This is a genomic window from Leisingera thetidis (assembly GCF_025857195.1).
Taxonomy (GTDB): domain Bacteria; phylum Pseudomonadota; class Alphaproteobacteria; order Rhodobacterales; family Rhodobacteraceae; genus Leisingera; species Leisingera thetidis.
Genome location: NZ_CP109787.1, coordinates 3,137,501 through 3,249,730, shown reverse-complemented (window position 1 = coordinate 3,249,730; position 112,230 = coordinate 3,137,501). Strand labels below are relative to the sequence as shown.

Annotated in this window: 106 protein-coding genes (1 of these 106 running past the window's edge); 50 read left to right on the top strand and 56 right to left on the bottom strand. The window is 65.2% G+C overall.

Features of this window, described 5'->3' with window-relative positions; genetic code table 11:
- The 3 genes in view from OKQ63_RS15605 to OKQ63_RS15595 are tightly spaced (each overlapping or abutting the next) and all read left to right on the top strand, a layout consistent with a single transcriptional unit that may run on beyond the window.
- On the top strand, positions 1-553 hold the 3' portion of the coding sequence (locus tag OKQ63_RS15605) for a cell division protein FtsX (RefSeq protein ID WP_264210962.1). Its footprint begins 347 nt before the window's first position; 553 of the gene's 900 nt are visible here — the last part of the coding sequence; its start codon lies off the left edge, out of view; the stop codon is at positions 551-553.
- On the top strand, positions 550-1,293 hold the full coding sequence (locus OKQ63_RS15600) for a lysophospholipid acyltransferase family protein (RefSeq protein WP_264210961.1): 744 nt from the start codon (positions 550-552) through the stop codon (positions 1,291-1,293). Before OKQ63_RS15605 ends, OKQ63_RS15600 begins: the two co-directional genes overlap by 4 nt.
- Positions 1,277-1,882, top strand: coding sequence for a pyridoxamine 5'-phosphate oxidase family protein (locus OKQ63_RS15595; RefSeq protein WP_264210960.1), 606 nt, complete (start codon positions 1,277-1,279; stop codon positions 1,880-1,882). The genes OKQ63_RS15600 and OKQ63_RS15595 overlap by 17 nt, the downstream gene beginning before the upstream one ends.
- A gap of 159 nt (positions 1,883-2,041) precedes the next feature.
- On the opposite strand, the gene lpdA is transcribed toward OKQ63_RS15595, so the two are convergent.
- The 10 genes from lpdA to mdh form a co-directional block, all read right to left on the bottom strand.
- The gene (lpdA, locus tag OKQ63_RS15590) at positions 2,042-3,433 is read right to left on the bottom strand and encodes a dihydrolipoyl dehydrogenase (protein ID WP_264210959.1); all 1,392 of its coding nucleotides are present in this window, start codon (positions 3,431-3,433) and stop codon (positions 2,042-2,044) included.
- Positions 3,434-3,964: 531 nt separating this feature from the next.
- On the bottom strand, positions 3,965-4,282 hold the full coding sequence (locus tag OKQ63_RS15585) for a hypothetical protein (protein ID WP_264210958.1): 318 nt from the start codon (positions 4,280-4,282) through the stop codon (positions 3,965-3,967).
- Between the two features lie 4 nt (positions 4,283-4,286).
- The gene (odhB, locus tag OKQ63_RS15580; protein WP_264210957.1) at positions 4,287-5,810 is read right to left on the bottom strand and encodes a 2-oxoglutarate dehydrogenase complex dihydrolipoyllysine-residue succinyltransferase; all 1,524 of its coding nucleotides are present in this window, start codon (positions 5,808-5,810) and stop codon (positions 4,287-4,289) included.
- 12 nt (positions 5,811-5,822) lie between these two features.
- Positions 5,823-8,774, bottom strand: a complete 2,952-nt coding sequence (locus tag OKQ63_RS15575; protein ID WP_264210956.1) for a 2-oxoglutarate dehydrogenase E1 component — start codon at positions 8,772-8,774, stop codon at positions 5,823-5,825.
- A gap of 517 nt (positions 8,775-9,291) precedes the next feature.
- On the bottom strand, positions 9,292-10,035 hold the full coding sequence (locus tag OKQ63_RS15570; RefSeq protein ID WP_264210955.1) for a sulfotransferase family protein: 744 nt from the start codon (positions 10,033-10,035) through the stop codon (positions 9,292-9,294).
- A 34-nt stretch (positions 10,036-10,069) separates the two neighbouring features.
- Entirely contained in the window at positions 10,070-10,951 is an 882-nt protein-coding gene (gene sucD / locus OKQ63_RS15565) for a succinate--CoA ligase subunit alpha (RefSeq protein WP_264210954.1), read from the bottom strand.
- Positions 10,952-10,964: 13 nt separating this feature from the next.
- Positions 10,965-11,792, bottom strand: coding sequence for a glycosyltransferase family 25 protein (locus OKQ63_RS15560; protein WP_264210953.1), 828 nt, complete (start codon positions 11,790-11,792; stop codon positions 10,965-10,967).
- Between the two features lie 200 nt (positions 11,793-11,992).
- On the bottom strand, positions 11,993-12,484 hold the full coding sequence (locus OKQ63_RS15555; protein ID WP_264210952.1) for a hypothetical protein: 492 nt from the start codon (positions 12,482-12,484) through the stop codon (positions 11,993-11,995).
- Between the two features lie 4 nt (positions 12,485-12,488).
- Positions 12,489-13,682 (bottom strand): ADP-forming succinate--CoA ligase subunit beta, encoded by a 1,194-nt coding sequence (gene sucC / locus OKQ63_RS15550; protein ID WP_264210951.1) that lies wholly within the window; start codon positions 13,680-13,682, stop codon positions 12,489-12,491.
- Positions 13,683-13,986: 304 nt separating this feature from the next.
- A complete protein-coding gene (mdh, locus tag OKQ63_RS15545) occupies positions 13,987-14,949 on the bottom strand; it encodes a malate dehydrogenase (protein ID WP_264210950.1) in 963 nt (320 codons plus the stop codon).
- Between the two features lie 158 nt (positions 14,950-15,107).
- Between mdh and OKQ63_RS15540 the strand changes: the two genes are divergently transcribed.
- A complete protein-coding gene (locus OKQ63_RS15540) occupies positions 15,108-15,863 on the top strand; it encodes a sulfite exporter TauE/SafE family protein (protein ID WP_264210949.1) in 756 nt (251 codons plus the stop codon).
- Positions 15,864-15,919: 56 nt separating this feature from the next.
- On the opposite strand, the gene OKQ63_RS15535 is transcribed toward OKQ63_RS15540, so the two are convergent.
- Complete coding sequence (locus OKQ63_RS15535; RefSeq protein WP_264210948.1) at positions 15,920-16,234, bottom strand: hypothetical protein; 315 nt, start codon at positions 16,232-16,234, stop codon at positions 15,920-15,922.
- Positions 16,235-16,584: 350 nt separating this feature from the next.
- On the opposite strand from OKQ63_RS15535, the gene OKQ63_RS15530 reads away from it, so the two are divergent.
- From OKQ63_RS15530 to OKQ63_RS15460, 15 genes are all read left to right on the top strand, one after another.
- Entirely contained in the window at positions 16,585-17,439 is an 855-nt protein-coding gene (locus tag OKQ63_RS15530) for an HpcH/HpaI aldolase/citrate lyase family protein (protein WP_264210947.1), read from the top strand.
- Between the two features lie 34 nt (positions 17,440-17,473).
- Positions 17,474-18,022: an NnrU family protein gene (locus OKQ63_RS15525; RefSeq protein WP_264210946.1), complete on the top strand. Its 549-nt coding sequence runs from the start codon at positions 17,474-17,476 to the stop codon at positions 18,020-18,022.
- 22 nt (positions 18,023-18,044) lie between these two features.
- Positions 18,045-18,248: a DUF1737 domain-containing protein gene (locus tag OKQ63_RS15520; protein WP_264210945.1), complete on the top strand. Its 204-nt coding sequence runs from the start codon at positions 18,045-18,047 to the stop codon at positions 18,246-18,248.
- Complete coding sequence (locus OKQ63_RS15515) at positions 18,248-19,294, top strand: MaoC family dehydratase (RefSeq protein ID WP_264210944.1); 1,047 nt, start codon at positions 18,248-18,250, stop codon at positions 19,292-19,294. Before OKQ63_RS15520 ends, OKQ63_RS15515 begins: the two co-directional genes overlap by 1 nt.
- A gap of 126 nt (positions 19,295-19,420) precedes the next feature.
- The gene (locus tag OKQ63_RS15510) at positions 19,421-20,122 is read left to right on the top strand and encodes a DUF1194 domain-containing protein (protein ID WP_264210943.1); all 702 of its coding nucleotides are present in this window, start codon (positions 19,421-19,423) and stop codon (positions 20,120-20,122) included.
- A gap of 193 nt (positions 20,123-20,315) precedes the next feature.
- On the top strand, positions 20,316-20,705 hold the full coding sequence (sdhC, locus tag OKQ63_RS15505) for a succinate dehydrogenase, cytochrome b556 subunit (RefSeq protein WP_264210942.1): 390 nt from the start codon (positions 20,316-20,318) through the stop codon (positions 20,703-20,705).
- An 11-nt stretch (positions 20,706-20,716) separates the two neighbouring features.
- The gene (gene sdhD, locus OKQ63_RS15500) at positions 20,717-21,088 is read left to right on the top strand and encodes a succinate dehydrogenase, hydrophobic membrane anchor protein (RefSeq protein ID WP_264210941.1); all 372 of its coding nucleotides are present in this window, start codon (positions 20,717-20,719) and stop codon (positions 21,086-21,088) included.
- Positions 21,089-21,113: 25 nt separating this feature from the next.
- Complete coding sequence (gene sdhA / locus OKQ63_RS15495) at positions 21,114-22,922, top strand: succinate dehydrogenase flavoprotein subunit (RefSeq protein WP_264210940.1); 1,809 nt, start codon at positions 21,114-21,116, stop codon at positions 22,920-22,922.
- 11 nt (positions 22,923-22,933) lie between these two features.
- Complete coding sequence (locus OKQ63_RS15490) at positions 22,934-23,713, top strand: succinate dehydrogenase iron-sulfur subunit (RefSeq protein ID WP_264210939.1); 780 nt, start codon at positions 22,934-22,936, stop codon at positions 23,711-23,713.
- A gap of 112 nt (positions 23,714-23,825) precedes the next feature.
- On the top strand, positions 23,826-24,095 hold the full coding sequence (locus OKQ63_RS15485; RefSeq protein ID WP_264210938.1) for a hypothetical protein: 270 nt from the start codon (positions 23,826-23,828) through the stop codon (positions 24,093-24,095).
- Positions 24,096-24,140: 45 nt separating this feature from the next.
- Positions 24,141-24,851, top strand: coding sequence for a ZIP family metal transporter (locus OKQ63_RS15480; RefSeq protein ID WP_264210937.1), 711 nt, complete (start codon positions 24,141-24,143; stop codon positions 24,849-24,851).
- A gap of 129 nt (positions 24,852-24,980) precedes the next feature.
- Positions 24,981-25,142 (top strand): hypothetical protein, encoded by a 162-nt coding sequence (locus OKQ63_RS15475; RefSeq protein WP_264210936.1) that lies wholly within the window; start codon positions 24,981-24,983, stop codon positions 25,140-25,142.
- 46 nt (positions 25,143-25,188) lie between these two features.
- Complete coding sequence (locus OKQ63_RS15470; RefSeq protein WP_264210935.1) at positions 25,189-25,386, top strand: hypothetical protein; 198 nt, start codon at positions 25,189-25,191, stop codon at positions 25,384-25,386.
- Positions 25,387-25,722: 336 nt separating this feature from the next.
- Positions 25,723-26,892: a type III PLP-dependent enzyme gene (locus OKQ63_RS15465; protein WP_434086014.1), complete on the top strand. Its 1,170-nt coding sequence runs from the start codon at positions 25,723-25,725 to the stop codon at positions 26,890-26,892.
- A gap of 89 nt (positions 26,893-26,981) precedes the next feature.
- A complete protein-coding gene (locus OKQ63_RS15460) occupies positions 26,982-27,839 on the top strand; it encodes an urea carboxylase-associated family protein (protein ID WP_264210933.1) in 858 nt (285 codons plus the stop codon).
- A gap of 256 nt (positions 27,840-28,095) precedes the next feature.
- Here OKQ63_RS15460 and deoD read toward each other — a convergent pair whose 3' ends face one another.
- The 3 genes from deoD to OKQ63_RS15445 all read right to left on the bottom strand — a co-directional run bounded on the left by deoD (position 28,096) and on the right by OKQ63_RS15445 (position 31,223).
- A complete protein-coding gene (gene deoD / locus OKQ63_RS15455; RefSeq protein WP_264210932.1) occupies positions 28,096-28,800 on the bottom strand; it encodes a purine-nucleoside phosphorylase in 705 nt (234 codons plus the stop codon).
- A gap of 18 nt (positions 28,801-28,818) precedes the next feature.
- Positions 28,819-29,136: an H-NS histone family protein gene (locus tag OKQ63_RS15450; RefSeq protein WP_264210931.1), complete on the bottom strand. Its 318-nt coding sequence runs from the start codon at positions 29,134-29,136 to the stop codon at positions 28,819-28,821.
- A 119-nt stretch (positions 29,137-29,255) separates the two neighbouring features.
- Positions 29,256-31,223 carry a protein meaA gene (locus tag OKQ63_RS15445; RefSeq protein WP_264210930.1) on the bottom strand — a complete coding sequence of 656 codons (1,968 nt, stop codon included), beginning with the start codon at positions 31,221-31,223 and terminating at the stop codon, positions 29,256-29,258.
- 170 nt (positions 31,224-31,393) lie between these two features.
- Here OKQ63_RS15445 and OKQ63_RS15440 point away from each other — a divergent pair, with 170 nt between their 5' ends.
- The 6 genes from OKQ63_RS15440 to OKQ63_RS15415 all read left to right on the top strand — a co-directional run bounded on the left by OKQ63_RS15440 (position 31,394) and on the right by OKQ63_RS15415 (position 38,391).
- Positions 31,394-32,824, top strand: a complete 1,431-nt coding sequence (locus OKQ63_RS15440) for a 1-acyl-sn-glycerol-3-phosphate acyltransferase (RefSeq protein ID WP_264213939.1) — start codon at positions 31,394-31,396, stop codon at positions 32,822-32,824.
- Between the two features lie 113 nt (positions 32,825-32,937).
- Entirely contained in the window at positions 32,938-34,224 is a 1,287-nt protein-coding gene (gene ccrA / locus OKQ63_RS15435; RefSeq protein WP_264210929.1) for a crotonyl-CoA carboxylase/reductase, read from the top strand.
- Positions 34,225-34,604: 380 nt separating this feature from the next.
- Positions 34,605-35,324 (top strand): helix-turn-helix transcriptional regulator, encoded by a 720-nt coding sequence (locus OKQ63_RS15430; RefSeq protein ID WP_264210928.1) that lies wholly within the window; start codon positions 34,605-34,607, stop codon positions 35,322-35,324.
- 93 nt (positions 35,325-35,417) lie between these two features.
- Positions 35,418-36,059, top strand: coding sequence for an acyl-homoserine-lactone synthase (locus OKQ63_RS15425; RefSeq protein ID WP_264210927.1), 642 nt, complete (start codon positions 35,418-35,420; stop codon positions 36,057-36,059).
- Between the two features lie 62 nt (positions 36,060-36,121).
- A complete protein-coding gene (locus OKQ63_RS15420; RefSeq protein ID WP_264210926.1) occupies positions 36,122-37,657 on the top strand; it encodes an ATP-dependent DNA helicase in 1,536 nt (511 codons plus the stop codon).
- Positions 37,654-38,391, top strand: coding sequence for an SDR family oxidoreductase (locus tag OKQ63_RS15415; RefSeq protein ID WP_264210925.1), 738 nt, complete (start codon positions 37,654-37,656; stop codon positions 38,389-38,391). The genes OKQ63_RS15420 and OKQ63_RS15415 overlap by 4 nt, the downstream gene beginning before the upstream one ends.
- Positions 38,392-38,570: 179 nt before the next feature.
- Here OKQ63_RS15415 and OKQ63_RS15410 read toward each other — a convergent pair whose 3' ends face one another.
- The 21 genes from OKQ63_RS15410 to pcaF form a co-directional block, all read right to left on the bottom strand.
- Complete coding sequence (locus OKQ63_RS15410) at positions 38,571-39,356, bottom strand: TIGR02186 family protein (RefSeq protein WP_264210924.1); 786 nt, start codon at positions 39,354-39,356, stop codon at positions 38,571-38,573.
- 2 nt (positions 39,357-39,358) lie between these two features.
- A complete protein-coding gene (locus OKQ63_RS15405; protein WP_264210923.1) occupies positions 39,359-40,279 on the bottom strand; it encodes a sulfite exporter TauE/SafE family protein in 921 nt (306 codons plus the stop codon).
- Between the two features lie 130 nt (positions 40,280-40,409).
- A complete protein-coding gene (locus OKQ63_RS15400) occupies positions 40,410-41,333 on the bottom strand; it encodes a sulfite exporter TauE/SafE family protein (protein ID WP_264210922.1) in 924 nt (307 codons plus the stop codon).
- A gap of 294 nt (positions 41,334-41,627) precedes the next feature.
- Complete coding sequence (locus OKQ63_RS15395; RefSeq protein ID WP_264210921.1) at positions 41,628-42,635, bottom strand: ABC transporter permease; 1,008 nt, start codon at positions 42,633-42,635, stop codon at positions 41,628-41,630.
- Positions 42,635-43,729, bottom strand: coding sequence for an ABC transporter permease (locus OKQ63_RS15390; protein WP_264210920.1), 1,095 nt, complete (start codon positions 43,727-43,729; stop codon positions 42,635-42,637). The genes OKQ63_RS15395 and OKQ63_RS15390 overlap by 1 nt, the downstream gene beginning before the upstream one ends.
- 139 nt (positions 43,730-43,868) lie before the next feature.
- Positions 43,869-45,398: an ABC transporter ATP-binding protein gene (locus OKQ63_RS15385; RefSeq protein WP_264210919.1), complete on the bottom strand. Its 1,530-nt coding sequence runs from the start codon at positions 45,396-45,398 to the stop codon at positions 43,869-43,871.
- Positions 45,395-45,748 (bottom strand): nuclear transport factor 2 family protein, encoded by a 354-nt coding sequence (locus tag OKQ63_RS15380; protein WP_264210918.1) that lies wholly within the window; start codon positions 45,746-45,748, stop codon positions 45,395-45,397. Before OKQ63_RS15380 ends, OKQ63_RS15385 begins: the two co-directional genes overlap by 4 nt.
- 17 nt (positions 45,749-45,765) lie before the next feature.
- Positions 45,766-46,761 carry a BMP family lipoprotein gene (locus OKQ63_RS15375; protein ID WP_264210917.1) on the bottom strand — a complete coding sequence of 332 codons (996 nt, stop codon included), beginning with the start codon at positions 46,759-46,761 and terminating at the stop codon, positions 45,766-45,768.
- A gap of 153 nt (positions 46,762-46,914) precedes the next feature.
- Positions 46,915-47,340: a GNAT family N-acetyltransferase gene (locus OKQ63_RS15370; RefSeq protein ID WP_264210916.1), complete on the bottom strand. Its 426-nt coding sequence runs from the start codon at positions 47,338-47,340 to the stop codon at positions 46,915-46,917.
- Entirely contained in the window at positions 47,333-47,929 is a 597-nt protein-coding gene (gene tsaB / locus OKQ63_RS15365) for a tRNA (adenosine(37)-N6)-threonylcarbamoyltransferase complex dimerization subunit type 1 TsaB (protein WP_264210915.1), read from the bottom strand. The genes OKQ63_RS15370 and tsaB overlap by 8 nt, the downstream gene beginning before the upstream one ends.
- A 21-nt stretch (positions 47,930-47,950) precedes the next feature.
- Positions 47,951-48,517 carry a NifU family protein gene (locus tag OKQ63_RS15360; protein WP_264210914.1) on the bottom strand — a complete coding sequence of 189 codons (567 nt, stop codon included), beginning with the start codon at positions 48,515-48,517 and terminating at the stop codon, positions 47,951-47,953.
- 69 nt (positions 48,518-48,586) lie between these two features.
- Complete coding sequence (locus OKQ63_RS15355; RefSeq protein ID WP_264210913.1) at positions 48,587-49,201, bottom strand: 2-hydroxychromene-2-carboxylate isomerase; 615 nt, start codon at positions 49,199-49,201, stop codon at positions 48,587-48,589.
- A gap of 21 nt (positions 49,202-49,222) precedes the next feature.
- A complete protein-coding gene (locus OKQ63_RS15350; protein WP_264210912.1) occupies positions 49,223-49,678 on the bottom strand; it encodes a universal stress protein in 456 nt (151 codons plus the stop codon).
- 236 nt (positions 49,679-49,914) lie between these two features.
- Complete coding sequence (locus tag OKQ63_RS15345) at positions 49,915-50,778, bottom strand: branched-chain amino acid aminotransferase (protein WP_264213938.1); 864 nt, start codon at positions 50,776-50,778, stop codon at positions 49,915-49,917.
- A 354-nt stretch (positions 50,779-51,132) separates the two neighbouring features.
- Complete coding sequence (locus tag OKQ63_RS15340; RefSeq protein WP_264210911.1) at positions 51,133-51,894, bottom strand: Phenylacetic acid catabolic protein; 762 nt, start codon at positions 51,892-51,894, stop codon at positions 51,133-51,135.
- A 24-nt stretch (positions 51,895-51,918) separates the two neighbouring features.
- Positions 51,919-52,992, bottom strand: coding sequence for a 2Fe-2S iron-sulfur cluster-binding protein (locus OKQ63_RS15335; protein WP_264210910.1), 1,074 nt, complete (start codon positions 52,990-52,992; stop codon positions 51,919-51,921).
- 10 nt (positions 52,993-53,002) lie between these two features.
- Positions 53,003-53,476, bottom strand: coding sequence for a 1,2-phenylacetyl-CoA epoxidase subunit PaaD (gene paaD, locus OKQ63_RS15330; RefSeq protein WP_264210909.1), 474 nt, complete (start codon positions 53,474-53,476; stop codon positions 53,003-53,005).
- 89 nt (positions 53,477-53,565) lie between these two features.
- The gene (gene paaC, locus OKQ63_RS15325) at positions 53,566-54,327 is read right to left on the bottom strand and encodes a 1,2-phenylacetyl-CoA epoxidase subunit PaaC (RefSeq protein WP_264210908.1); all 762 of its coding nucleotides are present in this window, start codon (positions 54,325-54,327) and stop codon (positions 53,566-53,568) included.
- Positions 54,327-54,611, bottom strand: a complete 285-nt coding sequence (gene paaB, locus OKQ63_RS15320) for a 1,2-phenylacetyl-CoA epoxidase subunit PaaB (RefSeq protein WP_014879084.1) — start codon at positions 54,609-54,611, stop codon at positions 54,327-54,329. The genes paaC and paaB overlap by 1 nt, the downstream gene beginning before the upstream one ends.
- Positions 54,612-54,674: 63 nt before the next feature.
- Entirely contained in the window at positions 54,675-55,652 is a 978-nt protein-coding gene (gene paaA, locus OKQ63_RS15315) for a 1,2-phenylacetyl-CoA epoxidase subunit PaaA (RefSeq protein WP_264210907.1), read from the bottom strand.
- Positions 55,653-55,676: 24 nt separating this feature from the next.
- The gene (pcaF, locus tag OKQ63_RS15310; RefSeq protein ID WP_264210906.1) at positions 55,677-56,879 is read right to left on the bottom strand and encodes a 3-oxoadipyl-CoA thiolase; all 1,203 of its coding nucleotides are present in this window, start codon (positions 56,877-56,879) and stop codon (positions 55,677-55,679) included.
- Positions 56,880-57,155: 276 nt separating this feature from the next.
- Between pcaF and OKQ63_RS15305 the strand changes: the two genes are divergently transcribed.
- The 3 genes from OKQ63_RS15305 to OKQ63_RS15295 are packed head-to-tail and all read left to right on the top strand — an operon-like array spanning position 57,156 to position 62,602.
- Positions 57,156-58,940, top strand: a complete 1,785-nt coding sequence (locus tag OKQ63_RS15305; RefSeq protein WP_264210905.1) for an acyclic terpene utilization AtuA family protein — start codon at positions 57,156-57,158, stop codon at positions 58,938-58,940.
- A 58-nt stretch (positions 58,941-58,998) separates the two neighbouring features.
- Positions 58,999-60,615 (top strand): acyl-CoA carboxylase subunit beta, encoded by a 1,617-nt coding sequence (locus OKQ63_RS15300; RefSeq protein WP_264210904.1) that lies wholly within the window; start codon positions 58,999-59,001, stop codon positions 60,613-60,615.
- Between the two features lie 10 nt (positions 60,616-60,625).
- On the top strand, positions 60,626-62,602 hold the full coding sequence (locus OKQ63_RS15295; protein WP_264210903.1) for an acetyl-CoA carboxylase biotin carboxylase subunit: 1,977 nt from the start codon (positions 60,626-60,628) through the stop codon (positions 62,600-62,602).
- Between the two features lie 115 nt (positions 62,603-62,717).
- On the opposite strand, the gene OKQ63_RS15290 is transcribed toward OKQ63_RS15295, so the two are convergent.
- Positions 62,718-63,392 (bottom strand): GNAT family N-acetyltransferase, encoded by a 675-nt coding sequence (locus tag OKQ63_RS15290; protein ID WP_350356287.1) that lies wholly within the window; start codon positions 63,390-63,392, stop codon positions 62,718-62,720.
- A gap of 41 nt (positions 63,393-63,433) precedes the next feature.
- Between OKQ63_RS15290 and OKQ63_RS15285 the strand changes: the two genes are divergently transcribed.
- Positions 63,434-65,059 carry a sulfatase-like hydrolase/transferase gene (locus OKQ63_RS15285; RefSeq protein WP_350356286.1) on the top strand — a complete coding sequence of 542 codons (1,626 nt, stop codon included), beginning with the start codon at positions 63,434-63,436 and terminating at the stop codon, positions 65,057-65,059.
- A 221-nt stretch (positions 65,060-65,280) separates the two neighbouring features.
- Here the strand turns inward: OKQ63_RS15285 and OKQ63_RS15280 are convergent, their stop codons facing one another.
- On the bottom strand, positions 65,281-65,991 hold the full coding sequence (locus tag OKQ63_RS15280) for a type 1 glutamine amidotransferase (RefSeq protein WP_264213936.1): 711 nt from the start codon (positions 65,989-65,991) through the stop codon (positions 65,281-65,283).
- Between the two features lie 81 nt (positions 65,992-66,072).
- On the opposite strand from OKQ63_RS15280, the gene OKQ63_RS15275 reads away from it, so the two are divergent.
- Complete coding sequence (locus OKQ63_RS15275) at positions 66,073-67,332, top strand: cytochrome P450 (protein WP_264210902.1); 1,260 nt, start codon at positions 66,073-66,075, stop codon at positions 67,330-67,332.
- Positions 67,333-67,485: 153 nt separating this feature from the next.
- A complete protein-coding gene (locus OKQ63_RS15270; RefSeq protein ID WP_264210901.1) occupies positions 67,486-68,775 on the top strand; it encodes a type I glutamate--ammonia ligase in 1,290 nt (429 codons plus the stop codon).
- Between the two features lie 165 nt (positions 68,776-68,940).
- Here the strand turns inward: OKQ63_RS15270 and OKQ63_RS15265 are convergent, their stop codons facing one another.
- A complete protein-coding gene (locus OKQ63_RS15265; RefSeq protein ID WP_264210900.1) occupies positions 68,941-70,296 on the bottom strand; it encodes an aspartate aminotransferase family protein in 1,356 nt (451 codons plus the stop codon).
- Positions 70,297-70,344: 48 nt separating this feature from the next.
- Complete coding sequence (locus tag OKQ63_RS15260) at positions 70,345-71,124, bottom strand: IclR family transcriptional regulator (protein ID WP_264210899.1); 780 nt, start codon at positions 71,122-71,124, stop codon at positions 70,345-70,347.
- A gap of 172 nt (positions 71,125-71,296) precedes the next feature.
- Here OKQ63_RS15260 and OKQ63_RS15255 point away from each other — a divergent pair, with 172 nt between their 5' ends.
- The 6 genes from OKQ63_RS15255 (at position 71,297) to OKQ63_RS15230 (ending at position 79,499) form a co-directional block, all read left to right on the top strand.
- On the top strand, positions 71,297-72,244 hold the full coding sequence (locus tag OKQ63_RS15255; protein ID WP_264210898.1) for a tripartite tricarboxylate transporter substrate binding protein: 948 nt from the start codon (positions 71,297-71,299) through the stop codon (positions 72,242-72,244).
- A 69-nt stretch (positions 72,245-72,313) separates the two neighbouring features.
- Positions 72,314-72,844, top strand: coding sequence for a tripartite tricarboxylate transporter TctB family protein (locus tag OKQ63_RS15250; protein WP_264210897.1), 531 nt, complete (start codon positions 72,314-72,316; stop codon positions 72,842-72,844).
- Between the two features lie 9 nt (positions 72,845-72,853).
- Positions 72,854-74,473 carry a tripartite tricarboxylate transporter permease gene (locus tag OKQ63_RS15245; RefSeq protein ID WP_264210896.1) on the top strand — a complete coding sequence of 540 codons (1,620 nt, stop codon included), beginning with the start codon at positions 72,854-72,856 and terminating at the stop codon, positions 74,471-74,473.
- Entirely contained in the window at positions 74,380-75,822 is a 1,443-nt protein-coding gene (locus OKQ63_RS15240; RefSeq protein ID WP_264213935.1) for an aldehyde dehydrogenase family protein, read from the top strand. The genes OKQ63_RS15245 and OKQ63_RS15240 overlap by 94 nt, the downstream gene beginning before the upstream one ends.
- Before the next feature lie 116 nt (positions 75,823-75,938).
- The gene (locus OKQ63_RS15235; RefSeq protein WP_264210895.1) at positions 75,939-77,171 is read left to right on the top strand and encodes a Tm-1-like ATP-binding domain-containing protein; all 1,233 of its coding nucleotides are present in this window, start codon (positions 75,939-75,941) and stop codon (positions 77,169-77,171) included.
- 237 nt (positions 77,172-77,408) lie between these two features.
- Entirely contained in the window at positions 77,409-79,499 is a 2,091-nt protein-coding gene (locus OKQ63_RS15230; RefSeq protein WP_264210894.1) for a 3-hydroxyacyl-CoA dehydrogenase NAD-binding domain-containing protein, read from the top strand.
- A gap of 181 nt (positions 79,500-79,680) precedes the next feature.
- Here the strand turns inward: OKQ63_RS15230 and rpe are convergent, their stop codons facing one another.
- On the bottom strand, positions 79,681-80,370 hold the full coding sequence (rpe, locus tag OKQ63_RS15225; protein ID WP_264210893.1) for a ribulose-phosphate 3-epimerase: 690 nt from the start codon (positions 80,368-80,370) through the stop codon (positions 79,681-79,683).
- Between the two features lie 219 nt (positions 80,371-80,589).
- Here rpe and phnC point away from each other — a divergent pair, with 219 nt between their 5' ends.
- The 4 genes from phnC (at position 80,590) to phnE (OKQ63_RS15205) (ending at position 84,720) form a co-directional block, all read left to right on the top strand.
- Positions 80,590-81,408, top strand: coding sequence for a phosphonate ABC transporter ATP-binding protein (gene phnC / locus OKQ63_RS15220; RefSeq protein WP_264210892.1), 819 nt, complete (start codon positions 80,590-80,592; stop codon positions 81,406-81,408).
- Positions 81,409-81,472: 64 nt separating this feature from the next.
- Entirely contained in the window at positions 81,473-82,375 is a 903-nt protein-coding gene (phnD, locus tag OKQ63_RS15215) for a phosphonate ABC transporter substrate-binding protein (protein WP_264210891.1), read from the top strand.
- Between the two features lie 114 nt (positions 82,376-82,489).
- A complete protein-coding gene (gene phnE, locus OKQ63_RS15210; protein WP_264210890.1) occupies positions 82,490-83,359 on the top strand; it encodes a phosphonate ABC transporter, permease protein PhnE in 870 nt (289 codons plus the stop codon).
- On the top strand, positions 83,356-84,720 hold the full coding sequence (gene phnE, locus OKQ63_RS15205; protein WP_264210889.1) for a phosphonate ABC transporter, permease protein PhnE: 1,365 nt from the start codon (positions 83,356-83,358) through the stop codon (positions 84,718-84,720). Before phnE (OKQ63_RS15210) ends, phnE (OKQ63_RS15205) begins: the two co-directional genes overlap by 4 nt.
- Before the next feature lie 282 nt (positions 84,721-85,002).
- Here phnE (OKQ63_RS15205) and OKQ63_RS15200 read toward each other — a convergent pair whose 3' ends face one another.
- Together OKQ63_RS15200 and gap are read right to left on the bottom strand one after the other, a co-directional pair.
- Positions 85,003-86,082 (bottom strand): Mrp/NBP35 family ATP-binding protein, encoded by a 1,080-nt coding sequence (locus tag OKQ63_RS15200; protein ID WP_264210888.1) that lies wholly within the window; start codon positions 86,080-86,082, stop codon positions 85,003-85,005.
- A 246-nt stretch (positions 86,083-86,328) separates the two neighbouring features.
- Positions 86,329-87,357, bottom strand: a complete 1,029-nt coding sequence (gap, locus tag OKQ63_RS15195) for a type I glyceraldehyde-3-phosphate dehydrogenase (RefSeq protein ID WP_264210887.1) — start codon at positions 87,355-87,357, stop codon at positions 86,329-86,331.
- Between the two features lie 144 nt (positions 87,358-87,501).
- Between gap and OKQ63_RS15190 the strand changes: the two genes are divergently transcribed.
- On the top strand, positions 87,502-88,506 hold the full coding sequence (locus tag OKQ63_RS15190; RefSeq protein ID WP_264210886.1) for a LacI family DNA-binding transcriptional regulator: 1,005 nt from the start codon (positions 87,502-87,504) through the stop codon (positions 88,504-88,506).
- A 144-nt stretch (positions 88,507-88,650) separates the two neighbouring features.
- Positions 88,651-88,866 (top strand): hypothetical protein, encoded by a 216-nt coding sequence (locus OKQ63_RS15185; protein ID WP_264210885.1) that lies wholly within the window; start codon positions 88,651-88,653, stop codon positions 88,864-88,866.
- 71 nt (positions 88,867-88,937) lie between these two features.
- Here the strand turns inward: OKQ63_RS15185 and OKQ63_RS15180 are convergent, their stop codons facing one another.
- The 7 genes from OKQ63_RS15180 to OKQ63_RS15150 all read right to left on the bottom strand — a co-directional run bounded on the left by OKQ63_RS15180 (position 88,938) and on the right by OKQ63_RS15150 (position 97,055).
- A complete protein-coding gene (locus tag OKQ63_RS15180) occupies positions 88,938-90,083 on the bottom strand; it encodes an iron-containing alcohol dehydrogenase (protein WP_264210884.1) in 1,146 nt (381 codons plus the stop codon).
- 63 nt (positions 90,084-90,146) lie between these two features.
- A complete protein-coding gene (locus tag OKQ63_RS15175; protein WP_264213934.1) occupies positions 90,147-91,529 on the bottom strand; it encodes an aldehyde dehydrogenase family protein in 1,383 nt (460 codons plus the stop codon).
- 94 nt (positions 91,530-91,623) lie between these two features.
- Complete coding sequence (locus OKQ63_RS15170) at positions 91,624-92,976, bottom strand: glutamine synthetase family protein (RefSeq protein ID WP_264210883.1); 1,353 nt, start codon at positions 92,974-92,976, stop codon at positions 91,624-91,626.
- A 116-nt stretch (positions 92,977-93,092) separates the two neighbouring features.
- Entirely contained in the window at positions 93,093-94,127 is a 1,035-nt protein-coding gene (locus OKQ63_RS15165) for a TRAP transporter substrate-binding protein (RefSeq protein ID WP_264210882.1), read from the bottom strand.
- 51 nt (positions 94,128-94,178) lie between these two features.
- Positions 94,179-95,681 (bottom strand): TRAP transporter large permease, encoded by a 1,503-nt coding sequence (locus tag OKQ63_RS15160; RefSeq protein ID WP_264210881.1) that lies wholly within the window; start codon positions 95,679-95,681, stop codon positions 94,179-94,181.
- Positions 95,681-96,277: a TRAP transporter small permease subunit gene (locus tag OKQ63_RS15155; protein WP_264210880.1), complete on the bottom strand. Its 597-nt coding sequence runs from the start codon at positions 96,275-96,277 to the stop codon at positions 95,681-95,683. Before OKQ63_RS15155 ends, OKQ63_RS15160 begins: the two co-directional genes overlap by 1 nt.
- On the bottom strand, positions 96,270-97,055 hold the full coding sequence (locus tag OKQ63_RS15150) for an N-formylglutamate amidohydrolase (RefSeq protein WP_264210879.1): 786 nt from the start codon (positions 97,053-97,055) through the stop codon (positions 96,270-96,272). The genes OKQ63_RS15155 and OKQ63_RS15150 overlap by 8 nt, the downstream gene beginning before the upstream one ends.
- Positions 97,056-97,209: 154 nt before the next feature.
- Here OKQ63_RS15150 and OKQ63_RS15145 point away from each other — a divergent pair, with 154 nt between their 5' ends.
- From OKQ63_RS15145 to OKQ63_RS15135, 3 genes are all read left to right on the top strand, one after another.
- On the top strand, positions 97,210-98,082 hold the full coding sequence (locus OKQ63_RS15145) for a MurR/RpiR family transcriptional regulator (protein ID WP_264210878.1): 873 nt from the start codon (positions 97,210-97,212) through the stop codon (positions 98,080-98,082).
- 114 nt (positions 98,083-98,196) lie between these two features.
- Positions 98,197-98,550 carry a hypothetical protein gene (locus OKQ63_RS15140; protein ID WP_264210877.1) on the top strand — a complete coding sequence of 118 codons (354 nt, stop codon included), beginning with the start codon at positions 98,197-98,199 and terminating at the stop codon, positions 98,548-98,550.
- Between the two features lie 87 nt (positions 98,551-98,637).
- Positions 98,638-98,988, top strand: a complete 351-nt coding sequence (locus tag OKQ63_RS15135) for a RidA family protein (protein WP_264210876.1) — start codon at positions 98,638-98,640, stop codon at positions 98,986-98,988.
- Between the two features lie 311 nt (positions 98,989-99,299).
- Here OKQ63_RS15135 and OKQ63_RS15130 read toward each other — a convergent pair whose 3' ends face one another.
- The 7 genes from OKQ63_RS15130 to OKQ63_RS15100 all read right to left on the bottom strand — a co-directional run bounded on the left by OKQ63_RS15130 (position 99,300) and on the right by OKQ63_RS15100 (position 108,021).
- The gene (locus tag OKQ63_RS15130; RefSeq protein ID WP_264210875.1) at positions 99,300-100,574 is read right to left on the bottom strand and encodes an aspartate aminotransferase family protein; all 1,275 of its coding nucleotides are present in this window, start codon (positions 100,572-100,574) and stop codon (positions 99,300-99,302) included.
- Between the two features lie 64 nt (positions 100,575-100,638).
- A complete protein-coding gene (locus OKQ63_RS15125; protein WP_264210874.1) occupies positions 100,639-101,742 on the bottom strand; it encodes a mandelate racemase/muconate lactonizing enzyme family protein in 1,104 nt (367 codons plus the stop codon).
- The gene (locus tag OKQ63_RS15120; RefSeq protein WP_264210873.1) at positions 101,739-102,332 is read right to left on the bottom strand and encodes a dimethylsulfonioproprionate lyase family protein; all 594 of its coding nucleotides are present in this window, start codon (positions 102,330-102,332) and stop codon (positions 101,739-101,741) included. Before OKQ63_RS15120 ends, OKQ63_RS15125 begins: the two co-directional genes overlap by 4 nt.
- Positions 102,333-102,336: 4 nt before the next feature.
- Positions 102,337-103,446, bottom strand: coding sequence for a mandelate racemase/muconate lactonizing enzyme family protein (locus tag OKQ63_RS15115; RefSeq protein ID WP_264210872.1), 1,110 nt, complete (start codon positions 103,444-103,446; stop codon positions 102,337-102,339).
- Positions 103,447-103,771: 325 nt separating this feature from the next.
- Entirely contained in the window at positions 103,772-104,380 is a 609-nt protein-coding gene (locus OKQ63_RS15110; RefSeq protein WP_264210871.1) for a dimethylsulfonioproprionate lyase family protein, read from the bottom strand.
- Positions 104,377-105,459 (bottom strand): alcohol dehydrogenase family protein, encoded by a 1,083-nt coding sequence (locus tag OKQ63_RS15105; RefSeq protein WP_264210870.1) that lies wholly within the window; start codon positions 105,457-105,459, stop codon positions 104,377-104,379. The genes OKQ63_RS15110 and OKQ63_RS15105 overlap by 4 nt, the downstream gene beginning before the upstream one ends.
- Before the next feature lie 102 nt (positions 105,460-105,561).
- Entirely contained in the window at positions 105,562-108,021 is a 2,460-nt protein-coding gene (locus tag OKQ63_RS15100; RefSeq protein ID WP_264213933.1) for an FAD-dependent oxidoreductase, read from the bottom strand.
- A gap of 70 nt (positions 108,022-108,091) precedes the next feature.
- Between OKQ63_RS15100 and OKQ63_RS15095 the strand changes: the two genes are divergently transcribed.
- From OKQ63_RS15095 to OKQ63_RS15080, 4 genes are read left to right on the top strand one after another with little or no spacing between them, the layout of a single operon-like run.
- Positions 108,092-108,979, top strand: coding sequence for a MurR/RpiR family transcriptional regulator (locus tag OKQ63_RS15095; protein ID WP_264210869.1), 888 nt, complete (start codon positions 108,092-108,094; stop codon positions 108,977-108,979).
- A complete protein-coding gene (locus OKQ63_RS15090) occupies positions 108,976-110,079 on the top strand; it encodes an aromatic ring-hydroxylating oxygenase subunit alpha (RefSeq protein WP_264210868.1) in 1,104 nt (367 codons plus the stop codon). Before OKQ63_RS15095 ends, OKQ63_RS15090 begins: the two co-directional genes overlap by 4 nt.
- 6 nt (positions 110,080-110,085) lie before the next feature.
- A complete protein-coding gene (locus OKQ63_RS15085) occupies positions 110,086-111,540 on the top strand; it encodes an aldehyde dehydrogenase family protein (protein WP_264210867.1) in 1,455 nt (484 codons plus the stop codon).
- 1 nt (position 111,541) lies between these two features.
- Positions 111,542-111,925 (top strand): carboxymuconolactone decarboxylase family protein, encoded by a 384-nt coding sequence (locus OKQ63_RS15080; RefSeq protein ID WP_264210866.1) that lies wholly within the window; start codon positions 111,542-111,544, stop codon positions 111,923-111,925.
- Positions 111,926-112,230 lie beyond the last annotated feature (305 nt).

Genomic DNA, 112,230 nt, shown 5'->3' with positions numbered 1-112,230 from the left:
CCTGCCCGCGGGCAGCCTGCCGCTGCCGCAGCTGATCGAGGTGACCGGCGATGATCCCGGCTATGATGCTGCCGGGCTGCGCTTGCGGCTGCAGGCCGAGGTGCCGGGCGCGGTGCTGGACGACCATACCCGCTGGCGTGCGCCGCTGGTGGACGCGGCGCGGGCCCTGCGCAGGCTGGCCTGGGTCTCGATCCTGCTGATCGGCGGCGCCACCGCGGCCATGATCACCCTGGCCGCCAATGCGGCGCTGGCCGCCAATGCGCAGGTGGTTGAAGTGCTGCGTCTGGTCGGGGCGCTGGACAGCTATATCGCCCAGGCCTTCATCCGCCGCTTCACCCTGCGGGCGCTGACCGGCGCCGCCGCAGGGGTGGCGCTGGGCATGATCGGGGTCCTGCTGATGCCGCAAGCCTCGGATGAGGGCGGCTTTCTCACCGGGCTCGGCTTTCAGGGCTGGGGCTGGCTGGTGCCGCTGCTGATCCCGCCGCTGGGGGCGCTGGTGGCCTTTGCCGCCACCACCCGCGCTGCCACCAAACGTTTGGGAGTACTGTCGTGAAGAACCCGGTCCAATGGCTGCGCTCCGTGGTCTTTGAACTGCAGCTGGCGGTGTCGATGCTGGTGCTGGGGCTGCTGTTCGCGCCCTGGGCCGCGGTGTCGCGCAGGGGCGCCAAATTCGCCTGCAAGACCTATGCCCGCTGGATCCTGTGGACCGCGCGCTGGATGGTCGGCATCCGCACCGAAGTGCGCGGCCCGGTGCCGGAGGGCGAGGTGATCATCGCCGCCAAGCACCAGAGCTTTCTCGACATCCTGATCATCTTCGACGCGGCGCCGTCGCCGCGGTTCATCATGAAGCGCGAGCTGCTGTGGACGCCGGTGATCGGCCTTTATGCCAAGCGGCTGGGCTGCGTGCCGGTGGACCGCGGCAAGCGCGGCGCGGCGATCGCCAGGATGGTCAAGGACGTCGCGGCCGAGACCAGCGAGCCGGGCCAGCTGATCATCTATCCCCAGGGCACCCGCGTGGTGCCGGGCGCGCAGAAACCCTATAAGGTGGGCACTGCGGTGCTTTATGAGGGGCTGGCGCGGCCCTGCGTGCCCGCGGCCACCAATGTCGGCCTGTTCTGGCCGCGCAAGGGGCTGCTGCGCAAGCCGGGCCTGGCGGTGGTCGAGTTCCTGGAGCCGATGGAGCCCGGCATTCCCCGCAATGACTTCATGCGCCGGCTGGAGCAGCGGATCGAGCACCGGTCCGACGAATTGATGCGGGAAGCGGGGTTTGTGCCGGATGGAGTTTATCAGTAGCAGTGACGAGCTGGAGGCGCTTTACGGGGAACCGGGAGCGCCTTCCTTGCGCAAGGTGGCACGGCAGATGACGCCGCTGTACCGCAAATGGATCATGGCGTCGAAGCTGTGCATGCTGGCCACGGCCGGCCCCGAGGGCACCGACGGCAGCCCGCGCGGCGACGACGGCCCGGTGGTGCGGGAGCTGGACCCCGAGACCCTGGCGCTGCCCGACTGGCGCGGCAACAACCGGCTGGATTCCCTGCGCAATATCGTGCGCGACGGGCGGGTGTCGCTGATGTTCCTGGTGCCGGGATCCAACAATGTGGTGCGGGTGAACGGCGTGGCGCGGCTGACCGCTGATGCGGATTTGCGGGCGCGGTTCGAAAAACACGGCAAGCAGCCCGCCACGGTGATCGTGATCAAGATCGGCGAGATCTACAGCCAATGCGCCCGTGCGATGCTGCGGGCGGGCACCTGGAAAGGGCTGGACGAAAGCGCGGGCCTGCCCACGATGGGCGAGATTCTGGCCGAGCAGACCGCGGGCGAAGAGGGCGGTGCCGCCTATGACGACGCCTGGGACGCCAGGGCAGCACAGACCATGTGGTAGCTGCGCCTCCGGGCCGCTGATCCAAGGAAATTCAGAATTTCCTTGGCAAAAGTTTTCAGAAAACTTTTGCGGCGGCGCTTGGCGGAACGGGCGGCGAACAGAGTAAAGGGCAGCTGTTTGCAGCTGCCCTTTTGTGTTTTCCTGAGATGCGGTCCCGGTTCAGCTGTGGATCGGGCCGTCGCCGCAGGCCAGCGCGGCCTCGCGCACCGCTTCGGAATAGGTCGGATGCGCGTGGCAGGTCAGCGCCACATCCTCGGCCGAGGCGCCGAATTCCATCGCCACGCACAGCTCGTGGATCATGTCGCCCGCCGCCGGGCCGATGATCGCCGCACCCAGGATGCGGTCGGTTTCGGCGTCGGTGATGATCTTGACAAAGCCGCCCTCGGCCTGATGCACGGCCTTGGCGCGGGCGTTGCCCATGAACATGAACTTGCCGACCTTGACCTTGCGGCCCTCGGCCTTGAGCGCGTCCTCGGTGGCGCCGACGGTGGCGACTTCAGGCGTGGTGTAGACGACGCCGGGAATGACGCCATAATTCACATGGCCGTGCTTGCCGGCGATCACCTCGGCCACGGCCATGCCCTCGTCCTCGGCCTTGTGGGCCAGCATCGGGCCTTCGATCACATCGCCGATGGCATAGATGCCGGGAATATTGGTGCGCCAGTGTTCGTCCGCGGCGATCTGGCCGCGCTCGGTCATCTTGATGCCCAAGGCGTCCAGCCCCAGCCCTTCGCTGTAGGGTTTGCGGCCGGTGGCGACCAGCACCGCGTCGGCGTCCAGCGTGACCTCATCGCCGCCTTTCTTGGGCTGGTATTTGACCTTGGCCTTGGTCTTGGTGGTCTCCACCCCCTGCACCGCGGCGCCGAGGATGATGTTGAGGCCCTGCTTCTCCAGGATCCGCTTGAACGAGCGCTGCACGTCCTTGTCCATCCCGGGACAGACCGCGTCCATGTATTCCACCACCGTCACCTCGGCGCCGAGGCGGGCATAGACCGAGCCCAGCTCCAGCCCGATCACGCCGGCGCCGATCACCGTCAGTTTCCTGGGGATCTTCGGCAGCTCCAGCGCGCCGGTGGAGGAGACCACGATCTTCTCGTCGATCTCCACCCCCGGGATCGAGGCCGGCACCGAGCCGGAGGCGATCACGATGTTCCTGGCCTCGTGGATCTCATCACCCACCTGCACCTTGCCGGCCGCCGGAATGGATGCCCAGCCCTTGATCCAGTCGATCTTGTTCTTTTTGAACAGGAACTCGATGCCGCTTGTGTTCTGGCTGATCACCTCATCCTTGTAGGATTTCATCTGGTCCCAGTCGACCGAGGGGCTTTTGCCCTTGAGGCCCATATGGGCGAAGTTGTGCTCTGCCTCATGCAGCAGGTGGGTCGAATGCAGCAGCGCCTTGGAGGGGATGCAGCCGACGTTCAGGCAGGTGCCGCCGAGGGTCTCGCGGCCCTCCACCACGGCGGTCTTGAGGCCCAGCTGGGCGCAGCGGATGGCACAGACATAGCCGCCGGGGCCGGCGCCGATTACGATCACGTCATAAGATGCCATTAAGAAGTCCTTTCGTCAGAATTGGGTGCGGGCCGGGGGGGTGCCGTCTGGGCACCATGCGTACACCAGCTGTGCACCGCCTTGGAGGTGTTTCTTGGGTTGCGGGCCGGGGAGGGGGCGCTGCCCCCGGCCCTGGCGGGCCTCCCCCGGAGTATTTGGGCAAAGGTGAATAGTCACGCGGGAGCCCCCCGCAAGCCGCGCGGCGGGGCCACCGCTGATCAGGGCGCTTTGGCGGTTGGCCGGTTTTGCCGCCAGCGCGGGGCTGAGGAAGACCGGGGCGGTCTCCAGGACGTTGACAATCGCACGCGGCGCCGAGCCTGCCAGCGCGCTGCGGCTAGCGGACGTGCCGCGCGGGCGTGCGGTCCAGGTATTGCCGGCGGAAAACTTCAGGAAGAAGCTGCCGCAACTCATATGAAGCAGGGCAGGAATGGAGAGGCAGGCAAGGCCCCAGAGTGGGAGGGTCATGGATGCGCCCGCTCAGTCAAGGCTAATTGCCCCTGCGCGTCACAGCACTTTGCAAAGTACTCTAATCTACTTTGCGGCATTTCGAATACGCAGCCATTGAATTGCCCGAAACACAGGAAACACCCAACCGAATAGGGCGAACAGGAGAACTGCTCCCCATTTGTAGTAGTTTGAAAATGTATCCGCTCCGTAATAGGCAAAGGCAACCATCAGCAGCCAACCAACAAGCTCTGCAAAAAGCTTGTGCTTTGGATGGCTCTCTCGCAGCTTTTGCCACCGGGATAGATAGTCAGCGAAACGGCGAGACGGAGCTGGTTGCCGGGGCGGAAGATCCGCGTAGGTCTTCAGGACGTACCTGCTTTTTCTCGTCTCGCCTTGGCTCATGCTGTTACAGATCCATCAGCAGACGGCGCGGATCCTCCAGCGCTTCCTTGACGCGGACCAGGAAGGTCACGGCGCCTTTGCCGTCGACGATGCGGTGGTCGTAGCTCAGCGCCAGATACATCATCGGGCGGATCTTGATCTCGCCGTTCACCACCATCGGACGGTCCTGGATCTTGTGCATGCCGAGGATGCCCGACTGCGGCGGGTTCAGGATCGGCGAGGACATCAGCGAGCCGTAGACGCCGCCGTTGGAGATGGTGAAGGTGCCGCCCTGCATCTCGGCCATGCTGAGCTTGCCGTCGCGGGCGCGCGCGCCTTTCTCGGCGATGGCTTTCTCGATCGCGGCAAAGGACATCGCATCGGCATCGCGGATCACCGGCACCACCAGCCCGGTCGGGGTGCCGGCGGCGACGCCCATGTGCACGAAGTTCTTGTAGACGATGTCGGTGCCGTCGATCTCGGCGTTGACTTCCGGCACCTCCTTCAGCGCGTGGCAGCAGGCCTTGGTGAAGAAGGACATGAAGCCCAGTTTGACGCCGTGCTTCTTCTGGAACAGCTCCTTGTACTCGTTGCGCAGCGCCATCACCTCGGTCATGTCGACCTCGTTGTAGGTGGTCAGCATGGCGGCGGTGTTCTGGCTGTCCTTCAGGCGCTTGGCGATGGTCTGGCGCAGGCGGGTCATCTTCACCCGTTCCTCGCGCGCGGCATCGTCAGCCGTGACCGGGCCGCGCACCTGGGCGGGGGCCGGAGCCGGAGCGGCGGGCGGGGCGGCCTTGGCGGCAGCCACGGCAGCGGCGACGTCTTCCTTCATGATGCGCCCGTCGCGGCCGCTGCCGGCGACCTCGGAGGCATTCAGCCCGGCCTCGGCCATCGCCTTTTCGGCGGAAGGGGCGTTGGCCACATCCCTGGCGGGAGCGTCGGCGGCGGCGGAGGGGGCCGGTTCCGCCGCGGGCGCGGCGGACGCCGCCGGAGCTGCGCCGGAAATCACGCCGAGCTTGGCGGCGGCGGCAACGGTCTCGCCCTCGGCGGCGGTGATTTCGGCAAGCACGCCGGCGGCCGGGGACGGGACCTCGACCGACACTTTGTCGGTTTCCAGCTCGCACAGCATTTCATCCTGCGCGACGCTGTCGCCGACCTTCTTGAACCAGGTCGAGACGGTGGCTTCGGAGACGGATTCGCCAAGCGCCGGCACGGTAATGTCGGTGCTGGCGGCGGCGTCATCGGCCCGCGCCGCTGCGGCAGAGGCAGAGGCATTTGCCTTGGGTTTCACGGTTTCCGGCCCCGCGGCGCCGGCCTCGGCGATATTTGCCAGCAGCGCGTCGACGCCGACGGTCTCGCCTTCCAGGGCGACGATATCCGCCAGCTTGCCGGCCGCGGGCGAGGGCACCTCGACCGTCACCTTGTCGGTTTCCAGCTCGCAGAGCATTTCATCAGCTGACACGGAGTCGCCGGGTTTCTTGAACCAGGTGGCCACGGTGGCCTCGGTCACGGATTCGCCCAGGGTGGGTACGCGGACTTCGGTTGTCATATCTGTTTATCCTCAGATGCTCAGCGCTTCGTTCACGAGGGCTGCTTGTTGGGCTTTGTGTTCGCTGGCCAGGCCGGTTGCGGGCGAGGCCGAGGTGGCGCGGCCGGCGTAGACCGGCCGTGTGTGCTTGGCGCCGATCCGGGTCAGCACCCATTCGATATTGGGCTCGATGAAGGTCCAGGCGCCCTGGTTCTTGGGCTCTTCCTGGCACCAGACCATTTCCGCCTGCTTGAAGCGCTCCAGCTCCTTCACCATCGAGATCGCCGGGAACGGGTAGAACTGCTCGACCCGCATCAGGTAGACATCGTCGATGCCGCGGGCGTCGCGTTCCTCCAGCAGGTCGTAATAGACCTTGCCGGAGCACATGACGACGCGCTTGATCTTGTCGTCCGCCACCAGCTGCGTGTCGGAGTTGCCTTTCTGGGCGTCATCCCACAGCACCCGGTGGAAGCTGGAGCCGGTGGTGAAATCCTCGGCGCTGGACACCGCCATCTTGTGGCGCAGCAGCGATTTCGGGGTCATCATGATCAGCGGCTTGCGGAAGGTGCGGTGCAGCTGGCGGCGCAGGATGTGGAAGTAGTTCGCCGGCGTGGTGCAATTGGCCACGATCCAGTTGTCCTGGCCGCACATCTGCAGGAAGCGCTCCAGCCGGGCGGAGGAGTGCTCCGGCCCCTGGCCCTCGAAGCCGTGCGGCAGCAGGCAGACCAGGCCGGACATCCGCAGCCATTTGCTTTCGCCCGAGGATATGAACTGGTCGAACATGATCTGGGCGCCGTTGGCGAAATCGCCGAACTGGGCTTCCCACAGGGTGAGCGCGTTGGGTTCCGCCAGCGAATAGCCGTATTCAAAGCCCAGCACCGCGTATTCCGACAGCGCCGAGTCGATCACGTCGTACTGCGACTGGCCCGCACGGATGTTGTTGAGCGGGTAGTAGCGCTCCTCGGTCTCCTGGTTGACGATGCCGGAATGGCGCTGCGAGAAGGTGCCGCGGGTGGCGTCCTGGCCTGCCAGGCGGACCGGGTAGCCTTCCAGCATCAGCGAGCCGAAGGCCAATGCCTCGCCGGTGGCCCAGTCGAAGCCATCGCCGTTTTCGAACATCTTGGCGCGGGCGTCCAGGAAGCGGCCGACGGTGCGGTGCAGCGGGAAACCCTCCGGCACCCGGCTCAGCGCGGTGCCGATTTCGGCCATGGTCTCCGGCGCGATTGCGGTGCTGCCGCGCTGGTAATCGGCGTCCTTCTTGTTCAGATGCGACCAGCGCCCGTCGAGCCAGTCGGCCTTGTTGGGCTTGTAGTCCTTGCCGACCTCGAACTCCTCGTTCAGATGGGCCTGGAAGGCGGCCTTCATGTCCTCGATCTCGCCCTCGGGGATGAGGCCGTCCTTGACGAGCCGGTCGGTGTACAGCGTCAGCGTGGTCTTGTGGCCCTTGATCTTCTTGTACATCAAGGGGTTGGTGAACATCGGCTCATCGCCTTCGTTGTGCCCGAAGCGGCGGTAGCAGAAGATGTCGAGCACCACGTCCTTGTGGAACTTCTGGCGGAATTCGGTGGCCACCCGGGCGGCATGCACCACCGCCTCCGGATCGTCGCCGTTGACGTGGAAGATCGGCGCCTCGACCACCAGCGCGTTGTCGGTGGGGTAGGGCGAGGAGCGCGAGAAATGCGGCGCGGTGGTAAAGCCGATCTGGTTGTTCACCACGATATGCATGGTGCCGCCCGCCTTGTGGCCGCGCAGGCCGGACAGGGCAAAACATTCCGCCACCACGCCCTGGCCGGCAAAGGCGGCATCGCCGTGCAGCAGGATCGGCAGCACCTGGCTGCGGTCGGCATCTCCCAGCTGGTCCTGCTTGGCGCGGACCTTGCCCAGGACCACCGGGTTCACCGCCTCGAGGTGCGAGGGGTTGGCGGTCAGCGACAGGTGGACGTTGTTGCCGTCGAACTCGCGGTCGGAGGAGGCGCCGAGGTGGTATTTCACATCGCCCGAGCCATCCACGTCCTCGGGCTTGAAGCTGCCGCCCTGGAATTCGTTGAAGATCGCCCGGTAGGGCTTCTGCATCACGTTGGCGAGGATGTTGAGGCGGCCGCGGTGCGGCATGCCGATCACGATGTCGCGCACCCCCAGCGCGCCGCCGCGCTTGATGATCTGCTCCATCGCCGGGATCAGGCTTTCGCCGCCGTCGAGGCCGAACCGCTTGGTGCCGGTGTATTTGACGTGCAGGAACTTCTCGAAGCCCTCGGCCTCGACCATCTTGTTGAGGATCGCCTTGCGGCCCTCGCGGGTAAAGCGGATTTCCTTGTCATAGCCCTCGATCCGCTCTTTCAGCCAGGCGGATTGCTCGGGATCGGAAATGTGCATGTACTGCAGCGCGAAGGTGCCGCAATAGGTGCGTTTCACGATCTCGACGATCTGGCGCATGGTCGCAACCTGCAGCCCCAGCACGTTGTCGATGAAGATCGGCCGGTCCAGGTCGCCGTCGGTGAAGCCGTAGGTCTTGGGGTCCAGTTCCGGATGGCGGGCGGCGGCGCGCATGCCCAGCGGATCGAGGTCGGCCGCCAGATGGCCGCGGATCCGGTAGGCCCGGATCAGCATCAGCGCCCGGATCGAATCCAGCACCGCGCGCTGCACCTGGTCGTCGGTCAGCTCAACCCCCTTGGCGGCGGCCTTGGCCTTGATCTTCCTGCCGGCGCCCTTGGCCTCTGCCGGGGCGGGCCATTCGCCGGTCAGCGCGCCGGTGAGATCGTCGTCCAGCGCCGGCGGCCAGTCATTGCGCGCCCAGGAGGGGCCTTTGGCCTCGGCCTTCACGTCCAGTTCGGCGTCGCCCATCTGGCGGAAGAACTCCGCCCAGGCGGCATCCACCGCATTCGGGTCATTGGCGTACTGGGCATAAAGCTGCTCCAGATACTCCGCATTGTGCCCCTGCATGAAGGAGGAGGCGTGAAAGAGGTCGTTGGGGCTTTGTTCGGTCATTGGTGTGCCTCATCGGCTGTGAGTTCTGCGGGAGGAGCAATTGGCAATGAAATTCCGGTCATGGCGTGAGCGTCCGACGAAATGTTCAAGGAAGTCTCAATCGCGGCTGTATCAGTGGGAAAGAACCTGCCTTTCGATGAAACCGCTGTGGGGTCGCCGCTGACAGGCGGCAGCGTGAACGCGCCGCTTGCAACCGTATCAAATTCGCCAGGCGCCCCGTCTTGCGCGGCGGCTGCCGAAGTGCGGGCTGCTTTGCTGCCGTCAGTTGCAAACAGGGAGCATGCGTGTTTCCAACCGCTTCTGCCGCGTTCAGCGGACAGTTCAGCGTCCGTCCGGGCGCCTGAATCCCGGACCTTGTCCCCGCCCGGACAGGGGGCCGCCATCGCGCCGGCCAGACCGGGCAGCCCGCCCTTGGCAGGCATAGCCGCGCGCCGGAGCCTGGCAAGGCCGGGGCGCGCGGCTGCGAAATGAGTGGTTTGGAGGAAGCAGCCGGGGCTGTGGTCAGTCATCATCGGCCTCATGCGGGCTGGGGCCGCGGAAGGTTGAAAAACGGATCGGCTTTTCCGGGCTTTCGGGCATTTGCGTCCTCCGGATGCCGGGAATAGCCGCCATGCTCGAACATCCAGGCCAGCTGGTCGCATGTGGCCCGGGCGGTTTCCGTGTCGAAGTAGTCGGACACCGGGATGCCGCTGAGACGTGAGGTCTTGTCCTTGGAGCGCGGCATCTCCGCGGCATTGACCGGCAGCCCCAGGCGTTCTGCCATTTCCGCGGTGTCGCTCACCAGCGCCTCGAAGCGGATGAAACCGTCCAGAATGAACTTGCCTTTGCGGTGCACGATCGACTTGTCGGCTTTCATGTTCCCTTCGAGGATGAACCGGCGGAAGGCGGCGCGGGCGGCGTCCAGACTGCTGAACGGCGGCAGGCCGCCCGCGTCGCGCAGCCAGAAGAAGAGCGAAACCGACCTGTCAAAAGGGTTCCGCAGGCAGGACAGCTTGCGGTAGGTCTGCCACTGCTCCCGCGGCAGTTCCCTTCGGACCTGATAGGCCGGCATGTGGGAGCGCCAGACCGAGGGCGGCTCGGTCTTCTCGCCGAGCAGACGAAATCCCACGATCCCGTGTTTGCTGGCGCAGCCGGACGTCCGTTCGGTCACGGTGCGGCCGGGTGGCGTGCAGAGCGGTTCCAGCAGCATCTCGATCGATGTGCCTGCTGTTTTCCTCGTCTTGAGGAAAATGAATTTGTGGTCGTGACAAACCAGAACCATGCTCTCTTCCTTCGCACCCGGCCGGCTGGCGGCCTCAGCCGATGGCCTTCAGCACCGCTTCACCCAGGCCCGCCGGGCTTTCGGCGACGACGATGCCTGCGGATTTCATTGCCTCGATCTTGTCCTCGGCGCCGCCCTTGCCGCCGGCGACAATCGCGCCCGCGTGGCCCATGCGGCGGCCCGGAGGCGCGGTGCGGCCGGCGATGAAGCCTGCAACCGGCTTCTTGCGGCCCTTTTTCGCCTCGTCTTTCAGGAACTGGGCAGCCTCTTCCTCGGCGGAGCCGCCGATTTCGCCGATCATGATGATGCTCTCGGTCTCGTCGTCGGCCAGGAACCATTCCAGCACGTCGATATGCTCGGTGCCCTTGATCGGGTCGCCGCCGATGCCGACGCAGGTGGACTGGCCGAGGCCCACGTCGGAGGTCTGCTTCACAGCCTCATAGGTCAGGGTGCCGGAGCGGGAGACCACGCCGACGGTGCCGCGGCGGTGGATGTGGCCCGGCATGATGCCGATCTTGCAGGCATCCGGGGTGATGACGCCAGGGCAGTTGGGGCCGATCAGCACGGAGGAAGAGTTCTCCAGCGCCCGCTTCACCTTCATCATGTCGAGCACCGGGATGCCTTCGGTGATGGCCACGATCACGTCCATTCCGGCGTCGATCGCCTCGAGGATCGAATCCGCGGCAAACGGCGGCGGCACGTAGATCACCGAGGCATTGGCCTCGGTCTTGGCCTTGGCCTCGTGCACGGAGTTGAAGACCGGCAGGTTCAGGTGGGTCTGGCCGCCTTTGCCGGGGGTGACGCCGCCGACCATCTTGGTGCCGTAGGCGATGGCCTGTTCGGAGTGGAAAGTGCCCTGCGAGCCGGTAAAGCCCTGACAGATGACCTTGGTGTTTTCGTCGATGAGGACTGCCATGTTGTCGGTTCCTTCAAGCGGTATGTGTGTGTTGGGTCTGCGGGGTGGCCAGGGAACGGCCGTCGAAGCGGATTTTTTCGAGGGTGGCCCGCCCCAGGACCACGCTGGGAAGTATTCGGAAGCCGCCGCGGAACTCATAAATCCCGCGGCGGAGTTTCTGGCGGACCAGAGGCCAGCCCTTGGGCCGGTGGCGCGCCGGGCCGATGGCGTGTTCGTCCGGCGCCTCGTTGCCCTGTTCGGCCAATGCCGGCTGGACCTGGTAGACCCTGATGCCGCGCGCAGGCTTTGAGGCATCGAAGTTGAACAGCAGGTTGTCCAGCGTGATGTCGAACGGGCGGCTGTCCAGCAGGTGCTGCGCCGCCCGGCGCGAGATCGCATAAGCGGCACCGCCTGCGTGGCGGGACAGCATCCGGCGCACCTCGCGGCCCAGATGGGTGACGCCATCCCTGCCAAGTGCGACCTGCAGCCTCGTGGCCCGCCAGCGTTCGAACTTGACGATGCCGGCATCCGCGGGCCACCAGGACAGATCCGCCAGCCAGGCGCCGGTGTCGGGCGACAGGAAGACGTCATCCTCCAGGATCAGCGCCACATCGGCGTCCGAGGCCAGGAAGGTTTCCCAGGCCTTGGCATGGCTGAGGGTGCAGGCCATGTCCTTGGTCTGGAAGTAGCCCCAGCTGCCCTCGGAAGCGCACTGCGTGAGCATCTCCGCGCGGCTGACCCGGGTGCTGTCCACCGCATCGATGCGCACAGCCGAAAGCCCGGCCTGATCCAGCTCCCGCTGCATCAGCTCCGCCCGGCCGGTGGCCTGCCGCAAGCCTATGAGGTAGACAGCGGCTTTCACGAGAAACGAGCCAGTTTGACAGCAAATGTACCTTCAGAACATTTTGCGTTCTTCAGATGCAAATGCTTGTTTTCGTAGAGGGCCGCCATAGAGATGGATCCTTAGGTAGTACGTCGTGTCTGGCGATGCAGAGGTTCTCTGTTGAGGAAAGCATTCGTTGCGAGAAGATTGCTTTCAGGACGAGTGCAGCGAAAAGTGGGCTAGTGGTTAATAAGTAGCATATGAACCCGCCGCTTATGTTCCTGCACGATCAAAAACATGTTTTTGTACTTGAAAGTGTGCCGACCTTTCGGCCCAGATTGAACTTGCCCGGATACCCCCCTGACACTTTGAATTTTCGCAACTGCTGCGGGGAGGGCTTCTTTCAAGCTGCTTTTAGGTTTGATGTGGACTGTGCAAAGCTCGACACTCTTGTCTTCCCGTATGGCGCCGCCGATAATTCGGCGTTTGCCATCAAACAAAACGAGCGCGTCGCCCTCAGTTGGCTCTCCTAGACCTTGAAGTTTGACACCTTCAATCGTTCGGAGCTTTGCTACGCTTTTGGTAACTTGCAGAGGAGAAGATAAGCAAACCTCTTTGAACAGGCCAAACAGTTTGTCAACGTCTGCGTTTGCGCTGGCGATAGGTGCCCAGCCGACAGCTGCAGTCGCAACAATCGACAGGGCGGCAATCTGCTTGCGGAGCCGAGCCACGGATTTACCCCTTCACCGCTTTCACGATCTTCTCGGCACCGTCTTTCAGGTCGTCGGCGGCGATCACGTCGAGGCCGGAGGTGTTGATGATCTCCTTGCCCTTCTCGACGTTGGTGCCCTCGAGCCGGACCACCAGCGGCACCTTCAGGCCGACTTCCTTGACCGCGGCGACCACGCCCTCGGCGATCACGTCGCAGCGCATGATGCCGCCGAAGATGTTGACCAGGATGCCTTTGACCTGCGGGTCGGAGGTGATGATCTTGAACGCCTCGGTGACCTTCTCCTTGGTGGCGCCGCCGCCCACGTCGAGGAAGTTGGCAGGCTCGGCGCCGTAAAGCTTGATGATGTCCATGGTGGCCATCGCCAGGCCCGCGCCGTTCACCATGCAGCCGATCTCGCCGTCCAGCGCGATGTAGTTCAGGTCGTACTTGGAGGCTTCCAGCTCTTTCGGGTCTTCCTCGGTGGTGTCGCGCAGTTCGGACACGTCGGAATGGCGGTAGACCGCGTTGCCGTCAAAGCCGACCTTGGCGTCCAGCACCTTGAGGCTGTTGTCATCGCCGACGATCAGCGGGTTGATCTCCAGCATCTCCATGTCCTTCTCGACGAAGGCCTTGTAGAGCTGGCCCATCAGCATGACGCACTGCTTGACCTGCTGGCCTTCGAGGCCCAGCGAAAAGGCGATGCGGCGGCCGTGGTAGGGCTGGTAGCCGGTGGCCGGATCAACCGAGAAGGACAGGATCTTTTCCGGGGTGGCGGCGGCCACTTCCTCGATGTCCATGCCGCCCTCGGTGGAGCAGACAAAGGAGATGCGCGAGGTCTGGCGGTCCACCAGCAGCGCCAGGTACAGCTCGGTTTTGATGCCGGAGCCGGCCTCGATGTAGATGCGGTTCACCTGCTTGCCGGCCGGGCCGGTCTGATGGGTGACCAGGGTGCGGCCCAGCATCTTCTTGGCTTCCTCGGCGGCTTCCTCCACCGATTTGGTCAGCCGTACGCCGCCTTTTTCACCGGCATCGGCTTCCTTGAAGGAGCCCTTGCCGCGGCCGCCTGCGTGGATCTGCGCCTTGACCACCCAGAGCGGGCCATCGAGTTCACCGGCGGCGGTCTTGGCGTCTTCGGCTTTCAGCACCACGCGTCCGTCGGACACCGGGGCACCGTAGCTGCGAAGAAGGGCTTTGGCCTGATATTCGTGGATGTTCATCTGAAACTGTCCCGTCTGGCTGCAATTGTCTGCTGTTCAATAGGCCGTCATAACGCCAACTGTTAAAGGCTTTTTTGACAGGGGGCAGGGAAATGGGGAAGATTTTCAAGTTTTGTGATCACGGTTTTTGGGGGTGTGATCACAAATTACCGGAGGCTTAACGGCGGTGATTCGAGACTGGCCTTCGGAGGCCGTGCCCGCCGCATCATGGATCAAAAGCGTCTTCGGCCGGCCCCGGGACCTGGCGGCAAAAGAAAAGGGCCCGCCAGAAGCGGGCCCCTTGATCTGCAGCTCGGTGCAGCGCTCAGGCCAGCGAGGCGTCGATGCCCTTGCAGGCCTCGACCAGGCCTTTGACAGCGTTGACCGAGTTGTCGAACATCGCCTGCTCTTCTTCGTTCAGCTGGATGTTGACGATCTTTTCGATGCCGCCGGCGCCGATCACGGTGGGCACGCCCACATACATGTCCTTGACGCCGATCTCGCCGGTGCAATAGGCGGCGCAGGGCAGCACGCGTTTCTGGTCTTTCAGATAGGCTTCGGCCATTTCGATGGCGCTGGTGGCCGGCGCATAGAAGGCGGAGCCGGTTTTCAGCAGGCCGACGATCTCGGCGCCGCCGTCACGGGTGCGCTGCAGGATCGCGTCGAGGCGTTCCTGGGTGGTCCAGCCCATCTTGACCAGGTCGGGCAGCGGGATGCCGGCCACGGTGGAGTAGCGCACCGACGGCACCATGGTGTCGCCGTGGCCGCCCAGCACAAATGCGGTGACGTCCTTCATCGACACGCCGAACTCTTCGGCCAGGAAGTGGCGGAAGCGGGCGGAGTCCAGTACGCCGGCCATGCCGCAGACCTTGTTGGCGGGCAGGCCCGAGAACTGCTGCAGCGCCCAGACCATCGCGTCCAGCGGGTTGGTGATGCAGATGACGAAGGCGTCCGGCGCGTGGTCGCGGATGCCTTCGCCCACCGACTTCATCACCTTCAGGTTGATGCCGAGCAGGTCGTCGCGGCTCATGCCCGGCTTGCGCGGCACGCCGGCGGTGACGATGCAGACGTCGGCGCCGGCGATGTCCTCATAGGACTGGGTGCCCTTGAGGCTGGCGTCGAAGCCTTCGGAGGGACCGGACTCCGCGATGTCCAGCGCCTTGCCTTCGGGGATGCCTTCGGCGATGTCGAACAAAACGACGTCGCCCAGTTCCTTGAGGGCTGCGAGGTGCGCGAGGGTGCCGCCGATCTGACCTGCGCCGATGAGGGCGATTTTGGGTCGTGCCATTGGTAAATGTCTCCGGTCCGGTTGAAATTTCCTGATGCCTACGGCGTATCGGCCCCCCGTGCAAGGGTTCCGCACTGCGGCAAAGGCTTCGGTATACTTGTGCATGCCGTGGTGATACCGCTAAAACAGCTGGAATCCATGGGTTTCGAGGGCAGGACATGGCGGGAGCCGAAGCGGTATTTTTCGTTTTTGCTGTCCCGGCGGTCGTTTTTGCGGGCGTGTCCAAGGGCGGTTTCGGCTCCGGCGCGGCCTTTGCCTCGGCGTCGATTCTGGCGCTGGTGACCGAACCGGGCACGGCTTTGGCGCTGATGCTGCCCTTGCTGATGCTGATCGATCTGGCCGCGCTGAAAGCTTATTGGGGGCGCTGGAACCTGCGGGCGTCGCTGCTGCTGATCGCCGGCGGGCTGCCCGGCGTGGCGCTGGGCGCCTGGCTGTTTTCGGCGGTGGATGCCGATGCGATGCGGGTGCTGATCGGTGCCGTCTCGGTCGGGTTTGTGCTGTGGCAGCTGCGGGGCCGTCTTGGGCTGCAAGCGGTTGCCGGAACGCCGCTGTCCTCCGGGGCAGGGGGGCTGGCCGGGCTGGCGGTTGGCTTCACCAGCTTTGTCAGCCATGCCGGCGGGCCGCCGGCTGCTGTCTATCTGCTCAGCCTGAAGTTGCGGAAGACGGAATATCAGGCCAGCACTGTACTGATCTTCTGGGTGATCAATCTTGCCAAGGCGGTGCCGTATGCGGGGCTGGGGCTGTTCACACGTGAAACCCTGATGCTCGATCTGCTGCTGGCGCCCTTTGCGCTGCTGGGCGCCTGGCTGGGGGTGCGGCTGCATCACAGCATCCCGGAGCGCTGGTTCTTTGCGCTGACCTATGTTTTGCTGACGGTTACCGGGAGCAAGCTGATCTGGGACGGGCTGGCCTGAAGCCCCCTGCAGCCGCAGCCCGCCGCGGCCTGGAAACCTGCCTCAATAACTGCTGCTCAGGCGTCGCTGTCGGTGTCCGGCAATGCTTCTGCGAGCACTTCGTAGGACTGGCCGGAGGCGACCAGGCAGGTCATGCCATTGGGCGTGGTCACGGTGATGGTCCAGCTGCCGGTGTCGGCGGAGGCAAAGGTCTCCATCACCATGCCCTGCTGGCCCATGCCGATGCTCTGGCGGCTTTCGCCGTATTTTTCGGCCAGCCGCTTGATCACCATGTCGCGCGGCGCACAGTTGCGGCTTTGCGCGGCTGCAGGCGCGGCCGCAAGGGGCAGCGCGGCCAGTGCCATTGGCAGTGCGAGGAGTTTCATTTTCATCTCGTTTTACCCTTTCCGGAACGGCCGGACAGGGCAGGGTGCCTGACGGCAGCCCCCCGGTGTCCCTGTTCGGGCCGGTGTGTGGCGCAATTCGAAATGCAGGCCCCATGCCTGCAGGCAGCAGGCGCGGCCTGGTGCGGCGGCGGTGGTCCTGTGCCTTGATACCCTTTAGTGTGCCGGTCAGGTGCTGATAACTGGTTAACCCTGAGGGCGCTGCTAAAGCACACAATATATCAACGGCTTGCTGCAATTGCGGGGAAGGTTACGCTGCGCTGCGGCGAAATTGTTCTTGAAAGTATACAGTCGATTCTGTACCGGTTTACGCAATAAAATAACTTTGGAGAGTTTGCATGGACCCCCGCGCGCGCCCCTACCGTTCGGTTTTGTATATCCCCGGTTCCAATGCGCGCGCGCTGGAAAAGGCCAAGACCCTGCCGGTGGACGCGGTGATCTTCGATCTGGAAGACGCGGTGTCGGCGGACGAAAAACCCAATGCCCGCGCGACCTTGGCGCAGGCGCTGGAGACGGGCGGCTTTGGCGCGCGGATGAAGATCGTGCGGATCAACGGGCTGGATACGGTCTGGGGCCGCGACGATGCCATCGCCGCCGCCCGCATGAATTGCGACGCGATTCTGCTGCCCAAGGTGAACGCCCCTGCCGATCTGGATGCGCTGGCCGAGATCACCGGGGACATCCCGCTGTGGGCGATGATGGAGACCCCGCGCGGCATGCTGAATGCCGCCGCCATCGCCGCGCATCCGAAACTGCAGGGCATGGTGATGGGCACAAATGACCTCGCCAAGGAGCTGCAGACCCGCTTCCGGCCCGACCGGATGCCGATGATGGCGGGGCTGGGGCTGTGCCTGCTGGCGGCCAAGGCCGAGGGGCTGGTGATCATCGACGGTGTCTATAACGCCTTCAAGGATGTTGAGGGGCTGGCGGCGGAATGCGCGCAAGGGCGCGACATGGGGTTCGACGGCAAGACCCTGATCCACCCGGCGCAGGTCGAGACGGCCAATGCCGCCTTTGCCCCCACCGAGCGCGAGACCGAGACCGCCCGCCGCCAGATCGCCGCATTTGAAGAGGCGCAGGCCGCAGGCCAGGGTGTTGCCGTGGTCGACGGCAGGATAGTCGAGAACCTGCATGTGGCGATGGCGCGCGAAATCCTGGCAAAAGCGGATGCAATCGCCGCGCTTTCCGCATAGGTGTTAATCGACTTAACATCTGAAAGGGGCTGAAATGGCGCTGTTGATCCTGGGACTTCTGCTGTGGTGGGGCGGCCACCTGTTCAAACGGCTGGCGCCGGAGGCGCGCGCCGCGATGGGCAATGCCGGGCGCGGCGCGGTGGCGCTGGTGCTGGCCGCGGGCGTGGTGCTGATGGTGCTGGGCTACCGAAGCACGGAGTTCATCCATGTCTGGGCGCCGCCGTCCTTCATGGTGCATATCAACAACCTGATGGTGCTGATCGCCATCTGGATGATGAGCCCGGCACCGAAAAAGGGTGCGTTGCTGAATGGCATGCGGCATCCGATGCTGGCGGGTTTCAAGCTCTGGGCCGCGGCGCATCTGCTGGTCAATGGCGACCTGGCCTCGATCCTCCTGTTCGGCGGGCTGCTGGCCTGGGCGGTGGCTGAGGTCATCGTGATCAACCGGTCCGAGCCGCAGTGGCAGCCTGGTCCCAAGGGCACGCTCGCCAAGGATGCGATGTTCTTTGCCGCCTCGATTGTCCTGCTGGGGGTGATCGGCTACGTCCACGGGATGATCGGCCCGTCGCCGTTTCCGGGATAGGCCCATTGCAGGATAGGAAGCCATGAAACTGTACCGATTTTTGTCCGAGGACGACACCTCTGCCTTCTGCCACAAGGTGACGGATGCGCTGAACAAGGGCTGGGAGCTGCACGGCGGCCCGACCCAGACGTTCGATCCCGTGAAGGGGATCATGCGCTGCGGCCAGGCGGTGGTGAAGGAGGCGGACGGAACCTACACGCCTGAGACCAAACTGGGAGAACACTGATGGCCAAGACCAATCCGGCCAAGACAAATTCGGGAAGATTTTTCGAAGACTACACCGTCGGCGAAGTGATCGCCCATGCGGTGCCGCGCACGGTGTCGGGCGGCGAGCGGGCGCTGTACCATGCGCTCTACCCGGCGCGCCATGCGCTGTATTCCTCGGATGAATTTGCCCGGGCCTCTGGTCTGCCCTCGGCGCCGCTGGATGATCTGGCGGCCTTCCATGTGGTGTTCGGCAAGACGGTGCCGGATATCTCTTTGAATGCGCTGGCGAACCTCGGCTATGCCGAGGGGCGCTGGCTGCTGCCGGTCTATCCCGGCGACACGCTGCGCTCCGAATCCGAGGTGATCGGGCTCAAGCAGAACTCCAACGGCAAATCCGGCGTCGTCTATGTCCGCACCCGCGGCCTGAACCAGCGCGATGAATGCGTGATGGAATATGTGCGCTGGGTGATGGTGAGGAAACGCGACCTGGACGCCCCGGCGCCGGAAACGGTGATCCCGGAGCTGAACAAGGTGATCCCGGCGGAGCAGCTGGTGATCCCGGCGGGGCTGGACTTCAGCAATTACGATTTCACCCTGGCCGGCGAGCCGCACCGCTGGGGCGATTACGCGGTGGGCGAGACCATCGATCACGTCGATGGCGTCACCATCGAGGAAGCCGAGCACATGCTGGCGACCCGGCTGTGGCAGAACACCGCCAAGGTGCATTTCGACAATACCGCGCGCCCCGACGGCACCCGGCTGATCTATGGCGGCCATGTGATCTCCCTGGCGCGGACGCTGTCGTTCAACGGGCTGGCCAACGCGCAGATGATCGTGGGCCTGAATGGCGGCGCGCATGCCAACCCCTGCCTGTCCGGCCTGACGGTGCGGGCCTGGTCCGAGGTGCTGGACAAGGCCGACACAGACGCCCCTGGCGTCGGTGCCATCCGGCTGCGGCTGGTCGCGACGAAGGGCGGCGCGCCGTTCGAGCTGAAGGGCGGGGACGGCAAGTACCTGCCGGATGTGCTGCTGGATCTTGATTACTGGGCCCTGATGCCGAAGTGACCGGGCAGGGGGCTTTGCCCCCTCGCGCCTCTGGCGCTCACCCCCAGGATATTTTCAGCCAGAAGAACAGGGGATGCTGGCAGAAAAGTGATGACCCTGTGCGGGATTGCCGCTTAAGCTGGCGCCATGCGGGTTTTGCAGCTTCTGGTTTTTTCCATGCTCTCCCTCTGGCCGCTGCGGGCAGCGGCCTGCGAGCTGGCTTTGGTGCTGGCAGTGGATGTTTCCGGGTCGGTGGATGCCGATGAATACCGGGTGCAGATGGACGGGCTGGCGGCCGGCCTGCGCGATGGCGTGGTGTCCGAGGCGCTGGTCAAGGCGCGGGCGCAGGTGCTGCTGCTGCAATGGTCCGGCGAGTCGCGCCAGGAAGTGACATTGCCCTGGGTGCCGGTGCGCAGCTTTGGTGATGTGGAGGCGCTGGCCCGGCGGATCGAGCAGGCGCCGCGGCCCTGGCGCAACTATTCCACCGCCGTTGGCGAGGCGCTGTTTCTGGCGCTGGAGCAGTTCGCGTCCGTGCCGGAGTGCACGCGCAGGGTGATCGATATTTCCGGCGACGGGTTTTCCAATGAAGGCGTCGAGCCGCGCGAGGCGCATGGCGCGCTGTCCGCCCTGGGGGTGACCGTGAACGCCATCGCCATCGAGCAGAGCGAGCCGGATCTGACCGCCTATTTCTTTGAGAACGTGATCCGCGGCGAGGGCGCCTTTGTGGTCACCGCCGCCAGCTTTGCCGACTACCCGTCGCGGATCCGCAGGAAGCTGGTGCGGGAGGTCGCACGGCAGACCGCTGCGGTGCAGCATGGCGCAGACAGGGCCGCGGCGGCTTTGCAGTGATTTGCAGGCGGGGGGCTGATTCTGCAAAAGATTTTCAATCGGGCATTTTGTGATCACTAAATATTTGCTGTGATCACAACACGTGGCCTTTTAGCGCCAACAGCACGGAAACCTGCCGTTTTTAACCGTTCCTTCGGGTGACACGCCGTAAAAATCGGCTAAAACGTCGTCAGCTAACCGGAAAGGAGCCAACATGGCCGATGTCAATCGGGGCAACCGCCCGCTTTCGCCATTCATGATCGGGCCGTACTACCGGCCTCAGATGACGTCCATCTCGTCGATCATGGTCCGTATTACGGGTATCGCGACCCTGCTTCTGGCCCTGCTGGTGGTTTGGTGGCTGCTGGCCGCAGCGACATCCGAGACAGGTTTTGCCTTTATTGACGGGCTGCTGCGCAGCTGGCTCGGCGACTTGGTTCTTTTGGGGGCGGCCTGGGCGCTCTGGTATCACATGCTGGGCCGGCTGCGGCACGTGATCTGGGATTTCGGCTACTGCCTGGAAGTTTCAACCTCTGAAAAACTGGGGCTGGGCATGTTCATTGGCGCCACTGTCCTGACCATTCTCACTGTGCTTGTGGTGTAAGGAGCGATCTCATGCAATTTCTGACTGACCGCAAACGGGCGCAGGGGCTGGGGGCAGGCGGCACCGGGACGCACCACCATTGGCAGATGCTTGTCAGCTCGATCCTGATGGTGGCCGTGGTTCCGCTGTTCATCTTTACCTTCGGCTACGGGCTGGGCGGCACATATGAAGAGGTTCTGGCGTATTTCAGCCGGCCGTTCCCGGCCATCGTCATGGGGCTGAGCCTGATTGTGATCACACGGCACGTCATGCAGGAGGCGCATGAGGCGATCGAGGATTACATGCACGGTACCGCTGAAAAGCTCGCAATCGTCGCGGTGTCGGCCTTTGCCTACACGCTGATCGCGGCGGGCCTTTTCGCCCTCGTCAAGCTCGCCCTCTGAAAATACGCGGCAAGGAACAGATACAATGACAACAGCGTATGAATATGAAACCCACGAATACGATGTCGTGGTTGTGGGCGCCGGCGGCGCGGGTTTGCGCGCAACACTGGGCATGGCCGAGCAGGGCCTGCGCACCGCCTGCGTGACCAAGGTGTTCCCGACCCGCTCCCACACCGTGGCGGCGCAGGGCGGCATTGCCGCCAGCTTGGGCAACATGGGGCCGGACAGCTGGCAGTGGCACATGTATGACACCGTCAAGGGCTCCGACTGGCTGGGCGACACCGATGCGATGGAATACCTCGCGCGCGAGGCGCCCAAGGCGGTCTATGAGCTGGAGCATTATGGCGTGCCGTTCTCGCGCACCGAAGAGGGCAAGATCTACCAGCGCCCGTTCGGCGGCCACACCACGGAATTCGGCGAAGGCCCCGCGGTGCAGCGCACCTGTGCGGCGGCCGACCGCACCGGCCACGCGATCCTGCACACGCTCTATGGCCAGTCGCTGAAAAACAACGCGGAATTCTACATCGAGTATTTCGCCATCGACCTGATCATGTCCGAGGACGGGCAGTGCCAGGGCGTGGTGTGCTGGAAGCTGGATGACGGCACCATGCATGTCTTCAACGCCAAGATGGTGGTGCTGGCGACCGGCGGTTACGGCCGTGCGTACTTCTCCGCCACCTCGGCGCATACCTGCACCGGCGACGGCGGCGGCATGGTGGCCCGTGCGGGGCTGGCGCTGCAGGACATGGAGTTTGTGCAGTTCCACCCGACCGGCATCTATGGCTCCGGCTGCCTGATCACCGAAGGCGCGCGGGGCGAGGGCGGTTACCTCACCAACTCCGAAGGCGAACGGTTCATGGAGCGCTATGCGCCCCAGTACAAGGATCTGGCGCCGCGCGACTATGTCAGCCGCTCGATGACCATGGAAATCCGCGAGGGCCGCGGTGTCGGCGCCGAGGGCGATCATATCCACCTCAACCTCAATCATCTGCCTGCCGAAGCGCTGGCGGAGCGGCTGCCGGGGATTTCGGAAAGCGCCAAGATCTTTGCCGGCGTCGACGTCACCAAAGAGCCGATCCCGGTTCTGCCCACCGTGCATTACAACATGGGCGGCGTGCCGACCAACTACTGGGGCGAGGTGCTGAACCCATCCGCGGACAATCCGACCGCGGTGGTGCCGGGCCTGATGGCGGTGGGCGAGGCGGGCTGTGCCTCGGTGCATGGCGCCAACCGGCTCGGCTCCAACTCGCTGATCGACCTGGTGGTGTTCGGCCGCGCCTCTGCCATCCGTGCGGGCAAGGTGGTGGACGCCGACGCGCCGAACCCGGTGCTGAACCAGGCCTCCGTCGACAAGGCATTCGACCGTTTCGACACGCTGCGCAACGCCAAGGGCGGCATCCCCACTGCAGACTTGCGGCTGGAGATGCAGAAATGCATGCAGGCTGACGCGGCAGTGTTCCGCACCTCCAAGACCATGGCGGAAGGCGTCGAGAAGATGACCGCGATTGCGGCCAAGCTTGATGATCTGCAGGTGACCGACCGTTCGCTGGTCTGGAACTCCGACCTGATGGAGACGCTGGAGCTGACCAACCTGATGCCGAACGCGCTGGCCACCATCGTCGGCGCCGAAGCCCGCAAGGAAAGCCGCGGCGCCCATGCGCATGAGGATTTCACCACCCGTGACGATGAAAACTGGCGCGTCCACACCGTCTCCCGCGTGGAGGGCAGCAAGGTGGATCTCAGCTACCGCCCGGTGATCACCGATCCCTTGTCCACCGAAGCCGAAGGCGGCATCAGCCTTGCCAAAATCGCGCCCAAGGCGCGGACGTTCTAAGGAGACAGATCATGGTTCAATTCAGCCTCCCGAAGAACTCCAAGATCACCACCGGCAAGACCTGGCCCAAGCCGGAGGGTGCCGCCAATGTGCGCAAGTTCAAGATCTACCGCTGGAACCCGGACGACGGCCAGAACCCGCGGGTCGATACCTATTTCCTCGACATGGACAAATGCGGCCCGATGGTGCTGGACGCGCTGATCAAGATCAAGAACGAGATCGACCCGACGCTGACCTTCCGCCGCTCCTGCCGCGAAGGCATCTGCGGCTCCTGCGCGATGAACATCGACGGCATCAACACGCTGGCCTGCATCTATGGCATGGACGAGATCAAGGGCGATGTGGCGATCTATCCGCTGCCGCATATGCCGGTGGTCAAGGACCTGATCCCCGATCTGACGCATTTCTATGCCCAGCATGCCTCGATCATGCCCTGGCTGGAGACCAAGACCAACCGCCCGGCGAAGGAGTGGAAGCAGTCGATCGAGGACCGCAAGAAGCTGGACGGGCTTTATGAATGCGTGATGTGCGCCAGCTGCTCGACCTCCTGCCCGAGCTACTGGTGGAACGGCGACCGCTACCTGGGGCCGGCCGCGCTGCTGCACGCCTACCGCTGGATCATCGACAGCCGGGATGAGGCAACGCCGGAGCGGCTGGACCAGCTGGAGGATCCGTTCAAGCTGTACCGCTGCCACACCATCATGAACTGCGCCAAGACCTGCCCCAAGGGGCTGAACCCGGCCAAGGCAATTGCGCATATCAAGCAGATGATGGTCGAACGCACCGTTTGATCTGAAAAACCCGATCCGCAAGGATCCGCCGCCCTCAGGCCATGCAAATTGCCCTGCCCCCGGTTTCCTGCGAAACCGGGGGTATGTTTTTGGCTGGCATTGGATTTCGGATATGAAACCTCTTGGATGTGTGCTGGGTGCGCTGATTGCCCTGGCGGGCTGCATGACGGCCACGGATCATGACCGCATCGGCGCCCAGCTGGCGGCCACCGATAGCCGCATCCCCGGCTGCATCGGCGCGGCGGGCATCACCGGGCAATACCGGGTGCGGACAGAGTTTCTGGGCCATGGCGCCGGTGCAACGGTTCTGCGCGTGGTGCAGCCGGGGCCGAATGTGACAGAAGCGCAGGCGGCCGAGGCGACCTCCTGCATCAACGCGTGACATAAACCGGTTGAGCCACGGCGGCAGCGGCCCTAGGCTGCCGGAATGCAACCGCATGTTTTTGCCATTCTTTTGGCCGGGTTTGCCGGTCTTTCGATGCCGCTGGGCGGGCTGCTGGCCTGGTGCGAGCACATCCGCAACCCAACGCTGCGCGATGAGGTGCTGCATGCCGTTGCAGCCTTTGGCGGCGGGGCGCTGACCTCGGCGGTTGCGCTGGTGCTGGTGCCGGAAGCGGCCGGGGCGCTGCCGGCCTTGCTGGCGGTGCTGCTGTTCGCCGCGGGCGGGGGCGTTTTCTTTGCAGCGGACATGTGGCTGCAAAAGCGCGGCGGCAGCGGCGCGCTTCTGGTGGCGATGCTGCTGGATTACCTGCCGGAAGCGATGGCGCTGGGGGCCATGCTGGTGGCCGACGCCGCCACCGCCCGGCTGCTGGCGCTGATGATCTTCCTGCAGAACCTGCCGGAAGGCTTTGCCGCCTTCCGTGAGATCTGGCGCGGCAGCAGCCCGGCCTGGCACATTCTGCTGGCCTTTCTGGGGCTGGCGGCCCTGGGGCCGCTCTGCGCCCTGGCGGGGCTGATCTGGCTGTCGGATGCCCGCGGGGTGCTGGGGGCGATCATGATCTTTGCCGCGGGCGGCATCCTTTACCTGCTGTTCCAGGACATCGCTCCCAAGGCCCATTCCAGCCGCAGCAGCCTGCCCGCCTTGGGCGCGGTTGCGGGCTTTGCCCTGGGGCTGGCCGGGGATCTGCTGGCGGGCTGAGGAAGGCCCGCTGGGGGTGCAATGTGGTGGCTGCATGGCGCCTTTGCCCATTCGGCTGCTGCATCGGGCGCGGGCGGAGCGTATCTTCCGGGACGAGGGAGGAGTATGCCAGACTATGGAGGCAACCCGATGGACCCCGTGAGACCGCATCAGACACAGCAAGCCCGGCCGATGCAAGAGGCGCTGGCGGCGCTGGAGCAGGCTTTTGCCTATTATCGCCCGGAACCGCAGCCGGCGGGGGAGGAGACGGACGCCGCAGGTTGGCTCATCGAGTATTACCGGGCGGCTTGAGGGGTATCCGGTTGAGGCCGGGGCCGCCGCGGCGTAGACAAGGGCCATGCCTGTTCTGCTGCTTCTCCTGCTGGCCGGTGTGGTCGCCTATTTCCTGTGGCGCCGCCATAGCACCAGCCTGACACGCAACTGCCGCTGGCGGCAGGCGAAGGCGCAGGGGCAGTGGCGCTGCAGTTACTGCGGCGCAGTGGAACCGGGCGGGGCTGCGCCCCGCATCTGCCGGAATCCGCAGGGCGGGTCCTGACGGGGCTCTCCCGCGCCCGCAGGTCCCCCGGCTGCGCCGGCGCGCCTTCCGTGCGGCCTTGGGCATGGCACCGCGCCAAGGCGCGGTGCCATGCCCAACCGCGAGGGGGCTTTGAAAAAGACGCCGGAGCGGGCGGGAGCACGTCCGCAGCGGGCGCGCCGCGGACAAGCTGCAGAAACCACTTGAAAGTTATGGCGCCTTGCACGATACGGGCGCGCAAGACGCCAACGCACGCGCCTCTGGCGAAAGGGGTCGCACCCCTACGGTTACGTAGCGACGGTAACGTCTCTGACAGAACTGAGCGGTCATATATGGCCGGGTCTTTTGGAGATGACCATGAACGCACACGTAGCCGGGCTGACCTCCCGGGATTGCGAAACCGTATCCCGCACGCTGGGCTTCATCGCCGCAAACCGGTTTGAGCGGCCCACCCTGGTGGTGGATGCCGATGCCGTCGCCGCCAAGTACCAGGCGCTGGCCCGCGGGCTGGGCCGGGCGCGCATCCATTATGCGGTGAAGGCCAATCCGGCGCCGGGCATCCTGCAGCGGCTGGTGCAGGAGGGCTCGCATTTCGACGCCGCCAGCCGGGCGGAGATAGAGATGTGCCTGGCGGCCGGGGCGGCGCCGCATCAGATCACCTTCGGCAATACCATCAAGCGGCCTGCGGACATCGCCTTTGCCCATGGCGCCGGCATCACCCATTTCGCCGCGGACGAGCGGGAAGAGCTGGACAAGCTGGCAGAGCACGCCCCGGGCGCCAGGGTCTGCCTGCGGCTGATCGTCGAGGCCAGCGAGGCCGACTGGCCGCTCAGCCGCAAGTTCGGCTGCACGCCGGAAAAGGCGCTGAAGCTGATGGGCTGTGCCCGTGACCGCGGCCTGCGGGTGGACGGTCTTTCCTTCCACGTCGGCTCGCAGACCCGCGAGCCGCGGATGTGGGCGGGCACGCTGGAGCAGGTGGCGCAGGTCTGGCGCCAGGCCGCGGCGGCCGGGTATGAGCTGTCGCTGCTCAATATCGGCGGCGGCTTCCCGGCCTCTTACGGCACGGACATGATGCCCGCCGAAGACTATGCCCGCGACGTGATGGCGCTGGTCGATACGCATTTTTCCGATGTGCCGGCCGTGATGGCCGAACCGGGTCGCGGGCTGGTGGCCGAAGCCGGTGCAATTGCCGCCGAGGTGCTGCTGGTGTCGCGCAAGCACGATGAGGATCTGCACCGCTGGGTTTACCTGGATATCGGCATGTTCTCGGGCCTTGCCGAGACCATGGACGAGGCGATCCGCTACCGGATCACCACGGACCGCGATCACGAGGCAACCGGTCCCTGCATCCTGGCCGGCCCCTCCTGCGACAGCGCCGATGTGCTTTATGAACGCAAGCCCTACCAGCTGCCTCTGGGGCTGAAGGGCGGCGACCGGGTGGTGATCCATTCCTGCGGCGCCTATACCTCGACCTATGCCTCGGTCGGCTTCAACGGTTTCCCGCCGCTGGACGTGCTGGTGATCTGACCGGTGAGATCTTGCGCAGGCTGCGGCAGGGCTTGCAAGCCTGCGGCGATGCGGTCTTGATGGGGCAAACAGACAGGAAGGTTTGCGCCATGACTGAACCCCTTGCCGCGCCCGCTGATGCGGAACAGCGCCGGGCCATCAAGCCGGTGGTCTGCTATCCCAACGACACCCTGCCGGTGCCGGATCTGCGGCTGTACCAAGCCGCCCGGCAAGGGGCGGAAAAAACCGGCGAGGTTCTGGTGCAGCCCCGCGATGCGGCCTGTTTCGAGGTGCCTGCCGGGCATTTTTTCCGCATCACTTCGGTGGAGGGGCCGCAGGTCGGCGATTTGAACCTGTGGAACCGCAACGACCTCAGCGAGCGGTTCTACTCCGGCAAGACCCGCGCCCTGCACGGCACCCATATCTCCACCGGCGAGCGGATGTGGAGCAGCTTTCCGCATCTGCGGCCGATGGCGACCATCGTGGCGGACACGCTGGGCTGGTACGGGATCGATGCCTACGGCGGCTCGGTGCATGACGTGATCGGCACCCGCTGCGATCCCTACACCGGCAACCTGCTGGCGGGCAGCCAGTACCACCATTGCTGCCATTCCAACCTGACCCGGGCGCTGGCCGATCATATCGGCGTCTCCCTGGCTGACGCGGAGGTGCATGTGCATGATGTGCTCAATGTCTTCATGTGCACCGGTTTCACCCGCGAAACGGGGCAGTACTTCATGAAAGCGAGCCCGGTGCGGCCCGGCGACCATCTGGAGTTCTTTGCCGAGATCGGTCTGCTGGGAGCGCTCAGCGCCTGCCCGGGCGGGGATTGCTCGTCGGAGCATTCCAGCGATGCTGCGGCCTGCTATCCGCTGCTGGTCGAGATATTCGCCCCGGCCGGGGCGGCGCTGGAAGGCTGGCAGAGCCCTCAGCCCAATGGCTATGACCGCAGCCACGGGCGCGGCTGAGCCGGGCACGCGCTGCGCTGCAATTCCCAGCCGGATGGCAAATTCGGCAGGCAATCGGTAAATTGAATGGCGCGCCATTCGTTGAGTTCCCGGAGAAAGCCAATAACCCGGCTTTTTTCCGGCGATTGAAAGCGCAGCCGGCAGGGAAACTGCCTGCATAAATGCTGTTCCAAGAGGACCGTCAGGTTTGCCCGGCAGGATAAAAAAGGGACAGCGGGAAGCCGCTGCCCCTGGCAATTAAAATAATTACGTTGCGTCAGGAAAACGCAGCTTCGAGCGCGATTTCCACCATATCGCCAAAACTGCGCTCGCGCTGATCGGACGGCAGGGCTTCACCGGTGCCCAGGTGGTCGGAGACCGTCAGCACCGCCAGCGCCCGGCAGCCGTGACGGGCTGCCAGCGTGTAAAGCTCTGCCGCTTCCATTTCCACGCCAAGAATGCCGTGGCGCACCATCTGCTCGTTCAGATCGGGGCGTTCGTCATAGAACACATCCGAGGAGTAGATGCCGCCGACATGCGTTGCCGCATCGCGTTTGGCCGCGGCCCGGGCGGCCGCCTGCAGCAGGCCCCAATCGGCGCAGGGCGCGAAGTTCAGCTCTCTGAAAATACCGCTGGAGGGGCTGTTCACGGTGCTTGCGGTCATCGCCAGGATCACATCGCGCAGCTTCACCCGGTCCTGCATGCCGCCGCAGGAGCCGATGCGGATCAGTGTTTTGACGCCGAAGTCGCGGATCAGCTCGTTGGCATAGATCGACAGTGAAGGCATGCCCATGCCGCTGCCCTGAATGGTCACCCGGTGCCCGTTCCAGGTGCCGGTGTAACCCAGCATCCCGCGCACCTCGTTGACCAGCCGGGCCTGTTCCAGAAAGGTCTCGGCGGCCCATTTCGCCCGGTAGGGGTCGCCGGGCATCAGAACGGTGTCCGCAATGCTGCCCGGTGCGGCGCCAATGTGAATGGTCATGGCTTTGCTCCGGCCAGATCAGATTTCCAGATCGGAAATGTCCATGCCTGCGGTCAGCGCGGCGTGCACCCAATGCGGTTTGCGGCCGCGGCCTGTCCAGGTCTCCTCGGGGTTGTTCGGGTTGCGGTATTTCGGGGCGGCTTTGGCTTTCTTGGCACCCTGGCGCGACACGCTGGCGATTTCCTCCAAAGAGAATCCGTATTTGGCGGCGGCTTCTTCGGCCGCTTTCAGGGCTTCCTGCCGCTCGCGCAGTTCTGCAGTGCGCAGCGCTTCGTCAACATCGCTTTGCAGCTGCAGAAGTTCTTTTCTTGTCATTGCCGAAAGATCGAAGGTCATTCTGAACTCCATATAAAAATGACATGCCGGAAATACCGGTATGTTATTCCTTATGGACTGAATGCCAGACGCGATTCAGCAACTTTTTTAGGGGTTTGCAGAAAATTGCTGAGAGTAAGTCAATTTGCTGCAATTTGCGGTAGCTTTGCCAAGTCGACTATGTCGCTCATAATTGAATTGAGCTCGAAATCCTTGGGGGTGTAGACGCGGGCAACACCCATGGATTTCAGTCTTTCCGCGTCGTCATCCGGGATAATGCCGCCGACAATCACCGGAACATGGCCCAGGCCGGCCTCCTGCATGCGGGTCATCATCTCCTCCACCAGGGGCAGGTGGCTGCCCGACAGGATCGACAGGCCAACCACATGGGCACTGTCCTTCAGGGCCGCCTCCACCAGCTCGGCCGGGGTCATGCGGATACCGTCATAGGTGATGTCCATGCCGCAGTCGCGGGCGCGGAAGGCGATCTGCTCGGCGCCGTTGGAATGGCCATCGAGGCCCGGCTTGCCGACCACGAACTTGATCCGCCGTCCCAGCACGTCGCTGACCGCATTGACGGCCTCGCGCAGATCGTCCAGCCCCTCGGTCTTGTTCGACACCGAGGCCGACACGCCGGTGGGGCCGCGGTAGGTGCCGTAGACCTTGCGCATCTCCTCGGCCCATTCGCCGGTGGTGACGCCCGCCTTGGCGGCGGCAATCGACGGCTCCATGATGTTGGCGCCGCTTTGCGCCGCGGCCCGCAGGGCGGCCAGCGCGGTTTCGACCGCCGAGCTGTCGCGTTCGCCGCGCCAGGTGTTGAGACGGCTGATCTGCTCCTGCTCCACCGCCGGGTCGACCACCATGATGCCGCCGTCCTCGGTTTGCAGCGGCGACGGTTCGCCCTCGGTCCATTTGTTGACGCCGACCACCACGGTTTCGTTGCGCTCGATCCGGTTCAGGCGCTCGGCGTTGGAATCGACCAGCCGCCCCTTCATGTATTCGATCGAGGCCACGGCGCCGCCCATCGATTCCAGGTTGGCCAGCTCTGCGCGCGCACCTTCCTTCAGCTCCTCGACCTTGGCATCGACCGCCGGGTTGCCGTCGAACAGGTCGCCGTATTCCAAGAGGTCGGTCTCATAGGCCAGGATCTGCTGCATCCGCATCGACCACTGCTGGTCCCAGGGGCGGGGCAGGCCGAGCGCCTCATTCCAGGCGGGCAGCTGCACGGCGCGGGCGCGGGCCTTTTTCGACAGGGTCACTGCCAGCATCTCGATCAGGATGCGGTAGACGTTGTTTTCCGGCTGCTGCTCGGTCAGGCCCAGCGAGTTCACCTGCACGCCATAGCGGAAGCGGCGGAATTTCGGGTCGCCCACGCCATAGCGTTTCTCGCAGATCTCGTCCCACAGATCGACAAAGGCGCGCATCTTGCACATCTCGGTGACAAACCGGATGCCCGCATTCACGAAGAAGGAGATGCGGCCGACCATCGCCGGGAAATCCTCGGGCGCGATGCGCGGCTTCAGCTCGTCCAGCACCGCCTGCGCGGTGGCCAGCGCAAAGGCCAGCTCCTGCTCCGGCGTCGCGCCGGCCTCCTGCAGGTGGTAGGAGCAGACGTTCATCGGGTTCCACTTGGGCACGTTGGTGTAGCAGTATTCCGCCACGTCGGCGATCATCTTGAGGCTGGGCTTGGGCGGGCAGACATAGGTGCCGCGGGAGAGGTACTCCTTGATCAGGTCGTTCTGCACGGTGCCCTGCAGCTTGGACACATCCGCACCCTGTTCCTCGGCCACCGCAATATAGAGCGACAGCAGCCAGGGCGCCGTGGCGTTGATCGTCATCGAGGTGTTCATCTGCTCCAGCGGGATCTGGTCGAACAGCGCCCGCATGTCGCCCAGGTGGCAGACCGGCACCCCGACCTTGCCCACTTCGCCGCGCGCCAGCACATGGTCGCTGTCGTACCCGGTCTGGGTCGGCAGGTCGAAGGCGACCGACAGCCCGGTCTGCCCCTTGGCCAGGTTGGCACGGTACAGCGTGTTGGACGCCGATGCCGTGGAATGGCCGGCATAGGTGCGGATCAGCCAGGGGCGGTCTTTTTGCATCTGCGGCATGGGTGGGCCTCGCGAGTCGGTGTGTAAGCAATTTTATTTCGTCAGGGTGATGTAAACTGCAATTTTCAACCCATGTCAATTCGCTGCGTTGCGGCAATTCCGCTGCCGGTGCGGGAAACCCCTCCGGCTTGGTGCTTGTAAAGGCAGTGGGCATCGGCAACTGTTTCCGCATGACGCAAACCGTGGAACTGCCGCTGTGGCTCTTTGTGCTGATCGTGGGATTTGCCGCGGTGACCTTTGCGTCGCATTTCCTGTTTCCCTCGGTGCGCTGGTTTTTCCGGCGGCGGCTGGAGCGGGCAGTGGCGCGGCTCAACCAGCGGCTGGAGCGCCCCATCGAGCCGTTCAAGCTGACCCGGCGCTATGACATGATCCAGCGGCTGATCCACGATCCGCAGGTGGCCCAGGCCGCTGTGGATCACGCCCGGGCCGAGGGCATTCCGGAAAACGTGGCCTTTGAGCAGGTGCGCCGCTATGCCCGCGAGATCGTGCCCGGGTTTTCCGCCTTTGCCTATTTCGGCCTGGCGATCCGGGCGGCGCGGTTCCTGTCCAATGCGGTCTACCGGGTGCGGCTGGGGCATCAGGACGAGACCGCGCTGCGCGCGATCGACCCCAACGCCACCGTGGTTTTTGTGATGAATCACCGCTCCAACATGGATTACGTGCTGGTGACGTATCTGGCAGCGGACCGCTCGGCGCTGTCTTATGCGGTTGGGGAGTGGGCGCGGGTCTGGCCGCTGAGCCGCCTGATCCGGGCGATGGGGGCCTATTTCATCCGCCGCCGCTCGCGCAGCGATCTCTACCGCAGGGTGCTGGCGGCCTATGTGCGGCTGGCCACCCGCGGCGGCTCCACCCAGGCGATGTTCCCCGAAGGCGGGCTGAGCCTGGATGGCGCCCTTGCCGCGCCCAAGCTGGGCCTGCTGAAATACATCGTCGAGGGCTATGATCCGGAGGGCCGCGATGTGGTGTTTGTGCCGGTGGCATTGAATTACGACCGGGTGCTGGAGGACCGTATCCTGACGTCGGCGGCCCGTGCCGGCGAACGGCGGTTCCGCGCCCGCATCGGCCTGGTGGCGCTGCGGCTGCTGCGTCTGCTGTGGCTGTGGATGACCGGGCGCTATCACCGCTCCGGCTATGCCGGGGTCAATTTCGGCCGCCCGCTGAGCCTGGCCGGATTCGGCGCCGGACGGCAGGGCGACATCACCAAACCGCTGGCGCGCGAGCTGATGCAGCGGATCAGCGGCATTGTCCCGGTGCTGCCGGTGCCGCTGATTGCCGCCATCCTGCTGCGGCATGGCCGACTCAGCCGTGCGGCGATCGAACACCGGCTGGAGGCGCTGATCGCCGCCATGCCGCTGGCCCAAGTCCACATGCCGCGCGGCAATCCGGACTATGCCGCCGAGGCGGGGCTGCGGCAGCTGCTGCGGCGCGGTCTGGTTGCCGAGGCGGACGGCCGGTTCGCCCCGGTTGAAGACCGCCGCGACCTGCTGGCCTTTTATGCCAATTCGATCCGCCACCTGTTGCCGCAGGAGGGCGCGTTGCCGGGCGGGGAGGGTGGTTTTTCTGCATCTGCTAAGGGCAATGCTGCATCTGCAGGGTCATAAAATTACCCAGATGGGGCAAAAGGGGTTGCAATATTACTCTCCCAATCCTATCCCCTAGATAACCGCTGCGATTCTGCACCGCGGCAAAAGGACAGGATACAAAGGAGGCCATCATGGCATTGGATACCCAGACTGACGTCATGTCGTACGAGGCGCCCGAAAAGGATCTCTATGAGCTGGGGGAAATCCCCCCGATGGGCTATGTGCCCAAGAAAATGTATGCATGGGCGATCCGCAAGGAACGCCACGGCGAGCCGAACACCGCGATGGTGCAGGAGGTCGTCGACGTGCCGGAGCTGGACAGCAACGAGGTGCTGGTCCTGGTGATGGCGGCGGGCGTCAACTACAACGGCGTCTGGGCCTCGCTGGGCAAGCCGATCTCGCCCTTTGACGGCCACAAGGCGCCGTATCACATCGCCGGTTCCGATGCCTCGGGCATCGTCTGGGCGGTGGGCGCCAAGGTGACACGCTGGAAGGTCGGCGACGAGGTGGTGATCCACTGCAACCAGGACGACGGCGACGACGAGGAATGCAACGGCGGCGACCCGATGTACTCGCCCAGCCAACGGATCTGGGGCTATGAGACGCCGGACGGCTCCTTTGCCCAGTTCACCAACGTGCAGGCCCAGCAGCTGATGCCGCGCCCCAAGCACCTGACCTGGGAGGAAAGCGCCTGCTACACGCTGACGCTCGCCACCGCTTACCGGATGCTGTTCGGCCATGAGCCGCATGACCTGAAGCCGGGCCAGAACGTGCTGGTCTGGGGGGCTTCGGGCGGCCTGGGGTCTTATGCGATCCAGCTGATCAACACCGCCGGCGCCAACGCCATCGGCGTGATCTCGGACGAGAGCAAGCGCGACTTTGTCATGGGGCTGGGCGCCAAGGGCGTGCTGAACCGCAAGGATTTCAACTGCTGGGGCCAGCTGCCCACGGTGAACACCCCGGAATACGCCGAGTGGTTCAAGGAAGCCCGCAAGTTCGGCAAGGCGATCTGGGACATCACCGGCAAGGGCGTGAACGTCGACATGGTGTTCGAACACCCCGGCGAAAGCACCTTCCCGGTCTCCACCTTCGTGGTCAAGAAGGGCGGCATGGTGGTGATCTGCGCCGGCACCACCGGCTATAACCTCACCTTCGACGTGCGCTACATGTGGATGCACCAGAAGCGCCTGCAGGGCTCGCACTTTGCCCATCTCAAGCAGGCCGCCGCCGCCAACAAGCTGATGGTCGAGCGCCGCCTCGATCCCTGCATGTCCGAGGTCTTCACCTGGAACGACCTGCCGGAAGCGCACATGAAGATGCTGCGCAACGAACATCTGCCCGGCAATATGTCGGTGCTGGTGCAGGCGCCGAAGACCGGCCTGCGCACCCTGCAGGATGTGCTCGACGCCGGCAGCTGACCTGCGGCCCCTTCCCGGGCAGCCAAGTGATCCGGCCCGCGAATCATGCATGTGGTTCGCGGGCTTTCTCCGGCCTGCTGGCCGGGGTCAGAAATTTCAGTAGTTTATGTTCCTCTTCCTCGCTGTTTGCGGGGAGGGCGCCGACGGCAGCCCGACAGTTTTCATTGCTCTTGCGGCACATTTATGGCACGTTTGCGGAACTTTTGCGCTGCCGCGGCCAGGCGGCGTGTTTTAATTGAATGAAACCAAGACGTTCTCATTGACGTCCGGGCGGCAGCCGCTGCAAAAGGGGCAGGAATACCGGCCAGCCTTTGCCAGGTTTCCTGCAGGCGTTATGTCTCGAACTGGACCGGACCTCATAAGAAACGGCACGCAGTTTTATGGCAAACAAAGCAGACCTCGACCGCATTCTGGAGGTGCTCGACGCCACCAAGACACTTGATGGTCTTCAGCATATCATCGAGCAGGTCTGCGGCGCGTTCGGCGTCGACCATGCCATGTACCATTGGGTCGACAGCGCCGGCGACCATTACTATTTCGGCACGTATCCGCAGGTCTGGGTCGAGCGTTACCAGCAAATGGCCTATGTCCGTGTCGATCCGGTCGTGGCCGGCTGCTACCAGCGCTTTCACCCGGTGGACTGGAAGCGTCTCGACTGGTCGCCGAAACCGGCCCGGGAATTCCTCAAGGACGCTTTGGAGCACGGCGTGGGCAACCAGGGCTACTCGATCCCGATCCGGGGGCCGAACGGACAGTTTGCGGTGTTCACAGTCAGCCATAACTGCGACGACGAGACCTGGGAAAAATTCACCGGAAAACACAGCCGGGACATGATCCTGATGGCGCATTACTTCAACCGCAAGGCGCTTGAATTCGAGCCCAGCCGCAGTCCGGATCAGGCCCAGCCGCTGTCGCCGCGCGAGGTGGACGCGCTGACATTGCTGGCGATCGGCTACAGCCGTGCGCAGGTTGCAAAAACCCTGACGATCTCGGAACACACGCTGCGGGTCTATATTGAAAGCGCCCGGTTCAAGCTAGGGGCGATCAATACCACCCACGCGATTGCCCGCGCCATGTCGCTTGGTTTGATTGTGGTTTGACGCTTGGTTGAAAAAGTTACCGTAAACACACTCTGAGATTGCGGGCTGTGGCCGTACTCTGTCCCCACTTTTCTACCATAAGGGGACAAAACCATGCTTCGTTACATCTATGGCCACAATCTTCGCCACCATGCAGATCTCGCACAGTCAATGTTCCGCGACCGGGCGGATCAGTTCAAGACCCGGCTGGGCTGGGAGGTGCACGTGGACCGCAACGGCGAAGAACGCGACCAGTATGACGCCCTGGATCCGCTATATGTGATCTGGGAAATGCCCGACGGCAGCCACGGCGGCTCAATGCGGTTCCTGCCGACCACGGGGCCGGTAATGGTCAACGACGTTTTCCTGGACCTGGCTGGCGGCGTGCCGATCAGCAGCCCGCTGATCTGGGAATGCACCCGGTTCTGCCTGTCGCGCGATGCCAACGGCAGTGTGGCAGGCGCGCTGACCCTCGGCGGGGTCGAAATCATGCGCAACTTTTCCGTGCAGCATTTTGCCGGCGTGTTCGACCGGCGCATGGTGCGGATCTACCGAAGTCTCGGCTTCAGCCCGGAGATCGTCGGAACCCAGGGCGAGGGCCGTGAACGGATCTGCCTCGGCCTGTGGGAATATTCTCCGGAAACCTATTTGAATGTGGCTGCCAAGGCCGGCATCGCACCCGAGTTGTCGCAGCTTTGGTTCGAACGCTCCTTCGGCAGCTCTGGTGCAGCGGCACCCATGGCACTCACCGCCTGACAAGGCGCATTCCGGGGCCGGATCCTCTGGCGGACCCGGCCCCGCGGCTGTAGGGTCGCGCCATGACAGCTCTGCCCGTACAGTTCTCCGATGACCAGGCCGCCGCGTTCGACAGCGTGACCGACCTCCTGCGCCAGGCAGGGGTGGATCTTGATGACGGGCTGCTGCAGCCGCCCCGCGGCGACGCCGGGGTGATGGCGGTGATCGGCAAGGCGGGCTCCGGCAAGACGCTTTTGCTGGCCGAGCTTTACAAGGCGCTGGAACAGGCGGGCGTCGAGGTTGTCTCCGGCGATTATGAAAGCCGCAAGAAGGGCGACCGCCGCACCCTGGCGATCCTGGCGCCGACCAATAAGGCCGCCAGCGTGCTGCGCCTGCGCGGGGTGCCTGCCACCACCATCCACCGCATTCTTTATACGCCGGTCTATGACCCGGAGTACGAGCGCATCGCCGAATGGCTGGCCGGGCAGGGGGAAAAGCCCGAGATCGAAGGGCTGACCGAGGAGGCGCTGGCCCGCGCCGCCGCCTTTTATGAAAAGAACAAGTCGATCCCCGGCGCCCTGGCCGCGGCGGGCCTGCGCGGCTCCGACTTCATCACCGGCTGGAAACGGCGCGAGGAACCGCTGGACATCGGCTTTGTTGATGAAGCCTCGATGCTGGACGACCGCCAGTTCGAGGATCTGAAGGAAATCTTCCCCAACCTGGTGCTGTTCGGCGATCCGGCTCAGCTGGCACCGGTCAACCAGTCGGGCTCGATGGTGTTTGATGCCTTGCCGGAGCCGCACCGTCTGATCCTGAACCGCATCCACCGCCAGGAAGCCGGCAACCCGATCCTTGATCTGGCCCATGCGCTGGCAGACCCGCAGCTGGGGTTCGAGGACTTCGAACGGATGATCGAGGACACCGCGCGGCGCGATGACCGTGTGGTCTGGGGCCAGCGGGTGGAGGTCGACCTGATGGCGCGCTCCCCGGTTCTGGTCTGGCGCAACAACACCCGCATCCGGCTGATCAATGCGTTCCGCCGCGTCCATGGCGCGCCGGAGGATGAGCTGATCGCCGGCGAGCCGCTGATCTGCGACGGCATCGAACTGCCGCTGAAGCACCGCAAGAAGCGGCTGGACCTGGAGGCGCGCGGGCTGATCAAGGGCGCCCAGGTGGTCTTTCTCGGCTCCGGCCGCAAACCCGGCTTCTCCCGCCTGCATGTGATGGGGGCGGAAGACCCGCAGGTCTCCGCCGCCTCGATCGTCAAGATCGAGAAACCGGATGAGGAGGAGCCCTTCATCCCCTACGCCGCCCGCATGGGCGCCACCTTCCTGCACGGCGCGGCGGTGACCATCCACAAGGCGCAAGGCAGCCAATGGGACACCACCCAGGTGTTTGCTCCGGACATCTATGCCGCCGCCCGCATGGGCCGGGTCGAGGCGGGCCAGCCCTTGTGGAAGCGGCTCGCCTATGTCGCCATCACCCGCGCCCAGGAGCGGCTGATCTGGGTGGTCAGGAACCGTCTGGCCAAACCCTCTGGGCCGCTGCAGGTGGATGATCTGAAGGCAGTGCCGGCCGCAGTGCTGGCACTGGAAGCACAGGAGGAGACCCTGGCATGAGCAAATCGATTCTGATCACCGGCGCCAGCTCCGGCATCGGCCGCGCTGTGGCGGAACTCTTTCTGTCCGAAGGCTGGCAGGTCGGCCTGGCGGCCCGCCGCGCCGACCGGCTGGAAGAGCTGGCCGCGGGCCGTGCCAATGCCCATGTGCTGCCCGCGGACGTGACCGATCCGGCTGCGGTGGATCAGGCAGTGAACAGCTTTGCCGCGGCAGCGGGGCGGCTGGATGTGCTGTTCAACAATGCGGGCATCTTCACCCCGCCCGGGCTGATCGACGAACTCCCGCTGGAGGATTGGTTCGCCTCGGTGAACGTGAACCTCACCGGCATGTTCCTGGCCGCCCGGGCCGCCTTCCGGCAGATGCGGCGGCAGGCGCCGCAGGGCGGGCGGATCATCAACAACGGCTCCATCGCCGCGCATGTGCCGCGGCCGCAGTCGGCGCCCTATGCGGCCACCAAGGCGGCCATCACCGGCCTCACCAAAAGCCTGTCGCTGGACGGCCGCCCCTTTGACATCGCCTGCGGCCAGATCGACATCGGCAACACCCGCACGCCGATGGTGGAGGACCTGAGCCGGCGCCACGGCGAAGCCGATCCGGACGGGGAGCCGATGCACACATTCGCGGTGGAGGACGCGGCGAAATCGGTGCTGCACATGGCCGGCCTGCCGCTGGAGGCCAATGTGCAGTTCATGACGGTGATGGCCACCAGAATGCCCTATATCGGCCGCGGCTGACCGCTCCCGCCCGTCGCAGGCGCATCACAGATGCGCCGCTCCCGTTGGGCCGGGCGCTGCGCTGGCGCGCAGCGCGCCTCCGGCGGGAGTATTTTCACAAAGGTGAAACAGGAGGTTTCATCTTTCCCGAAAACTCCGGGGTGAATTGGCCGCGAGGCCAAGAGCGGCAGCGCCCCCCGCTACCGGTTCCTGAGCAGGCTGAAGGCGGCAGAGGCGCCCCAGCCGGAGGCGATGGCGATGGCCAGCGCCATCAGGCCATAGAGGAACGGCTGCTCGCGGGAGAGCGAATAAAGGAACCGCTCCAGCCCTACCTTGCGCACGTCGATGGCGGTCTGGTAGCTCGACACCACTTTGCCGCCGCGGGTCAGGAAGATGCGGGTCTGGTATTCGCCTTCCGTCAGGTCGGCGGGCATGTCGATCGCCGTGCGGAACAATGTCTGTTCATCCACCGCCACGGTGTTTTCGCGCAGCGAATACAGCCCGTTGCCCTCCCGGATGCGCACCACTGCGTCGGCAAATGCCTGGGCGCCGCGGATGTGCATCGCAGCGCCGACAGAGCGGATTGCGCGGGCAATCGAGACCCGGAAGCGCAGGTCCTCGGTATCGGTCAGCACCTGGGCAAACGGCGCGCTGGTGGCCACCGCGTAAAAGGCGGGCGCCGAGTCGACCAGCACGCTGTCGACATTGACCCAGATGCCGAGTTTCTTTTCCTTGCGGCGGACCATAACGGCCGGGGCCGGGCCGGAAACGGTGACAATCACTTCCAGCGGCTCGCCGGACGGGATCGGGCTTTCCCGCTTCACCGCCCCGAAAATCAGGATCTCGGAGCCGTCGAAGGTGGCGGTGATGGCCACCCGGTCCTGGCTGAGGCCCAGGACAACTTCCTCCTTGGCGGCCTGGGCGGCTGATTGCGGCAGCAGCGCCAGGGCGGCGGCTGTCAGGACGGAAACAAGCAGCTTGCGCATGATCAGTGGCCTCCCGCATCGCCGAGTGAAAACAGTTCGGATGGCTGCAGAAGCAGATCCAGTGCCAGCTTGCCGCAGACCGCGATGACCATCAGCGCCAGCAGGATGCGCAGTTGTTCGGCCTTCAGGTAGACGCCGATGCGGGTGCCGATCTGGGCGCCGATCACGCCGCCGACCAGCAGAAGCACCGCCAGCACGATATCCACCGTGTAGTTGGTGGTCGCATGCAGCATGGTGGTGAATCCGGTGACCAGGATGATCTGGAACAGCGAGGTGCCGACAACCACCTTGGTCGGCATGCCAAGGATGTAGATCATTGCGGGCACCATGATGAAGCCGCCGCCGACCCCCATGATCGCGGCCAGGATGCCGACGCAGATCCCCACCAGAATGGGCGGGATCACCGAGATATAGAGGCCGGAGGTGCGGAAGCGCATCTTGAACGGCAGCGCATGCACCCAGCTGCGCTGGCGCCGCGCAGCAGAGGCGCCGCCTGTCTTCCTGGCCTTGCGGATGGCGTTCAGGCTTTCGATGAACATCAGCGCGCCGACCACGCCGAGGAACACCACATAGCAGAGCTTGACCAGCAGATCGACCTGGCCGAGCGCCTTGAGGTAGTTGAACACCACCACCCCGAGCGCCGCGCCCATCAGGCCGCCGGCCTGCAGCACCAGCCCCATCTTGATATCGACCGTGCGCCTTCGGAAATGCGCCAGCACGCCGGAGAAGGAGGAGGCGACAATCTGGTTCGCTTCCGTGGCCACCGCCACCGCGGGCGGGATGCCGATGAAGAACAGCAGCGGTGTCATCAGGAAGCCGCCGCCGACGCCGAACATGCCCGAGAGAACCCCGACCATTCCCCCGAGGCCCAGGAGAAGGAAGGCGTTGACCGAGACCTCAGCTATGGGAAGGTATATCTGCATGGTCTTTGTTAGCCTGCAGTTCGTTCAAAAATCAACAATCTATGCCGCTCTGCAGCGTGCAGGACTGAATTGACGCGGCAAACTGGACTTATCAGCACAGTGCAGCAGGGGCCGCCGCCGTGTGTGTTGATCAGCCGCGGCTCAGTTTTGCCAGCGAAAACAGGTCGGCGGGTTCCAGCAGCAGCTCGACTCCGATCTTGACCGAAACAGACAGCACCAGCAGGGCAAGCAGCACCCGCAGCTGCTCGGCCTTCAGACGGGCGCCGATGCGGGTGCCGACCTGGGCCCCGGCGACTCCGCCCGCCAGCAGCAGCAGCGCCAGCACCACATCGACAGTGTAATTCGTGGTGGCATGCATGAGCGTGGTGAAACCGGCGACAAAGATGATCTGAAACAGCGAGGTGCCGATCACCACCTTGGTCGGCATCCCCAGGATATAGATCATCGCGGGCACCATGATAAAGCCGCCGCCCACGCCCATGATGGCGGACAGGATGCCAACGCCAAAGCCCACCATCACGGGGGGGATGACAGAGATGTAGAGGCCGGACGCCCGGAACCGCATCTTGTAAGGCATTGCGCTGATCCAGGAGCGGTGGCGGCGCATTCTGGCAGGAGCGCCGCCTGCCCGCCTGGCCTTGCGGATCGCATTCACGCTTTCGGCGAACATCAGCACGCCGATCACCCCCAGGAACAGCACGTAGCAAAGCTGCACGGCCAGATCGACCTGGCCAAGCTGCTTGAGGAAGTTGAAGACCACCATGCCGATCGCGGCGCCGGCCAGCCCGCCGCCGAGCAGCACGTATCCCATCTTCAGATCCACCGTCCGCCGCCTCAGATGCGCCATGAGGCCGGAAACGGACGAGGCGACCACCTGATTGGCTGAGGTGGCAACTGCCACCGCAGGCGGTATGCCGATCAGGAACAGCAGCGGCGTGATCAGGAAACCGCCGCCGACGCCGAACATGCCGGACAGCACGCCGACGGCGCCGCCGATGCCCAGCAGCACCAGATAGTTGACCGAGACTTCGGCGATGGGAAGGAAGACATGCATGGCGGCCATACTGCAAGCGCGGCCCGCGGGGTCAACCGCGCAAGCGGCCCTGCGGCCAACAGGACCGACGCGCGGCCGGCATCTGGACCTATTCCGGCCGGACAGCCGGGCGCGTCCGCGCCTGCAGGGGGTGGCTGCGCCATGCCCCGTGGCGGTCTTGGGCCGGGCACGGCACCGGGGGGCAGCACGGGGGGGCGGCGCAACAGCGGGACTGAAAATCCCCTGAGGGTCAGGAGAGCGGAGACGGAAACGCCCGGCGCGGAGCCGGGCGGCCGGGGGCGCCGGGCATGAAGCCTAGCGCTCCTTCACATAAGGCTCGCCGCCGGCCCTTGGCGGGACAGCCCTGCCGACGAAACCGGCCAGAATCACCACCGTCAGCACGTAAGGCAACGCGTCCATCGCCTGCACCGGGATGGTGATGCCGCCCATCTCGATGTTCTGGAACCGCAGCGCAACCGCTTGCAGCAGGCCGAACAGGAGGCAGGCGCCCATTGCGTGCCAGGGCCGCCATTTGGCAAAGATCAGCGCCGCCAGCGCGATGAAGCCGCGCCCCGCTGTCATGTCCTTGACAAAGCCCGCCTGCAGCGCGGTGGCCAGATAGGCGCCGGCAATGCCGCACAGCAGGCCGCAGATCATCACCGCGCCATAGCGCAGCCCGGTGACCGAGACGCCGGCGGTATCCACCGCGGCCGGGTTCTCGCCCACCGCCCGCAGGCGCAGACCGAACCGGGTGCGGAACAGCACCCACCAGGTGGCGGGCACCGCCAGGAAGGCGATGTAGACCAGCACCGAATGGCCCGAGATCAGTTCGGAGTAGACCTGCTGCAGCGGATTGGCTTCGGCCATAAGCCGGGAGACGGAGGTGCCGGTCTCCGCGGCATCCTGCGGGCCGATCGCAAACGGCCACTCCCAGCCCGCGAACCGGCCGCCGCCGAACAGCGACGGGGTGCGGCCGCCCTGCTGGAACCAGTCCTGTGCGATCAGCACGGTGAGGCCCGCCGCCAGGAAGTTGATCGCCACGCCGGAGATCAGCTGGTTGCCGCGGAAGGTGATCGAGGCAACGCCATGCAGGCCCGCCAGCAGCAGCGAGGAGCCGATGCCCGCCAGCAGCCCCAGCCAGACATTGCCGGTCACGGCGGCGGCGGCGGCAGAGAAGAAGGCGGCCATCAGCATCTTGCCTTCCAGGCCGATGTCGAAGATGCCCGCACGTTCGGAGTAGAGGCCGGCCAGGCAGGCCAGCAGCAGCGGCGTGGCGAGGCGCACGGTGGAATCCAGCAGCTGGATGATTGTCAGGAACTCCATCAGCGCTGCCCCTTCCGCACCGCCAGAAAGATCTTCTCAAGCGGCATCCGCACCATGTTGTCGAGCGCCCCGGTGAACAGGATCACCAGCGCCTGGATCACCACGATCAGCTCGCGCGGGATCGTGGTCCACAGCGCCAGCTCGGCGCCGCCCTGGTAGAGAAAGCCGAACAGGATCGCGGCCAGGAACACGCCGAACGGATGGTTGCGTCCCATCAGCGCTACCGCGATGCCGATGAAACCGGCGCCTTCGGTGGCGTTCAGCACCAGCCGCTCGGCCTCGCCCATGACGTTGTTGACCGCCATCATGCCCGCCAGCGCACCGGAAATCAGCATGGCGATCATGATGGTGCGCACCGGGGAGATGCCGGCATAGCGGGCACCCGGCTCCGACTTGCCGAGCGAGCGGATCTCGTAGCCCAGCGGCGTGCGCCAGATCAGCAGCCAGACAAACAGGCAGGCGCCCATGGCAACCAGCAGGCTGACATTGGCCGGGGCCGATTTGGAGAAGCTGATGCCGATCGGGGCCAGCAGCTCATGCAAGCTCGGCAGATGCACCGCTTCGGGGAAGCGTTCGGTGGCCGGATCCATCGAGCCTTCGGGCCGCAGCACGTTCACCAGCACATAGTTCAGCACCGCTGCGGCGATGAAGTTGAACATGATGGTGGTGATCACGATATGGCTGCCGCGCCTGGCCTGCAGATAGGCCGGGATCGCGGCCCAGGCGGCACCGAACAGGCCGGCGCCCAGGGCGGCAAAGACCAGCGCCAGCGACCAATGCGGCCAGGGGATCAGCAGGCAGATCAGCGCCACGCCCAGGCCGCCCAGCATCGCCTGGCCCTCGCCGCCGATGTTGAACAGGCCGGCATGGGCCGCCACCGCCACCGCCAGCCCGGTGAACATGAAGTTGGTGGCGTAATACAGCGTGTAGCCCCAGCCATAAGTCGAGCCCAGGGCGCCATCGACCATCAGCTTGACCGCGGCCACCGGATCCTCGCCGATGCCGAGGATCACCAGCGCCGACAGGATCGCGGCCAAGGCCAGGCTGATCAGCGGGATCAGCACCACATCGGCCCATTTCGGCATCTTATCCATGTCGCGCGGCCCCCTGAATTGCATCTTTGACCGGGGTGCGAAGCAGCCCGGCCAGCGCCCGGCGCTCCGCACGGCAGGGCGCTTCCCGCCGCCCCGGGGCCGGGCGCTGACCTGCGCGGCTCAAGTCTCTTGCAAGCATCTACGCGGCCTCCCCCGCGACACCGGCCATCAGCAGGCCGAGTTCCTTCTCATCGGTCTGATCCGCCGGGCGTTCGCCCATGATCATGCCGTCGAACATCACCGCGACGCGGTCGGAGAGCGACAGGATTTCCTCCAGCTCGACCGAGACCAGCAGGATCGCCTTGCCCTGATCGCGCAGGGCCACGATCTGCTTGTGAATGAATTCGATGGCGCCGATGTCGACGCCGCGGGTCGGCTGGCCCACCAGCAGGAGGTCCGGGTTGCGTTCGATCTCGCGCGCCACCACGATTTTCTGCTGGTTGCCGCCGGAAAAGCTTTTGGCGGCCAGCCAGGGGTCCGGCGGGCGCACGTCGAACTTCTCCATCTTGGCTTCGGTATCGGCCCGCAGGACGGCATTGTTCATCAGGAGGCCGCTCTGATAGGCCGGATCGCGGTGATAGCCGAAGGCCACGTTCTCCCAGGCGTGGAAGTCCATGATCAGCCCCTCGCGCTGGCGGTCCTCGGGGACATGGCCGATACGGGCCGCGCGGCGCGCCTTGGCGTCCGACCCCGGACCGCGCAGGGGCAGGGGGCTGCCATGCAGCTTGATGCTGCCGGTGCCCGGACGCATGCCGCCCAGCACTTCCAAAAGCTCCGACTGGCCGTTGGCCGCAACCCCGGCGATGCCGACGATCTCGCCCGCGCGCACGGTCAGGCCGATGCCCTTGACCCGCTCGACGCCGGCCTCGTCCACCACCCGCAGGTTCTCGATCTCTAGGATCGGGGCGCCGGGCCGGGCGGGCACCTTGTCAACGCGCAAGAGCACCTTGCGGCCCACCATCAGCTCGGCCAGATGCTCGGGGCTGGTCTCAGACGTCTTGACGGTGGCGGTCATCTGGCCGCGCCGCATGACAGACACCGTGTCGGTGTACTCCATGACCTCCCGCAGCTTGTGGGTGATCAGGATGATGGTCTTGCCTTCCGCCCGCAGCCGGTCGAGGATGCGGAACAGCTGGTCGGCTTCGGCAGGGGTCAGCACGCCGGTCGGCTCGTCGAGGATCAGGATCTCCGCCTTGCGGTAGAGCGCTTTCAGGATCTCCACCCGCTGCTGCATGCCGACACCGATCTCGTCGATGCGGGCGTCGGGGTTCACGAACAGCTCGTATTCCTCCTCCAGCGCCTTCAGCTCCTTGCGGGCGCGGCGCAGCGAGGGCATCAGCAGTCCGCTGTCCTCGGCCCCCAGCACGATGTTCTCCAGCACGGTGAAATTCTCCACCAGCTTGAAATGCTGGAACACCATGCCGATGCCCGCGGCAATCGCTGCCTGGCTGTCCGGGATTTCGGTCCTGTTGCCGTTGATCCAGACCTCACCCTTGTCGGCCTTGTAGAAGCCATAGAGGATCGACATCAGCGTCGACTTGCCGGCACCGTTTTCACCGATGATCCCGTGAATGGTGCCGGGGGCGACGCGGATGGAGATATCCTTGTTGGCCTGGACCGGGCCAAAGGCCTTGGAAATGCCTTTGAGTTCGATGGCGGGGGCGGTCAATCGGGCTCTCCCATGCCTGGAAATCCGATCAGCCGCACCACCTTGCCGTCATGCAGATCGGCAAAATACTGGCCGCGCACCATGCGTTTGCCGTCTTTTTCGAAATCCACCGTGGCACGCGCGTGCCCATGGTGCTGCGAGACGGCAACCACCTTGGCCGCGGCACCGGGCATCTTCGCGCTGAACTGCGCGATATAGTCCAGATAGGCGGCGCGTCCCTCGATGGGGGCGGGGGTGTTGGGATCGGAGTAATAAAAACGAGGCCCGATGGCCGCGTCGGTTTTTGCAGCGCGGCCTTCGGGGGCCGGGTCGCCCCAGGCCGCAAACAGAGTATGAAGTGAATCCGTCATGGCCTGGGGCTTTCTGCCTAGAAGCTCAGCACAGGGCAGCTGTCGTCCGACATGTAGTCATGCACCTTGATTTCGCCCGAGGCGATCTTGGCAGCGGCTTCGTCCACCGCGGCCTGCATGCCGGCCGGGACCAGGGCGGCGTTGTGCTCATCCATCGCATAGCCGACGCCGCCATTGGCCAGCCCCATGACCGAGAAGCCGGTCTCCATGCTCTCGCCATCGGTGAAGGCCTGATAGACCGCGTTGTCCACCCGTTTGGTCATCGAGGTCAGCACCTTGCCCGGGTGCAGGTGGTTCTGGTTGCTGTCCACGCCGATCGACAGGATGCCCTCGTCGGCGGCGGTCTGCAGCACGCCCACACCGGTGCCGCCGGCCGCGGCATAGATCACATCGGCGCCCTGGCTGATCTGCGCCTTGGTCAGCTCCGAGCCCTTCACCGGGTCGTTCCAGGCGGCCGGGGTGGTGCCGGTCATGTTGGAAATCACCTTGGCGTCCGGGTTGGCTGCCTTGACGCCTTCGGCATAGCCGCAGGCGAACTTGCGGATCAGCGGGATGTCCATGCCGCCGATGAAGCCGACAGTGTCCGATTTGGACGCCATCGCGGCCATCATGCCGACCAGATAGGAGCCTTCGTGTTCGTTAAAGACAACCGAGCGCACGTTGTCGCCCTCGACCACCATATCGATGATGGTGAACTTGGTGTCCGGGTAATCGGCGGCCACCTGGCCCAGGGCGTCGGCAAAGGCAAAGCCGACCATCACGATCGGGTTGGCGCCGGCCTCGGCAAAGCGGCGCAGCGCCTGCTCGCGCTGGGCTTCGGACTGCAGCTCGATCTCGCGGTAGCTTTCGCCGGTCTCTTCGGCCCAGCGCTGGGCGCCGCTATGCGCGGCTTCGTTGAAGCTCTTGTCGAACTTGCCGCCCAGGTCAAAGATCAGGGCCGGTTCGGCCAGCGCAGCGCCTGCAGTCAGGGCCAGCGTCGCGGCTGCGCCCAGCAGCGGTTTCATCACGGTCATCAGGTTAACTCCCACGGTCATTATTGTTGTCAGCAGCGGGACATGCCGCCGCCCGGCCCCGTTCAGGCCTGAAGGGTGCGGCAATTTAGCCCGCTGGGCAGGGAGAGGGTCAACCGTTTTTTGACCAAATGGTGCGAAATACGCGCGGCTTGCCTAACGTAAGGCCTTGCGCATCAGCAGCGCATCGGCGGCTTTGGCGCCCGCCCGGCGGTAGTAGCCGGCCCGCCGCCCGCATTCGGCAAATCCGCAGGCCCGGTACAGCGCCTGGGCCGCGGCGTTGTCCTCGGCCACCTCCAGGAACATTTCCGCCGCGCCGCGTTCCCGGGCGGCGGCTTCACAGCCCGCCATGCAGATCCGCGCCAACCCCTGGCGCTGATGCGCGGGATCGGTGGCAATGGTCAGCAGCTCCGCCTCATCCGCAATCACCCGCACCAGAGCAAAACAGCGCTCGTCGCCCGCGGCGAAAATCAGCGGGCTGTCCAGCAGCGCGGCAATTTCCGCGGCGCTCCACGGGCGGGATTGGCTGAAGGCCGCGGCGTGGGTGGCGGCCATCCTTTCCGGTGCCAGCGGATCACTCATCAATCAGCGCCGGGGGGACGTCGCTGGAGGGGGCCGCATCGGCAGACCGCAAGTACAGGGGGGCCGGCGGCTCCGTCACAGTGCGGAACCGTGCCGCCGCGATACGCGCAACAGTTTCGGCTATCCCCGCCGGGCTTGCCTCGGGCGCAAACGCCAGCCCGGCACCGCGGGCGGCCTCCTCGGCCTCCTGGCTGGGCATCAGACGCGGTGCCTCGCCCGGCAGCGCGGCATAGACCTGATCGCGCGGCGCTGGCACCGCGGGCAGGGTGCCTGCGGCGGCGCGGGCCTCGAACCCGTCGACGCCAACGGCCGGAACCTCCAGCCCCAGCGCCAGCCCGCGGGCGGCGGAGACCGCAATGCGGATGCCGGTGAAGTTGCCGGGGCCAATGCCGACCCCGATGGCGTCGAGATCCTGCCAGGCGGCACCGCCCTCTGCCAGCACCTCTTCCAGCAGCGGCATCAGCCGCTCGGCCTGGCCGCGGGCCATTTCCTCCAGCCGGGACGCCAGCACCTCGCCGCCGCGCAGCAAAGCGGCCGCGCAATGCGCGGCCGATGTGTCAAATCCCAGAACCAGCGGCTGGTCTGTCATTGGCAGTCCTTTCCCGCCGGCTCAGACGGCGACCGGGCGCACCTCGGTGACTTCCGGGATGTAATGGCGCAAAAGGTTCTCGATGCCCATCTTCAGCGTCAGCGTCGAGGAGGGGCAGCCCGCGCAGGCGCCCTGCATGTGCAGGTAGACCACGCCGCGGTCAAAGCCGTGGAAGGTGATGTCGCCGCCGTCCTGCGCCACTGCGGGGCGCACCCGGCTGTCCAGCAGTTCCTTGATCTGGCTGACGATTTCGGCGTCTTCGCCGGAATGCTCGGCATGGCCCGAGGCCGGATCGGCAGAGCCGTCCGCCATCACCGGCTGGCCGGACTGGTAATGCTCCATCACTGCGCCCAGGATCGCGGGCTTGATGTGGTCCCAATCGACGCCGTCCGCCTTGGTCACGGTCACGAAGTCGTTGCCGAAGAACACCCCGGTCACGCCTTCGACCGCAAAGATGCGGGAAGCCAGCGGCGATTTGCCCGCCGCCTCGGCGCTGGGGAAGTCGGCGGTGCCCACCTCCAGAACGGTCTGGCCCGGCAGGAATTTCAGCGTCGCCGGGTTGGGCGTGGATTCAGTCTGAATGAACATGTCGGGTCTCCGTTAAGCGTGCCCCCGATATGCGCCCTGCGGGGCCGCAAGTCAAGATTTGGAACGATTCTAAAATACGCCGGCTGCGGCGTGCGCCAGTGCCTGTTCCAGCCGGTCATCGCCCCAGAACAGTTCGTCGCCGCTGAAAAAACTCGGTGCGCCGAAAATGCCTGCGGCGATGGCTTGTTCCGTCCGCCTTCTCAGTGCCGATTTGATTTCAGGCGCTGCTGCACGCTCCAGCAGCGCCGCGCCCATGCCCGCCTCGCCCAAGCCCGCCTGGTGCAGGCAGCGCCGCAGGACGGTTTCGCTGGAGATATCCGCGCCATTGCCGAATTGCGCCCGGAATACAGCCTGTGCAAAGGTTTCGATCCGGTCCTGCTCCGCCGCCGCCAGCGCCAGCCGTGCTGCCTTCAGCCCGTTCTGCGGAAACGGGGACGGGCGGCGGAAGGGCAGCCCTCGGGCGGCGCAGATCCGCTGCATGTCGCGCCACATGTAGCGCCCCTTGGCCGGGTAGATATTGAACGGCGAGGTGTCCCAGCCCTGGTCGGCAAACACCGGCCCCAGCAGGAACGGCTTCCAGGTGACGGTGACCCCGCGCGCGGCGGCCTCTTGGCCGATGCGCATCACGCTGAGATAGGAATAGGGGGAGGCGAATTCGAACCAGAAGGTGATCCTGCCGCCCATCGCCGCCGCTCCGCTGCCCCGTCAGGTGATTGCTTCGAGTTTTTCTTTCGACAGATCGCCGGGCACGATGGTGATCGGCACCGGCAGGGTGCCCGAGTTCTTGGTCAGCTGGGTGACCAGAGGACCCGGCCCCTTGCGCCCGGTGCCGGCCCCCAGCACCAGCACGCCGATCTCCGCGTCGGCCTCGATATAGTCGAGGATTTCCGGCACCGGCTCGCCTTCGCGGATCACCAGTTCCGGGTCGACGTTCTGGCGGTCGCGCATCCATTTGGCAAAGACCTCGAAATGCGCATGGATCCGCTCGCGTGCCTCTTCCCGCATGACTTCGCCGACGCCGATCCAGTGGTTGAACTCGTCCGGCGGGATCACCGACAGGATGGTGACGCCGGCACCGGTATGCGCCGCCCGCATCGCGGCAAACCGCATGGCGTTCAGGCATTCGCGGCTGTCGTCCAGTACCACAAGGAATTTGCGCATCTTCGCTCTCTCGTTGTTCCACCGCGGATCATGGCGCAAGCGGCGCCATCAGGCAATAGAGCCAAAGCGGCGGCGGTGTTGCGGTTATCTGGCCCTAGACCAAGGGCTGCCCGCGGGCAGGTGAGCGCTCCCGCTCCCGCAGGGCTGTCCGGCGGTGCCATGCCCGGCCGTGCAGAGGCCTTTGCCGCAAAGGCCCGGAGCGGGCGGGAGATCCTGAGGCGCGCGCGCGCCCTGCGTTACGGCTGGCTGGAGGCCCAGTCCCAGTACATCTCGCGCACCCGCTTGGCGACGGGGCCCGCCTGATACCTGCAATTGTCAAAGGCGGTGACCGGGGTCACCTTGCTCATGTTGCCGGACAGGAAGATCTCGTCGGCCTCTTCGAAATCCTGATAGCCCAGCACGCATTCCTGCACGGGGATGCCATCGGCGCGCATGTTGCTGATGTGGCGCGCGCGGGTGATGCCGGCCAGGAAGGTGCCGTTGGGGATCGGGGTGAACACTTCGCCATCGCGTACCATGAAGACATTGGTGGTGGCGGTTTCGGCCACATTGCCCATCGCATCCAGCACCAGCGCATTGGAGAACCCCTTGCTGCGCGCCTCCCGCAGCATCCGGGCGTTGTTGGGGTAAAGACAGCCGGCCTTGGCATTCACCACCGCGGTTTCCAGCACCGGACGGCGGAAGCGGGTGCGGGTGAGGGTCGCAGCGGCGGTGTCCGGCGCCATCGGGATTTCCTCCAGGCTGACGGCAAAGCGGGTGCTGTCCGCTCTGGGGGCGATCAGGGTCTCGTCGCCGTCTGCGGCCCAGTACATGGGCCGGATATAGACCGCGGCACCGGGCGCAAATCCCTCCAGCCCTTCGCGGACCACCTCCGCCATTTGCTCTGCCGACAGCGTCGGCGTCATCATCAGCGCCCGGGCCGAGGCATTGGTGCGGGCGCAGTGCAGGTCCAGATCCGGGGTCATCCCATCAAAGAACCGCGCACCGTCAAACACCGAGGAGCCCAGCCACATTGCGTGATCCGCGGCCCGCATCACCGCCAGGTCGCCGTCCTGCCACTTGCCGTCGGAATAGGTTCGGATGGTGCTGCCCGCTGCCATTTTCATGCCCTCGCTTTACGCAGCGAAAACTAGGCGGAGTCGCGGCAGCCGTCCAGACATGCTTGCGTGCCAGACGGGCGGAACAGCTGCTTTTCTGGGTGTAAAACAGTTGTTTTTCAGGTGGTTAGGTGCCTTGGGTGGCGGGAAATGACGCGGCGTCTTATAGGTCAGCATTGCTGTCCATTTGTTTCGCGCGCGAAACATTCGGGCAGAATGGCTGACCTAATCAACCTTTGCGTGTGCGGGCGCGATGCCGCCGGCAGGGTCCTGCGCGCCGCAAGGCGCGCCCGGCCCAACCGGGCAAGCGCATCCCGATGCGCGCAGGCCCGGGCGGGAGTGCCCGGCCCCGGCTGGTTACGCGGCCGGTTTCAGCCCGGTCTTGCCAAGAGTGGCCCCCGCGTCCTGCTGCCATCGGGCTTTCAGCTCGGCATTCGGGGTGCGGCGCAGGCCCATGGCCTTGAGCCCTTCGAACTTCTCCGAGCCTTCCTGGCCGAAGCTTGCCGCCACCCGCGGCCACCAGTAGTCCGCCAGCTCTTGCAGCGCTGGCGCGCCTTTTGCCTCAACCAGCTGCATCAAGCCTTCTTCGGCCAGGTCCGCATGGTGCGCCTCGACCGGCAGAATGGCGCGAAACGCCTCGGCCAGCGGCTGGTAGGAGACATGGGACAGCTCCTCCAGCTGCAGTGCCACCGCCCGGCCCATCAGGAGGTTCATCACCACCGCATCCGCCCAGCCTTCCAGCGGGTAGTTGAACACGGCCAGCCGCATGTCGTGCTTGGTCCGGCTCTGGCCGATGTCAGCGTCCCGTTCCAGCCGGGCGGTCCAGGGGTGGTGGTCGGCATACCGTTCGGTGTCGGCGCCGAACTCGCCCATGATGCGCAGCACTTTCTCGGCGCTGTCGGATTTTTCCAGCACGATCTTCGCGGCAGCGATACGCGCCTTGATACCCGGCCCTTCGTTGATGATGTCGGCAAAGCCGGCGGCGCCCGCCAGCTCGCTGTCGACAAAGGTCGCCATCATCTTCAGCAGCTCGGCGCGGTAGCGCGGCGGCACGTTGGACGGGTTGCTCAGCACGCCGCCCTGGGCCAGATAGCTTTCGATGCTCATCTCGTCAGTCATGATCCGTTCTCCCTTGGGCAGGCGTTACTGGTCGTAATCGACCACGACGGTATCGGTCACCGGATAGGCCTGGCAGGACAGCACATAGCCCTTCTCGACCTCGTAATCCTCCAGCGCGTGGTTGGCGACCATCTCGACCTCGCCTTCCAGCACCTTGCAGCGGCAGGTGGAGCAGACCCCCGCCTTGCAGGCGTAGGGCGCATCCATCGCGTTTTCCAGCGCCGCGTCCAGCAGGGTCATGTCCTTGCCCATCTCGATGGTCTGGGTGGCGCCGTCCAGGGTGATGGCGGCGCGGGTCTGGTTGGCGCTGCTGCCGGCGCCGGTGGCGGCGGCCTTGCGCTTGGCGCGGCCCGGCTGGGCAGAGGCGAACAGTTCGAACTTGATCTGGCTGTCATCCAGACCGGCGGTGCGCAGTGCTGCGGCGATGCCCAGCATCATCGGTTCGGGGCCGCAGATGAAGGCGGTGTCCACCGATCCGATGTCGATCCAGTGCTCGAACAGCTGGGCGCATTTCTCTTGCGTCACCAGGCCGGTGAACAGGTCGATGTCCTGGGCGTCCGATTCCAGCACATGGATGACGTTGAAACGGCCCATGTAGAGGTTCTTCAGGTCCTCCAGCTCCTCGCGGAACATGATCGTGTTGACGCCCTTGTTGGCGTAGACCAGCGTGAAGGAGGCGTTCGGTTCTGCTGCCAGCGTGGTCTTGAGGATCGACAGCACCGGGGTGATGCCGGAGCCGCCTGCAAAGCCGAGGTAGTGCTTCTCGGCGCCTGCATCGAGCGGGGTGAAGAAAGTCCCCATCGGCGGCATTGCCTGCAGGGTGTCGCCGGGTTTCAGATCGGTATTGGCCCAGGTCGAGAAGGCGCCGCCGTCGACGCGCTTGATGCCGACCTGCAGAATGCCCTCGTCGCGGCCGGCACAGATCGAATAGCTGCGGCGCAGCTCCTCGCCGTCGAAGTCGCGGCGGAAGGTCAGGTACTGGCCCTGGGTGAAGGCGAAGTCCCCGACCGCGCCGCCCGCGGGCTTGAGGGTGACAACCACCGCATCGCGGATGGTCTTGCGGACGTCGGTGACTTCAAGATCGTGAAAGCGCGCCATCAGGGTCTCCTCAGATGCACTTGAAATAATCAAAGGGTTCGAGGCAGTCCTGGCAGCGCCAGTGGGCCTTGCAGGGGGTCGAGCCGAACTGGCTGACCTTGGTGACATCGGTGCTGCCGCAGTTGGGGCATTTCTCCGGGCCGCCGGCGGCCTGGGGCGGGGCGATGCCGTACCCCTCCAGCCTGGCGCGGCCCTTGGCCGACAGCCAGTCGGTGGTCCAGGCCGGGGAGATCAGGGTTTTGAGCTTCAGATCGGTTATGCCGCGGTCCCGCAGCGCGGTTTCGATATCCAAGGCGATCACCGCAGTTGCCGGGCAGCCGGAATAGGTCGGGGTGACGGAAACAACCAAGGTCTCCCCCTCCCATGCCACATCGCGGATGATGCCCAGATCGACCAGCGAGATCACCGGGATTTCCGGATCCGGCACGGCGTCGAGCCACTCCCAGATCTGGTCAATGCTTGGCTGAGTTGTCACTTGGCTCATGCGGTTCATCCCTTTTGGCAGTCCGCGCGGCGGATACGCCGGGCAGCCCCCGGCCTCCCGCAGGGGAGGGGGCTGCCGTTGGTGCTGTGTTACCACTTGGCGCCCGGGTAGGCGCGCTGCAGCCATTGCATCTGGGTCAGCAGGTGGCCCAGGTGTTCGGTGTGCATTGCACCGGTGCGGCCGCCCTTGTGGGCAAAACGGCTCTCCGGGATGGTCAGCGTGGCCTCAGTCAGGATGCGGGAGACCAGCGCGTCGTATTCCTCGCGCAAGGCCGCCGGATCGGGGGCAATGCCTGCCTTCACCATCTCGGCGTCGACCGCGTCGGACTGGAACATCTCGCCCGCGTAAGGCCAGAGATAGTCCAGCGCCGCCTGCATGCGGGCATGGCTTTCCTCGGTGCCGTCGCCCAGGCTCACCACGGTATCGGCGGAGCGTTCCAGGTGATAGGCAACCTCTTTCGACGCCTTCTCGGCAATTGCCGCGACGCGCGCGTCGGAGGATTTCATCAGCCGGCCCAGCTGGATCGAATGCCAGGCGTCGAACAGGAACTGGCGCATCAGGGTGCGGCCGAAGCCGCCGTTCGGCACCTCGACCAGCAGCACGTTGCGGAAATCCCAGGCGTCGCGCAGGAAGGCGAGATCGTCGGCGGATTTCCCTTCGCCCTGCACCTCGGCAGCGAGGCCAAGCCACATCTGGGTCTGGCCGATCATGTCCAGCGCGGTGTTGGCAAGTGCGATGTCCTCTTCCAGCACCGGCGCATGGCCGCACCATTCGCTGACCCGGTGGCCGAGGATCAGGGTGTTGTCGCCCATCCGCAGCAGGAACTGGGCAAAAGCCTCTTCGCGGGTCATCACATCGCTCCCACTTCTTCGGGAATGTCGAAGAAGGTCGGGTGGCGGTAGACCTTGGACTCGGACGGCTCATAGAGCGGGCCCTTGTCGCTGGGCGAGGACGCGGCAATGTGGTTTGCCTCGACCACCCAGATCGACACGCCCTCATTGCGGCGGGTATAGACGTCGCGGGCGTTCTTGATCGCCATTTCGGCGTCCGGCGCATGCAGGGAACCGACGTGGCGGTGGCTCATGCCGTGCTGGCCGCGGATGAAGACTTCCCAGAGGGGCCATTCGTTTTTCATGTCTCAAATCCTCCTGGCTGAGGGGGCGCTGCGCGGCTGGCCGGAGCGCCGGAATGCTTGGGGTTATTCGGCGGCGTGCTTTCGGGCGGCTTTCTTCCTGGCGTGGGCCAGCATCCCGTCGCGCACCCAGGCGCCGTCGTCCCAGGCCTTGTTGCGGGCGGCGAGGCGGTCCGTGTTGCAGGGGCCGTTGCCCTTGATCACGTCAAAGAACTCGCTCCAGTCCGGGTCGGTGTAATCATAATGGCCGCGCTCCTCGTTCCATTTCAGGTCCGGATCGGGGACGGTGAGGCCAAGGTATTCGGCCTGCGGCACGGTCTGGTCGACGAACTTCTGGCGCAGCTCGTCATTGGTATTCATCTTGATCTTCCAGGCCATCGACTGGGCGGAATGCACCGAGTCCTTGTCGGACGGGCCGAACATCATCAGCGACGGGTACCAGAGGCGGTTCAGCGCGTCCTGCGCCATCTTCTTCTGCTCCGGCGTGCCCTCGGCCATCTTGCGGATGGCGTCATAGCCCTGGCGCTGGTGAAAGCTCTCTTCCTTGCAGACCCGGATCATCGCGCGCGAATAGGGGCCGAAGGAGGTGCGCTGCAGCGGCACCTGGTTCATGATCGCGGCCCCGTCGACCAGCCAGCCGACCGCCCCGATGTCGGCCCAGTTCAGCGTCGGATAGTTGAAGATCGACGAATACTTCATGCGCCCGTCGAGCAGCATCTCCGTCATCTCGTCGCGGGAAACCCCCAGCGTTTCCGCCGCACAGTAAAGGTACAGGCCGTGGCCCGCCTCATCCTGCACCTTGGCGAGCAGGATCGCCTTGCGCTCCAGCGTCGGGGCGCGGGTGATCCAGTTGCCCTCGGGCAGCTGGCCGACGATTTCGGAATGGGCGTGCTGGCCGATCTGGCGGATCAGCGTCTTGCGGTAGCCCTCGGGCATCCAGTCCTTGGGCTCGATCTTCTCGCCCGCGTCGATACGGGCCTGGAAGGCGGCCAGCTTTTCCGGATCGTCCTGGGTCGCTTCGGATTTGATCATCTGAGCATACATGTCTGGGACCTCCTGCGGGTTAGGTTACACGCGTTCCAGGATCAGGGCTGTTCCCTGTCCGACACCGACGCACATGGTGCAAAGCGCAAAACGTCCGCCGGTGCGCTGCAGCTGATAGGCGGCGGTCAGCACCAGCCGCGCGCCGGACATGCCGAGCGGGTGGCCAAGCGCAATGGCGCCGCCATTAGGGTTAACATGGGGCGCATCGTCGGGAACGCCAAGTTCGCGCAGCGTGGCGAGGCCCTGGCTGGCGAAGGCCTCGTTCAGTTCGATCACGTCCATCTGCTCGATGGTCAGGCCGGTGCGGGCCAGAACCTTGCGGGTGGCCGGCACCGGACCGATGCCCATGATGCGCGGCTCGACCCCGGCGGCGGCCATGCCGACGATGCGGGCCATCGGTTTCAGGCCGTTCCTGGCGGCAGCCGCTTCATTCGCCATCAGGATCGCCGCGGCGCCGTCGTTGACGCCCGAGGCATTGCCTGCGGTCACGCTCTTGTCCGGGCCGTTGACGCCCTTGAGGCCTGCCAGCTTTTCGGCCGTGGTGCCGGGGCGGGGGTGCTCGTCGGTGTCCACAACGATTGGCTCGCCCTTGCGCTGGGGGATGGTGACGGGGGTGATCTCGTCCTTGAAGATCCCCGCCTCATGCGCCGCGGCCCAGCGGGCCTGGCTGCGGGCGGCGAATGCGTCCTGGTCCTCGCGGGAGACGCCGTAGTCGGCGGCGACGTTGTCAGCGGTCTGCGGCATCGAGTCGGTGCCGTACATCTTGTCCATCTTCGGGTTCACGAAGCGCCAGCCGATGGTGGTGTCGTAAACCGCATTGGCGCGGGTGAAGGCGCTAGCGGCCTTGGGCATCACGAAGGGCGCGCGGCTCATGCTTTCGACGCCGCCGGCGATGGCCATGTCGTAATCGCCTGCCTTGATCCCGCGCGACGCCATGCCGACTGCATCCATGCCGGAGGCGCAGAGCCGGTTGATGGTGGTGCCGGGCACCGCGGCGGGCAGGCCCGCCAGCAGGGCGGCCATGCGGGCCACGTTGCGGTTGCTTTCCCCGGCCTGGTTGGCGTCGCCCAGGATCACGTCGTCCAGCGCGCCCCAATCCGCATCCGGGTTGCGCGCCGCCAGCGCGGCAATCGGCAAAGCGGCAAGGTCGTCAGTGCGCACCTGGCTCAAGGCGCCGCCGTAGCGGCCGATCGGGGTGCGGGTGGCATCGCAGATGAAAGCATCCATGGTGTTCGCGTCTCCTGTGGCGGCGGCAGGGATAAGCCGACCGTTGGGTCGGTGATACGCTGGAAGATGATTCGCGGCAAGTCAAATGTAACCTGAAAATTACATGATCACGAATCTTGTAACGTATCTGCGGGCCGAACGCGGCCTTCGCGGCCCTGGACGCGGGGTCAAGGTTGCGAAACCAGGGCTTTGGCCGCCACGCTGAAGGCCGCGGCCCGGCGTTTGCGGGCAATCCCGTGTATGCTTTGCAGGAGCTGCCAGCCGGAAGGAGAAGCCATGCCACAGGTTCTGCGCATTGGCGGCGCAGCCGGGTTCTGGGGGGAGGCCTCCCTGGCCACGCCGCAGCTGCTGGCGGCGGGGGGCTTGGACTTTCTCGTCTATGACTACCTGGCCGAAATCACCATGGCGGTGCTGGCGCGGGCCCGTGCAAGGGATCCGCAGGCGGGCTATGCCACCGATTTCGTGACAGCAGCAATGGCGCCGAACCTGGCAGAGATCGCGCGGCAAGGGGTGCGGGTCATTTCCAACGCGGGCGGGATGAACCCGCAGGCCTGCGCCGCGGCCCTGCGGCAGGAGATCGCCGCCCAAGGGCTGGACTTGAGGGTGGCGGTGGTTGAAGGCGACGATTTGCTGGGCCGCGCGGCGGAGCTGGCAGAGGCTGCGCCCCGGGACATGTTCACCGGCGCGCCGTTTCCGCCGCTGGAGAAGATCGCCAGCGTCAACGCCTATCTGGGGGCCTTTCCGATTGCCGCAGCGCTGGACGGGGGCGCGGATATCGTGATCACCGGGCGCTGCGTGGACAGCGCGGTGACACTGGGCGCCTGCATCCATCGCTTCGGCTGGAACGCTGCCGGTCTGGACCAGCTGGCGGGCGGCAGCCTGGCAGGCCATATCCTGGAATGCGGGCCGCAGGCGACGGGCGGCAATTTCACCGATTGGCAGGAGGCGGCGGCGGGGATGGCCGGGATCGGTTACCCGGTTGCCGAGGTCCGCGCCGATGGCAGCTTCGACGTGACCAAGCCCGCGGGCACCGGCGGCCTGGTCTCGCGCGGGACGGTGGCGGAGCAGCTGCTGTATGAGATCGGCGACCCGCAGGCCTATGTGCTGCCGGACGTGGTGTGCGATTTCTCAGAGGTGAGGCTGACGGAGGCGGGGCCGGACCGGGTGCGGGTGGCAGGCGCCAAGGGGCGCGGCGTGCCGGAGGCCTACAAGACCTGCATCACCTGGCAGGACGGTTTCCGCAGCGGCCATTACTTCACCTTCTATGGGCTGGACGCCGAGGCCAAGGCGCGGCTCTTTGCCAAGACGGCTCTGACCCGGGCGCGGGACGTTCTGGACCGGCTGCAGCTGCCGGACTTCACCGATGCAAGCATTGAGCTGATCGGCAGCGAAAGCCAGTTCGGCGGGTTGCGGCAAAGCGGACCGGCGCGCGAGGTGGCGGTCAAGATCGCGGTGCGCCACCCGGAGGCCCGCGGGGTGGGGGTGTTCCTGAAGGAGGCGGTTGGCCTGGGCCTCGCCGCGCCGCCGGGACTGAGCGGCTTTGCGGGTGCGCGGCCCAAGCCGTCGCCGGTGCTGGCGCTGTTCTCCTGCCTGCTGCCCAAGGCGCAGGTGCCGGTATCCGTCCGGGATGCGGCGGGCCGCGAAACGGCAGCACCGGCTGCGGGCATGCCGCTGCGGGCCGCGGAACGGCCCGCGCCGCCGCCGGTTCCAAAAGCAGAGAGAATGATGGAGGTGCCGCTGATCCGCCTCGCCTGGGCGCGCAGCGGCGACAAGGGCGATATCGCCAATATCGGGGTGATCGCGCGGACACCGGAAGCCATGCCCTGGATCTGGGAGGCGCTGGACGCGGCCCATATGCGCCGGGTGTTCGGGCATTTCTGGGACGGCAGGTTTGAGCGGTTCTATCTGCCCGGCAGCCTGTCGATGAATATCCTGCTGCACGGCGCGCTGGGCGGCGGCGGGACGTCTTCCTTGCGCAATGACCCTCAGGCCAAGGGGTTTGCGCAATTGCTGCTGGCAGCGCCGGTGCGGGTGGATGCCGGACTGTTGGAGGAGCTGTGAAAATGCCGGAATCTTGCAGCACTGCCTGGCTTTGCCGGGAGAAAGGCGGATACGTGCGATGACGGTTTTTCAAACCAGGATCGATGCCAAAAGCGAGACCTTCGCCTGGAACCGCAGGGACATGCTGGCGCTGGTGGAGCGGATGCGGGCGCTGGAGGCCCGCGCCGCGGCCAAGTCCGAACAGCGCCGCGTGGTCTTCGACAAGCGGGGGCAGCTGTCGCCGCGGGAGCGGGTCTCGGCGCTGCTTGATCCGGGGCTGCCGTTCCTGGAGCTCTATAACATGGCCTCCTATCTGGTGGACGATCCGGACCCGGAGACCTCGGTGCCCGGCGCCTCGATTATCCTTGGCATCGGCTATGTCGAGGGCGTGCGAGCGCTGATCTTTGCAGATGATGCCGGGATCAATGCCGGCGCGATGACGCAGAAGTCGGTGGACAAGGCGCTGGGCGCCATCGCCATTGCCGAGCGGCAGAAGCTGCCGTTCATTCATCTGGTGGAAAGCGCCGGTGCCGACCTGATGCGCTACACGGTGGAGCTGTGGGCGCATGGCGGCGGCATGTTTGCGGGGCTGGCGCGGCTGTCGGCGGCGGGTATCCCGGTGATCACGGTGCTGCATGGCGCCTCGACCGCGGGCGGCGCCTATCAGCCGGGGCTGTCGGATTATGTGATCGGCGTCAGGGGCAACGGCATGGCGATGCTGGCCGGGGCCGCACTGGTGCAAGCTGCCACCGGCGAAGTGGCAGAGGACGCGGATCTGGGCGGTGCGGAGATGCATGCGGCTGTGACCGGGCTGGTCGAGTATCTGGCCGAGGATGACGCGCATGGCATCGAAATCGCCCGCGAGGTGGTGGCCGGGCTGGGCTGGAAGCCATGTGCCCCTGCCGTCCCGGAGTATGCCGCGCCTGCGCTGGACCCTGACGGGATCGCCGGCGCGGTGCCGGTGGACTGCCGCAAGCCGTATGACATGCGCGAGGTGGCGGCGCGGATCGCGGATGGCTCGGTCTTGCGCGAATTCAAGCCGGGCTTCGGGCCGGCCACAGTGTGCCTGCAGGCGCGGATCATGGGGCAGGCGGTTGGCCTTTTGGGCAACAACGGCCCGCTGGACCCGGACGGGGCCGCCAAGGCCACGCATTTCCTGCAGGCGATGGATCAGGCCGGAACGCCGGTGGTCTTTCTGCACAACACCACCGGCTACATGGTCGGCACCGCCTCCGAACGGGCGGGCATGATCAAGCAGGGCGCCAAGATGATCCAGGCAGTGACCAATCTGCGGGTGCCGAAGATTGCCCTCTACACCGGGGCCAGCTTCGGGGCGGGGAATTACGGCATGTGCGGCTATGCCTTCGGCGCCGATTTCCTGTTCACCTGGCCCAACGCGATGACCGGGGTGATGGGCGGCGAACAGGCGGCGCTGACGATGGAACAGGTCGCCCGCCGCACGGCGGAGCGCAAGGGGCTGGAGGCGGACGAGGCGCGGCTGGCGGCGCAGCGCGCAAGGATCACCGCGCATTTCGACGGGCAGTCGGATGCCTTTTATACCTCGGGGCGGGCGCTGGACATGGGGATGATCGACCCGCGCGACAGCCGCCGGGTGATCGGCTTCTGCCTGCAGACCTGCCAGGAGGCGCGGGCACGCCGCCTCAACCCCAACAGCTTTGGCGTGGCGCGGATATGACGGGGGCGGGATGAGCAGTTTTGACACGATCCTGGTGGCCAACCGCGGCGAGATCGCGCTGCGGGTGATGCGCACGGCGCGCCGGATGGGGCTGGCATGCGTTGCGGTCTATACCGAAGCAGACGCCACCAGCCCGCATGCGGAGTTTGCCGATGCCGCGATCTGCATCGGCGCAGGTCCGGCGGCGGACAGTTACCTGTCCATCGGGAAGGTCATCGCAGCGGCCCGGGAGGCTGGCGCCGGGGCGGTGCACCCGGGCTATGGGTTCCTGTCGGAAAACGCGGACTTTGCCCGCGCCTGCGCGGACGCCGGGCTGGTCTTTATCGGCCCTTCTCCGGAGGCGATTGCGCTGATGGGCAACAAGGCCGCCGCCAAGCGCAGGATGATTGCGGCGGGTGTTCCCTGCGTTCCGGGCTATGAAGGCGCGGATCAGGCGGCGGATGTGCTGGCGGCGGAAGCCTCCCGGATCGGGTATCCAGTGATGATCAAGGCGGCCGCGGGCGGCGGCGGCAGGGGAATGCGGCTGGTGCCGTCGGCGGCGGATTTCAGCGCCGCATTGGAGCTGGCCCGCCGCGAGGCGCAGGCGGCCTTTGGCTCGGATGAGGTGATCCTGGAACAGGCGCTGATGCGCCCGCGCCATGTGGAAGTGCAGGTGTTCGGCGATGCGCATGGCCATGTGATCCATCTGGGCGAACGGGATTGCTCGATCCAGCGCCGCCACCAGAAAGTGGTGGAGGAGGCGCCAAGCCCGGCCGTGGACGCAGCCCTGCGTGCCCGGATCGGCACCGCGGCGGTCAAGGCGGCGCAGGCCATCGGCTTTCAGGGGGCGGGCACGGTGGAATTCCTGCTGGACGGGAATGGAGCGTTTCATTTCCTGGAGATGAACACCCGCCTGCAGGTGGAGCATCCGGTGACGGAGATGATCACCGGGCTGGACCTGGTGGAGATGCAGATCCGGGTGGCGCGGGGCGAGGCTTTGGGGCTGGCGCAGGACGATGTGCAGATGCAGGGCCATGCCATTGAAGCGCGGCTTTATGCCGAGGATCCGGCGCAGGGGTTCCTGCCGCAGGCCGGGCGGATCGCTGAGTGGCAGCCGCCCTGCGGTGATGGCATCCGGGTGGATGACGGGATCGCATCGGGGCAGGAAATCTCTGCTTTTTATGACCCGCTGCTGGCCAAGCTGACCGCGCACGGCCGCACCCGGGAGGAGGCGCGGCAGCGGCTGCTGGCGGCGCTGCAGGACTGCGTGCTGCTCGGGCCTGTGTGCAACCGGGATTTTCTGTTGGAGGTGCTGGCGCATTCGGAGTTTGCAGCGGGGGGTGCGGCCACTGATTTCATTCCCCGTCATTTTCCGGACGGGCTGGACACGCCTTTGAGTTCCACGGATTTTGCGCTGGGGGCGGCGCTGATTTACCGGGCCGGGCAGCAGCGCTGCGCGGCTGCGGCGGGCGGCGTGGCACCTGAACTGCTGGGCTGGTCAAGCCAGGGCGGGCTGCAGTCCGCGGTGCGCCTGAATTGCAATGGCGCGCTCCAGTGCCTCGCTGTGTGCGAGGCGCCGGGGCAGCTGAACGTGGCCTGCGGCGGCCGGCTGCATCACGTGACAGGGGACGGTGGCTGCCTGCGGGTTGACGGCAGGCGGGCCGGTCTCAAGTGCTGGCGCTTCCAGGGCGGTCTGCTGCAGGTGGCAACCGGCACGCGGATATTCACTCTGACCCGCCAGCGGGCGTCGGCCGCTGCCGATACTGCCCGGCAGTCCGGGCAGGTTGTTGCACCGCTGCATGGCGTGCTCAGGGAGGTCTGTGTGGCCGTGGGGGATGCGGTTGACGCCGGCAGCCGTCTTGCGGTGGTGGAAGCGATGAAGATGCAGCACGAAATCCGGGCGGCGGGTCCGGGTATTGTCGCCCTGATCGCGGAGCACCCGGGCGCGCAGGTTCAATCCGGGCAATTGCTGCTGGAAATCGCACCGCAGGGGGCTGCGGATGCCTGACCCTGCGGCCACACAGACCTCCCGCCCGTCGCCGGTGCAGTGAAACTGCCCCGCTCCCGTTGGGCCTGGCGCCGCGCAGGGCGCGGCGCCAGGCCCAACGGGAGGAGGTCTTTCGTCAGAAAGGCTGACGACGGGCGGGAGGGCGCCGGCTTGAGGTCTGCGAAGGCGGCAGGGGGCCGCGGTATTGCAGAACGTCATTGGCGTAACTTGCCTCCCCGATCCGGAAACAGGTCAGGCCGGCCGGTTCGAACCCGTGGCGGAGATAAAAAGCGATGGCACGCAGGTTCTCCGAATTGGCGGCAAGCCAAGGCGCATCCCAGCCCCGGGTCCCGCACGCCTGCAGCCCGGCGATGAGCAGTCCGGCGCCCTTGCCCTCTCCCTGGTGGCAGGGCCGGACGTAAAGCGTGGCGATCTCCGTGCGGGAGAGCCCGCCGGCCGGGCAGGGGCTGTTGTGTGCCACCCGGATATATCCATCGATGCCCTCGCGGTTCTGCGATACCAGAATGCACTGTTCGGAGGTCTTGAGGGCTGCTGCAAAGTGATCCGGGGTGTACTGTGCCAGCACATGCTCCGCGAAGATGCGGCTGATGCCCGCGCGCAGATAGGTGGCCAGCCAGACTTCGATAGAAAGGGCGGCGAGGCTGGCGCAATCTTCTGCGGTGGCTGGGCGGATTTCATTTCGCGGCAAAATTCGGGTCCTAAGAAACAGCTGTGAATCGGATTGCAAAGAGGACCACTGTTCCTTTGGCGCGGCGGGAAGGTCAAGAATCGTCCTCGCCAAAAATTGCACCGCGTGTTCAATAATGGCGCATCATTGACCGGGAGGCGCCGATGAACATTCTTTACATCATGTTCGACCAGCTGCGGTTCGATTACCTCAGCTGCGCAGGCCATCCGCATCTGCACACGCCGCATATCGACGGGCTGGCCGCAAAGGGCGTGCGCTTTACCCGCGCCTATGTGCAATCGCCCACCTGCGGCTCGTCGCGGATGTCGAGCTATACCGGGCGGTATCCCTCCAGCCACGGGGTGCAGTTCAACAGCTATCCCCTTCGGGTGGGCGAATGGACGATGGGCGACCATTTGCGCAAGACGGGCATGGGCTGCCACCTGATCGGCAAGACCCATATGGTTGCGGATGCCGAGGGGATGCAGCGTCTGGGGCTGGCACCGGACAGCGTGATCGGGGTGCGGCAGTCGGAATGCGGCTTTGACCCGTGGGTGCGCGATGACGGGCTGTGGGCGGAAGGCCCGGACGGCTTCTATGACCAGAAGCGCAGCCCCTATAACGATTACCTCAGGCAGCAGGGCTACCCGGGCGGAAACCCCTGGAATGATTTCGCCAATGCGGGCGCAGAGGATGGCGATATCGCTTCCGGCTGGTTCATGGTCAATGCGGACAAGCCGGCCAATATCGCCGAAGCGGACAGCGAGACCCCCTGGCTCACCTCCCGGGCGATGGACTTCATCGAACAGGCGGAAGGCCCCTGGTGCGCGCATCTGAGCTATATCAAACCGCATTGGCCCTATATCGTGCCCGCGCCCTATCACGATCTTTACGGACCGGAGCATGTGCTGCCGGCGGTGCGCTCGGCGGCGGAACGCGAGGACGCGCACCCGGTGTTTAAGGGCATGATGAACAACCGGATCGGCCAGGCCTTCAGCCGCGATGAGGTGCGGCAGAAGGTGATCCCGGCCTACATGGGGCTGATCAAGCAGGCCGACGACCAGATGGGGCGGCTGTTTGCCTGGCTGGAGGAGACCGGCCGGATGCGGGACACGATGATCGTCATCACGTCGGATCATGGCGACTACCTCGGCGACCACTGGCTGGGGGAGAAGAACCTGTTCCACGAGCCGTCCATCAAGGTGCCGCTGATCATCTATGATCCGCGCAGCCTGGCGGATGCCACCCGCGGCACAGTCTGCGATGAACTGGTGGAGGCGATTGACCTGCTGCCGACCTTCCTGGAAGCGGCCGGCGGCGAGCCGGCCCCGCATATTCTGGAAGGGCGTTCGCTGATGCCGTTCCTGCGCGGGGAAACCCCGGACTGGCGCGGCTATGCGGTTGCGGAATTCGACTATTCCACCATGCCGCTGTGCAGCAGCCTCGGGCTGGAGCCCAGGGATGCGCGGCTGTTCATGATCGCCGACAAGCGCTGGAAGTTCATGCACGCAGAGGGCGGTATGCGGCCGATGCTGTTCGACTTGGAAAACGACCCGGACGAGCTGGTGGATCTGGCCGCGCGGCAGACGCATCAGGAGGTCATCGATCTGATGTACGGCAGGCTGCTGGACTGGGGCCTGCGGATGTCGCAGCGGATCACCCTGTCGGATCAGCAGATCAAGGCGCGCCGCGGCAAATCGGGGCGCAGGGGCATCCTGCTGGGGGTCTACGAGGCAGAGGAAGTCGAACCCGAGCTGACCGCGAAGTGCCGCGGGCCGGTGCCGCAGTAACCGCCCTGCATTTTCGCCTTGGCAAAAATACTCCAAGGGAGCCCGCAGGGCGGCGGCAGCGCCCCCTGGGCCGTGTTCTCGAGGGGCGGGCTGTGATTGGGCGCCTGCGGCGCAGGTGCGTGGCGGCTGTCCCCGGCGCGGGCCGGGGGAACCAGGCAGGGAACGGCGCCTGCGGCCCCGTGCCTCCGGCGGGAGTATTCCGGGAAAGATGAAAGCCGGCGCTAGCGCTGCGCGGCGTGTTCGAAAAAGCAGGCAAGGCTTTGCGCAAAGGCTTGCTGGTCCGCGTGGCTGCGCAGGCTTTCCAGCGCGCGGGCGCGGACTGCGGGGCCAAGCGTTGCCCGCATTTCCCAGGTCAGCGCGGTGATGAACTCGTGGCTCATTTCCGGATGGTGCTGAGTGGTCAGGATGTGGCGGCCGAGGGTGAAGCCCGCGTTGACGCCATTGCTCTCGGCCAGCGGCACCGCGCCGGGCGGCAGGGCGCAAACGCACTCGCTGTGGGAGCCGTAGAGCTTGACCTCTTCCGGCAGGGCGGCGGCCCAGTCCGGCCGGTTGCGCAGGCGGTTGCGGGTCAGCCCGTGCACCCAGCCGCCGGGATTGCCGCCGACGCTGCCGCCGAGCGCCAGTGCGATGGCCTGATGGCCGAAACAGGCGCCAAACAGCGGAAAGCGGCGGGCGTGCGCGGCACGGATCAGCTCCAGCAGGTCCGCAATCCAGGGCGCGCCGGAGCGGACAGAGGCCGGGCTGCCGGTGATCATCGCGCCGTCGAAGACTGAAAGGTCCTCAGGCAATTCCCCGTCCTTCGCCGCATACACCGAAGTGCGCCAGTCCGGCCGCGCCATTTGGATCAGGCGGGTGAACTTCTCGCTGTCCCTGGGGCGGGCCCGGGCAAAGTCGCTTTCGTCGGTGTTGGTCATCAGGATGGCCAAGTGCATGGGCATGCTCACAAGGGTTTCCTTTGCCTATTCATGGTATTTGTTAAGATGCGCTAAGCAGGCAGGCCAGGGAAGACCGCAATGACAGTTTGGACCCCGACGGATGACGGTCATGCGGACCTGAGCAGCCACGATAGCTTTGCAGGCGGCGCGCCGCACAACACTTTTGCGCGGCTGCGGCGCGAGGATCCGCTGCACTGGACCGAATATGCGGACGGTGAAAATTTCTGGTCGGTCACCCGCTATGAGGACATCACGGTGATGAACAAGAACACCGAGGTGTTCTCCTCTGCCCGGGGGATCCGGATGGAGGACCAGTCCCATGAGGAATACCTGGCGCGGCGCACCTTTCAGGAGACCGACCCGCCGGAGCATTCCAAGGTGCGGATGAAACTGCTGAAGGCGTTTTCCAGGACCACCATGGCACAGTACGAGCAGGACATTCGGGATTTGTGCGCGGACATTCTGGACCAGGCGCTGGCCAAAGGGGAATTCGACGCCACCAGGGAAATTGCCCGGCAGCTGCCGATGCGGATGCTGGGCCGGGTGGTTGGCCTGCCGGAGGCGGATCTGCCCTGGCTGGTGGAAAAGGGCGATGCGCTGATTGCCAATACCGATCCGGATTTCACGTCCCATGTGCTCGACAGGATGCAGACGGATGAATTCCGGATGATGCCCTTCAACTCGCCCGCCGGCGCGGAGCTGTATGCCTATGCCAGGGAGCTGATGGCGGCGAAGGCGCGCAGGGGCGATACCTCCGGCGTGCTGAACCTGATCCTGGAGCCGGCCAGGGACGGGTCGGTGATCACCGGGACCGAGTTCCGCAACTTCTTCTGCCTGCTTGTTGCGGCGGGCAATGACACCACCCGCTATTCGATTGCCGCCGGGATCCAGGCGATGTGCCACCAGCCCGAATTGCTGGCGCAGATGCAGCAGGGCGGCGCGGTCTGGGACACCGCAGCGGATGAGATCATCCGCTGGGCGACGCCTGCGCTCTACTTCCGGCGCACCGCGACGCGGGATGCCGGGATGCACGGCAAGACCATCCGCGCGGGCGACAAGGTGCTGTACTGGTTTGTCTCGGCCAACCGGGATGAGGGGTATTTCGAGGATCCCTTTCACGTGAATCTTTTCCGCAGCCCGAACCGGCATTTGTCGTTCGGCCAGTTCGGTCCGCATGTCTGCCTGGGCATGTGGCTGGCGCGGCTGGAAGTCACGGTGCTGTTTCAGGAACTGGCCAAGCGGATCCGGCATATCGAAGCGGCGGGGCCGCACAGGTTCCTGCGGTCGAATTTCGTGGGCGGGATCAAGGAATTGCCGGTGCGTGTGGACGCCGTGTAACCGCGAAGTGCCGGCACGGGGCCGTGCCCGGCCTGGCGGCCGGGCGGGGCTGGCTGCGGTTTGTGCGCAGCTAGGTGAAAACCTCTAAATGTGTTAAGCAACAAGGTGCGCGAAACGATGCAAAGCACGCCCAACAGGGAAGGACCTCCAGCCATGAAGACCCGCCTGCGCGCGATGTTCTGCGACCACCTCAGCATCATGCGGGGGAAGTATCTGCCCCTTTCCAGGACCGGCGAGGGCTCGACCCGTTTCTGCCGGTCGGTTTTTGGCACCCATTTCGACAAGGACCTGCTGGATGCGCCGGGCGCGATGGTGAAGCAGGGCCTGCCGGACATGGAGCTGAGGTGGCTGCAGGAGGATATCCGCGACAGCTGGCATGCCGCGACCAAAGTGGTGCTGGGCGATCTCTTTGATGATGCGGGCCAGCCGCTGGCGCTGTGTCCGCGCGGGGCGCTCAAACGGGCCGTGGCGGACTGGCAGAAGCGCGGGCTGGCGCCGAAGGTCGGGATCGAACTGGAGGCCTTTGCCCTGCAGGCGGACGACCGCGGGCGGCTGATGCCCTATGATGCGCCGGGCGGGGTGGTCTACGGCACCGGACCCTTCGCCGATCCGTTGCGGGTCAATGACCGGATCTGGGCAATGGCGGATGACATGGGATTTTCGCTCGACATGATCACCGCCGAGTTCGACAGCCCGCAGTTCGAATACGCGCTGACCTTTGACGATGCGGTGAAGGCGGTGGATGATGTCGTGCTGTTCCGCCTGATGGCGCGGGAGGTGGCGCTGGAATACGGCATCGTCCTCACCTTCATGCCGAAACCGGTGGCGGAGGCCGGCGGCTCGGGGATGCACATCAACTTTTCCTTTGCGGACGAGGCAGGCGGCAATGCGCTGGCCGCCGGTCCGCGGGGCGGGCCCGCGCATATGACCGATCTGGCGCGCGGCTGCCTGGCCGGCTTGCTGCATCATCACAAGGGTCTGGCCGGGCTGATTGCGCCGACCGCCAGCAGCTATATGCGGCTGCAGCCGGGAACGCTGTCGGGCTACTGGCGGAACTGGGGCGGCGACCACCGCAACGTGACCACGCGGATCAGTTCCGAGGGCGGCGCCAAGGCGCGGCTGGAGCACCGGACCGCCGATTCATCGGCCAACCCCTACACGGCGGTGGCGGCGGTGCTGCAGGCGGCGCGGCTGGGGGTGGAGAACGGGCTCAAGCTGCCGCCGATGGAGACCGGCGACGGGTTCGACCGCACCGATGCGCGCGAAGGCACAGCGGCAGATCTGAAAGGGGCGGTGGAAGATTTGCAGCGGGATGCCGCGCTGACCGAGGCCGTCGGTCCTGAACTGGTCGCAAACCACGTTTTCATGAAGCTCAGGGAAGTGCGCAAGACCCGCGATCTGGAGGGCGACGGCATGCGTGACTTCTATGTGCATTTCATCTGATGGCGGCCGGGCTGCGGCAGCTGCGCCCGTTTCAGTACCGCGCCGCCGCGCCGCGCCAGCGGCGCTGCCGAAGGCGCGGGCCCGAAGCAAGTGCTTCGGGCCCGCCATGGCATCCGGCAGCGCCCGGACCTGGCGGCCCGGGCGCGGGAGCGCCTGGTGCAGGCGTCAGCTCACCGCCGCGAAACCCGCGTCGAGAGAGGAGAGGATCGTATCCGCTTCCGCCTCGCTCAGCACCAGCGGCGGCGACAGGATGATGTTGGGGCCGGAGACCCGCACCATGGCGCCGGCCTCGTAGGCGGTCTGCTGCAGTTTGCCGAGGGTTCGCTTGTCCGCGGCAGCCTTGGTTGTGCGGTCCGCAACCAGCTCCAGCGCGCACATCAGGCCGTGGCCGCCGCGGACGTCGCCGATCAGCTCGTATTTCTGCTGCAGCGCCAGCAGGCCCTGGTGGATCTGGGTGCCGCGGGCGGCGGCGTTCTCCGGCACGTTCAGGCGCAGGGTTTCCTTCAGGCAGGACAGCGCCGCCGCTGCGCCGACCGGGTGGCCGGAATAAGTGTAGCCGTGGCCGATGGCGGCCTTGCCGGTGGTGTCCTTTTCGAAGGTTCCGGTCATATGGTCCGCGATCATCACCGCGCCGAAGGGGAAATAGCCGTTGGTGATCGCTTTCGCCGTGCACATCATGTCCGGCTGCACGCCCCAGTGCCGCGCGCCGGTCCAGGACCCGGTGCGGCCGAAGGCGGTGATCACCTCATCCGCGATCAGCAGGATGCCGTTGCGAGAGCAGATCTCCCGCACGCCGGGCATGAAGCTGGCATGCGGAGGGATGACGCCGCCTGCGCCCAGGATCGGCTCCATGATGAAGGCGGCGATGGTGCCCGCGCCCTGGAACGCGATTTCATCCTCCAGCGCCTGCAGGCAGAGCTGGGCCAGGCGCTCCGGGTCGGTCTCGTTGAACGGGTTGCGGTAGGTGTAGGGCGCCGGGATGTGGTGGCAGCCGGGCAGGAGCGGCTCGTACTGGGTGCGGAAATTGGCGTTGCCGTTCACCGAGGCGCCGCCCATGTGGGTGCCGTGGTAACCCTTCTTCAGGCTCAGGAACTTGGTGCGGCCCGCTTCGCCGCGGATCTTGTGGTACTGGCGGGCGAGGCGCAGGGCGGTTTCGACCGAATCGGAACCGCCGGAGGTGAAGAAGGCGCGGGTGAGCCCATCGGGGGCAAAGAACTTGCGCAGCTCCTCGGCCAGCTGGATAACCTGGTCGTTGGTGGTGCCGCGGAAGGTGGAGTAATAGGGCAGCACATCCAGCTGCGCGGCGATGGCTTCCTTCACCGGCTGGCAGGAAAATCCGAGGTTCACGTTCCACAGGCCGCCGACCGCATCGACCACCTCGTGCCCGTCGATATCGGTGATTTTCACCCCTTGCGCCGAAGTGATGATTGCAGGCGGATTGGCCAGGCTGTCGCCGGGATGCGCCATCGGATGCCAGAGCGATTTGGCGTTGTGCTCTTTCAGGAAGTTGGAGTCGTTCATGGGGTCAGCTCCTGGATGCGGCCCCCAAGCCGGGCCGGAGAGGGAAGGTCAGGCGGCAGTGTCCTGCGGATAATCCGCAGGAGCGGAGCCGCCGATGCGATGGGTGAGGGCGGCGCCCGCGCGGCGCAGGGCCGCCGGGATCAGCTGCTTCTGTTCCGCGGTCATGCGGGAAACCGGGGCCGCCACGGCCAGCGCGCCAATCGCCTGGCGGTCGGGGCCGAAGACCGGCACCGCGTGGGAGTGCACATCCGCCTCGAACCCGCCGACCGACTGGGCAACGCCGTTCCGGCGCACCGCCTCCAGCTGAGCGCGGATTTCCAGCGGATCGGTGATGGTCGCGGCCGTGCGTGCTGCCAGCGGCTGCGACAGAACCTCGTCGGCAAAGGCCGGGCTGGCGTAAGCCAGAACCGCCATGCCGGAGCTGGTGCCATGAAAGGTCAGCACCTCGGCATCCTCCATCATCACCTTGGTCGCGTGGCGGGGCGAGTAGGCGTGCGACAGCGAGTTGAGCTGGCTGCCCTGCAGGAGCGACAGGTGGGCGGTCTCGCCGGTTTCGTCGCTCAGGTCGCGCAGCACCCGGCGCGAGACCGACAGAATCGGCACCGCTGCTTCGCGCAGGGCGGCCAGGCGCAGGACCTGGGGGCCAAGGCGGTAGGACCGGTCTGTTCCGGCCTGCTCGACAAAGCCTGATTCCTGCAACTCGCTCATCAGCCGGTAGACCGTCGCCTTGTTCATTGCTGACAGGCGAGTCAGGTCGCTGAGCCCGATTTCGGTCCGGCCATGGTTGAAATATGTCAATAATGACAAGGCTTTGGATACCGTTCCCATGCTCTTGCCGATGCTCCCTGTTCAGTTCTTCCAGGCGGGTGTTGCGGAAAAACACGCACCTGCGATGCAATTTTGTTGACAGATAACCGGGTGGCCTGTCAATCTAAATTCAAACCAACGGTTCAAATAATGAACCATGCAGTGTGATTGGTGATTGACTGGGAGGATAGCCATGAAACTCAACACCCTCGTGAAAGGGGCGGCCGCAGCGGCTGCACTGGGGCTGAGCGCGGTTGCGGCGCAGGCCGAGTATCCGGAAAAGCCGGTGAACTTCATCGTGCCCTGGCCGCCGGGGGATCTGGAGGATGTGCTGACCCGGATGATCGCCGAGGACTTCCAGAACGCATACGGCGTCGCGGCAGCAGTGGTGAACAAGCCGGGCGGCGGCGGCGGGCCGTTCCCGGGCGCGATCGAGGTCGCCAATGCGCCCGCCGATGGCTACACCATCGGCTCCTTCGTGATCGGGGTGCCGGTGATGGGGCATCAGATCGGCATTCCGCCGCTGACGCCGGAGAAATTCGACCCGCTGGGGATCTTCCTGACCTATCCCTTTGTGATCGCCACCTCTGGCGATGCGCCCTACAGCACGATGGAGGAGCTGGCAGCCTATGCCAGGGAAAACGACGTGGCGCTGGGCCATTTCGGCGATGTGCTGACCCCGACCCAGGTGACCAAGGCCTATGCCAGGAACGCCGGTTTCGAGTGGGGCTCCGACGCGGCCTTTGACGCACTGGACTGCAACACGCTGGCCTCGGGCGATGCCGATGTGATCAACACCACGCTGCAACTGATTCTGCCCTGCCTGGATCAGATCAAGGTGCTGGTTTCGATCACCGACGAGCGCATCCCGCTGGCGCCAGACGCGCCGACCATCGGCGAGTTGGACGAGAGCCTGAACATTGCCCTGTGGAACGGTCTGTTCGTGACCAAGGACACCCCGCAGGACGTGCGCGACAAGATCATTGCAGTGGCCGAACAGACGGTGAGGAGCGAGCGCGCCCAGAATGTCGCCAAGGAAACCGGTGCGCTGGTCTACTGGCAGGGTGCCGATGACAGCGCCGCCCGGGTTGCCAATGACATCGGCACCATGGCCCGCATCAGCAGCCTGCTGTCGGAATAATCCTCCCGGCTTCGGGGCCCCCGGCGGTCCCGGTGCCCCTTTCACACGCGCGGACAAAGAACTCTTCTCATGCCTTCGGAACGTGAACGCCGCTTTGCAGGGCCGCGGCGCGGACAGCTGGTCTTTGCCCTCTTTCTGGTGGGCGCCGCACTGCTGCTGCTGGCTCTGATCACAGAGCAGACAACCTGGGTCGGCAAGACCAAGCTGTTTGCCCAGCCCCGGTTCTGGCCCGCTGTCGCCATCGGCGGCATGGTGCTGCTGGGCGGGCTGCACCTGTACAAACTGCCCTGGCGGCGGGTCAGCCGCTATGACCTGCGGGAGGTCAAGCGCTGGGGGCGGGTGCTGGAATATGCCGGGTGGTTCATGGGCTATGTCCTGTTGGTGCCCATCATCGGCTACCTGCCCGTGACGCTGGTCTTTGTGCCGCTGCTGTGCTGGCGGATGGGCTACCGCAGCCGCTTGATGCTGTGGACAAGCGCTGCCTTTGCGGTGGCCGTGGTGGTGCTGTTCAAGGCCTTCCTGTCGGTCAAGATCCCGGGAGCGATGCTTTATGAGTATCTGCCGGGCAGCTTGCGCAGTTTCTTCATTCTCTATCTCTGAGTGCCCGCCATGGACCTTATTCTTTCTGCCATAGACATCCTGATGCGCTGGGACGTGGCGCTGGCGCTGCTGGCGGGCTCGGTCGGCGGCGTGCTGATCGGCGCCATTCCCGGCGTCGGCCCGGCAGTGGCCATTGCGATCCTGCTGCCCGCGACGTTCTCGATGGACCCGATTGTCGGGCTGACCGTTCTGCTGGGGATCTACGGCTCGTCCATGTACGGCGGCGCCATTCCGGCAATCCTGATCAACACGCCGGGCACCGCGGTCAATGCGCTGACCACCTATGACGGCTACCCGATGACCGCGCGGGGCGAGCCGCGCCGCGCCCTGAGCCTCGCCTATTCCGCCAGCTTCTTCGGCGGCATCTTTTCGGTCGTCTGCCTGATCCTGTTTGCCCCGGTCCTGGCCAAAATCGCGCCGATGTTCGGCTCGCGCGAGATCTTCATGGCGGCGCTTCTGGGCCTGATCCTGGTGGTGGTTGCCCACCGCGGCCAGGCGCTGGTGGCCGGGGCGCTGGCCTGTTTCGGGATCTTCCTGCAGACCATTGGCCTCGAGCCGGTGAAATACACCCAGCGCTACACTTTCGGGCAGGACTTCCTGGGCGGCGGCATCAACCTGATCGTGGTCGTGCTGGGGCTTTTCGCGATTTCCCAGGCCTTTGTGCTGCTGACGGACGAGGATGAGAAAATCCGCATGGCCCGCCTGCGCGGCGGCATGTTCCAGGGGCTGCGCGAGCTGGCGCGCCATCCAAGGGTGGCGGGTGTTTCCGCCACCTTCGGCGTGCTGATGGGCATGGTGCCCGGCGTCGGCGAATTCACCGCCCAGTTCATGTCCTACACCTATGCGCAGAAGACCTCGAAACGGCCGCAGGACTTTGGCAACGGTTCCTCCGAAGGGCTGATCGCGGCGGAGACCGCCAACAACGCCGTGCCTGCCGCCGCCATGGTGCCGCTGCTGGCCCTGGGCATCCCGGGCGAGGCGCTGACGGCGATGATGCTGTCGGTGTTCTACGTGCACAACGTGGTGCCGGGGCCGGGACTGTTTCAGAACGACATGGATTTTGTCGTGGCCCTGTACCTGGCGCTGCTGATCCTGAACGTGCTGGTGCTGCTGTTTCTGCTGTTTGCCACCAGGCCGCTGATCCAGGTGGTGCGCATCCCCAACCGGTTCCTTGGCGTCTGCATCCTGACGCTCAGCTTTGTCGGGGTTTACTCCTTGCGCAACTCCGCCACCGACTGTGTGATGGCGGCGGGGTTTGGCATCCTCGGATATGTCCTCAAGCGGCTGTCGCTGCCCGCGGTGCCGATCATCCTGGGCATGGTGCTGGGCGGCATCATGGAGGTGAAGCTGCGCGCGGCCATGGCGCGGGTGAAGGAACCCTTTGATTTCATTGACCGCCCGGTGGCGTTCATCCTGTTTCTACTCATCATCATCGTTCTGGCGGTCCACATCCTGCGGGTGCTGAAGGACCACAAGGAACTGAAGGAGGCCGAATGGCAGACCAAAACCTCATCGACAGGCTTCGGCGGCTTGATGTGGCGCCGCAGAAACTCTTTCTTGAAGGATCATGGCAGGAAGGTTCGGGCCAGACACTCGAAGTTGCTTCGCCGGTTGACGGATCTGTTCTGACGACGCTGGCGGGCGCGTCTGCCACAGATGTCGAGAACGCTGTCGCTTCGGCGCGGCGGGCATATGAGGACCGCCGCTGGGCGGGACAGAGCCCCGCCGCACGGAAACAGGTGCTGCACAGGATCGCCGACCGCATCCAGGCCGAGGCGCTGGAGCTGGCGGTGCTGGGCGTCCGCGACAATGGCACCGAGTTCAGCATGGCGCTGAAGGCAGAGCCGGGATCGGCGGCGGGCACCTTCCGCTATTACGCCGAGGCGCTGGACAAGGTGGCGGGCGAGGTCGCGCCGACCGCGCCGGATGTGCTGGGGCTGGTGCACCGGATGCCGGTCGGGGTGGTCGGAGCCATCGTGCCCTGGAACTTCCCGCTGATGATCGGCGCGTGGAAGCTGGCGCCGGCTCTGGCGATGGGCAATTCAGTGGTGCTGAAACCGGCCGAGACCGCCTCCCTGACGCTGTTGCGGCTGGCAGAGATCTGCTCCGAATGCGGCCTGCCGGATGGCGTGCTGAACGTGGTGACAGGCTCCGGCGCGGAAACCGGCGCGGCGCTGGCGGCCTCAAGCGGTGTGGATGTGCTGGCCTTCACCGGCTCCGGCGCGACGGGGCGCAAGCTGCTGGAGGCTTCGGCGCGCTCGAACCTCAAGCGCTGCTATCTGGAGCTGGGCGGCAAATCCCCCAATATCGTCTTTGCCGACGCGCCGGACCTGGCCAGGGCGGCCAAGGTTTCCGCGGCAGGCATCTTCCGCAACTCGGGCCAGGTGTGCGTGGCGGGCTCGCGCCTGCTGGTCGAGGCGTCCATCCAAGATGAATTCATCGAAATGCTGAAAGCCGAGACAGAGGCGCTGCAGGTCGGCGATCCGCTGGATCTGAACACGCAGATCGGGGCGGTGAACTCCGAAGCGCAGCTGCGCCAGAACCTGTCCTTCATGGATATGGCGCGGGCCGAGGGCGGGCAGGTCATCACCGGCGGCCGGCGCATCCTGGAGGACACCGGCGGCACCTATATGGCGCCTGCGATCGTCACCCAGGTGGCCCGCGATCATGCGCTGTTCCAGCGCGAGGTGTTCGGACCGGTGCTGGCAGTTACGAAGTTCGAAACCGAAGAGGAAGCGCTGAGCCTGGCCAATGCCACCGCCTTTGGCCTCGCGGCGGGGGTCTGGACCGCAAACCTCAGCCGCGCGCACCGGATGGTGGCGGGGATCCGGGCGGGCGTGGTGCATGTGAACACCTATGGCGGGCCGGACAACACCGTGCCGCTGGGCGGCGTCGGGCAGTCCGGCAACGGGCATGACAAGTCGCTGCACGCGCTGGATAAATATACCGACCTCAAGACCGCCTGGATCCAGCTGTGAAGCAGCATTTGCCGCGGCAAGTGCTGCGGCCTCCGGCGGGAGTATTTGCGGAAAGATGAAACGCTGCGGCGCAGAGACAGCCGCCGCCGCGAAGCTGAAGAGACGGGAGAAAGCCTGTGGCAGACAAGACCATTCTAGTCGCCGGAACCTATGACACCAAGGATGACGAGCTGGGCTATCTGGCGGAGGTGATCCGCGGGCAGGGCGGCAAGGTGCTGACCATGGATGTCAGCGTGCTGGGCGATCCCGCCCGGCCTGAGGACGTCAGCAAGCATGAGGTGGCGGAGGCCGGCGGAAGCTCGATCAAAGAGGCGATCGGCTCAGGCGATGAAAACACCGCCATGCAGATCATGGGGGCAGGTGCGGCGGTCATGGCTCTGCAGCTGTACCAAGACGGCCGCATTGACGGTGTGGTCGTGCTGGGCGGCACCATGGGCACCGATCTGGCGCTGGACATGTGCGCGGCGCTGCCGGTCGGGGTGCCGAAGTATATTGTCTCAACCGTCGCCTTCTCGCCGCTGGTGCCGCCGGACCGGATCCCGGCGGACGTGCAGATGATCCTGTGGGCCGGGGGGCTGTACGGGCTGAACTCGATCTGCAAGGCCTCGCTCAGCCAGGCCGCAGGGGCGGTACTGGGCGCAGCGCGTGCGGTGGAGCCGCCGCGGCGGGACCGGCCGCTGATCGGCATGACCTCGTTTGGCAAGACGGTGCTGCGCTACATGGTGGCGCTGAAACCCGCGCTGGAGAAGCGTGGATTCGAGGTTGCCGTGTTTCACGCCACCGGCATGGGCGGGCGCGCGTTCGAGAGTCTGGCGGCGGAAGGCGCCTTTGCCGCGGTGATGGATTTTGCGCCGCAGGAGGTGTCGAACCACCTGTTCGGCGGACTGTCGGCGGGGGCGGACCGAATGACCAATGCAGGCCGCGCAGGGATACCGCAGCTGGTGGCGCCGGGCTGCTGTGATCTGGTGGATTTTGCCGGATGGCAGGAAATGCCCGCGCAGTTGAAAGGACGGGAGACGCATGCCCACAACCGCCTGCTCACCTCTGCCCTGCTGAATGCAGACGAGCGGCGGCAGGTGGCACACGCCGTCTGCGGCAAGCTGGCCGCCGCACGGGCGCCGGTTGCGGTGCTGCTGCCCAGGGGCGGCTGCAACGAATGGGACCGTGCCGGGGCGCCTTTGCATGACGCGGCGGGGCTGGCGGCCTTTTGCGGCGAGATGCGCCGCAGCTGTCCCGGAAATGCCAGCCTGCATGAGCTTGACTGCCACATCAACGATGCGGAATTTGCGGCCAAGGCGCTGGAGGTGCTGGACGGCTGGATCGAAAGCGGGGCGGTGAAGACGCACTGAGCGCTCCGCAGCGCCGTTTGGCGCGGCATCCCTGCTCGAAACGTTTCAAAAAGTTTTCAATTTCGTCCCCACCTGTTACATGATCCGCGACGAAACAGGCGCCGTGCTTTGCCATCTCCCCTAACGCGGGGTTTGGCGGCCTGCGGCTGCCATTAGGGCTTGGCGCAGATACTGCTGCCGTGCCTAATCAGTCGGGACTTGGGCGCGGCAGGCGGCCCCAGAAGAAAGGATGACCGGATGACCGAAGCCATTGCATATGAGCGCGTGGGCGAAATTGCCGTTCTGAAGGCGCAGAACCCGCCGGTGAATGCACTGGGCGCGGAGGTGCGCAAGGGGCTGCTGGCCGGGATCGAACGGGCCGAACAGGACGGCGCCAAGGCGGTTCTGATCTATGGCGAGGGCAAGACGTATTTTGCCGGCGCCGATATCCGCGAGTTCGGCAAGCCGCCGCAGGATCCGCAGCTGCCCGGCCTGTGCAGCCGGATTGAGGCCTCGCCGCTGATCGTGGTGTCCGCGATGCATGGCACCGCTCTGGGCGGCGGGCTGGAGGTGGCGTTGGCCTCGCATTACCGGATTGCGGTGCCGTCTGCGAAGATGGGGCTGCCCGAAGTCAATCTGGGGATTCTGCCGGGCGCCGGCGGTACCCAGCGGCTGCCGCGGGTGGCAGGTACAGAAGCGGCGCTGGAGATGATCACGACAGGACGCCACATCGGCGCGGCGGAGGCGCTGGAGAAGGGCGTCATCGACCGGATCGAAGACAGTGATCCGCGGGACATCGGCCTGGCCTACGCGCAGGAATTGCTGAAGCAGGGCGCGCCGCGCCGGGCGGTGGGGGAAATGCCCGCGCCGGACGCGGTGGATTTCGATGCGGTCTACGAGGCCACGCTGAAGAAAGGCCGCGGCCAGCTGTCGCCCGCGGTGGCGGTGCGCGCGGTGCAGGCCGCAGCTGAGGCGGAGAGTTTCGAGACCGGCCTCAAGCGCGAACGCGCGCTGTTTCAGGAACTGATGGACTCCGATCAGCGGCAAGGGCTGATTCACGCCTTCTTCTCGGAACGCGCGGTCAGCAAACTGCCGGAACTGGAAGGGATTGAGCCGCGCGGGGTCGCCTCGATGGGGGTGATCGGCGGCGGCACCATGGGGGCAGGCATTGCCACTGCGGCATTGCTGGCCGGATTGCCGGCGGTTCTGATCGAGATGACCGAAGAGGCGGCAGCCGCAGCCCGCGGACGGATCGAGGGCAACCTGAAAGGCGCTTTGAGGCGCGGCAAGATCAGCCAGGCGCAATACGAACAGCTGACCGGCGGGGCGCTGACGGTGGCGACGGACTATGCCGCGCTGGGGCAGGTGGATCTGGTGGTCGAGGCGGTGTTCGAGGACATGGGCGTGAAGCGCGAGGTCTTTGGCAAGCTGGACGCCCACTGCAAGCCGGGCGCGGTGCTGGCGAGCAATACCTCTTATCTGGATGTGGACGAGATCGCCGCGGCGACCTCCCGGCCGCAGGACGTGATCGGGCTGCATTTCTTTTCGCCCGCGCATGTGATGAAGCTGTTGGAAGTCGTGGTGGCGCAGCAGACCGCGCCGGAGGTTCTGGCCACCGGATTCGCGTTGGGCAAGCGGCTGAAGAAGGTCGCGGTGCGCTCCGGCATCTGCGACGGGTTCATCGGCAACCGGATCATGAACGCCTACCGCAAGGCGGCGGAATACGTGGTGCTGGACGGGGCCTCGCCCTATCAGGTGGACCAGGCGGTGACCGGTTTCGGCTTCCCGATGGGGCCGTTTGCGATGGGGGATCTGGCCGGGCTCGACATCAACTGGGCCGCGCGCAAGCGCCGCGCGCCGACCCGTGATCCGCGCGAACGGGTGCCGCGCTTCTACGAGATGCTGTGCGAGGGCGGCGATTTCGGCCAGAAGACCGGCAAGGGGTTTTACATCTACGAGGAAGGCAGGCGCGGCGGCGTGCCGAACCCCGATGTGGCGGATCTGATTGCGAAGGATCAGGAACAGCAGGGCGTTGCCCCGCGCGCGTTCAGCGATGCCGAGGTCCTGCGCCGCTATATGTGCGCGATGGTCAACGAAGCTGCCAGGGTGGTGGGCGAAGGCATCGCGCGGCGGCCGCTGGATGTGGATATGGTGATGGTCTTCGGCTACGGCTTCCCGCGCTACTGGGGCGGGCCGCTGAAATGGGCCGAGCTGCAGGGATTGGACGGCATTCTGGCGGATATCCGGTCCTATGCGGCGGAGGATGATTTCTTCTGGCAGCCCGCGCCGCTGCTGGAGCAGCTGGTGGCCAAAGGCAAAACCTTTGACGATCTGAACAAGAGCGGCTGAACGGGCGGGCGGGCGCCCTTCCGGCCCGTCGAGGGCCATCAGGGCGCGGCCCGGCAATGCCGGGCTGGACGCAAAACGCTGGCCGTATCACGCATAAGCGCCGCGCGGAACGCGCGGCGCCTGGCCCAACAAGAGCGGTGCATCTTTGATGCGCCTGGCGATTGGCGGGAGTTTCCGCGCTTTACGCCCAGGTGCCTTCGGTGGCGGAACGGATCTTGCGGATGTTGTCGCCGTAGACCTGCGGGTTGTCGACCGAGCCGCCCTTGAACACGGCGGAGCCTGCCACCAGCACGTCGGCGCCTGCCTCGGCCACCAGCGGCGCGGTTTTGGGATCAACGCCGCCGTCGATTTCGATATGCACCGGGCGGTCGCCGATCATCGACCGCAGGCGGCGGATCTTGGCAGTCATGTCGAGGAACTTCTGGCCGCCGAAGCCCGGGTTCACGGTCATCACGCACACGAGGTCCGTGAGGTCCATGAGATGCTCCACCGCTTCCGCCGGGGTGCCGGGGTTCAGCGCAACGCCGGCCTTCATGCCCGCTGCGCGGATGGCTTGCAGGGTGCGGTGGATGTGCGGGCCAGCTTCGACATGGGCAGTCAGAACGTCGGCGCCCGCATCGGCGTAGGCGTCGATATAGGGATCGACCGGCGCGATCATCAGGTGCACGTCCATCACCGTCTTCACATGCGGGCGGAACGCCTTGACCGCCTGCGGGCCGAAGGTGAGATTCGGGACGAAATGGCCGTCCATCACATCCACATGCACCCAGTCGGCGCCCTGCGCCTCGATGGCCCGGATCTCCTGCCCGAAGTTGGCGAAATCGGCGGAGAGGATGGAGGGCGCGATCTTGATCTTGCGGTCAAAGGACATCTGGCAGCTTCCTTTTGCAAAGGGAAAATGAGGAGTCGATGGCCATATAGACCGTCCCGCCCCCCGTGCACAGGGGCAGTTTTCCTTGCCGCGCCCGGTTGCGGTGCGGTGCACGTCCCGGAGTTGCGCCGGGCGGCGTTACAAAACTTTCACGGCAGTGACACATGAGCTTTGAGCAGGCGCGCTAGGCATGCCCTCGAACGAAGAGGGAGCGCCCCGGTGCTGCGCATTGACAAACTGACAAAACGGTTCAGCGGAAAGATTGCGGTGGATGCCGCGACGCTGGATATCGACAAGCCCTGCATGATCGGGGTCATCGGCCGCTCCGGAGCAGGCAAATCCACCCTGCTCAGGATGCTGAACCGGCTGGAGGACGCCAGCGGCGGCCGCATCCTGTTCGAGGGCCGGGAAATCACCGGCCTGAAGGGCCGCGAGAAGCGCGCATGGCAGTCCGAATGCGCGATGATCTTCCAGCAGTTCAACCTGGTGCCGCGGATGGATGTGGTGTCCAACGTGCTGCATGGCACGCTGAACCGGCGGTCGGCGATGGCGACGATGTTCAACCTGTACCCGATGGCGGACATCCACAAGGCAATCGACATTCTTGACCGCCTCGGCATCGCGGAACATGCGGCCAAGCGCGCCGAGGCGCTGTCCGGCGGCCAGCAGCAGCGGGTGGCGATTGCCCGGGCGCTGATGCAGGATCCGAAGATCATCCTGGCGGATGAGCCGATCGCGTCGCTCGACCCGATGAACGCTCAGACCGTGATGGAGGCGCTGCGCCGCATCCACGAGGAAGACGGGCGCACGGTGATTGCCAACCTGCACACGCTGGACACTGCGCGGCGCTATTGCGACCGGGTGGTGGGGATGCGCGACGGGCGCATCGTTTTTGACGGCCTGCCCGAACAGCTGACCACCGGCGTTGCCCGCGAAATCTATGGCGCCGGGGAGGAATTCTCCGAAGCGGCCACGTCGACCGAGATCGAAACGCTGGAAAAGACGGACGCGCTGCGCGCTGCCATTCCGGCCGAATAACCCTGACCTGTTTTCATCTTCCCGGACGCTGCTGCGCCGGGAAGGCCAACCGGAGAGACACGAGATGAAGACCCTGCTTGCCGCCGTTCTGGCCGCCACTGCGCTTACAGCCCCCCTCAAGGCCGAAGAGATCAGCGAATTCCGCATCGGCATCCTGGGCGGCGAAAATGCCCAGGACCGTCTGAACAACAACGAGTGCCTGCGCGAATACGCAGAGAAGGAACTGGGTGTCGAGACCAAGCTGTTCGCCCCTGCCGATTACAACGGCGTGATCCAGGGTCTGCTGGGCGGCACCATCGACATGGCCTGGCTGGGCGCATCGGGATATGCCAAGACCTACCTGTCCGACCCGGAGGCGGTGGAGCCGGTTCTGGTCAAGGTGAACACCGACGGCGGCTACGGCTACTACTCGGTCGGCTTTGCCCGCAGGGACAGCGGCATCGGCTCGCTGGAGGACATGAAGGGCAAGGTGTTCGGCTTCGGTGATCCGAATTCCACCTCCGGTTACCTGATCCCCTCGATCGAGATCCCTGCCAAAATCGACGCAACCATGAAATCCGGCGATTACTTCGGTGAAGTGAAATTCACCGGCGGCCACGAGCAGACCATCGTCGCGGTAGCCAATGGCGACGTGGACGGGGGCGTGACCTGGGCAGACGGCCTGGGCGAATGGGAAGACGGCTACCAGTCGGGTGCGCTGCGCCGCGCCGTGGACGCGGGCCTGGTCGACATGAACGACATGGTCGAAATCTGGAAATCCGCGCCGATCCCGGAAGGTCCGGTGGTGCTGCGCAAGGCGCTGCCTGCAGAGGTGAAGGAAAAGATGACCGCGCTGATGGACAACCTCAGCGAAACCGACCGCGAATGCTTTTATGGTGTGGCTGCGGGCGAAGCCAAGAGCTTTGATCCGATCACCCACGACGCCTACGAGGTGATCATCAAAGCCCGCAAACTGAAATCCGAGTAATTTCAGCCAAGTGCCTTTCATACCGAGCTCTGCGGGGTTCCGGGCCAGTCCCGGGCCCCGCAATTTCCCTGATGGCCGCCGCACCGGCCGCCCTAGCAAGACCAGGACCCTTACATGGCAGATCTGACGGCAGCCCGGCCGGCGGTGGACGAGATCCGGGACCACTACACCGCGCACACCCGGCGCAAGCGGCTTTACGGCGGCATTCTTCTGGCAGTTTTCGTGGCGCTGATGGCGGCAGGGTTCCGCACCGCCGATGACCGCAATGCCGGTTCCTTTGCGGACGGGTACACCCGCATCTTCGATTATCCCGCCGAGGTGCTGGCTGAGGCGGCGGAAAAAGCCGCGCAGCTGCCCGGGCATCTGGCGACCTTTTTCCCAGCACTGGTGGAAACCCTGAACATTGCCGCGGCCTCGACCCTGGCGGGGGCTGTTTTCGGAACCTTGCTGTCGCTGCTGGCGACCCGGGGCATGGCGCCCTGGGCTCCGCTGATCCCGCTGTTCCGCCGGATCAGCGACATCTGCCGCGCGGTGCCGGAAATCGTCATCGCGCTGGTGCTGATCTTTGTCCTTGGCGGCGGGCCGGTGCCTGCGATGATCGCCATCGCCATCCACACGGCGGGCGCGCTGGGCAAGCTGTTTTCCGAGGTCAATGAAAACGCTTCGCTGAAGCCTGTCGAAGGGCTCAGCTCTGTCGGCGCCGGCTGGGCGCAGCGCATGCTGCTGGGGGTGCTTCCGCAGGTCGGCCCCAACTATGTGAGCTATGCGCTGCTGCGGTTCGAGATCAACATCCGAGCCTCTGCCATCCTCGGCTTTGTCGGGGCCGGCGGCATCGGCTACGAGCTGAAGAACGCCATGTCCTGGGGGCAGGGGCGTTACGACGAGGCCGCAGCGATTTTCCTCCTCCTCTTTGTCACCATTGTTGCCGTCGACCAGCTGTCCGGCATCATGCGTGACCGTCTGACCCATGGAGCGAAGGCATGACCACGTTCGACACCAATCTCTCCTCCGCCGAGCTGAAGCAGGGCATATCGCGGCTGTTCCTGAAGAAGCGCCTGATGAACTTTGCCCATCCCGCTGCGGTGCTGGCCTACCTGGCTTATGTCTTCTTTGCCTTCGACGTGCCCGGGCTGTGGCAGAAGGCCAGTCTGGAAAACGCCAGGACCCTGATCAGCGACAGCTACAGCTACAAGACCCATGTCACCCGCGACAACCGCAGCGGCGCGGTTTCGGTTGCGATCGAGGGCGAGCGCAAGGGCGCCTATCCCGACGGGACCGCGCCGGATTGGGTCGCCCTGGGCACAACCACGGTGATTGATCTGGAGGACGGTCATACCGTCACCTTCGGACCGGACAGCATCGCCTACGCGATCCCCGGGTATGGCACCGTGCGCGCCACCCCCAGCCGCAGCGCCGGCGTTCAGGCCGAACTGCCGCCCGGCGGCGTGCCGGAGTGGATCAATGTCTCCAAGAACCGGCTGGCGGTCACCACCGAAGCCGGCCGCCTGACCGTGACCCGCAACCGGGCCGAAGTGTTCCGCTATTTCACCGGCTGGGAACTGTTCTTCTTTACGCTGGACAGCCCCTATTACGGCATGGGGGCAGGGGAGCTGTTGCAGCGTGCAGCCTCGGGCGAAGCAGCCGCAATTCTCAACGCGTTCTGGACCAACAAGATGTGGCGCCACCGGGATGTCGCCTGGGCGATTGCGGAGACCCTGCTGATGGCCTTCCTCGGCACCATCGGCGCCGGTCTGATCGCGCTGCCGCTGGCCTTTGCCGCGACCCGCAATTTCATGCCCTTCGGGGTCCTGCGCTTTGCCATGCGCCGCATGTTCGACTTCTTCCGCGGCGTGGACTCGCTGATCTGGACGGTGGTTCTGGCCCGCGCCTTCGGGCCCGGCCCGCTGACCGGTGCATTGGCGATCCTGGTGACGGATACCGGCACTTTCGGCAAAATCTTCTCGGAAGCGCTGGAGAATGTCGACCGGAAGCAGATCGAGGGCATTGCCTCTACCGGTGCGGGGCCAGTGCAGCGCTACCGCTTCGGGGTGATCCCGCAGATCACCCCGGTGCTGCTGAGCCAGCTTCTGTACTTCCTCGAATCCAATACCCGCTCCGCCACCATCATCGGCGCGATCACTGGCGGCGGCATCGGCCTGCTGCTGACCCAGGCGATCATCACCCAGAAGGACTGGGAGGAGGTGGCTTATTACATCACTCTGATCATCCTGATGGTGATGCTGATGGACTGGTTCTCGGGCTGGCTGCGGCGGCGGCTGATCCAGGGCGATACCGGGGCGGCCAGGCGCAAGACGGACAAGGGGTCGCCCCTGCTGCTGCCCTGAGCCGCGGGACCTGCGGGCGGAAGAATTCCTGGCGGAATACGCCTGATCCGGCAGGCGGGGGCGCCCGCCTGTTCCGGTGCAATCAAGGAATGCACGTCACAGTCGGGCGTGGCGCCGCTGTGCGGCGCACAGAGGACCGCCGGGGAAGCGCTTCAGGGGAGGGTCTGCCCTGAAGCGCGTCTTCCCGTCTGTGGACTGCCAGCCCCGCCTCAAGAAGGGGGAGCGGAGCTGTTCACCGCCGCTGCGCGGCGCTTGACCCCGGGGCTGGCAGAAGTCAGGATGTCAGGCGGCGCCTGCGTCCACCAGCTGGGTTGCGATGTCGAGGAACACCTTGGCCTGGGCGCTTTCCGGCTGTGCGGCCACGATCGGCGTGCCGCTGTCGCCTGCCAGCCGCACATCCAGATGCAGGGGCACCTCGCCCAGCAGCGGCACGTTCAGTTTCTGCGCTTCCTGTGCCACGCCACCATGGCCGAACACATGCTCCTCGTGGCCGCAATTGGAGCAGATGTGGGTCGACATGTTCTCGATCATGCCCAGCACCGGCACGTTCATCTTGCGGAACATGTCGATGCCCTTGCGGGCGTCGATCAGCGCCACGTCCTGCGGGGTGGAAACCACGATGGCGCCGTCCACATGGGTCTTCTGCGCCAGCGTCATCTGCACGTCGCCGGTGCCCGGCGGCAGGTCGACAATCAGCACATCCAGCTCGCCCCATTGCACCTGCAGAAGCATCTGCTGCAGCGCCCCCATCAGCATCGGGCCGCGCCAGATCACCGCCTGATCCTCGCCGGTCATCAGCCCCATCGACATCATGGTGACACCGTGGTTGCGCAAGGGCAGGATGGTCTTGCCGTCGGGGCTGGCCGGCCGGCCGGACACCCCCAGCATCTTGGGCTGCGAAGGACCATAGACGTCGGCATCCAGCAGCCCCACCCGGCGCCCCTGCATCGCCAGCGCGCAGGCGATATTGGCCGAGACGGTGGACTTCCCGACGCCGCCCTTGCCCGAGGCCACGGCCAGGATCCGCGCAACGCCCGGAACCTTCTGCGGCGCCTGCTGCTGCTGCTGTTGGGGCTGCGCTGCTTTCTGCGGCCTCAAATCCGGCGGCGCCTTCTCGGAATGGGCCGTCAGCATGGCCGAGACCTTCTCCACGCCCGGCAGCGCGGCCACAACAGCATCGGCCCTGTCGCGCACCGGGCCATAGGCCCCGGACTTGCCGGGATCGATCTCCAGCACAAAGCGGATTGTGCTGCCCTCGACGGTCACCGCCCGGGCGATGCCCGCGCTGACGATATCGCTGCCGCTGACGGGATCGGCGATGGTTCTGAGCGCCTCGAGGACGGTTTCACGGGTGACGGTCACGCCGGTCTCCTGTAGCTGGTCAAGTCTTGCGCCCGTTGTGGCGCAATTCAGCGCGGCATGCCAGCGGTTCCCGGGGCGGAGTTTGTTTCGGCGCATCCTGGATTCAGCATTTTCCCAGGCTGGGCTTGTCCGCCGCAGAGAACGGGCGGCCAGCACCGGAACGCCGCAGCGCCGCGCGTCAGCGCGGCGCCGGGCCCAACGGGAGGAGGCACCTGCAGGTGCCGGACGACGGGCGGGAGAGCCCGGTCAGCTGGCCAGGGCAATCTCGGCGGATTTCATCACCTCGCCGATGCTGCGGCCGGTGTCCACCATGCGGTTGGAAAAGCCCCATTCGTTGTCATACCAGCTAACCACCCGCACCAGCCCTTCGGAGGTGACGGCGGTCTGCGCGGCCGCAAAACAGCTGGAATGCGGGTCATGGTTGAAATCGACCGAGACCAGCGGATCCTCCTCATACGACAGGATGCCCTCCAGCCCGTTCCCGGCTGCCGCCTTCACCGCGGCATTCACCGCTTCGGCGGTGGCGGGGCGTTCCGGCACAAAGCTCAGGTCCACAACGGAGACGTTGGCGGTGGGCACGCGGATCGCCGAGCCTTCCAGCCGCCCCTTCAGATGCGGCAGCACCTCGGAGATTGCCCGCGCCGCGCCGGTGGAGGTGGGGATCATCGACAGCGCCGCGGCGCGGGCACGGTACAGATCCTTGTGGCTGGTGTCGTGGGTCGGCTGGTCGCCGGTATAGGCGTGGATCGTGGTCATATAGCCTGTCCTGATCCCGAAGGCCTCATCCAGCACCTTGGCCAGCGGTGCCAGGCAGTTGGTGGTGCAGGACGCGTTGGAGACAACCACATCCTCTGCCGTCAGATCCATGTGGTTGACGCCGAAGACCACGGTCCGGTCGGCATCCTTGCCGGGGGCAGAGATCAGAACCCGCTTGGAACCGTTCCTCAAATGCCGCGCCGCGTCATCGCGGGAGGTGAACAGCCCGGTGCATTCATAGGCGATGTCCACATCCTGCCACGGCAGCTCCTCCGGGTTGCGGACGGCGCTCAGCCGGATGCTGTGATGGCCCACCCGGATCAGGTCATCCGCCAGGAACACCGGTGTCTTCAGCCGCCCATGCACGCTGTCGTATTTCAGCAGATGCACCAGAGTTTCCGGCGCGGACAGGTCATTGATGGCCACCACCTCGATATCCTCGGCGCGGCTTTCCAGAAGCGCCCGCAGCACCCCGCGGCCAATCCGCCCGAATCCGTTGATTGCGATCTTCAATGTCATCCCTGACCTCCGGCTGTTGCACCGGATGCGAATCCGGTATCGATAACGGTTGCGATACCGATAGCGATAACGAAATTGAAAATCAACCCCTCCGCCGAAAGAGCGGCCCTTGCGGCTGCCCGCAAAGTGCAGGAGCATGGCGGCATGACCAAGAAACTGCTGCTGAAAGACGTGGCCCGGCTGGCCGGGGTCAGCGAGATGACCGCTTCCCGCGCCTTGCGCGGCGCCCCGGATGTCTCCGCCAAAACCAAGGCGAGGGTCGAGGAAGTCGCCCGCGCCCAGGGCTATGTGCCGAATCGGATTGCCGGGTCGCTGTCGTCGCAATCGGTCAACCTGGTGGCAGTGGTGGTGCCCTCGCTCAACAGCTTTGTTTTCCCCGAGGTGCTCTCGGGTATTTCTGCGGTGCTCAAGGACAGCGAGCTGAAGCCGGTGGTGGGAATCTCCGGCTATGATCTGGAGGAGGAGGAAAGCGTCATCCGCGAAATGCTCAGCTGGCGGCCTTCGGGGCTGATCGTGGCCGGGCTGGAACATACCGAAGCCACACGGCGGATGCTGCAGCAGGCCGACTGCCCGGTGGTCGAGGTGATGGATACGGACGGCGACCCGGTGCGCCATTGCGTCGGCATCTCGCACCTGCAGGCGGGGCGCGACATGGCGGAACAGATCCTGGCGCGCGGCTACCGCAGGATCGGCTTCATCGGCACCAAGATGCCGCAGGACTTCCGTGCCCGCAAACGCTTTGACGGTTTCACCGACGGGCTGGCGGCAGAGGGTGCGGCGCTTGCTGACCTGGAGCATTACTCGGGCGAAAGTTCGATCCTGACCGGCCGCGAGCTTACGGCACAGATGCTGGCGCGGCGCCCGGACCTGGATTGCATATACTATTCCAGCGACGTGATGAGCGTCGGCGGCCTGATGCATTGCCTGGCCGCAGGCCTATCGGTGCCCGGTGATATTGCCCTGGCGGGGTTCAACAAACTGCAGATTCTGCAGGGCCTGCCGTTAATGCTGGCCACCACCGATGCGTCCCGCCGGGAAATCGGTGAACGCGCGGCACAGATCATCCTGCAGTCCCGCGCAGAGGGCGGAGCAGAGGGGCTGGTCTTCGACCGCCTGTGCCCGGCTATCAGCCTGGGAGAGACGCTCTAGCCTGCCAGCCGGGACAGCTGCCGCGGCCGGGGAATTGGCGGCGCAGTTCGCCAAGCGGATTTTTGTAGCTTTGCGGTGCGCTCCGGTGCAACCATGCTGGCATGGATCCCGTTCAGCTCAGGCCAACCCGGTGGAGGATTGCTGATGCCCAAATACAACGAGATGTTTGCGCTGTCCGTTGAGGACATGGAGCTGATAGAGACAGCATTGCACCGCACAAGGGAAATGCTGTCCGAAGCGAAACCCCCCGCGGGCAGCGGCGACGAGATTACCTTGCGCCGTATTCATGAGCTGCTTGGCCGGCTGCACAATCAGAAAGTTTTCTACCACCCCAAGGACAAGGTCTACGTCAGCGGCTGATGAAGGCACGCGGCATTGACAATGCGCTCCCCGCTGGGCGGAGAGCGCCGGAGTTCAAACGGACCCTTGTGTCAGATCGCGGCTTCAAACAGCTGAGTGAGGTTTTTTTCGGTCAGCTCGATGGGGTTGCCGCCGCAGCTGGGATCCTTGACGGCCCCTTTGACCAGCTCGGGGATGGATGCTTCGGCAACGCCCAGGTCCGCCAGCCTGCGCGGGATGCCAAGCGAGTCGTTGAATTCCTGCACGAAGGCACGGAAGCCGTCGAAGCCGCCGTCGATTCCCAGATAAGCCGCCGCCTGGTTGAACCGGTCCGCGATGGCGGGCGCGTTGAGTTCCAGCACGCTGGGCATGCAGACCGCGTTGGTGGTGCCGTGGTGGGTGTTGAAATGCGCGCCGATCGGGTGGCTCATCGCGTGGATCGCGCCCAGCCCCTTCATGAAGGCGGTGGCGCCCATGGCTGCGGCTGACATCATCTGGGCACGGGCCTCGATGTCGGTGCCGTCGGCATAGGCGCGCGGCAGGTAGTCCTTGACCAGCCGCATCCCCTCCAGCGCGATTCCCTGGGACATCGGGTGGTAATGGGGGCTGCTGAACGCCTCGACGCAATGGGCAAAGGCGTCCAGACCGGTGCCTGCGGTGATGAATTTGGGCATGCCCACGGTCAGTTCGGGATCGCAGATCACCACCGCCGGCAGCACCTTCGGGTGGAAGATGATCTTCTTGGCGTGGCTGACGCTGTCGGTGATTACGCTGGCGCGCCCCACTTCGGAGCCGGTGCCCGCGGTGGTCGGCACCGCAATGATCGGCGCGATGGCATCTGCATCGGCGCGGGTCCACCAGTCACCGATATCCTCGAAATCCCAAACCGGGCGGGTCTGGCCCGCCATGAAGGCGACCATCTTGCCCAGATCCAGGCCGGAACCGCCGCCGAATGCGATCACGCCGTCATGGCCGCCGGCCTTGTAGGCGGCAACACCGGCATCCAGGTTTTTCTCGTTCGGGTTCGGATCCACGTCCGAGAACATCCCGCGGCCCAGACCGGCAGCTTCCATGATGCCGAGCGTGCCTTGGGTGACCGGCAGGTCCGCCAGCCCCTTGTCGGTGACCAGCAGCGGCCTTTTGATGCCGGCGGCGGCGCAGGCATCGCCCAGTTCCTTGATCCGGCCGGCGCCGAACTTGATTGCGGTCGGATAGGACCAGTTTCCAACGAGGCTCATGATGTTTTTCCTTTGATGCAAGCGGCCCGCCCCGGGAGGAGAAACGGGGCGGGCGGGGTGTCCTCAGCCGGTGACCTTCTTCAGGTGGAACGACTTCGGACGGGTCAGGTTGTGATAGCCGATGACGGACAGCCCGCCGCCGCGGCCGGTGTCCTTGCAGCCGGTCCAGCACAGGCCCGGATCCAGGTAATCGGCGCGGTTCATGAAGACGGTGCCGGTTTCGATCCGGTCGCCGACGGCTTGCGCCCGCTCCACATCACGGGTCCAGAGCGAAGCAGTGAGGCCAAAGTCGCTGTCGTTCATCAGCCGGATCGCTTCCTCATCCGAGGAGACCTTCATGATGCCCGCAACCGGGCCAAAGCTTTCCTCGCGCATCACCCGCATATCGTGGGTGACATTGGTCAGGATCTGCGGCGTCAGATAGGCGCCGCCGTCGTCTTCGGGCATGGTCTCGATATGGGCCACGGCGCCCGCGGCAACGGCGTCGGCGATCTGGCTGCGCACTTCATCGGCAAACCGCACGTTGGCCATCGGGCCGATGGTGGTCTCCTGGTCCAGCGGGTTGCCCAGCTTGTACCCCTTCACGATGGCAATCGCCTTTTCCAAGAAGGCATCATAAAGGCTTTCGTGCACATAGATCCGCTCGATGCCGCAGCAGCACTGGCCGGAGTTGAACATGGCGCCGTCGATCAGCGTGTCCACCGCCGCGTCCAGATCGGCATCCTCCATCACATAGCCGGGATCCTTGCCGCCCAGTTCGGTGCCAACCCCTGTAAAAGTGCCGGCAGCCGCCCGCTCCATCGCCTTGCCGCCGCCCACGGAACCGGTGAAGTTCACAAAGTTGAAGGCGCGGTTCGCGATCAGTTCCGAAGTGGTCTCGTGATCCAGGAAGACATTCTGGAATACGTCCCCGGGAATGCCTGCCGAATGAAATGCCTGCGCCATGCGCTCCCCGGCCAGCAGGGTCTGGGTGGCATGTTTCAGCATCACGGCATTGCCGGCAATCAGGGCAGGCGCCACGGTGTTGATCGCGGTCATGTAGGGGTAGTTCCAGGGCGCCACCACCAGCACCACGCCATGCGGCAGGCGCTTGATGTAGCGTTTGAAGGTGGCGTCCTCGCCCGCTTCGATATCCGCCAGCGCCTCCCTGGCGATCTGCGCCATGTGGCTGGCACGCTCGTTGAAGCCGCCGAATTCGCCGCCATAGCGCACCGGGCGGCCCATCATCTGCGCCAGTTCCGGCACAATTTCATCATTCATCGCACCGACGGCGGCCACGCCGGCCATCACCAGATCGATGCGCTCCTGCAGCGGCCGTGCTGCCCAGGCTGCTTGCGCTGCCCGTGCCCGCTCTGCCGCCGCAAAGGCATCCTCCCGCGGCAGCACCGCGCGCTCCGCAAAAACCGATCCATCGACCGGTGAGATGCATTTCAATACCTGGCCCATCGCCATTTACTCCATTCACAAAGGGCAAAGCCCTCTTCTTCTTTGCCAAAATACTCCGGGGTTTGGGGCTGGCCCCAATCCGCCGGAAGGCGGATCACGCCCGTTCAAACCCGCGCGCGATCTCGTAATCGGTGACCACCCGGTTGAAATCCTCGATCTCGACCTCCGCGGCACGGACATAATGATCCACCACGTCCTCTCCCATAGCGGCGCGCAGCATTTCTGACCGCTGCAAGGCGTCCCGCGCGTCACGCAAGCTGCCCGGGATCATGCCGCTGCCGCCCTGGTAGACGTCACCGCGGGCGGGCGGCTGCAGCTCCAGTCCTTCCTCGATCCCGGCACTGCCTGCCGCCAGCATCCCGGCCATCGCCAGATAGGGGTTCATGTCCGACCCCGGAATCCGGCATTCGACGCGGATTGCCTTGGTGCCGCCGCCGCACAGCCGGTAACCCGCGGTGCGGTTGTCCACCGACCAGATGATCCGGGTGGGGGCGAATGTGCCCTTCATGAACCGCTTGTAGCTGTTGATATAGGGCGCCATGAAACAGGTGTAGTCGGGCGCGTATTTCAGCAGCCCGGCCATATAGCTCTTCATCAGGGGCGACATCCCCAGCGCGTCGCCCTTGTCAAAGAACGCGGGCTTGCCGTCCTGCCACAGCGACTGGTGCACATGGCTGGAGGAACCAACCTTGTCATGGCTCCATTTCGGCAGGAAGGTTACCGCGTGGCCCTGGCTGTGGGCGATTTCCTTCACCGCGTGCTTGGCAATCGTGTGGTACTCCGCGGTGTCCATCGCGGCGGCGTATTTGATGTTCAGCTCCTCCTGGCCGGTCTCCGCCTCGCCCTTGGTGTTCTCGATCGGCAGCCCGGCATTCCACAGGTGGTTGCGGATGGGGCGCATCACATGCTCTTCGCGCGAGGTCTGCAGGATGCTGTAATCCTCGTTGTAGCCGGAGATCGGCGCCAGATCCCGGAATCCCGAGCGGCGGATCTCGTCAAAGCTCTTCTCGAACAGGAAGAACTCCAGCTCGGTGGCGCACATCGCTTCATAGCCCATCGCCTTGAGGCGGTTCACCTGTTTCTTCAGGATGGCGCGCGGGGAGTGGGAGACCTCCGCGTGGGTGTGGTGATCCAGCACGTCGCAGAGCACCATCACCGTGCCCTCCAGCCACGGCACCGGGCGCAGGGTGTCCAGATCCGGCTTCATCACATAATCGCCGTATCCCCGCTCCCAGCTGGTCGAGGCATAGCCGTCGGGCGTCGCCATCGCCAGGTCGGTGGCCAGCAGGTAGTTGCAGCAATGGGTCTCCTCCCAGGCGCCGGCAATGAAATGCCCGGCGTGGAAGCGCTTGCCCATCAGCCGCCCCTGCATGTCCACAAGGCAGACGAGAACCGTGTCGACAAGGCCCGACGCGACCTGGTCTTTGAGTGTATCGAAGGAGAGCATGAGCGGCCCTTTGCGTATTGAGGCCAAAACTTTTCCTCAAAAGTTTTGGCAAATTCCTTAGTTAAGGAATTTGGCCCGCTGCGATGCGGGCCAAACACCGTTTCCCGGCCGGCCCCTCAGCCGTAGCGGTAAGGGCGGCCGGCCTTCTGCATGTCGGCGTTGTACTTCTTGAAGATCTCTACAACCTTCGCCTTGGTCTCGGACTCTGCGGCGATCTCGTCCCAGAACTTGACGGCGGCGTCTTCGACTTGTGCCCATTCATCATCCGGGATGGTGGTCAGCTTCATGTCCGTGCCGTTGACCCGCAGGTTGGCCTCGCCGCCCCAGTACCACCACTGGCGGTAGTAATGCGACTGGTCGCAGCAGACGCGGAACAGGGTCTGCAGATCTTCGGGCAGCTCTTCCCAGCGGCCCATGTTGGCAAAGAAGGAGCCGGCCCAGGCGCCGGATATGTTGTTGGTCAGGAAATAGTCGGTGACCTTGGACCAGCCGACGGTGTAATCCTCGGTGATGCCGGACCAGGCGATGCCGTCCAGCTCGCCGGTCTGCACCGCAACCTCGATGTCCTCCCACGGCAGGGTGACCGGCACCACGCCGAACTGGCTCAGGAAGCGGCCTGCGGTCGGGAAGGTGAAGACGCGCTTGCCCTTCAGGTCTTCCAGCGAGTTGATCGGGTCCTTGGTGGCGAAATGGCAGGGATCCCAGGCGCCGGCCGAGATGTGCTTGACGCCGACCTTGGAGTATTCCGCGTCCCAGATTTCGTTCAGGCCGTACTGGTTGAACAGCACCGGCACGTCCAGCGAGTAGCGCGAGGCAAAGGGGAAGTAGCCTCCGAACACGGTCACATCGGTGGGCGAGGCCATCGAGTCGTCATCCGATTGCACCGCATCGATGGTGCCGCGCTGCATGGCGCGGAACAGCTCGCCGGTCGGCACCAGCTGGTCGGCATAGAACAGCTCGATCTGCATCCGGTCGCCGGCGATCTTGTTGAACATATCGATCGCGGGCTTCACCACATGCTCGCCAAGCGCAGCGCCGGCATAGGTCTGCATCCGCCAGGTGATGGTGGATTGGGCCAGCGCCGGGGCGGCCAGCGGCGCTGCGATGGCGCCTGCGCCGGCCGATTGCAGGAACTTGCGTCTTGTTGTCATTATTCTCTCTCCTTGTTGAAACATCCGGCCCCTTGCCGGGACTCTCCTTGGCTATTTTCCGTAGACATATTCCGGCAGCCACAGGGCGATCTGCGGGAACATCATGATCAGCGCCAGCGCCAGCGCCATTACCGCGGCAAAGGGGATGATCGAGACATAGATGTCCTTCAGCCCGATCTCCGGCGGCGCCATTGCCCGCATCAGGAACAGGTTGTAGCCGAACGGCGGCGTCATGTAGGCGATCTGGGTGGTGATGGTATAGAGCACCCCGTACCAGATCAGGTCGAACCCCATTGCCCCGACCAGCGGCACATACAGCGGCGCCACGATCACCAGCATCGCGGTGTCATCAAGGAAGGTGCCCATGATGATGAAGCTCAGCTGCATCAGGATCAGGATCATCCAGGGGCTGAGGCCCAGGCGTTCGGTGAACAGATCCTCGATCGCCTTCACCGCGCCGAGGCCGTCGAAGATGGCGCCGAAGGCCAGCGCGGCCAGGATGATCCACATGAACATGCAGGAGATGCCAAGGGTCGAGCGGACCGAGATCTCGAACACCTCCCTGGTCATCCGCCCCTTCAGCACCGCGGCGAGGAAGGCGGTCATTGCACCGATGGCCGAACTTTCCACCAGCGAGGTCCAGCCGTTCACGAAGGGCACCATCATCGCGGCAAAGATCGCCAGCGGCAGCACGCCGGAGAACAGCAGGCGGTACTTCTCCTTCATGAACACGTCCTTGTAGAACAGCGGGTTCTTGCGGAGGGCAAAGGACAGGGCGCCAAGGCCGAGGCCCAGCCCCAAGGCGTGTTCGGTCGCCATCGCGCCGGCCCAGATCAGGAGCGGCACCAGCACCAGCGCCGCGAGAATGATATAGTTCAGGCGCAGCGGATGATCGGTGACCGCTTCATACTCCGCCAGATCCTCGGGGTGCATGGCAGGGCCGAGATCCGGCTGCATCCGGGCACGGACATAGATGTAGATGATGAACATGGTGGCCATCAGAAGGCCCGGGATCACGCCCGCCAGCCACAACTGCCCCACCGGCTGGCGCGCGATCATCGCATAGAGCACCAGCACCACCGAAGGCGGCACCAGGATGCCAAGGCTGGAGCCCGCCTGAATGGTGCCGGTCACCAGAATCTTGTCATAGCCGCGCCGCAGAAGCTCCGGCAGCGCGATGGTGGCGCCAATTGCCATGCCGGCGACGGACAGGCCGTTCATCGCCGAGATCAGAACCATCAGGCCGATGGTGCCGATCGCCAGCCCGCCTTTCACCGGCCCCATCCACACGTGAAACATCCGGTAGAGGTCGTCGGCGATTTTCGACTCCGACAGCACATAGCCCATGAAGATGAACATCGGCAGCGTCAGCAGCGGATACCATTTCATCAGCTTCATCGCCGCCGAAAACGGGATTTCCACGCCGCCGGTGCCCCACAGCAGCATGCCGGCAACCGCACCGACAAAGCCGATGGCGCCAAACACCCGCTGGCCGGTCATCAGCATCAGCATCATGCCGGCAAACATGACAATGGCAATCCATTCGTAGGACATCAGATTTCAACTCCGCGCAGGCGTCCGATATCCCGGAACAGTTCGGCAAGGCATTGCAGCAGCATCAGGAAGACGCCGAAGCAGAGGATGGTTTTGACGGGCCACAGGAATGGCCGCCAGGCGGTGGAGCTGCGCTCCAGATAGCCGAGCTCTTCGCCCGCGGCCGCCGGGCCTTGGGTCACCAGCGTCTTCAGCAGGTCCCAGAAGAACTGCACCGGCTCCAGGCCGAAATAGCCCAGGGAATAGGCGGTGGAGCTCAGCGCCCCGTACATCAGGATCACCAGATAGGTGATCAGGAACAGCACGGTGAAGGCATCGACCAATGCCTTGGTCCTGGTCGACCAGGCGCCGTAGAACAGGTCCATCCGCACATTCGACCCCATCTGGATCGAATAGGGCCCGCCCAGCACGTAATAGGCCACCATCACGAACTGTGCGGTTTCCAGCGTCCAGTGCGACGGGTTGAAGAAGGTCTTGGAGACCGACGACCACAGCAGCACCCCGATGAGGGCAAAGATCAGGTACATGGCAAAGCGGCCGATGAAGCGGTTCATCGCGTCGATGCCGCGCACATAGGCCCGGATAATCCTAGGCATCAGGCCCTCCCTCTGCCGCCAGCGCGGCCAGGGCCGGGCGCAGCAATGTCAGCATTTCTTCTGCCATGGCCTCTTCTTCTTCCGGTGAGGTCACCAGATCGTTGCGGATTTCGATCATCACATTGGCCAGCCCGTGTGCCAGGCCGTGGATTTTCAGCGAGTGGGTGACGCCGTCTGCGGGGCCGTACGGCGCGTTCCGTTCCACATGCCGGTGCGGCAGGGCAGGGGCGGCAGCCAGCATCGCATCCGCCAGACGGCTGTCCGAGTCATGCAGGACGCCGATCTCCACTGCGCGGTGCTGGCCGTAATAGACCGGCGTGAAGCTGTGCATCGTGACCAGAACGGTTCGCAGCCCGGCTTCCTTGCGGGCATTGATCACCTTGGAAACGGTGCCGCAGAACGGTGCATAGACCGTGTCGACGCGCTCCTGCCGCTGTGCTGCTGTCAGTTCCTTGTTGCCGGGCACCTCCACCAGTTCGGATTTCTCCGGCATGGCGCTGGCCGCTTCGGGCGGGCGGTTGCAGTCATAAACCAGCCGCGACACCCGGCTGGCAACCAGCGGCGCATCCAGCGCCCTGGACATGTGCAAGGCAACAGCCCGCGCGCCCGGGTCCCAGGCGGCATGGCTCAACCGGTCCGCCTCTTTCAGGCCCAACCCGCCATAGCGTGCGGGAATATCGCTGGAGGCATGTTCGCACAGCAGCAGGACCGGGCCGGTGCCCTTTCGGTTCACCACTTCCACTGCATCCCCCTGAGTGTGAGAATCACCCTCGTGCATTTGCCGCCTCCCTGCGAATTGGAAAAATGTTTTCATGAAGGGATATTTGTGTCAATATCTTTTCATGACCGGTTTCGAACAGAGATTCCTGAAACTATCTTTTCAGGCCGGAGCCGGGTAAGGAAGTGTTTGTTCAAGAAGCAGGAATGCCCCGTTGACGAAACCGCCAGCCACCGTTCGCGAGTTGATCCGAGAGAGTTACTCCTCGCTCACCCAAGCCGAGCGCAAGTTCGCTAACCTCCTGCTGGAGAACTACCCTGCAGCAGGCTTGGCCTCGATCACCATCGTGGCCGGCAATGCCGAAGTGTCGACGCCGACGGTGGCGCGGATGGTGCAGAAACTGGGCTTCAAGGGATACCCGCAATTCCATCAGGCACTGCTGAAGGAATTGGAGGCCAAAGTCTCCGGCCCCACCAAACGGCGCGACAACTGGGCCTCCGAGGCGCCCGAGGGCCACCTGCTGAACAGATTTTCACAGGCGGTGACCGACAACCTGCAGCAGACGTTTTCCAACATCGATTCAGCCCAGTTCGATGCTGCCGTCCGCCAGCTCGCCAACACCGAAGGCCGGCTCTATGTCGTCGGCGGCCGCATCACCCGGGCCCTTGCGGACTACGCCTTTACCCATTTCCAGGCGATCCGGCAGCGGGTCACCCATATGACTTCTTCCTCGGCCACCTGGCCGCATTACGTTCTGGACATGGTCGAGGGCGACACGCTTCTGATGTTCGACGTGCGCCGGTACGAGACCAACCTGCAGCGGCTGGCAGAGCTTGCCTCCGAACGCGGGGTGAAGATTGTGCTGGTCACCGATCAATGGGCCAGCCCGATAGCCCCGGTTGCCGGACACACCTTCAATTGCTGGGTCGAAATTCCGTCGGCCTGGGATTCCAATATCGCCACGATGATGCTGTTGGAAGCAATGATCGCCGCCACCCAGGAGGAAAGCTGGGACAAGACCAAGGAGCGTTACGACCGGCTGGATGAACTGTTCGACATGACCCGGCTGTTCCGTAAGTTTTCCTGAACTGCGGGGCTGCCGCCGCATGGACAATGCCTTCGGGTTGCGCCTTACTGGACCGAACGCGGCCTGCCGCAGCGCGGGGGCCAGGCTTTTACCTTACAGGCAGGAGTACTCGTAATGCGATTTTCAGGAATTCTCGTTGCCGCCGCCGCCGCATCGGTGCTGACGCTGTCCCCTGCAGCGGCCAGCCCGCTTAGCCGTATACTGGCCGAATCGGGGCTGACGCCGCAGGACACCAACATCATGCGCCAGGCGGAACAGTCCTTGTTGGCCGAGGCGCAGGGGGAACCCGGCAAACGGGCCCAATGGTCCAACCCGGACAGCGGCGCACGGGGCGAGGTGCGGGTCAGCGGCAAGGACGGCGGTTGCCTCCTGTTGCAGCACCAGGCCTTTCTCAAGGACAGCCAGGAGCCCAAACAGGTCCGCCGCAAGTTCTGTCCCGCTGGCCGGGACTGGAAGCTTTCCCAATAACCCGGCATTGCGGCGCGCTTGCCGCAATGCCGCGGCAGCGCCAAGTGTGCCGCAGCTTTTCCCGATTATTCCATCTGCGAGGAACCGATGTCCGAAATTACCCGTAACCACACCACCCAGCGCATGAGCCAGATCGTCAGCCATGGCGGTACTGTCTACCTGGCGGGCCAGGTCGGCACCGCCGGTGCCAGCGTGGCGCAGCAGACCCAGGACTGCCTGGAAAAGATCGATGCCCTGCTGGCAGAGGCCGGCAGCGACAAGACCCGCATTCTGCAGACGGTGATCTGGCTCGCTGACATGAAGGATTTTGCCGAAATGAACGCGGTCTGGGACGCCTGGGTGCCCGAGGGCCACGCGCCTGCGCGGGCCTGCGGCGAGGCGAAGCTGGCGCGCGAGGATTTCCTCGTCGAACTTATCGTTACTGCCGCCACGGGCTAAGATGCAGGCAGCTGGGACTGCGGGCGGCCCGCCGGCCCGCCTTTTCATTCCACGGTGCCGCTGCCGCAAACCCAGTCCGGAATTCCATTGCGCCAGCCGGTATCCGGCGCGCGGAGCCGCCCAATAGAAATACCGGCGGGCCCGAGTTGTGCCGGCGGCCGCAGGCACGTGCCGCGTGCCGGCCCCGATCATCCGCCCCACCAGAAGCTAAGGGGACGCCGGGCGGGGGGCGCCTTTTCAGGGCACTGGTGATCGGACACCAGCGCTGCGCCATCCCACGTGCGGGACGGCGCGGCTTGTTGCGCAGGAATTCAGTCCAGGGCCATCGCGGCTTTGCGGATTGCCGCCTCGGTCTGCTGCAGGTCTTCTTCGGCCAGCGCCAGGCTCGGATAGGTCTTGCCCGGCGACTTGAAGATGCCTTCCTCGCGGAGCACTGCGTTGTAACGCCTGGTACGCTCCGCATTGCCCGATTGGGTGCCGCGGTAGTCCCGCACCTTGGCGCCGGTAAATACCACCTCGAACAGTGCAGGCTCGCCAACGATCTGGAACGGCACCCCGGCGTCTTCCAACGCGGCGCTGGTCGCCTGCATCAGCCGCTTGCCGGTGCCGTTCAGCTGTTCATAGGCGCCCTCGCGGCGCAGCACCTCCATCGTCTTGAGGCCCGCAACAGCCGCCACCGGATTGCCCGACAGCGTCCCCAACTGCATCAGCCAGCCATCGGCGCCCGCCTGGGTCTTGTCGAAATGCCGCATGATATCCGCATGGCCCGCGATGGCCGCCAGCGGGAAGCCGCCGCCGATCACCTTGCCCAGCGTCGCCAGGTCAGGGGTCACGCCGTACAGTTCCTGCGCGCCGCCATAGGCGAAGCGGAAGCCCGTCACCACCTCGTCGAAGATCAGGAGGCTGCCATGTGTCCGGGTTTCCGCGCGCAGCAGTTCCAGGAAGCCCGGCAGCGGCGGCACGATCCGCTGCAGCGGCTCGGCTATGATCGCGGCGATCTCGTGCCCGTGCTCTGCCATCAGCTGCTTGATGTATTCAAAATCATTGAACGGCGCCACCAGCACCTCGGCCGCCACCGACGGCGGGATGCCCGCGCTGTCCGGCACCGCCTGCGGAAAATTCACCCGCTTGACCGGTGCCAGGCTCATCTGCGCTTCTGCCGACATGCCGTGATAGCCGCCCTCGAACTTCACGATCTTCGTGCGCCCGGTAAAGGCGCGGGCCAGCCGGATCGCATACATATCCGCCTCGCCGCCGGTAGAGACGTAACGCAGCTGCTCGCTGCACGGAACGGCGCGGCAGATTTCCTCGGCCAGCTCGATCCCGCGGGCGTTATTGGCAAAGAAGGTCATGCCCTTGGGCAGCTGCTCCAGCACGGCTTCCATCACCTCGGGATGGCCATGCCCCAGCATCATCGGGCCGGAACCAATCAGGTAGTCGATATACTCCTTGCCGTCTTCGTCCCACACGCGCGAGCCCTTGCCCTCGCGGATGACAATGCCGGGGTCGAAATTGCCGAAACCGCCGGCGGGCAGCACTGCGCGGGCGCGGTCTGTCCATTCTGCCTGGGTGAGGATCTTTTCCATTTTTTCGGTTCCTGTTGCGTGTGGTTGCACATTCTAAGATTGTTTTTGACCAAAAAGTCAAAAATCAGCTGATCACGGCTGCGGGCGCGCCAAGGCTCTCGCGGTCCGGCCGCACGCCGAGGCCGGGACCTTGGGGCGGTGCGATACGGCCGTTGCGCCGCTCCGGCCCGTCCGGCGCCAGCCGCGGGCTGACATAGGCGGACAGGTCGCAGACGTTCATCAGACGCAGCGGGTCGGTGGCCGCACCCAGATGCAGCAGGGCGGCGGTGGTGATGTCGGAGCCCCAGGTATCCTCGATGCACATCTTCGCACCCAGATGCAGGCACAGGTCCCGCGCCCGGCGCGCCGCCGACAGGCCGCCGAATTTCGACAGTTTGATGGCCACCGCATCCATTACCCCCGCCGCATGGCCTGCCAGCAGAGATGCCGTATCATGCGCGTTTTCATCCAGTTTCATCGGCAGCCCGCAGGCCGCGCGCACCCGCGCGCAATCCTCGATGGTGGCGCAGGGCTGTTCCAGCATGATGTCCAGATCCGCCACCGCCCGGCCCGCGCGCGAGGCATCCAGCGAGGAGGCGCCGCAGTTCCAGTCGCCATAGACCAGCGGTCCGTCCCCGACCGCCTCGCGCACCATCCGCAGCCGCGCCGCATCGGCCTGCCAGTCGCGGTCCGCGCCCAGTTTCACCTGGAACTGGGCGATGCCGGTCTCCTGCGCCTCGCAGGCGATGCGCGCCATCTCCTCCGGTGCGACACAGGTGATCGAGTGATAAAGCGGCATGTCCGCCTGCCGCTGCCCGCCCAGCAGCGCATGAAGCGGCAGGTCCGCTGCCTGGGCAGTCAGGTCCCACAGGGCGATGTCGATGGCGGACTTGGCGTAAGCGTGCCCTTGCAGCCAGCGGTCGAGCCCGGCCATCACCGCCTCCGGCCCCACCGGGTCAGCACCCAGCAGCACCGGCGCCATTTCCTCGACAGCCGGCACCACGCCACGGGCATAGGCGGGCAGGTAATGCGGGATCGGGCAGACCTCGCCCCAGCCGGTGAGCCCGGTATCGGTGTCCAGCGCCAGCACGACGGTTTCGACCGTGCCGCAGGTCTTGCCCTCGGCCATGTGATAGGCGGTGTGGCTGGTCAGCGGCACATGCCACAGCGAAATCCGGATGATCTTCATGCGCGTTTTCCCAGATCGGATTTCTTCAACAGGTCCTCGCCGCGCCAGAACGCCGCCGCCAGCAGCGGCCCTGGCACCATATCAATGGCGTGTTTCTGGTGCGGCGCGTGGTGGATGGTCTCGCCGGGTCCGGCATCGCGTGCTGCGCGCCCCTCGGAATGGAACCGGGCCTGGCCTGCGAGGATCAGATAGGTCTCCTCCGGCGCGTGCGAATGCTCGTCATAGTGCTGCCCGGCGCCCCAGTAGCCGATCGACAGCCGCATTTCATCGCTGGCGAACAGCCCCTCGGGCGAGATCAGGTTGACCCAGCCGTAATTGTCCAGCCAGCTGCGGGAAAACCCGTCGGCCTCGGTGTAGGTCTGCTGCCAGCGCAGGGCGGGCAGGGCGGCGGCCAGCGCAGCCACCGCGGATGCGGTGCCGGCGCTCACCTGCGTGCCGCTGGCGGCCAGTTCCGCGATCCTTCCGCACACCGGCAGCCGGTGTGGCTCAACCTCTAGCGCAGGCAACCCCTGCATCCGCCCGGCAAACCATGCCAGCCCTTCGGTGCGGGCGGCTAACCGCCACAATTCCTGCAACAGGTGTTCCGCCATCTCCTCAGCCTCCGTAAACCGCAACCGGCTCCCCCAGCGCGCCCTCTTCGGGGGTCACCCCCAGGCCGGGCAGCGACGGCGGTACCGCTACGCCGCGGTCATTCCGCGCGCCCTGGCCGGGGACCGGATCCGCGTCCAGATGATAGTGGCACAGCCAGCTCGCCAGCCGGTTTGCTTCGGGAGTCGAGGCGGCCAGATGGATCGCCGCGGTATCGGCCAGCGCCGAGCCGCCCACATCTTCGATATGCATCTGCCAGCCGACGGAGACGCCAAAGTCGCGGATCTGCCGGGCCTTGGTCAGCCCGCCTGCGCGGTTGGGCTTCACCTTCACACCCTCGCAGGCACGGCGTCTCCAGGCTTGCAGATGGTCGCCGAAGGTATGCAGGCATTCGTCCAGCATGATCGGATTGGACACGCGCGCCGCCACATGGGCGCATTGATCCAGCGTCTCGCAGGGCTGTTCCACCCAGTCGCGCGCCTTGACCGAGTTCAGCACCTCAACCGCCACACCCGGCGGCCAGGCGCGGTTCACGTCGAAGGTCACCCTGTGCCCCTTGGGCAGCCCTTCCGAAATCGCCTCGATCCGGGCGATGTCGAGGCCAATATCGGTGCCGCCCACCTTGGCCGAATGCACGATGTAGCCCTTCTGCGCAGCACGGGCGATCAGCGCCAGCATCTCCTCCGGGCTGCCGGTGGAGATTGAGGAGTTCACCAGCACCGGCGCCGCCTCCGCTCCGCCCAGAAGCTGCCACACGGGCAGGCCGGAGGCCTTGCCCAGAATATCCCAGCAGGCCATGTCGATCGGCGATTTCACATAAGGGTGGCCCGGCAGCTGCAAATCCATCACGTGGTTCACATGATCCAGGCTGCGCGGGTCCAGCCCGATCAGGGCTGGTGCGAGTGTTTCGATCCCGGCCCGGATCCCCGGCCCGTGCGCGGGCAGATAGGTGTGCCCCCAGGGGCAGCCCTCGCCCCAGCCTGAGACACCCTCGTCGGTATCGATGCGCACAAAGGTGCTGTCGAGTTTTTCGAACTTCAGACGGCCGCCTGACAAGGAATAGGGCTCGGTCAATGGCATATCGAGCTGGTAAACGGCAATGCGGGTCATTCTCATGCGTTTGTCCTTATGGAGAGGGCGGGAGCCTCCGGCGGGGGTATTTTCAGCAAGAGGAAGGCGCGGCGGGTCATTGCGAAGCTCCGAAGCCGGCCATCGGGGCGCCAAGGTTTTCGAAATCGGGGATGGCACCCAGGCCGGGCGGGACCGGCGCAACGTGCATGCCGGTCTTCACCCGGGCGCCGCCAGTGGCAGCAGCGCAACCGAAGCTGCACCGGTTGCGATCGCGTTGCCAGCTCCGCGGCCAAGGGGACCGCCCAGGTTTGGCAGAGGGAGGCTGGTACGGGCGGATGCCGGTGAGATTCATGTTCGGCGCTCCTGTTGCTCAGCCCGGGGACATTGCCGGATCATCCGCCAGCCCCTCGCCGCGCCAGAAGACGAAGCAGAGGATCGGATGCTCGTTGGTGATCATGGCATGGGGCTGATTGGACCCGTGCATCTTGGTGTCGCCCGGCACAAGGCGGCGCACCTCTTCGCCCTTGGCCATGAAATCGGCGCTGCCGGACAGGATGGTGTAAAGCTCTTCCGGTCCGTGCTGGTGCCAGGGGTAGTCCAGCCGCGGGCCCCAGTAGCCGATGGTCATCCGGCTCTGCAGGGAGTGGAAATGGCCGGTCGGCCCCACCAGCTCAAACCAGCCGAAGCGCTGCAGGAAATCCTTGCCGACTTCCTCCTCGGTATACGTGAGGCGCCATTCGGCGTGCGGCGCCAGCGCCATGATGGCCTGCTGCAGGGCCCGCACTTCGGCCGCGGCCGGAAGGCCCTCGGCGGCAAAACCGGGGTCGGATTGCACCAAAGCCGCACCGGGCACCTGATGGCCTTCGCGGCCGGCCCAGGTGATGTCATCGGGCCAGGGCTGGAACTCCGCCACCGCGGGCAGGGCGGCATGAAAGGCTTTGGCTGCTTCCAGTGCCTGATCGAACAGGTCTTTGCTCATGGGATCACCACAATGTTTCCGGTGTGCTTCTTGGCGATGAAGGCGGCCTGGGCCTCCTTCAGGTCCGACAGAGGGTAGACCGCTGCCAGCGCCGGTCTGATCTCTCCCTTCTCGATGGAGGAAACGACATCGGTGAAGCTGCGGTGCAGTGTCACGGTGGAGCCGGTGAAGGTCAGGTCGCGCAGATAGAAGGTGCGCAGGTCCAGCTCCACCATCGGCCCGGCAATTGCACCCGAGCAGGTGTACCGCCCGCCGCGTTCCAGCACGTCGATCAGTCTGGGCCACTGCACGCCGCCGACCACATCGGCGACCACGGTGACTTTCTCATCGCCAAGGGCTGTCCGCAGGTTCTCCGGCGCGCGCGGCAGGATCAGGTCGGGGCCAAGCTCCGCCACCTCGGCGTGTTTGGCCTCGGAGGCCATTGCGATCACCCGCGCGCCGCGGCGCTTGGCGAGCTGAATAAGCGCGCCGCCAACCCCGCCGGAGGCGCCGGGGATCAGCACCGTGTCATCGGCGCCCACGCCCGCGCGGCTCAGCATGCCTTCGGCGGTGACGTAAGAGCAGGAGAAGGTTGCCAGCTCCGCATCGCTGAGGGGGCTGTCGACGACGGCCACGCCGCGCGCATCCGCCTTGGTGTATTCGGCAAAGCCGCCATCGCATTCGGAGCCGAAATAACCGGCCTTGTCCTTGTTCTCCGGGTCGTCCCAGTCGCGCACCCAGCCGCCAACCATGACGCGCTTGCCGATGAGGGCCGGGTCGGCGCCGTCACCCAAGGCCACCACTTGGCCAACAGCGTCCGCGCCCTGAATGCGCGGGAAGGCGAGGGGACGGCCGCCCCAGGCCGGGTCTTCCTTGCCGGCCTCGCCAAAGGCGCCGCCGGCGGTGGCGCCCTTGACCGTCTTGGAATACCAGCCGGAGCGGGTGTTCACATCGGTGTTGTTCAGCCCGCAGGCGCCGACCTTGATCAGCACTTCCATCGGTCCGGGCTGCGGCACCGGCCAGTCCTCGTGCCATTCGTATTTGTCCAGATCGCCGTGGCCGGTCAGAACCATCGCCTTCATGGTGTCGGGCAGGGTCATTGTTCGCGTTTTCCTTTTGGCTATGGGGAGGGGGCGCTGCCCCCCGCCTTCGGCTCCCCCCGGAGTATTTTCACAAAGAAGAAGAGGGGAGCCGGGTTCTGCTTATTCCGCCGGGGCGAGTGCGGCGTCGGTGCGCGGGAGCAGGCCTTCGGGATCGTAGGCGGGGGCGCCCAGGATGCGGCCCCGGCGCGGGGCGCCTGCAATCACCACCTCGATCGGCGTGCCCGGCACATTGGCGTGCGGTTTGACATAGGCAAAGGCCAGGATCTTGCCGGCGGTATGGCCATAGGCGACCGAGGCGGTGGAGCCCACGACCTTGCCCTCCAGCAGGACCGCTTCGCCGCCATGGCCGTCGGTGACGCCGTCAGGTTCGATCTCCAGATAGGCGCAGACCCAGCGCAGGGCGTCCGCGTTCAGCGTCTTGTCATTGCCGAGGTAGTCCTTGTCTGTACGGGCAAAGCGCAGCACATCCGCCTCGGCCAGGGTCACTTCGTTGGTGAGTTCGCCAGCCCCCTTGAAACCCTTTTCCATCCGCATGGCGTTCATCGCGAAAGAGCCATAGTCGGCAATGCCATGCGCCGCGCCAGCGGCCCAGAGCGCGTCATACACTGCCAGGGCGTTGCCGCGCGGGATGTGCAGCTCCCATCCGAGCTCGCCCGCATAGGACATGCGGAAGGCCCAGAGCCTGTGCCCCGCAACCTCGATCTGCTGCGCGGTGAGCCATTTGAAACCGGCGTTCGACAGGTCCGCATTGGTGCAGGAGGCCAGCACCGTGCGGGACTTCGGACCATTGAGCGCAAGGGCGGCCCAATCGGTGGAGAGGGTTTTGATCGCCACCTCGTCGCCCGCGCGGTTCTGGTTCAGGTGGTCCAGCAGCCGCTGTTCGAAGAAGGCGGCGCAGACCAGGTAGTAGCTGTCCTCTGCCAGTTTCACCACGGTGGTTTCCAGCTCGATCCGGCCGTGGCGGTTCAGCATGTGGGTGAGGGCAATGCCGCCCGCCTTCCGCGGCAGGCGGTTGGCGGTCAGCCGGTCCAGGAGCGCCGCGGCGCCGGGGCCGGAAACCTCGACCTTGGTGAAGGCGGAGATGTCCATGATGCCCGCGCCCTCGCGCACGGCCTTCACCTCTGCCCCGACAATGCCGTGCACCACATTGCGCTTGAAGGAGTAGTGGTCGCGCTGCTCCACACCGTTCCTGGCAAACCAGCGCGGCCGCTCGTGGCCGTAGACTTCCTCATAGACCGCGCCTTTTTCCTTCAGCCGGTCATAAAGCGGCGAGGGTTTGACCGGGCGGCCCGCCAGGCGGTTGAAATGCGGGAAGGGGATCTCGTGGCGCAGCTTGTAGTCCTCATGCGCCTTGGTCACCTGCCAGTCCTTGGTGGCATAGGAGCCGAAGCGGCGCGGGTCATACTCGCGCATGGAAATGCCGGCGGCGCCATGCACCATCCACCGCGCCAGCTCGCGGGTGAGGCCGGGGCCCCAGCCGATGCCGATCTGGGTGCCGCAGCAGCACCAGTAGTTTTTCACGCCCGCTGCCGGGCCGATCAGCGGGTTGCCGTCCGGCGGATGCGAGATCGCGCCGTGCACTTCGCGCTGAATTCCGAGGTCGGCAAAGATCGGCATCCGGTTCAGGCTTTCCTGCAGCCACGGCATCACCCGGTCGTAATCGGCATCGAACAGCCAGTTCTCGTAGTCCCAGGGGCAGTGGTCATGCCAGACCGAGTTGGAACCTTCCTTCTCGTAGATCCCGATCAGGCCGCGCTTCTGCTCCATCCGGATATAGCCGGAGACCTTTTTGTCATCGCGGATCACCGGCAGTTCCATGTCCAAGCCCTCGAACTCCGGCACTGGCTCGGTCACGAAGTAATGGTGGGTCATCGAGGTCATCGGCAGCTGCAGGCCCGACCATTCGCCCATCTGGCGGGCATAGGTGCCGCCGGCGTTGACCACATGCTCGCAAGCAATGGTGCCCTTTTCCGTTTCGACGATCCATTCGCCACCCGGTCCTTGCGTGATGTTGGTGGCGCGGCAGCGGCGGAAGATGCGCACGCCCAGCTGGCGGGCGCCGGCGGCCAGCGCCATGGTCACGTTGGTCGGGTCAACATGGCCGTCATCGGGGGTGTGGAGCGCACCCAGCACTCCTTCGAGATTATAGAAGGGATGCAGCTCGGCGACCTTTTCGGGCCCGACAAGTTCAATGTTGAAACCCAGGCTGCGCCCGACCGACAGCGTGTGGCGCAGCCAGTCCATCTCATCCTCGGTATAGGCCAGGCGGAACGAGCCGCAGCCGTGCCAGGTCACCGCCTGGCCGGTCTCTTCCTCCAGTTTCCCGGAGTAGAGCCCGATGTTGTAGTCGACGCATTTGCCCAACCCGAACGAGCTGGTGGAATGGGTGATCTGCCCCGCCGCGTGCCAGGTCGAGCCTGAAGTCAACTCGGCCTTTTCCAGCAGAACCACCTCCGGGCCCCAGCCCTCATGCGCCAGGTGATAGGCCAGGCCCGCCCCCATAACGCCGCCGCCAACAATGACCACACGGGCCTGCGTGGGGAATTCCTTCTCAGCCATTTCGCCGTTCCTGATTGCCATGCGCTTTTCTGCTCGACAGGCTAATTCCACATTTGTACCATCGTCAATCATGAATGACACAAATGTATCAAATTCCGTTTTGGAGCGCCTCACCGAAGAGTGGGAGGCCCTGACGCCCGAGGCGCAGAAGGCGGCTCGCTATGTGCTGGAAAACCCCGCGGATGTCGGGGTTTCCACTGTCCGCGAGATTGCCGAGGCAGCAAATGTGAAACCCAACACCTTTGTCCGCATGGCGCGGCAGGTGGGTTTTGAAGGCTACGAGGATTTTCGCGCCCCCTTCCGAGAGGCGATTCGCAGGGGCGGGGTGTCCTTTCCGGACCGGGCACGCTGGCTGCTGGATATCGGCAAGTCCGGCGGGTTGGGCGGGCTTTATGCCGACATGGCGGGGGCGGCGATCCGCAATATCGAAGAGACCTTTGCAGGCATCGATGCGGGCTGCCTGGAAGCGGCGGCAAGGGTGATCTGGCAGTCCCGTCAGGTCTTTACCCTGGGTGTGGGCGTCAACAACGCCAATGCCCGCAACTTCACCTATCTGGCCTCCACCGGCATGAAGCAGTTCCACGCCATCCCGCAGCCCGGTTCCACGGCCGTTGACGATCTGGCCTGGGCCGACAGCCAGGACGTGCTGATCGCAATGACCTGCAAGCCCTACCGCACCGAGGTGATCGAGGCGATCCGCATCGCGCGCGAACAGGGGGTCACCATTGTCGGCATTTCCGACAGCCCTGCCAGCCCCGTGGTCCTGAATGCGGATCACGGTTTTGTCGTCGCGGCGGACACGCCGCAATTCTTCCCGTCTTCCGTCTCGACCATCGCCCTGCTGGAAACGCTGCTCTCCTTCGTGATCGCGGTTTCCAGCGACGAGATCGTCGAACGGGTCGCGCATTTCCACCAACGCAGGCATCAGCTGGGTCTTTATGCGGAGGAACCTGAATGAACGCCCCTCTGACACATTCCCTCGCGGGGCGGTACTATACCGATCCGGTTGTCTTCGAGGCCGAGCGCAACGGCCTTCTGGCCCGCACCTGGCAATACGCCGGTCACGCTAGCCAGCTGGAAAACCCCGGTGACTATTTTACATTCGAGATGGCCGGGGAAAGCCTGTTTTGCATCAAGGGGAGGGATGGCGAGATCCGCACCTTCTACAATGTCTGCCAGCACCGCGCTCACCAGCTGGTCTCGGGCGAGGGCACCACGCGGGTTGTGGTCTGCCCCTATCACGCCTGGACGTATGAGCTGACCGGCCAGCTGCGCGCCGGGCCGAACCTGAAATCGGTGCAGGGCTTTGACAAATCCAAGGTCTGCCTGACCGAAGTCCGCACCGAAGTCTTCCTGGGCTTCATCTTCGTGAATCTCGATCCCGAAGCCCAGCCGATGGACGACTGGTTTCCGGGCGTGCGCGGCGAGCTGGAAAGCTTCGTCCCCAATTGGGGTGAGCTGAAGCCGCTGGAATGGGTGGAAATCCCGGAAAACTGCAACTGGAAGGTCTCGGTCGAGAACTACTCCGAGTGCTATCATTGCAGCCTCAACCACCCGACCTTCTCCACCGGGGTGATCAAGCCGGAAACCTATGACATTCAGCCCCAGGGCTTCTGCCTGCGCCACACCACAGAATGCAATTCGCTGGACCAGATGACCTATGACATCAACTCAGGGTTCGAGAACAACGGCAAATACTCCAGCTGGTTTCTGTGGCCGATGTTCTCCTTCCAGGTCTATCCGGGCAACATCCTCAATACCTATCACTGGCGCGCGGTGGATGCCGATCACGTCGTGGTCTGGCGCGGCTGGTACTCGGTCCGCGGCGAAGACAATGAAACCGTGCGCCGACTGGCGGTGCAGGACCGCGCCACCACGGTGGAAGAAGATATTCACCTGGTGGAATCAGTGCAGCGCGGCCTCAAAAGCCGCGGCTATGTGCCCGGGCCGCTGGTGGTCGATCCCGCTTGCGGTGTGAACTCGGAACATTCCATCCTGCATCTTCAGAAATGGATGCGTGACGCGGCAGACCGCGATCTGGCAGCAGCAGGGATTTGAACGATCATGACACAGCTTGATGCCGAATGGCTGAACTATATCGACGGCGAATGGGTGCCTGGCGGGGCAGGGTGGATCGATGTCACCAACCCGGCCAATGGGGAGCTTTTGGCCCGCCAGGCGCTGGGTGATGCCGCCGACGTGGACCGCGCCGTGCAGGCCGCCCGCCGCCTGCACCTGTCCGGCGAGCTGACGGCGCTGCGCCCGATTGCACGCGGCCGCATGGTGCAGGCGATGGGCCGCTACCTGCTTAGCCACATTGACGAGATCGCGCCGGTCCTGACCCTGGAGCAGGGCAAGCCGCTCTGGGAATCCCGGATCGAGATCGAGGGCGCGGCGCTCTATTTCGAGTACTACGGCAATCAGGCCAGCACGGTGGAGGGCCGCTCGATCCCGCTCGGCGGCGGCTATTTCGACTGGACCGAGAACGAGCCGAAGGGGGTCTCCGCCCAGATCATTCCCTGGAATTACCCGGTGGAGATGACTGCGCGCTCGCTGTCGGCGGCGCTGGCCACCGGCAATGCCTGCGTGATCAAGACACCGGAACTGACGCCGCTCACCAATGCCTGGCTCGCCCGCGCGGCCGAGGCCGCGGGTTTCCCGCCGGGGGCAGTCAACATCCTCTGCGGCTACGGGCATGAGGCGGGCGCCGCCCTTGCAGGCCATCCGCAGGTCAACCAGATCGTCTTCACCGGCTCCGTCCCCACCGGCGTCCGCATCGCCACCGCGGCGGCGCAGAACGTGGTGCCTTGCGTACTGGAACTCGGCGGAAAATCCGCCGCCATCGTGCATGAGGATGCCGACCTCGACGCGTTTGAAAATGACATCCGTTGGGGTATCTATTTCAACGCAGGCCAGGTCTGCAGCGCCATGAGCCGGGTGATCGTTCACGAAAGCCGCCACGACGAACTGGTCGAGCGCGCGGTGAACGTGGCCGAAAGCCTCACCGTAGGCGCCGGTATCGACCGGGCCGAGTTCGGCGCCAATATGGGGGCGATGGTGTCCATGCCCCAGCGCGACCGTGCGCTTGGCATCGTCCGGCAGGCGCAGTCCGGGGGCGCAACCATCGCTGCGGGCGGGACGCCCGTCGGCAATGCGGGCGCCCTCCTGGCCCCGACCGTGGTCTCCGGCATCACCCCGAACGACAGCATCGCCAGCGAAGAGATCTTCGGGCCGGTTCTCTCGGTCCTCAAATTCCGGTCTGATGCCGAAGCCATCAAGATCGCCAACAGCACCGAATACGGGCTGGTCGGCGGTGTCTTTACCCGAGACCTGGACCGCGCAACCCGCTGCGCCCGCCAGATCCGCGCAGGCCAGGTCTTCGTGAACGAATGGTATGCCGGCGGCGTCGAGACTCCCTTTGGCGGTTACGGCAAATCCGGCTACGGCCGCGAAAAGGGCCGCGGGGCGCTGTGGAACTACGTCCAGACCAAGAACATCGCCATGAAACTGAGAGGCTGACATGAGCACATTTGACGAAGACCTGTTCCTGAAGGGCCTGGAACAGCGCAAATCCACCCTGGGCGCCGAATATGTCGAAACGAACCTGGCCGCGGCCGATGACTTCACCCGGCCCTTCCAGGAGGCGATGACCGCCTGGTGCTGGGGGTTTGGCTGGGGCGATGATGTGATCGACGCCAAGACCCGCTCGATGATGAATCTGTCGATGATCGGAGCGCTGGGCAAGATGCACGAATGGGAGCTGCACTGCCGCGGTGCCATCAATAACGGCGTTACCAAAGAGGAGATCCGGGCGATCATCCATGTGATCGGCATCTACTGCGGTGTGCCCCAGGCACTGGAATGTTTCCGCGCCGCCCGCAAGGTGCTGGAGGAGCAGGGCTGAATGCTGAGCTTTCAGGTTTGAAGTTTGAGGGGCGGCCCATGGGCCGTCCATTTTGTTTGGGGCTCTGCCCCCGGCCCTTTGGGCTTCCCCCGGGATATTTTGAGCCAGAAGAAGAGGATTCTTTGATTCCGGGCTGTGAATCTGTGGATAAGGCGCGCTGTTCTGTGGGTAAGTGGCCGGTGCTGCGGTTCCGGGGCATTCCGGGCGGTTTGGGGCCGGGTCCGGCGCGGGGGTACGGGCCGGTGGTGCTGGCTTTGTTTTGCCTTAAGGCGTTGATTTCATTTGCATTGTCATTTTTCTTTGCG

What these genes read in the sequence shown, in the direction of transcription:
- OKQ63_RS15480 (WP_264210937.1), top strand. Translation starts at nt 24,141, where the DNA reads ATGCAACCGCATGTTTTTGCCATTCTTTTGGCCGGGTTTGCCGGTCTT.
- OKQ63_RS15250 (WP_264210897.1), top strand. Translation starts at nt 72,314, where the DNA reads ATGCCTTCGGAACGTGAACGCCGCTTTGCAGGGCCGCGGCGCGGACAG.
- OKQ63_RS15525 (WP_264210946.1), top strand. Translation starts at nt 17,474, where the DNA reads ATGGCGCTGTTGATCCTGGGACTTCTGCTGTGGTGGGGCGGCCACCTG.
- phnD (WP_264210891.1), top strand. Translation starts at nt 81,473, where the DNA reads ATGAAGACCCTGCTTGCCGCCGTTCTGGCCGCCACTGCGCTTACAGCC.
- OKQ63_RS15530 (WP_264210947.1), top strand. Translation starts at nt 16,585, where the DNA reads ATGGACCCCCGCGCGCGCCCCTACCGTTCGGTTTTGTATATCCCCGGT.
- OKQ63_RS15265 (WP_264210900.1), bottom strand. Translation starts at nt 70,296, where the DNA reads ATGAACGACTCCAACTTCCTGAAAGAGCACAACGCCAAATCGCTCTGG.
- phnE (WP_264210889.1), top strand. Translation starts at nt 83,356, where the DNA reads ATGACCACGTTCGACACCAATCTCTCCTCCGCCGAGCTGAAGCAGGGC.
- OKQ63_RS15095 (WP_264210869.1), top strand. Translation starts at nt 108,092, where the DNA reads ATGAATGACACAAATGTATCAAATTCCGTTTTGGAGCGCCTCACCGAA.
- OKQ63_RS15190 (WP_264210886.1), top strand. Translation starts at nt 87,502, where the DNA reads ATGACCAAGAAACTGCTGCTGAAAGACGTGGCCCGGCTGGCCGGGGTC.
- OKQ63_RS15490 (WP_264210939.1), top strand. Translation starts at nt 22,934, where the DNA reads ATGGTTCAATTCAGCCTCCCGAAGAACTCCAAGATCACCACCGGCAAG.
- OKQ63_RS15465 (WP_434086014.1), top strand. Translation starts at nt 25,723, where the DNA reads ATGAACGCACACGTAGCCGGGCTGACCTCCCGGGATTGCGAAACCGTA.
- rpe (WP_264210893.1), bottom strand. Translation starts at nt 80,370, where the DNA reads ATGTCCTTTGACCGCAAGATCAAGATCGCGCCCTCCATCCTCTCCGCC.
- OKQ63_RS15230 (WP_264210894.1), top strand. Translation starts at nt 77,409, where the DNA reads ATGACCGAAGCCATTGCATATGAGCGCGTGGGCGAAATTGCCGTTCTG.
- OKQ63_RS15160 (WP_264210881.1), bottom strand. Translation starts at nt 95,681, where the DNA reads ATGTCCTACGAATGGATTGCCATTGTCATGTTTGCCGGCATGATGCTG.
- OKQ63_RS15430 (WP_264210928.1), top strand. Translation starts at nt 34,605, where the DNA reads ATGGCAAACAAAGCAGACCTCGACCGCATTCTGGAGGTGCTCGACGCC.
- OKQ63_RS15370 (WP_264210916.1), bottom strand. Translation starts at nt 47,340, where the DNA reads ATGAGTGATCCGCTGGCACCGGAAAGGATGGCCGCCACCCACGCCGCG.
- OKQ63_RS15085 (WP_264210867.1), top strand. Translation starts at nt 110,086, where the DNA reads ATGACACAGCTTGATGCCGAATGGCTGAACTATATCGACGGCGAATGG.
- sucC (WP_264210951.1), bottom strand. Translation starts at nt 13,682, where the DNA reads ATGAACATCCACGAATATCAGGCCAAAGCCCTTCTTCGCAGCTACGGT.
- OKQ63_RS15305 (WP_264210905.1), top strand. Translation starts at nt 57,156, where the DNA reads ATGCCACAGGTTCTGCGCATTGGCGGCGCAGCCGGGTTCTGGGGGGAG.
- OKQ63_RS15425 (WP_264210927.1), top strand. Translation starts at nt 35,418, where the DNA reads ATGCTTCGTTACATCTATGGCCACAATCTTCGCCACCATGCAGATCTC.
- OKQ63_RS15130 (WP_264210875.1), bottom strand. Translation starts at nt 100,574, where the DNA reads ATGGAAAAGATCCTCACCCAGGCAGAATGGACAGACCGCGCCCGCGCA.
- OKQ63_RS15410 (WP_264210924.1), bottom strand. Translation starts at nt 39,356, where the DNA reads ATGCGCAAGCTGCTTGTTTCCGTCCTGACAGCCGCCGCCCTGGCGCTG.
- OKQ63_RS15245 (WP_264210896.1), top strand. Translation starts at nt 72,854, where the DNA reads ATGGACCTTATTCTTTCTGCCATAGACATCCTGATGCGCTGGGACGTG.
- OKQ63_RS15135 (WP_264210876.1), top strand. Translation starts at nt 98,638, where the DNA reads ATGTCCGAAATTACCCGTAACCACACCACCCAGCGCATGAGCCAGATC.
- OKQ63_RS15380 (WP_264210918.1), bottom strand. Translation starts at nt 45,748, where the DNA reads ATGACGGATTCACTTCATACTCTGTTTGCGGCCTGGGGCGACCCGGCC.
- OKQ63_RS15080 (WP_264210866.1), top strand. Translation starts at nt 111,542, where the DNA reads ATGAGCACATTTGACGAAGACCTGTTCCTGAAGGGCCTGGAACAGCGC.
- paaB (WP_014879084.1), bottom strand. Translation starts at nt 54,611, where the DNA reads ATGAAAAACGAATGGCCCCTCTGGGAAGTCTTCATCCGCGGCCAGCAC.
- paaC (WP_264210908.1), bottom strand. Translation starts at nt 54,327, where the DNA reads ATGACCCGCGAAGAGGCTTTTGCCCAGTTCCTGCTGCGGATGGGCGAC.
- sdhA (WP_264210940.1), top strand. Translation starts at nt 21,114, where the DNA reads ATGACAACAGCGTATGAATATGAAACCCACGAATACGATGTCGTGGTT.
- OKQ63_RS15515 (WP_264210944.1), top strand. Translation starts at nt 18,248, where the DNA reads ATGGCCAAGACCAATCCGGCCAAGACAAATTCGGGAAGATTTTTCGAA.
- OKQ63_RS15510 (WP_264210943.1), top strand. Translation starts at nt 19,421, where the DNA reads ATGCGGGTTTTGCAGCTTCTGGTTTTTTCCATGCTCTCCCTCTGGCCG.
- OKQ63_RS15295 (WP_264210903.1), top strand. Translation starts at nt 60,626, where the DNA reads ATGAGCAGTTTTGACACGATCCTGGTGGCCAACCGCGGCGAGATCGCG.
- OKQ63_RS15355 (WP_264210913.1), bottom strand. Translation starts at nt 49,201, where the DNA reads ATGGGCGGCAGGATCACCTTCTGGTTCGAATTCGCCTCCCCCTATTCC.
- OKQ63_RS15255 (WP_264210898.1), top strand. Translation starts at nt 71,297, where the DNA reads ATGAAACTCAACACCCTCGTGAAAGGGGCGGCCGCAGCGGCTGCACTG.
- OKQ63_RS15485 (WP_264210938.1), top strand. Translation starts at nt 23,826, where the DNA reads ATGAAACCTCTTGGATGTGTGCTGGGTGCGCTGATTGCCCTGGCGGGC.
- OKQ63_RS15170 (WP_264210883.1), bottom strand. Translation starts at nt 92,976, where the DNA reads ATGCTCTCCTTCGATACACTCAAAGACCAGGTCGCGTCGGGCCTTGTC.
- OKQ63_RS15375 (WP_264210917.1), bottom strand. Translation starts at nt 46,761, where the DNA reads ATGACCGTGATGAAACCGCTGCTGGGCGCAGCCGCGACGCTGGCCCTG.
- OKQ63_RS15175 (WP_264213934.1), bottom strand. Translation starts at nt 91,529, where the DNA reads ATGGGCCAGGTATTGAAATGCATCTCACCGGTCGATGGATCGGTTTTT.
- OKQ63_RS15415 (WP_264210925.1), top strand. Translation starts at nt 37,654, where the DNA reads ATGAGCAAATCGATTCTGATCACCGGCGCCAGCTCCGGCATCGGCCGC.
- paaD (WP_264210909.1), bottom strand. Translation starts at nt 53,476, where the DNA reads ATGAGCCAAGTGACAACTCAGCCAAGCATTGACCAGATCTGGGAGTGG.
- OKQ63_RS15280 (WP_264213936.1), bottom strand. Translation starts at nt 65,991, where the DNA reads ATGCACTTGGCCATCCTGATGACCAACACCGACGAAAGCGACTTTGCC.
- OKQ63_RS15570 (WP_264210955.1), bottom strand. Translation starts at nt 10,035, where the DNA reads ATGGTTCTGGTTTGTCACGACCACAAATTCATTTTCCTCAAGACGAGG.
- paaA (WP_264210907.1), bottom strand. Translation starts at nt 55,652, where the DNA reads ATGTATGCTCAGATGATCAAATCCGAAGCGACCCAGGACGATCCGGAA.
- OKQ63_RS15180 (WP_264210884.1), bottom strand. Translation starts at nt 90,083, where the DNA reads ATGAGCCTCGTTGGAAACTGGTCCTATCCGACCGCAATCAAGTTCGGC.
- OKQ63_RS15575 (WP_264210956.1), bottom strand. Translation starts at nt 8,774, where the DNA reads ATGACCGAACAAAGCCCCAACGACCTCTTTCACGCCTCCTCCTTCATG.
- odhB (WP_264210957.1), bottom strand. Translation starts at nt 5,810, where the DNA reads ATGACAACCGAAGTCCGCGTACCCACCCTGGGCGAATCCGTGACCGAG.
- OKQ63_RS15270 (WP_264210901.1), top strand. Translation starts at nt 67,486, where the DNA reads ATGAAGACCCGCCTGCGCGCGATGTTCTGCGACCACCTCAGCATCATG.
- OKQ63_RS15110 (WP_264210871.1), bottom strand. Translation starts at nt 104,380, where the DNA reads ATGAGCAAAGACCTGTTCGATCAGGCACTGGAAGCAGCCAAAGCCTTT.
- OKQ63_RS15445 (WP_264210930.1), bottom strand. Translation starts at nt 31,223, where the DNA reads ATGCCGCAGATGCAAAAAGACCGCCCCTGGCTGATCCGCACCTATGCC.
- OKQ63_RS15185 (WP_264210885.1), top strand. Translation starts at nt 88,651, where the DNA reads ATGCCCAAATACAACGAGATGTTTGCGCTGTCCGTTGAGGACATGGAG.
- OKQ63_RS15360 (WP_264210914.1), bottom strand. Translation starts at nt 48,517, where the DNA reads ATGTTCATTCAGACTGAATCCACGCCCAACCCGGCGACGCTGAAATTC.
- OKQ63_RS15475 (WP_264210936.1), top strand. Translation starts at nt 24,981, where the DNA reads ATGGACCCCGTGAGACCGCATCAGACACAGCAAGCCCGGCCGATGCAA.
- OKQ63_RS15150 (WP_264210879.1), bottom strand. Translation starts at nt 97,055, where the DNA reads ATGCACGAGGGTGATTCTCACACTCAGGGGGATGCAGTGGAAGTGGTG.
- OKQ63_RS15155 (WP_264210880.1), bottom strand. Translation starts at nt 96,277, where the DNA reads ATGCCTAGGATTATCCGGGCCTATGTGCGCGGCATCGACGCGATGAAC.
- mdh (WP_264210950.1), bottom strand. Translation starts at nt 14,949, where the DNA reads ATGGCACGACCCAAAATCGCCCTCATCGGCGCAGGTCAGATCGGCGGC.
- OKQ63_RS15090 (WP_264210868.1), top strand. Translation starts at nt 108,976, where the DNA reads ATGAACGCCCCTCTGACACATTCCCTCGCGGGGCGGTACTATACCGAT.
- OKQ63_RS15140 (WP_264210877.1), top strand. Translation starts at nt 98,197, where the DNA reads ATGCGATTTTCAGGAATTCTCGTTGCCGCCGCCGCCGCATCGGTGCTG.
- OKQ63_RS15470 (WP_264210935.1), top strand. Translation starts at nt 25,189, where the DNA reads ATGCCTGTTCTGCTGCTTCTCCTGCTGGCCGGTGTGGTCGCCTATTTC.
- sucD (WP_264210954.1), bottom strand. Translation starts at nt 10,951, where the DNA reads ATGGCAGTCCTCATCGACGAAAACACCAAGGTCATCTGTCAGGGCTTT.
- OKQ63_RS15535 (WP_264210948.1), bottom strand. Translation starts at nt 16,234, where the DNA reads ATGAAAATGAAACTCCTCGCACTGCCAATGGCACTGGCCGCGCTGCCC.
- OKQ63_RS15260 (WP_264210899.1), bottom strand. Translation starts at nt 71,124, where the DNA reads ATGGGAACGGTATCCAAAGCCTTGTCATTATTGACATATTTCAACCAT.
- OKQ63_RS15300 (WP_264210904.1), top strand. Translation starts at nt 58,999, where the DNA reads ATGACGGTTTTTCAAACCAGGATCGATGCCAAAAGCGAGACCTTCGCC.
- OKQ63_RS15285 (WP_350356286.1), top strand. Translation starts at nt 63,434, where the DNA reads ATGAACATTCTTTACATCATGTTCGACCAGCTGCGGTTCGATTACCTC.
- sdhD (WP_264210941.1), top strand. Translation starts at nt 20,717, where the DNA reads ATGCAATTTCTGACTGACCGCAAACGGGCGCAGGGGCTGGGGGCAGGC.
- lpdA (WP_264210959.1), bottom strand. Translation starts at nt 3,433, where the DNA reads ATGGCATCTTATGACGTGATCGTAATCGGCGCCGGCCCCGGCGGCTAT.
- ccrA (WP_264210929.1), top strand. Translation starts at nt 32,938, where the DNA reads ATGGCATTGGATACCCAGACTGACGTCATGTCGTACGAGGCGCCCGAA.
- OKQ63_RS15120 (WP_264210873.1), bottom strand. Translation starts at nt 102,332, where the DNA reads ATGGCGGAACACCTGTTGCAGGAATTGTGGCGGTTAGCCGCCCGCACC.
- deoD (WP_264210932.1), bottom strand. Translation starts at nt 28,800, where the DNA reads ATGACCATTCACATTGGCGCCGCACCGGGCAGCATTGCGGACACCGTT.
- OKQ63_RS15405 (WP_264210923.1), bottom strand. Translation starts at nt 40,279, where the DNA reads ATGCAGATATACCTTCCCATAGCTGAGGTCTCGGTCAACGCCTTCCTT.
- OKQ63_RS15540 (WP_264210949.1), top strand. Translation starts at nt 15,108, where the DNA reads ATGGCGGGAGCCGAAGCGGTATTTTTCGTTTTTGCTGTCCCGGCGGTC.
- OKQ63_RS15440 (WP_264213939.1), top strand. Translation starts at nt 31,394, where the DNA reads ATGACGCAAACCGTGGAACTGCCGCTGTGGCTCTTTGTGCTGATCGTG.
- sdhC (WP_264210942.1), top strand. Translation starts at nt 20,316, where the DNA reads ATGGCCGATGTCAATCGGGGCAACCGCCCGCTTTCGCCATTCATGATC.
- OKQ63_RS15105 (WP_264210870.1), bottom strand. Translation starts at nt 105,459, where the DNA reads ATGACCCTGCCCGACACCATGAAGGCGATGGTTCTGACCGGCCACGGC.
- OKQ63_RS15595 (WP_264210960.1), top strand. Translation starts at nt 1,277, where the DNA reads ATGGAGTTTATCAGTAGCAGTGACGAGCTGGAGGCGCTTTACGGGGAA.
- OKQ63_RS15460 (WP_264210933.1), top strand. Translation starts at nt 26,982, where the DNA reads ATGACTGAACCCCTTGCCGCGCCCGCTGATGCGGAACAGCGCCGGGCC.
- OKQ63_RS15390 (WP_264210920.1), bottom strand. Translation starts at nt 43,729, where the DNA reads ATGGATAAGATGCCGAAATGGGCCGATGTGGTGCTGATCCCGCTGATC.
- OKQ63_RS15350 (WP_264210912.1), bottom strand. Translation starts at nt 49,678, where the DNA reads ATGCGCAAATTCCTTGTGGTACTGGACGACAGCCGCGAATGCCTGAAC.
- OKQ63_RS15420 (WP_264210926.1), top strand. Translation starts at nt 36,122, where the DNA reads ATGACAGCTCTGCCCGTACAGTTCTCCGATGACCAGGCCGCCGCGTTC.
- OKQ63_RS15585 (WP_264210958.1), bottom strand. Translation starts at nt 4,282, where the DNA reads ATGAGCCAAGGCGAGACGAGAAAAAGCAGGTACGTCCTGAAGACCTAC.
- phnE (WP_264210890.1), top strand. Translation starts at nt 82,490, where the DNA reads ATGGCAGATCTGACGGCAGCCCGGCCGGCGGTGGACGAGATCCGGGAC.
- OKQ63_RS15450 (WP_264210931.1), bottom strand. Translation starts at nt 29,136, where the DNA reads ATGACCTTCGATCTTTCGGCAATGACAAGAAAAGAACTTCTGCAGCTG.
- OKQ63_RS15100 (WP_264213933.1), bottom strand. Translation starts at nt 108,021, where the DNA reads ATGGCTGAGAAGGAATTCCCCACGCAGGCCCGTGTGGTCATTGTTGGC.
- OKQ63_RS15335 (WP_264210910.1), bottom strand. Translation starts at nt 52,992, where the DNA reads ATGGCGCGCTTTCACGATCTTGAAGTCACCGACGTCCGCAAGACCATC.
- OKQ63_RS15115 (WP_264210872.1), bottom strand. Translation starts at nt 103,446, where the DNA reads ATGAGAATGACCCGCATTGCCGTTTACCAGCTCGATATGCCATTGACC.
- OKQ63_RS15165 (WP_264210882.1), bottom strand. Translation starts at nt 94,127, where the DNA reads ATGACAACAAGACGCAAGTTCCTGCAATCGGCCGGCGCAGGCGCCATC.
- OKQ63_RS15395 (WP_264210921.1), bottom strand. Translation starts at nt 42,635, where the DNA reads ATGGAGTTCCTGACAATCATCCAGCTGCTGGATTCCACCGTGCGCCTC.
- OKQ63_RS15125 (WP_264210874.1), bottom strand. Translation starts at nt 101,742, where the DNA reads ATGAAGATCATCCGGATTTCGCTGTGGCATGTGCCGCTGACCAGCCAC.
- OKQ63_RS15345 (WP_264213938.1), bottom strand. Translation starts at nt 50,778, where the DNA reads ATGGCAGCGGGCAGCACCATCCGAACCTATTCCGACGGCAAGTGGCAG.
- OKQ63_RS15400 (WP_264210922.1), bottom strand. Translation starts at nt 41,333, where the DNA reads ATGCATGTCTTCCTTCCCATCGCCGAAGTCTCGGTCAACTATCTGGTG.
- pcaF (WP_264210906.1), bottom strand. Translation starts at nt 56,879, where the DNA reads ATGGATGCTTTCATCTGCGATGCCACCCGCACCCCGATCGGCCGCTAC.
- gap (WP_264210887.1), bottom strand. Translation starts at nt 87,357, where the DNA reads ATGACATTGAAGATCGCAATCAACGGATTCGGGCGGATTGGCCGCGGG.
- OKQ63_RS15275 (WP_264210902.1), top strand. Translation starts at nt 66,073, where the DNA reads ATGACAGTTTGGACCCCGACGGATGACGGTCATGCGGACCTGAGCAGC.
- tsaB (WP_264210915.1), bottom strand. Translation starts at nt 47,929, where the DNA reads ATGACAGACCAGCCGCTGGTTCTGGGATTTGACACATCGGCCGCGCAT.
- OKQ63_RS15520 (WP_264210945.1), top strand. Translation starts at nt 18,045, where the DNA reads ATGAAACTGTACCGATTTTTGTCCGAGGACGACACCTCTGCCTTCTGC.
- OKQ63_RS15340 (WP_264210911.1), bottom strand. Translation starts at nt 51,894, where the DNA reads ATGACTGACGAGATGAGCATCGAAAGCTATCTGGCCCAGGGCGGCGTG.